At 43.1% G+C, this 100,631-nt stretch carries 93 protein-coding genes, 1 tRNA gene, 1 other RNA gene and 6 pseudogenes (1 of these 101 only partly in view); 82 read left to right on the plus strand and 19 right to left on the minus strand.

What is annotated here, in order from left to right; all coding sequences use genetic code 11:
* Positions 1-1,178 carry the 5' portion of a penicillin-binding protein PBP1A gene (gene pbp1a, locus FXF62_RS04930; protein ID WP_149517881.1) on the minus strand. The gene continues 979 nt to the left of window position 1, outside the view, so only the first 1,178 of its 2,157 coding nucleotides appear in the window; the start codon lies at positions 1,176-1,178; its stop codon lies off the left edge, out of view.
* Positions 1,171-1,776 (minus strand): Holliday junction resolvase RecU, encoded by a 606-nt coding sequence (gene recU / locus FXF62_RS04935; RefSeq protein WP_149517882.1) that lies wholly within the window; start codon positions 1,774-1,776, stop codon positions 1,171-1,173. Before recU ends, pbp1a begins: the two co-directional genes overlap by 8 nt.
* 67 nt (positions 1,777-1,843) lie before the next feature.
* Here recU and FXF62_RS04940 point away from each other — a divergent pair, with 67 nt between their 5' ends.
* From FXF62_RS04940 to FXF62_RS05005, 14 genes and pseudogenes are all read left to right on the plus strand, one after another.
* Positions 1,844-2,371, plus strand: coding sequence for a DUF1273 domain-containing protein (locus FXF62_RS04940; protein ID WP_149517883.1), 528 nt, complete (start codon positions 1,844-1,846; stop codon positions 2,369-2,371).
* 71 nt (positions 2,372-2,442) lie between these two features.
* A complete protein-coding gene (gene gpsB, locus FXF62_RS04945) occupies positions 2,443-2,787 on the plus strand; it encodes a cell division regulator GpsB (RefSeq protein ID WP_149517884.1) in 345 nt (114 codons plus the stop codon).
* A 14-nt stretch (positions 2,788-2,801) separates the two neighbouring features.
* An RNA gene (rnpB, locus tag FXF62_RS04950) (RNase P RNA component class B) lies at positions 2,802-3,169 on the plus strand.
* Between the two features lie 198 nt (positions 3,170-3,367).
* Positions 3,368-4,522: a THUMP domain-containing class I SAM-dependent RNA methyltransferase gene (locus tag FXF62_RS04955; RefSeq protein ID WP_149517885.1), complete on the plus strand. Its 1,155-nt coding sequence runs from the start codon at positions 3,368-3,370 to the stop codon at positions 4,520-4,522.
* 12 nt (positions 4,523-4,534) lie between these two features.
* Positions 4,535-5,989 carry a cell division site-positioning protein MapZ family protein gene (locus FXF62_RS04960; RefSeq protein ID WP_149517886.1) on the plus strand — a complete coding sequence of 485 codons (1,455 nt, stop codon included), beginning with the start codon at positions 4,535-4,537 and terminating at the stop codon, positions 5,987-5,989.
* 391 nt (positions 5,990-6,380) lie between these two features.
* The gene (locus FXF62_RS04965; protein ID WP_187984235.1) at positions 6,381-6,911 is read left to right on the plus strand and encodes a KxYKxGKxW signal peptide domain-containing protein; all 531 of its coding nucleotides are present in this window, start codon (positions 6,381-6,383) and stop codon (positions 6,909-6,911) included.
* A 60-nt stretch (positions 6,912-6,971) separates the two neighbouring features.
* On the plus strand, positions 6,972-10,097 hold the full coding sequence (locus tag FXF62_RS10860; RefSeq protein ID WP_262881591.1) for a hypothetical protein: 3,126 nt from the start codon (positions 6,972-6,974) through the stop codon (positions 10,095-10,097).
* Between the two features lie 27 nt (positions 10,098-10,124).
* Positions 10,125-10,262: pseudogene (locus tag FXF62_RS10865) on the plus strand (LPXTG cell wall anchor domain-containing protein); the annotation flags it as partial.
* A 380-nt stretch (positions 10,263-10,642) separates the two neighbouring features.
* On the plus strand, positions 10,643-12,274 hold the full coding sequence (locus FXF62_RS04975; RefSeq protein WP_149517888.1) for a Na/Pi cotransporter family protein: 1,632 nt from the start codon (positions 10,643-10,645) through the stop codon (positions 12,272-12,274).
* A gap of 299 nt (positions 12,275-12,573) precedes the next feature.
* Positions 12,574-13,740: an N-acetylglucosamine-6-phosphate deacetylase gene (gene nagA / locus FXF62_RS04985; RefSeq protein ID WP_149517889.1), complete on the plus strand. Its 1,167-nt coding sequence runs from the start codon at positions 12,574-12,576 to the stop codon at positions 13,738-13,740.
* A gap of 217 nt (positions 13,741-13,957) precedes the next feature.
* Positions 13,958-14,146 (plus strand): hypothetical protein, encoded by a 189-nt coding sequence (locus tag FXF62_RS04990; RefSeq protein WP_149517890.1) that lies wholly within the window; start codon positions 13,958-13,960, stop codon positions 14,144-14,146.
* Between the two features lie 11 nt (positions 14,147-14,157).
* A complete protein-coding gene (locus FXF62_RS04995) occupies positions 14,158-15,003 on the plus strand; it encodes an aldo/keto reductase (RefSeq protein ID WP_149517891.1) in 846 nt (281 codons plus the stop codon).
* A 422-nt stretch (positions 15,004-15,425) separates the two neighbouring features.
* On the plus strand, positions 15,426-16,178 hold the full coding sequence (locus tag FXF62_RS05000) for a DUF6261 family protein (protein ID WP_187984243.1): 753 nt from the start codon (positions 15,426-15,428) through the stop codon (positions 16,176-16,178).
* A gap of 99 nt (positions 16,179-16,277) precedes the next feature.
* Positions 16,278-17,417: a hypothetical protein gene (locus FXF62_RS05005; RefSeq protein WP_262881592.1), complete on the plus strand. Its 1,140-nt coding sequence runs from the start codon at positions 16,278-16,280 to the stop codon at positions 17,415-17,417.
* A 259-nt stretch (positions 17,418-17,676) separates the two neighbouring features.
* Here FXF62_RS05005 and FXF62_RS05010 read toward each other — a convergent pair whose 3' ends face one another.
* The gene (locus FXF62_RS05010; protein ID WP_149517893.1) at positions 17,677-18,489 is read right to left on the minus strand and encodes a Cof-type HAD-IIB family hydrolase; all 813 of its coding nucleotides are present in this window, start codon (positions 18,487-18,489) and stop codon (positions 17,677-17,679) included.
* Positions 18,490-18,652: 163 nt separating this feature from the next.
* Between FXF62_RS05010 and FXF62_RS05015 the strand changes: the two genes are divergently transcribed.
* The 5 genes from FXF62_RS05015 (at position 18,653) to lytR (ending at position 23,233) form a co-directional block, all read left to right on the plus strand.
* Positions 18,653-19,255 carry a DUF1361 domain-containing protein gene (locus tag FXF62_RS05015; RefSeq protein ID WP_149517894.1) on the plus strand — a complete coding sequence of 201 codons (603 nt, stop codon included), beginning with the start codon at positions 18,653-18,655 and terminating at the stop codon, positions 19,253-19,255.
* Between the two features lie 164 nt (positions 19,256-19,419).
* Entirely contained in the window at positions 19,420-20,841 is a 1,422-nt protein-coding gene (locus tag FXF62_RS05020; protein WP_149517895.1) for an NCS2 family permease, read from the plus strand.
* A 201-nt stretch (positions 20,842-21,042) separates the two neighbouring features.
* Positions 21,043-21,483, plus strand: a complete 441-nt coding sequence (tsaE, locus tag FXF62_RS05030) for a tRNA (adenosine(37)-N6)-threonylcarbamoyltransferase complex ATPase subunit type 1 TsaE (protein WP_015605349.1) — start codon at positions 21,043-21,045, stop codon at positions 21,481-21,483.
* The gene (locus tag FXF62_RS05035) at positions 21,476-21,997 is read left to right on the plus strand and encodes a GNAT family N-acetyltransferase (RefSeq protein WP_149517896.1); all 522 of its coding nucleotides are present in this window, start codon (positions 21,476-21,478) and stop codon (positions 21,995-21,997) included. The genes tsaE and FXF62_RS05035 overlap by 8 nt, the downstream gene beginning before the upstream one ends.
* 6 nt (positions 21,998-22,003) lie before the next feature.
* Positions 22,004-23,233, plus strand: a complete 1,230-nt coding sequence (gene lytR / locus FXF62_RS05040) for a glycopolymer--peptidoglycan transferase LytR (protein ID WP_149517897.1) — start codon at positions 22,004-22,006, stop codon at positions 23,231-23,233.
* Between the two features lie 50 nt (positions 23,234-23,283).
* Here the strand turns inward: lytR and FXF62_RS05045 are convergent, their stop codons facing one another.
* Complete coding sequence (locus FXF62_RS05045; protein ID WP_149517898.1) at positions 23,284-23,910, minus strand: TVP38/TMEM64 family protein; 627 nt, start codon at positions 23,908-23,910, stop codon at positions 23,284-23,286.
* Positions 23,911-24,106: 196 nt separating this feature from the next.
* On the opposite strand from FXF62_RS05045, the gene FXF62_RS05050 reads away from it, so the two are divergent.
* The 9 genes from FXF62_RS05050 (at position 24,107) to FXF62_RS05090 (ending at position 30,541) form a co-directional block, all read left to right on the plus strand.
* Positions 24,107-24,763 (plus strand): hypothetical protein, encoded by a 657-nt coding sequence (locus FXF62_RS05050; RefSeq protein ID WP_262881593.1) that lies wholly within the window; start codon positions 24,107-24,109, stop codon positions 24,761-24,763.
* Positions 24,764-24,941: 178 nt separating this feature from the next.
* On the plus strand, positions 24,942-25,469 hold the full coding sequence (locus FXF62_RS05055) for a YqeG family HAD IIIA-type phosphatase (protein ID WP_187984236.1): 528 nt from the start codon (positions 24,942-24,944) through the stop codon (positions 25,467-25,469).
* A 6-nt stretch (positions 25,470-25,475) separates the two neighbouring features.
* Positions 25,476-26,582: a ribosome biogenesis GTPase YqeH gene (yqeH, locus tag FXF62_RS05060; RefSeq protein ID WP_149517899.1), complete on the plus strand. Its 1,107-nt coding sequence runs from the start codon at positions 25,476-25,478 to the stop codon at positions 26,580-26,582.
* 107 nt (positions 26,583-26,689) lie between these two features.
* Positions 26,690-27,001: a ribosome assembly RNA-binding protein YhbY gene (gene yhbY, locus FXF62_RS05065; protein WP_125350943.1), complete on the plus strand. Its 312-nt coding sequence runs from the start codon at positions 26,690-26,692 to the stop codon at positions 26,999-27,001.
* Positions 27,002-27,029: 28 nt separating this feature from the next.
* Positions 27,030-27,662, plus strand: coding sequence for a nicotinate-nucleotide adenylyltransferase (locus FXF62_RS05070; RefSeq protein ID WP_125382135.1), 633 nt, complete (start codon positions 27,030-27,032; stop codon positions 27,660-27,662).
* A complete protein-coding gene (gene yqeK, locus FXF62_RS05075) occupies positions 27,659-28,261 on the plus strand; it encodes a bis(5'-nucleosyl)-tetraphosphatase (symmetrical) YqeK (RefSeq protein WP_149517900.1) in 603 nt (200 codons plus the stop codon). The genes FXF62_RS05070 and yqeK overlap by 4 nt, the downstream gene beginning before the upstream one ends.
* A gap of 9 nt (positions 28,262-28,270) precedes the next feature.
* Positions 28,271-28,636 carry a ribosome silencing factor gene (gene rsfS, locus FXF62_RS05080; protein WP_149517901.1) on the plus strand — a complete coding sequence of 122 codons (366 nt, stop codon included), beginning with the start codon at positions 28,271-28,273 and terminating at the stop codon, positions 28,634-28,636.
* 74 nt (positions 28,637-28,710) lie between these two features.
* Positions 28,711-29,445: a class I SAM-dependent DNA methyltransferase gene (locus FXF62_RS05085; protein ID WP_149517902.1), complete on the plus strand. Its 735-nt coding sequence runs from the start codon at positions 28,711-28,713 to the stop codon at positions 29,443-29,445.
* Position 29,446: 1 nt separating this feature from the next.
* Entirely contained in the window at positions 29,447-30,541 is a 1,095-nt protein-coding gene (locus FXF62_RS05090) for a nucleotidyltransferase (protein WP_149517903.1), read from the plus strand.
* Between the two features lie 240 nt (positions 30,542-30,781).
* Here FXF62_RS05090 and FXF62_RS05100 read toward each other — a convergent pair whose 3' ends face one another.
* Positions 30,782-31,168: a bleomycin resistance protein gene (locus tag FXF62_RS05100; protein WP_149517904.1), complete on the minus strand. Its 387-nt coding sequence runs from the start codon at positions 31,166-31,168 to the stop codon at positions 30,782-30,784.
* Between the two features lie 11 nt (positions 31,169-31,179).
* On the minus strand, positions 31,180-32,007 hold the full coding sequence (locus tag FXF62_RS05105; protein WP_149517905.1) for an exodeoxyribonuclease III: 828 nt from the start codon (positions 32,005-32,007) through the stop codon (positions 31,180-31,182).
* A 189-nt stretch (positions 32,008-32,196) separates the two neighbouring features.
* Between FXF62_RS05105 and metG the strand changes: the two genes are divergently transcribed.
* The 3 genes from metG (at position 32,197) to FXF62_RS05120 (ending at position 37,145) form a co-directional block, all read left to right on the plus strand.
* Entirely contained in the window at positions 32,197-34,194 is a 1,998-nt protein-coding gene (gene metG / locus FXF62_RS05110) for a methionine--tRNA ligase (RefSeq protein WP_149517906.1), read from the plus strand.
* 103 nt (positions 34,195-34,297) lie between these two features.
* Positions 34,298-35,866 carry an McrB family protein gene (locus FXF62_RS05115; RefSeq protein WP_262881594.1) on the plus strand — a complete coding sequence of 523 codons (1,569 nt, stop codon included), beginning with the start codon at positions 34,298-34,300 and terminating at the stop codon, positions 35,864-35,866.
* Entirely contained in the window at positions 35,841-37,145 is a 1,305-nt protein-coding gene (locus FXF62_RS05120) for an McrC family protein (protein ID WP_149517907.1), read from the plus strand. Before FXF62_RS05115 ends, FXF62_RS05120 begins: the two co-directional genes overlap by 26 nt.
* A 79-nt stretch (positions 37,146-37,224) precedes the next feature.
* Here the strand turns inward: FXF62_RS05120 and FXF62_RS05125 are convergent, their stop codons facing one another.
* The gene (locus FXF62_RS05125) at positions 37,225-38,430 is read right to left on the minus strand and encodes a DUF2974 domain-containing protein (protein WP_149517908.1); all 1,206 of its coding nucleotides are present in this window, start codon (positions 38,428-38,430) and stop codon (positions 37,225-37,227) included.
* 118 nt (positions 38,431-38,548) lie between these two features.
* Positions 38,549-39,808, minus strand: a complete 1,260-nt coding sequence (locus FXF62_RS05130; RefSeq protein WP_149517909.1) for an NRAMP family divalent metal transporter — start codon at positions 39,806-39,808, stop codon at positions 38,549-38,551.
* A gap of 205 nt (positions 39,809-40,013) precedes the next feature.
* On the opposite strand from FXF62_RS05130, the gene FXF62_RS05135 reads away from it, so the two are divergent.
* The 21 genes and pseudogenes from FXF62_RS05135 (at position 40,014) to FXF62_RS05235 (ending at position 63,338) form a co-directional block, all read left to right on the plus strand.
* Positions 40,014-40,700, plus strand: a complete 687-nt coding sequence (locus FXF62_RS05135; RefSeq protein ID WP_149517910.1) for a response regulator transcription factor — start codon at positions 40,014-40,016, stop codon at positions 40,698-40,700.
* Positions 40,684-41,664, plus strand: coding sequence for a sensor histidine kinase (locus FXF62_RS05140; RefSeq protein WP_149517911.1), 981 nt, complete (start codon positions 40,684-40,686; stop codon positions 41,662-41,664). Before FXF62_RS05135 ends, FXF62_RS05140 begins: the two co-directional genes overlap by 17 nt.
* A gap of 111 nt (positions 41,665-41,775) precedes the next feature.
* The gene (locus tag FXF62_RS05145) at positions 41,776-42,534 is read left to right on the plus strand and encodes a TraX family protein (RefSeq protein WP_149517912.1); all 759 of its coding nucleotides are present in this window, start codon (positions 41,776-41,778) and stop codon (positions 42,532-42,534) included.
* Between the two features lie 83 nt (positions 42,535-42,617).
* Positions 42,618-43,397, plus strand: coding sequence for an ABC transporter ATP-binding protein (locus tag FXF62_RS05150; protein ID WP_149517955.1), 780 nt, complete (start codon positions 42,618-42,620; stop codon positions 43,395-43,397).
* Positions 43,378-45,378, plus strand: coding sequence for an ABC transporter permease (locus FXF62_RS05155; RefSeq protein ID WP_149517913.1), 2,001 nt, complete (start codon positions 43,378-43,380; stop codon positions 45,376-45,378). Before FXF62_RS05150 ends, FXF62_RS05155 begins: the two co-directional genes overlap by 20 nt.
* Positions 45,379-45,525: 147 nt before the next feature.
* Positions 45,526-46,392 carry an ABC transporter ATP-binding protein gene (locus tag FXF62_RS05165; protein ID WP_149517914.1) on the plus strand — a complete coding sequence of 289 codons (867 nt, stop codon included), beginning with the start codon at positions 45,526-45,528 and terminating at the stop codon, positions 46,390-46,392.
* On the plus strand, positions 46,393-47,256 hold the full coding sequence (locus FXF62_RS05170; RefSeq protein WP_149517915.1) for an ABC transporter permease: 864 nt from the start codon (positions 46,393-46,395) through the stop codon (positions 47,254-47,256).
* 20 nt (positions 47,257-47,276) lie between these two features.
* The gene (locus FXF62_RS05175) at positions 47,277-47,732 is read left to right on the plus strand and encodes a LytTR family DNA-binding domain-containing protein (protein ID WP_125406086.1); all 456 of its coding nucleotides are present in this window, start codon (positions 47,277-47,279) and stop codon (positions 47,730-47,732) included.
* A 10-nt stretch (positions 47,733-47,742) separates the two neighbouring features.
* Positions 47,743-48,144 carry a DUF3021 domain-containing protein gene (locus FXF62_RS05180; RefSeq protein ID WP_149517916.1) on the plus strand — a complete coding sequence of 134 codons (402 nt, stop codon included), beginning with the start codon at positions 47,743-47,745 and terminating at the stop codon, positions 48,142-48,144.
* Between the two features lie 183 nt (positions 48,145-48,327).
* Positions 48,328-48,894 carry a TetR/AcrR family transcriptional regulator gene (locus FXF62_RS05185; protein WP_037615370.1) on the plus strand — a complete coding sequence of 189 codons (567 nt, stop codon included), beginning with the start codon at positions 48,328-48,330 and terminating at the stop codon, positions 48,892-48,894.
* A 175-nt stretch (positions 48,895-49,069) separates the two neighbouring features.
* The gene (locus FXF62_RS05190; protein ID WP_187984237.1) at positions 49,070-49,417 is read left to right on the plus strand and encodes a hypothetical protein; all 348 of its coding nucleotides are present in this window, start codon (positions 49,070-49,072) and stop codon (positions 49,415-49,417) included.
* Between the two features lie 9 nt (positions 49,418-49,426).
* Positions 49,427-49,774, plus strand: coding sequence for a class Ib ribonucleoside-diphosphate reductase assembly flavoprotein NrdI (locus FXF62_RS05195; RefSeq protein ID WP_149517917.1), 348 nt, complete (start codon positions 49,427-49,429; stop codon positions 49,772-49,774).
* A 249-nt stretch (positions 49,775-50,023) separates the two neighbouring features.
* Positions 50,024-50,222 (plus strand): annotated as a pseudogene (locus tag FXF62_RS10995) (YSIRK-type signal peptide-containing protein); the annotation flags it as partial.
* Positions 50,223-50,407: 185 nt separating this feature from the next.
* Positions 50,408-56,848 (plus strand): annotated as a pseudogene (gene bgaA / locus FXF62_RS05200) (LPXTG-anchored adhesin/beta-galactosidase BgaA); the annotation flags it as partial.
* A 270-nt stretch (positions 56,849-57,118) separates the two neighbouring features.
* The gene (locus FXF62_RS10870) at positions 57,119-57,250 is read left to right on the plus strand and encodes a hypothetical protein (RefSeq protein WP_262366324.1); all 132 of its coding nucleotides are present in this window, start codon (positions 57,119-57,121) and stop codon (positions 57,248-57,250) included.
* Between the two features lie 439 nt (positions 57,251-57,689).
* A complete protein-coding gene (locus tag FXF62_RS05210) occupies positions 57,690-58,457 on the plus strand; it encodes an ABC transporter ATP-binding protein (protein WP_005590953.1) in 768 nt (255 codons plus the stop codon).
* Positions 58,450-60,438, plus strand: a complete 1,989-nt coding sequence (locus tag FXF62_RS05215; protein WP_149517919.1) for an ABC transporter permease — start codon at positions 58,450-58,452, stop codon at positions 60,436-60,438. The genes FXF62_RS05210 and FXF62_RS05215 overlap by 8 nt, the downstream gene beginning before the upstream one ends.
* A gap of 131 nt (positions 60,439-60,569) precedes the next feature.
* Entirely contained in the window at positions 60,570-61,970 is a 1,401-nt protein-coding gene (locus FXF62_RS05220; protein WP_149517920.1) for an amino acid permease, read from the plus strand.
* Between the two features lie 41 nt (positions 61,971-62,011).
* A complete protein-coding gene (locus tag FXF62_RS05225; RefSeq protein WP_149517921.1) occupies positions 62,012-62,281 on the plus strand; it encodes a hypothetical protein in 270 nt (89 codons plus the stop codon).
* A gap of 157 nt (positions 62,282-62,438) precedes the next feature.
* Positions 62,439-62,864: a GNAT family N-acetyltransferase gene (locus FXF62_RS05230; RefSeq protein WP_149517922.1), complete on the plus strand. Its 426-nt coding sequence runs from the start codon at positions 62,439-62,441 to the stop codon at positions 62,862-62,864.
* Between the two features lie 15 nt (positions 62,865-62,879).
* Positions 62,880-63,338, plus strand: a complete 459-nt coding sequence (locus FXF62_RS05235) for a GNAT family N-acetyltransferase (RefSeq protein WP_149517923.1) — start codon at positions 62,880-62,882, stop codon at positions 63,336-63,338.
* Between the two features lie 1,079 nt (positions 63,339-64,417).
* Here the strand turns inward: FXF62_RS05235 and FXF62_RS05240 are convergent.
* Positions 64,418-64,852, minus strand: coding sequence for a DUF1492 domain-containing protein (locus FXF62_RS05240; protein WP_149517924.1), 435 nt, complete (start codon positions 64,850-64,852; stop codon positions 64,418-64,420).
* Positions 64,853-64,985: 133 nt separating this feature from the next.
* Here FXF62_RS05240 and mazE point away from each other — a divergent pair, with 133 nt between their 5' ends.
* Positions 64,986-65,201, plus strand: a complete 216-nt coding sequence (gene mazE, locus FXF62_RS05245; protein WP_149517925.1) for a type II toxin-antitoxin system PemI/MazE family antitoxin — start codon at positions 64,986-64,988, stop codon at positions 65,199-65,201.
* Positions 65,185-65,538 (plus strand): type II toxin-antitoxin system PemK/MazF family toxin, encoded by a 354-nt coding sequence (locus tag FXF62_RS05250; RefSeq protein WP_062198914.1) that lies wholly within the window; start codon positions 65,185-65,187, stop codon positions 65,536-65,538. Before mazE ends, FXF62_RS05250 begins: the two co-directional genes overlap by 17 nt.
* 308 nt (positions 65,539-65,846) lie before the next feature.
* On the opposite strand, the gene FXF62_RS10875 is transcribed toward FXF62_RS05250, so the two are convergent.
* From FXF62_RS10875 to FXF62_RS05285, 8 genes and pseudogenes are all read right to left on the minus strand, one after another.
* Positions 65,847-66,350: a hypothetical protein gene (locus FXF62_RS10875; RefSeq protein ID WP_149517957.1), complete on the minus strand. Its 504-nt coding sequence runs from the start codon at positions 66,348-66,350 to the stop codon at positions 65,847-65,849.
* Between the two features lie 97 nt (positions 66,351-66,447).
* Positions 66,448-66,906 carry a hypothetical protein gene (locus FXF62_RS05260; protein WP_149517926.1) on the minus strand — a complete coding sequence of 153 codons (459 nt, stop codon included), beginning with the start codon at positions 66,904-66,906 and terminating at the stop codon, positions 66,448-66,450.
* A gap of 11 nt (positions 66,907-66,917) precedes the next feature.
* The gene (locus FXF62_RS10740; RefSeq protein WP_187984238.1) at positions 66,918-67,094 is read right to left on the minus strand and encodes a hypothetical protein; all 177 of its coding nucleotides are present in this window, start codon (positions 67,092-67,094) and stop codon (positions 66,918-66,920) included.
* Positions 67,095-67,389: 295 nt separating this feature from the next.
* Positions 67,390-69,021 (minus strand): annotated as a pseudogene (locus tag FXF62_RS05265) (phage/plasmid primase, P4 family).
* 19 nt (positions 69,022-69,040) lie between these two features.
* Positions 69,041-69,910, minus strand: coding sequence for a primase alpha helix C-terminal domain-containing protein (locus tag FXF62_RS05270; protein ID WP_149517927.1), 870 nt, complete (start codon positions 69,908-69,910; stop codon positions 69,041-69,043).
* 134 nt (positions 69,911-70,044) lie between these two features.
* Positions 70,045-70,260: a hypothetical protein gene (locus FXF62_RS10880; protein WP_262881599.1), complete on the minus strand. Its 216-nt coding sequence runs from the start codon at positions 70,258-70,260 to the stop codon at positions 70,045-70,047.
* Positions 70,202-70,831, minus strand: a complete 630-nt coding sequence (locus FXF62_RS05280) for a Rha family transcriptional regulator (RefSeq protein WP_149517928.1) — start codon at positions 70,829-70,831, stop codon at positions 70,202-70,204. The genes FXF62_RS10880 and FXF62_RS05280 overlap by 59 nt, the downstream gene beginning before the upstream one ends.
* Positions 70,832-70,893: 62 nt before the next feature.
* A complete protein-coding gene (locus FXF62_RS05285) occupies positions 70,894-71,100 on the minus strand; it encodes a helix-turn-helix transcriptional regulator (RefSeq protein WP_149517929.1) in 207 nt (68 codons plus the stop codon).
* 150 nt (positions 71,101-71,250) lie between these two features.
* On the opposite strand from FXF62_RS05285, the gene FXF62_RS05290 reads away from it, so the two are divergent.
* Genes FXF62_RS05290 through FXF62_RS05300 form a run of 3 tightly spaced genes read left to right on the plus strand, consistent with a single transcriptional unit; the run spans position 71,251 to position 72,940 of the window.
* Positions 71,251-71,880 carry a helix-turn-helix domain-containing protein gene (locus FXF62_RS05290; protein ID WP_149517930.1) on the plus strand — a complete coding sequence of 210 codons (630 nt, stop codon included), beginning with the start codon at positions 71,251-71,253 and terminating at the stop codon, positions 71,878-71,880.
* A gap of 35 nt (positions 71,881-71,915) precedes the next feature.
* Positions 71,916-72,350, plus strand: coding sequence for a DUF4231 domain-containing protein (locus tag FXF62_RS05295; protein WP_149517931.1), 435 nt, complete (start codon positions 71,916-71,918; stop codon positions 72,348-72,350).
* On the plus strand, positions 72,347-72,940 hold the full coding sequence (locus FXF62_RS05300; protein WP_001272713.1) for a TIR domain-containing protein: 594 nt from the start codon (positions 72,347-72,349) through the stop codon (positions 72,938-72,940). Before FXF62_RS05295 ends, FXF62_RS05300 begins: the two co-directional genes overlap by 4 nt.
* Positions 72,941-72,944: 4 nt before the next feature.
* Here the strand turns inward: FXF62_RS05300 and FXF62_RS05305 are convergent, their stop codons facing one another.
* Positions 72,945-73,133 carry a hypothetical protein gene (locus tag FXF62_RS05305; RefSeq protein ID WP_149517932.1) on the minus strand — a complete coding sequence of 63 codons (189 nt, stop codon included), beginning with the start codon at positions 73,131-73,133 and terminating at the stop codon, positions 72,945-72,947.
* A gap of 187 nt (positions 73,134-73,320) precedes the next feature.
* Here FXF62_RS05305 and rhuM point away from each other — a divergent pair, with 187 nt between their 5' ends.
* The 25 genes and pseudogenes from rhuM to FXF62_RS05435 all read left to right on the plus strand — a co-directional run bounded on the left by rhuM (position 73,321) and on the right by FXF62_RS05435 (position 96,848).
* The gene (gene rhuM / locus FXF62_RS05310; RefSeq protein ID WP_149517933.1) at positions 73,321-74,325 is read left to right on the plus strand and encodes a RhuM family protein; all 1,005 of its coding nucleotides are present in this window, start codon (positions 73,321-73,323) and stop codon (positions 74,323-74,325) included.
* Positions 74,326-74,558: 233 nt separating this feature from the next.
* Positions 74,559-75,689, plus strand: a complete 1,131-nt coding sequence (locus FXF62_RS05315; RefSeq protein WP_149517934.1) for a tyrosine-type recombinase/integrase — start codon at positions 74,559-74,561, stop codon at positions 75,687-75,689.
* Positions 75,690-75,784: 95 nt separating this feature from the next.
* Positions 75,785-76,021, plus strand: coding sequence for a DUF2829 domain-containing protein (locus tag FXF62_RS05320; RefSeq protein WP_149517935.1), 237 nt, complete (start codon positions 75,785-75,787; stop codon positions 76,019-76,021).
* Positions 76,014-76,712, plus strand: a complete 699-nt coding sequence (locus tag FXF62_RS05325; RefSeq protein WP_149517936.1) for a 3-oxoacyl-ACP reductase — start codon at positions 76,014-76,016, stop codon at positions 76,710-76,712. Before FXF62_RS05320 ends, FXF62_RS05325 begins: the two co-directional genes overlap by 8 nt.
* Before the next feature lie 203 nt (positions 76,713-76,915).
* Positions 76,916-78,301, plus strand: a complete 1,386-nt coding sequence (locus tag FXF62_RS05330) for an amino acid permease (RefSeq protein WP_187984239.1) — start codon at positions 76,916-76,918, stop codon at positions 78,299-78,301.
* A gap of 145 nt (positions 78,302-78,446) precedes the next feature.
* A complete protein-coding gene (locus tag FXF62_RS05335; RefSeq protein ID WP_149517937.1) occupies positions 78,447-78,980 on the plus strand; it encodes a DUF177 domain-containing protein in 534 nt (177 codons plus the stop codon).
* 112 nt (positions 78,981-79,092) lie between these two features.
* On the plus strand, positions 79,093-79,725 hold the full coding sequence (gmk, locus tag FXF62_RS05340; RefSeq protein ID WP_187984240.1) for a guanylate kinase: 633 nt from the start codon (positions 79,093-79,095) through the stop codon (positions 79,723-79,725).
* 26 nt (positions 79,726-79,751) lie between these two features.
* Positions 79,752-80,066 carry a DNA-directed RNA polymerase subunit omega gene (rpoZ, locus tag FXF62_RS05345; protein WP_005590937.1) on the plus strand — a complete coding sequence of 105 codons (315 nt, stop codon included), beginning with the start codon at positions 79,752-79,754 and terminating at the stop codon, positions 80,064-80,066.
* A 65-nt stretch (positions 80,067-80,131) separates the two neighbouring features.
* The gene (locus tag FXF62_RS05350) at positions 80,132-82,537 is read left to right on the plus strand and encodes a primosomal protein N' (RefSeq protein WP_149517938.1); all 2,406 of its coding nucleotides are present in this window, start codon (positions 80,132-80,134) and stop codon (positions 82,535-82,537) included.
* Between the two features lie 100 nt (positions 82,538-82,637).
* Positions 82,638-83,576: a methionyl-tRNA formyltransferase gene (gene fmt / locus FXF62_RS05355; RefSeq protein WP_149517939.1), complete on the plus strand. Its 939-nt coding sequence runs from the start codon at positions 82,638-82,640 to the stop codon at positions 83,574-83,576.
* Positions 83,566-84,882, plus strand: coding sequence for a 16S rRNA (cytosine(967)-C(5))-methyltransferase RsmB (gene rsmB / locus FXF62_RS05360; protein WP_187984241.1), 1,317 nt, complete (start codon positions 83,566-83,568; stop codon positions 84,880-84,882). Before fmt ends, rsmB begins: the two co-directional genes overlap by 11 nt.
* Positions 84,883-84,900: 18 nt before the next feature.
* Positions 84,901-85,641 (plus strand): Stp1/IreP family PP2C-type Ser/Thr phosphatase, encoded by a 741-nt coding sequence (locus FXF62_RS05365; protein WP_045498827.1) that lies wholly within the window; start codon positions 84,901-84,903, stop codon positions 85,639-85,641.
* Positions 85,638-87,512, plus strand: coding sequence for a Stk1 family PASTA domain-containing Ser/Thr kinase (gene pknB, locus FXF62_RS05370; protein WP_149517940.1), 1,875 nt, complete (start codon positions 85,638-85,640; stop codon positions 87,510-87,512). Before FXF62_RS05365 ends, pknB begins: the two co-directional genes overlap by 4 nt.
* A 146-nt stretch (positions 87,513-87,658) precedes the next feature.
* Entirely contained in the window at positions 87,659-88,147 is a 489-nt protein-coding gene (gene rimP, locus FXF62_RS05375) for a ribosome maturation factor RimP (RefSeq protein ID WP_185760541.1), read from the plus strand.
* Positions 88,148-88,208: 61 nt separating this feature from the next.
* The gene (nusA, locus tag FXF62_RS05380) at positions 88,209-89,444 is read left to right on the plus strand and encodes a transcription termination factor NusA (protein WP_316578647.1); all 1,236 of its coding nucleotides are present in this window, start codon (positions 88,209-88,211) and stop codon (positions 89,442-89,444) included.
* 11 nt (positions 89,445-89,455) lie between these two features.
* Positions 89,456-89,752, plus strand: coding sequence for an RNase P modulator RnpM (gene rnpM / locus FXF62_RS05385; protein WP_045498837.1), 297 nt, complete (start codon positions 89,456-89,458; stop codon positions 89,750-89,752).
* Complete coding sequence (locus FXF62_RS05390; protein WP_149517942.1) at positions 89,745-90,044, plus strand: YlxQ-related RNA-binding protein; 300 nt, start codon at positions 89,745-89,747, stop codon at positions 90,042-90,044. The genes rnpM and FXF62_RS05390 overlap by 8 nt, the downstream gene beginning before the upstream one ends.
* A 16-nt stretch (positions 90,045-90,060) precedes the next feature.
* Positions 90,061-90,211 (plus strand): annotated as a pseudogene (locus FXF62_RS11000) (translation initiation factor IF-2 N-terminal domain-containing protein); the annotation flags it as partial.
* A gap of 71 nt (positions 90,212-90,282) precedes the next feature.
* Positions 90,283-92,868, plus strand: a pseudogene (gene infB / locus FXF62_RS05395) (translation initiation factor IF-2); the annotation flags it as partial.
* Between the two features lie 320 nt (positions 92,869-93,188).
* Entirely contained in the window at positions 93,189-93,539 is a 351-nt protein-coding gene (rbfA, locus tag FXF62_RS05405; protein WP_149517944.1) for a 30S ribosome-binding factor RbfA, read from the plus strand.
* A 130-nt stretch (positions 93,540-93,669) separates the two neighbouring features.
* A tRNA-Leu gene (locus FXF62_RS05410) sits at positions 93,670-93,755 on the plus strand.
* Positions 93,756-93,937: 182 nt separating this feature from the next.
* Positions 93,938-94,819 (plus strand): class II fructose-bisphosphate aldolase, encoded by an 882-nt coding sequence (locus FXF62_RS05415; RefSeq protein ID WP_001018995.1) that lies wholly within the window; start codon positions 93,938-93,940, stop codon positions 94,817-94,819.
* A 389-nt stretch (positions 94,820-95,208) separates the two neighbouring features.
* Entirely contained in the window at positions 95,209-95,973 is a 765-nt protein-coding gene (locus FXF62_RS05425) for a class I SAM-dependent methyltransferase (RefSeq protein ID WP_149517945.1), read from the plus strand.
* Positions 95,974-96,206: 233 nt separating this feature from the next.
* On the plus strand, positions 96,207-96,410 hold the full coding sequence (locus FXF62_RS05430; protein ID WP_262881600.1) for a transposon-encoded TnpW family protein: 204 nt from the start codon (positions 96,207-96,209) through the stop codon (positions 96,408-96,410).
* A 120-nt stretch (positions 96,411-96,530) separates the two neighbouring features.
* A complete protein-coding gene (locus FXF62_RS05435) occupies positions 96,531-96,848 on the plus strand; it encodes an inorganic diphosphatase (RefSeq protein ID WP_149517946.1) in 318 nt (105 codons plus the stop codon).
* A 247-nt stretch (positions 96,849-97,095) separates the two neighbouring features.
* Here FXF62_RS05435 and FXF62_RS05440 read toward each other — a convergent pair whose 3' ends face one another.
* Complete coding sequence (locus tag FXF62_RS05440; RefSeq protein WP_149517947.1) at positions 97,096-100,365, minus strand: LPXTG-anchored zinc carboxypeptidase; 3,270 nt, start codon at positions 100,363-100,365, stop codon at positions 97,096-97,098.
* Positions 100,366-100,631: the final 266 nt, after the last annotated feature.

The following is a 100,631-nucleotide window of genomic DNA, read 5'->3' on the forward strand; positions in this document are numbered from 1 at the left end:
GAGGCAGCGGTAGAAGTGAAAACATTGTATTCCAAAGCTGGGGCATAGTCAGTGATTGGTTTCATGGTAGAACCCCAGTCGCGATTTGTTTCGACTGCTTGGTTAGTACCAAAAGAAACGTTGGAAGACTGATGGCGAGCACCCAGTTGAGCAATGACTTTCCCGTTGGTAACATCCATAACGGTTGATGCCACTTGCAGTTCATCATCTGGATAAGCAACATATTCTTCCGTGTTATAGATATCCCACAATTTTTTCTGAGCTTCGGTATTAACGTTGGTATAAACTTCCATACCAGTCGTAAGGACATTGTAGCCAGTTTCTTCTTCGACTTGCTCAATAACTTCTTTTAAGTAGTTATCCATATAGGCAGGATAGCTAGCTGAATTTTTCAAGCTCTGTAAGCCGTCGGTCACTGGTGTATTGATCGCTTGTTCGTATTGTTCTGGTGAGATGTACTTGAGTTCATACATTTCAGATAGTACGAGATTCCGACGCTGAGTGGCAGCTTCTGGATTTGTGTAAGGGTCATATTGGTTAGGAGCCTGAGGCATTCCTGCAAGCAGGGCAATCTGAGGAAGGGTCAAATCTTTCAAATCTTTGCCATAGTAACTTTGAGAAGCTGTTTGCATCCCGTAATTTCCATTAGACATATAGACTTTATTGACATAGTATGTCAGGATTTCTTGTTTGGTAGCCTTTCGCTCAAGTTGAGTTGCCAGCCATGCTTCTTGGATTTTCCGAGAAAGGGTAGCATCCGCTGAGGAAGTGGAGAAATAAGTCAATTTGATCAACTGCTGGGTTAAGGTAGATCCCCCTTGGCGTCCGCCTCCTTTCAGGTTGCTTAGGAAGGCTCCTCCTATCCGAATGAAATCAACCCCACGGTGATTAAAGAAGCGGTGATCCTCAATCGCAACGATGGCATCTACTAGCTGTGTAGGGATTTGGTCTGTTGACGTATTGACCCGCTTTTCAGAACCGAGGTCCGCAATCAGATTGTTATCGCTATCGTAAATCTTGCTTGAAGTTGTTGCGACAAGATCCTTCTCAGAAAGGGTAGGAGACTTGGCGACATAGTATGTGAAGACAAGAACGCCAGTCACAACTCCAATGATAAAGAGAGATAAGAGGGCAGTTGCAAGATATTTTAAGGCCTGCAAAAGGGTTTGTTTATTCATTTGTGATACCACCTAGTAGTTTTTGTTCGATAATTTCAAGGTAAGGGATGCTTGGAAATTGCTTTGTTTCGATTAAAAATCCATGTTCTTGAATGTAAGATAAAGGGAGGGATTTTCCGCCTTTATCCATCTTATAAAATGTAATCAAATAAGATGCCGGAAGTAGATAAGTCTCCCGTAAGCTAGAGAAGTGCAGTAAGACAAAGCAAATTCCATTTTGCTGAAGGACAGCTTCCATATGTTCAATCTGGTGTAGATGGAAATTCTTTAGAGGCATAGCCGTTTTTTGCCGTGTTTCCTTGGCTTCAAAGTCAATATAATGTCCCTTAAAGACACCAGAATAATCGGTCGTGGATGCCTGTCGGAAGTAGGCCTCCACAATCTTTGCGCGACTGCGTTGGGGATAGTCCACTTTGACAATCTGAACGGGTGTTGGCTTCTTATGAATGACAGCGAGTCCCCTACTCAAGTAGTAGTTGTTGGATTCGTTGATCATCTTCTCAAAAGACATCCCACGATTGGCAAAGTTAACAGCCGTCTTTGAACTTGGATGGGCTAATTTACTTTTTATTTTTAGCTTGTGAGGGTAGTTGACCATAAAACTCCTTATTGGTACAATAACATCACTCTATTATATCATAAAAATATTATTTGAGGGAGAATAAATGACAAGTCTATTAATTGTAGGTTACAAGGCTTTTGAACTTGGCATTATGAATGAAAAAGACATGCGGATCAAGATCATCAAAGAGGCGGTCAGACGGGATTTACAGAGCCTGCTGGATGAAGGATTGGAGTGGCTCATCTTTACGGGAAATCTAGGTTTTGAAACTTGGGTTTTAGAAGTCGCTCAGGAATTGAGAAAAGATTATAATTTTAAGCTTGCTACGATTTTTCTTTTTGAAGATCAAGGAAAGAATTGGAACGAAGGAAATCAGGCCAAACTAGCGGATTTTAAACAAGTAGATTTCGTTAAATATGCCTATCCTAGCTATCAAAATCCGAGTCAGTTTCGTGAGTACAACCAATTTCTGCTTCAAAATACAGATGGAGCTTATCTATTTTACGATGAGGAAAATGAGACCAATCTTAAGTATCTTTACAGGGAGATGAAAAATCAAGAACAGTATTTTATCAAAAAATTAACATTTGATGACCTGAATGAGGTTGCAGAAATTTTTTCGGAAAAGTAGGGTATAAATCTTGCTTTTTATAGGTGCTTTCGTATATAATTGGATATGATAAACTAGATTGGAGCGAGAGCATGGCGAGTATTATTTATACAGCAAAAGATATTTTTGATCAAGACTTTAAGCGTGAAGTGCGAGGATATAGCAAGGCTGAAGTGGATGAATTTTTAGATGATGTGATTAAGGATTATGAAACTTATGCAGCCTTGGTGAAAGAGTTGCGTGAGGAGATTACCCTTCTGAAGGAACAAGTATCGAATCAAGCAACTGCTACTCCTTCAACGCCTAGTCAGCCAGCTCAACCAACAATTGAGATGCCACAGATGGGAACAGCGACAAACTTCGATATTTTGAAACGTCTAAGCCGTTTGGAAAAGGAAGTTTTTGGTAAACAAATTCTGGACAACGAAGAGCAATAATGTTGCAGAGTGCAATTTTTGGATAATCGCGTGAAGATTTAATATTTTCATGAGGAAAGTCCATGCTAGCACCGGCTGTGATGCTGGTAGTGTTTGTGCTAGGCGAAACAATAAGCCTAGGGACGGAGCAATCCGTTACGGCGACTGAAAAGGCTAAGTCTTTAGATAGGTCTGAATAGGTCTGAAAGTGCCACAGTGACGTAGTTCTTCTGGAAACAGAAGAAGTGGAACGCGGTAAACCCCTCAAGCTAGCAACCCAAACTTTGGTCGGGGCACGGAATGCGTGGAAACGAACATAGCATTCTGACTGGAAACAGTAGACAGATGATTATCGAAGGAGATGGTACCTAGTCATTTCTGGAACAAAACATGGCTTATAGAAAATTGCACATAGGTTAGCTAGCGTATGCTAGCTTTTTGATTAAGATATAGAGCCCCTTGGACAGAAGATTGCTGCAAGGGACAAAATAGGAAAGCAAGGTTTTTCTCAAAAAGAGGAGCTAAGCAAGAACATTCTGCTTTCTAGCTGAGGCCAGTTTTTAACGGCGTGGCCCAGCGGATAGTGATAGAGTAAGAAAGAATGAAAGAAAAATTTAATTTAATCGCTACAGCGGCGGCAGGTCTGGAAGCCGTGGTCGGCCGTGAGATTCGGGATTTGGGTATAGATTGTCAGGTTGAAAATGGTCGTGTCCGCTTTAGTGGCGATGTCAAAACCATTATTCAAACCAATCTATGGCTACGCTCGGCAGATCGGATCAAGATTGTTGTGGGCACATTTCCAGCTAAAACATTTGAAGAGCTTTTTCAAGGTGTATTTGCCTTGGATTGGGAAAATTATCTACCCTTAGGTGCCAAATTTCCCATTTCTAAAGCCAAATGCGTCAAGTCAAAACTGCATAATGAGCCCAGTGTTCAAGCCATTTCAAAAAAAGCAGTTGTGAAAAAACTGCAAAAGCATTATGCTCGTCCAGAAGGTGTCCCCTTGCAGGAAAATGGAGCAGAGTTTAAGATTGAAGTTTCCATTTTAAAAGACCTTGTGACGGTCATGATTGATACAAGTGGTTCTAGCTTGTTCAAACGTGGTTATCGGACTGAGAAGGGCGGAGCGCCAATCAAGGAAAATATGGCAGCTGCGATTTTACTTTTGTCAAACTGGTATCCGGACAAACCCTTGATTGACCCGACTTGCGGATCAGGAACCTTCTGTATCGAAGCAGCTATGATTGGGATGAAGATGGCCCCAGGTTTGAACCGTTCCTTTGCTTTTGAAGATTGGAATTGGGTAGATAAGGACTTGGTACGTCGACTTCGGGCAGAAGCTCTAGCTCAGATTGACCAAGACATTCAGTTGGATATTTCGGGTTCTGACTTGGATGCCCGTTTGGTAGAGATTGCCAAGAAAAATGCGGAAGAAGCGGGCGTTGCTGACCAAATTCACTTTAAGCAAATGCGCCTGCAAGACCTTCATACGGACAAGATCAATGGCGTGATTATTTCCAATCCGCCTTATGGTGAGCGTTTGTTGGACGATGATGCGGTGACCAAGCTCTATCAAGAAATGGGAGAAACCTTTGCTCCTTTGAAGACATGGAGTAAATTTATCTTGACCAGTGATGAGGCCTTTGAAGCCAAATATGGCAGTCAGGCGGATAAAAAGCGAAAACTTTACAATGGTACTTTAAAAGTTGATTTATATCAATATTTTGGCCAAAGGGTCAAAAGACAACTAGATTAGAAAGGAAATGCTGTGAGCAAAGAAGAAAAGATGCCAACAGAGCAAGAATCAAAAGAAACCGTTCTTGACTTAGAAGATGCGAAAGAAATGACGGTCGGTCAGGCTGCTCGGAAAAACGAGGAAGTCGAAGCTGGTGTGACCGAAGGAGACAATATCCTTGATAAATACATCAAGCAACACCGAGATGAAATCGAAGCAGGGAAATTTGAAACCCAAAAGCTGAGAATCATGGAAGAGCTGGCACAACAAAAAGAAGCTTTGATACAAGAGACCATCAAACAGCTTAAGAGTCAGTCTCAGGCGAAGGAAAATACTGCCAATGTGCCATTACCTTCGGTGCAGCCAGTGAAAGCAGAAGCTGCAAACTCGGCAAATGTAGAGACTACAAAGGCTGCACAACCAGCGCTAACAGTTGCAGCTGAAGCACCAATCATCCCGGCAACAAAGCCGGTATCAAAGCCAGTTCCGACAGTATTTGAGGATGAGGACGATCCTGAGACAAAGCCTTTCTACAAGAAGAAAGCCTTCCTATACTCAGCCTTAGGTCTTGTAGCGCTTGCCGCTGGAACGACTTGGTATTTTCATCAAGGTTGGGGGAGCCACAAGTCGACAACTGGTTCCAGTTCGACAGTTTCTTCTAGCAAAAAGAAATCTGCAAGTTCTAGCGAAGCCAAGAAAGAGGCTGCTAAAGAATTTGAAGACCTTTATGCTAGCTTCTTTACGGATAGTAGTCAGACAGCTATCAAAAATGACAAGTTTGGCGATTTGGATAAGCTGAAAGCTAAGTTAGATGTCTTAACTGGCAGCTTAGAATATACAGCTGCTAAGAAGAAGTATGATGATCTTGTTAAGCAAATTTCTGCTATCCAAAGTGTCAATTCACAATTCAATACGGGTGCCATCGTTGACGGTCTATTGAAGACAGATGCCCAAGTGAAAGAAAACGCTAATCTTCCAGATGTATCGACAGGTAATAGCAAGTTGGATGAGGTCTTGAAGGCGGCTATTGCTCAAGGACGCAGTCAGCAGCTACCAGCACCAGCGCCTAGTCCGACAGTGGAGCCGTCAGTGCCTTCCACAGCCCCATCAACGCCGCCAGCTGTGACTCCAGCGCCTAGTGACCCTAGTGGCATTAGAAATGCAGAAACTGGTATCGGACTGCCAAGTGCAGGAGTTAACCTCCAGCGCCACCTTAGCCGTGTGCCTTACAATCAAGCAGCTATCGATGATGTCAATAATCCTGCTTGGACCTTCAATCCAGGTGTCTTGGAAACGATCCTCAAGGTGTCTCGTGAGCGCGGCTACATCACAGGAGACCAGTTCATCCTTGAAAAAGTTAACATTGTCAAGGGGAATGGCTACTACAATCTCTATAAACCAGATGGTACTTATCTATTTAGTATGAACTGTAAGACAGGCTACTTTGTAGGAAATGGAGCTGGGTATGCGGAAGATTTGGATTATTAATCATCTTTCTCACTAATCCATTCAAAATATATAAAAAAGTTGGACGGATCTGAGGTCATGTATCTCGGGTCGGCCGTCTAGCTTTTTTTTGTATAAATAGTTACTTATTGTTAATTCCTATAATAATCTATAGTTTAAATCTCTAGGTTAATATAGATAGTTTAAAATAGCTTGATTTATCAAGCTTATTTTCAATAAATAAAGATTTCAATAGATTGAATTCTTGTCTTATTTTTGTTAAAATACTATCTGGAGCATTAGAACACCTATAATAAAAATGCAAAAAAATATGTATTTTTGCTTATAAACTATAGCATGCAATGAGTCAGTTTCTTTGCTAATGGTCATGAGATTAACAAAGACTGGCATGTTGAAAAAGGAAAGGAAAAGGATGTTTCGAAGTAAGAAATATAACAAGGATTTCGAGATCATTGACGAAAAGAAGCGGTACAAGCTCTATAAGTCTGGGAAAAATTGGGTAAAAGCTTCAAATTCTCAACTCGATCTCTTTCGTATCGGTGGAATGGGAGAAGTTGTCTCAAATAGCTTGTCAGATACAGAAGAGCTTGATCACGATCATCTGAGCCTCAACACTCTTGCAGGTTTATGGGGAATATTAGCTGCTGGAGCGGCAGGTTTGGTGGTGACTCAGGAGCAGTCTGTCTATGCGGATGAAACATCTGAATACACAGATAAAGCTGTCATTTCAGCTGAAGTCAAAGACAATGAGGAAGCACCAGAAGCAAGTACAAATTCGATCATTGCTCAAGCGCAAGCGGAAATGCGAAAAGCAAAAGCAGAACAAGCTTCTGAGTTAGCCTCTGTTTCAGTTAGTCAGTCAGTCAGCACTTCTGTCTCTACAAGTGAGTCAGTATCTCTTAGTATCTCGACTAGCCAGTCTGTTAGTCAATCGCTCAGCTAATCAATTTCCGCTAGTAACTCAACTTCTATTAGCCAGTCTGTATCTGCTAGCAGTTCGGTCTTGACTAGCAAATTAGCGAGTACTGCGCCTGCTGCAAAAGTATCAGAGAGCAAAGCGCCCGCTAAGCTAGAAAGTGCTAACAATACAACTTCTCTAGAACAGGATAAAGTGCTAACTAGCGCGTCAGTAGCTGATGCTTCCGTCTCAGCTTCTAATTCTGTCTCACTGGACGTCAGAGTCAATGTTGCTGATAGCTTTGTTTCATCTGGTGCAGGACAAAGTTTGGCTAGCGCTATGTTGAGCAATAGCCAAGCCCTAGCAACCAGCAACAACTTGGCTGCTGGTGTGGTAGCTGATAAGAACCAAGCCCAAGGCAAGGATGAGCTCAAGCAAGCTGAGAAGAGTCAAACGGTAGATAAGACCGTAGCAACTTCACCAAAAGAGTCTGGTCGGTCAGACTTCCGTAGTGCGGGCTACTCAGGATTCAGAGCTGTCAATAAAAATATTAGGGTTAATGTCAGTCAAGAGGAACTAGTAGTAGAACGTGGTAGATCTTTTGATATACCAAACTTTGCTACTATTAGCGGAACAAATCTGAATTTTAATAAAGCAGAAGTTCGAGGTTATTTCCCAAACAACCAATGGCCACCTAGCAGATGGCTTCAAACTCAGTTTACAAGACAGGGAAACACTATAAAAGTTCGTGTTTATGGAACAGTTCCACTGGATGAAACCCTTGGTGACTACAATACCTATGTTGTTGGTTATGATAGGAGTGGAAATACTAGCTCAGATAACGGAACACGGAACACTAACGCTGGTCGTGGTACAAGAGACAATGGTCAGTTTAAGCTCACTATTCGCCATCATGTCAATGATGATATCAATAAAGTCCGAGTAAAAAATCTTAGTCACTTAACAGAACAAGAAAAAATAGAAGTTATTGCAGCTTTCAAAGCGAAAAATGCTAGCTTGAGAAATGAGGACATGCTAAGTGGTGGTCAACATGGTGCGGGCTATGATGTTGCGGATAATGGTGAATTGACCGTTACTTATCGTGATAGAAGAACCAGTGTCATTCCTGCTGATAATTTGATTGAGCTGGGTGATGTTGATCCGGTCTTGAATGGTAGTGCAACTTCTCTTACTAGTAAGAATGGCGATCTGTTCAAGAAACGGGTTGTTGGTGTGCAACTAGACCCAGACTATGTCTATATCCACGATGAAAATAACACCAGTGCTAGAAGCGGTGGTTGGGCAACTGAACAGGCAGCGAAAGATGCTGTTCAGATGACTCCACGTGTATCAGGGCTTTTATCTGACTTGGGCCTGACTTATGAGGTGACAGCCGTATCAGATGGCAATGGGGGCTATGTTCCTCGGGTTGCTTTCACTGGCACACCTAAAAAGGCAGGTGTTTTCGAATTTGACCTTAGTGTGCGTGATGAGAACGGTACGGTCTGGAGAAATGAATCAAGTAGTCCTTTCCGCTTAGATGTAACAACAAATCATGATCCTATCTTTAATAATAGTCTGGCTTCAACTACTCCTAAAGCAGGGCAGTTGATTCCAGATATGAGTGTAGGAAAAGCCGTACAACACGATCTTTATATTCATGATATAGACAACAAGAGTCAAGCGGGTGGCTGGAAAACATCGACAGAAGCCAAAAATGCTGTTCTACCTACAATTTCAGAGCAGCGTCTTACAGAGCTTGGATTGACTTATAATATTGATGCGGTTCCTGATGGTCAAGGTGGCTATGTCCCTCGTCTTAGAATTTCTGGTACTCCTAAGAAAGAAGGGGATATCAGATTCTATATGTCTGTAACGGATGAGAATGGTGTATCATGGAATAGTACCGCAAATGATTTCCAGTTTAGAATCATTGATCATCAATCATTGTCTGTTAGTACGAGTCTTTCAGCTTCGCAGTCTCTTAGTGCTGTAAATTCCGTTTCAGCAAGCAAGAGTAATTCAGCATCGGTAAGTCTGAGTGGTTCGATGTCATTGAGCAAGAGCGCCTCAACTTCATTGAGCGGTAGCCAATCCGTCTCATTAAGTAAGAGTGCCTCAGCTTCGTTGAGTTTGAGTCGGTCAGTCTCATTGAGTAATAGCGCTTCAGCGTCATTAAGCTTGAGCCAGTCAGTCTCAGTAAGTGCAAGTGCTTCAGCATCAGTAAGCCTTAGCCAGTCAGTTTCAACAAGCGAGTCTGCTTCAACCTCATTGAGCGCAAGCCAGCCAGCTTCAACAAGTGAATCAGCTTCAACGTCAATGAGCGCAAGCCAGTTAGTTTCAACAAGTGAGTCTGCTTCAATCTCATTGAGCACCAGCCTCAGTGCCTCACTCAGCGCTTCAGATTCAACAAGTACTAGCCTGAGCACCAGCCTCAGTGCCTCACTCAGCGCATCAGATTCAACAAGCACCAGCTTGAGCACCAGCCAAAGTGCCTCACTCAGTGCTTCAGATTCAAGAAGTACAAGTTTGAGCACGAGCCTCAGTGCCTCAATTAGCGCTTCAGATTCAGCAAGTACGAGCCTGAGCACGAGCCTCAGTGCCTCAATTAGTGCTTCAGATTCAGCAAGTACAAGTTTGAGCACTAGTCTAAGTGCCTCAATTAGCGCTTCTGATTCATCAAGCACCAGCTTGAGCACAAGTCTCAGTGCATCAATCTCAGCAAGCGAGAGTGCATCGTCTTCTGTAAGCAGTAGCCAATTAGTCTCAACAAGCGCAAGTACCTCAGCGTCATTGAGCGCTAGTGCGTCAGCTCTTGCAAGTGAAAATGATTTGGCATCGCTGAGCGTAAGCGAATCTCTATCAGCAAGTGCAAGTCTAAGCACCAGCGTATCAGCTTCATTCAGCGCGTCAGAGTCAGCAAGCGTAAGTGTAAGTACCTCTACATCACTTAGCGATAGCCTTTCAAGCAGCTTGAGTACAAGTGTGTCACAAGAGTCAAACTCATTCAGCTATAGTAAGGGTGATCCAACCAGCGAGTCCAAGCCAGAGTTTAACCTGCCAAGCTACCTCGCATCTGTAAGTGATAGTCAGTCTATCTCTACTTCATTGAGCACATCCGCAAGTGTGTCACTGAGTGATAGCGCAAGCATTTCAGCTAGTCTGTCTGAAAGTGCGTCTGTATCTAGTGCTACAAATCACTCTCAAGCACCTAAACCACAGCCTGCATAACCAGGACAAGTCAAAGTTACTCCAAATGCTAAAGCTTTACCAAATACAGGAACTGCCAATAATCCATTAGCAGCTCTTGGATTGGGAATAGCAACTTGGGCATCAGCCTTTCTCAAGAACAAAAAGAAGAAAGAATCCGCATCTGATGTCAATTTGGAAGACTAATCTTAAAACCCAGCTAAAATGATGACAACATTTTAGTGATGGAAAGTAAATCCCAGATAGCCATAGGCTATCTGGGATTTTTAATCTTTGTATGCGTAGAATGTGAATCGTGCTGAGATAATTTCTATCTTTTAAGCCTGATCCCAGAAAGTGATGAACCAAGCTAAATATTTTGAAATGTAGTTCGGTCTGCTTGCTTTTTGTTCTAGTGAGAGGGCCTTGTTGCTTACTCTAATTTGCTCTTGAGTGTGATGAAAATAAAAGTTTCAAAATTAGCAAAAATAATTCGATTCTTTTTCAGAAAAGGCTTGTGAGATTAGGCTGGATGTTTTAAAATAGTATAGGAGATTATCCGCTATTTATTTTTCGGAGGAAAAGAAATGTCCATTAATTGGCAAGAAATTATATTTAGCTTTTTAGGAGGCTTGGGGCTGTTCCTGTACAGTATTCGTATGATGGGTGACGGCTTACAGCAGGCGGCAGGAGACCGATTGCGCTATTTCATTGATAAATACACGAGCAATCCTTTTTTAGGTGTGCTGGTTGGGATTGGGATGACAGCCCTGATCCAGTCTAGTTCAGGTGTGACAGTGATCACAGTTGGTCTGGTGAGTGCGGGGCTGTTGACCCTGCGTCAGGCTATCGGGATTGTCATGGGGGCCAATATTGGTACGACTGTGACTTCCTTCATCATTGGTTTTAAGTTGGGTGATTACGCTCTGCCCTTGCTCTTTGTCGGTGCGGTTTGCCTCTTTTTCACAAAGAATCGCTCAGTGAACAATGTCGGGCGTATCCTCTTTGGTGTCGGCGGGATCTTTTTCGCCCTCAATCTCATGAGTGGAGCCATGGAGCCTCTTAAAGACTTGCAAGTCTTTCGAGATTACATGGTTCAGCTAAGTAAAAATCCAGTCTTAGGTGTCTTTGTCGGAACGGGCTTGACCCTGCTCATTCAAGCATCTTCGGCGACCATTGGGATTCTGCAAAATCTCTATGCCAGCAATCTCATTGATCTGCAAGGAGCTTTACCAGTCCTCTTTGGTGACAATATCGGAACGACGATTACAGCGATCATTGCTTCCTTAGGGGCTAATATCGCAGCCAAGCGTGTTGCTGGAGCCCATGTGGCCTTTAACGTTGTGGGAACAGTCATCTGTATGATCTTCCTGCTACCTTTCACATCACTGATTCAGTGGTTTGAGACAGCCTTGCATTTGTCACCAGAAATGACTATTGCCTTTGCCCACGGAACCTTTAATATTACCAATACCATTATCCAATTTCCTTTTATTGGCTTTTTAGCATATTTGGTTACCAAGTTGATTCCGGGTGAGGATGAAACCGTTAAATACGAATCTCTCTACCTAGATACGATTTTGATCGACCAAGCGCCATCATTGGCTTTGGGAAATGCTAAAAAGGAACTCCTTCACTTGGGTGGCTACGCTGCTAAATCTTTCGAATTGGCTTATGATTATATCGTGAACTATGAAGAAAAATCTGCCGAAAAGGGTCATAAGACTGAGGAAGCCATCAATGCCATTGATGATGAATTGACTCGCTACCTGATTGTCCTATCTGGCCAGCAGCTCAATCCAAAAGAGAGTGAAGTCTTGACCAGCATTCTGGACTCTAGTCGTGATTTGGAGAGAATCGGTGACCACTCAGAAGCTTTGCTGAATTTGACAGACTACTTGCACCGCAAGAAGGTGGAATTTTCACCAGCTGCCTTGGAAGAGTTGGAAAATATTTATCACTTGACCTTGGACTTTATCAAAGAAGCTTTGAATTCTGTGGAAACAAATAATGTGGATTTGGCCAATAGTTTGGAGGCCAAGCATGCGGAGATTGACAAGCTAGAACGCAGCCTGCGCAAGACCCACATTGCTCGTCTCAACAAGGGAGAATGTACGCCTCAGGCTGGGGTCAACTTCATCGATATTATTTCTCACTATACCAGAGTTGCTGACCACGCCATGAATTTGGCTGAGAAAGTACAAATGGAACAAATTTAAGACAGAAAGAGGCTGGGACAAAAGTCCTAGCCTCTCAATTGTCTTTGGATTGTCGAGCAAGACGCAGTGGTTGAGTGGGCTCTACTAGGCTGATTTCATCAGCTTTTACAGCCTACTCAACTGTGCGGAGGTGGGACGACGAAATCGAATTCTAACGAATTACCGATTTCTGTCCCACTCTCTTTCTTGCTTTGAATAATATAATAAATTTTTCTAAAAAAGAGGTATAGACCATTTACAAATAAAATAGAAAGCGTTATAATAGAGTCAATAGAAATAGAACAAGGGGAGGCAGTCAGATGCCTAAATATATAAAAGCCGATCAGTTCTTCTATCCTCAAGGGATTCGCAAGGGTGGATTTTTGGAAGTGATTGATGGAAAATTTGGAAAATTAGTACAGGAAGTCCCTGCGGATGCAGAAGTAGTGGATTACACAGGTTACTCTGTTGCGCCGGGTCTGGTGGATACCCATATCCATGGTTTTGGTGGGGTCGATGTCATGGACAATAACATCGAAGGTACCCTCCATACCATGAGTGAAGGACTTTTGACGACTGGGGTGACCAGTTTCCTGCCGACCACGCTGACATCATCTTACGAGCAACTCTTGGCTGTGACAGAAAATATTGGTGCGCGCTATCAAGAAGCAAGTGGTGCCAAGATTCGTGGTCTCTATTTTGAAGGGCCTTACTTCACTGAAAAGTACAAGGGTGCCCAAAACCCAGCCTACATGAAGGATCCTCGTATGGATGAATTTCGTGCTTGGCAAAAGGCAGCCAATGGTCTGCTCAATAAGATTGCTTTGGCACCTGAGCGTGAGGGCGTGGAAGAATTTGTCCGCACCATCACTGATGAAGGTGTGACAGTTGCTTTGGGGCACTCTGATGCGACCTATGATGAAGCCAAGGCAGCAGTAGAAGCAGGTGCTAGTGTCTGGGTGCATGCCTACAATGGCATGCGAGGCCTGACCCACCGTGAGCTAGGTATGGTTGGGGCTATGTACGAGCTGCCTCACACCTATGCGGAGCTGATTTGTGATGGTCACCATGTAGATCCCAAGGCCTGTGATATTTTGCTCAAGCAAAAGGGTCATGAACATGTAGCCCTCATCACAGACTGTATGACTGCAGGTGGGCTGGAAGACGGCGACTATATGCTGGGAGAATTTCCAGTGGTGGTAGCCAATGGCACAGCTCGTCTCAAATCGACTGGCAACTTAGCAGGATCTATCCTGCAGCTCAAGGACGGCCTGAAATATGTAGTTGAGTGGGGCATCGCAAATCCTCATCAAGCAGTCATGATGGCCAGTCTTATCCCAGCAAAATCCGTCCACATCGACGATGTCTGTGGCCAGATCAAGGAAGGCTACGATGCTGACTTTATCGTTCTGGACAAGGATTTGGAGCTGGTTGCTACTTATCTGGATGGCGAAAAACGCTTTGAAGCTGCCTCCAGTGTTCTTTAATTGAGTCTCCTTATATTTTTAGAAAGGATGGGGTAACCTGTCCTTTTTAATGTAGAGCTGCCGACTTTTCCTGGGATTTGCTAGAGGAACTTGTACAAAGCTAGAAATGTTTGGCGCAATTAGAAAGTCTCTGAGATATTTTTCTTAACAGATGGTAAGGCTTTCTCAAAGAAAGAGAAGATGTTATAATAGGATTATCACAGATGAGGAGGACAGGATGAAAAAGATTGATTATAGATTTATGGGAATAGGCTTGGTGTTCCTCTTCTTTGGATTACTACTGCATCGTTTCTTGTTATTTATTGCTGGGTTAGCCTTTATCATTTATAGCTTTTTCAGCCGAGGCATGGCTCCAACCAAGGAAAATATCTTTAAGCCAAAATTGACCAAAAGAAAGAAGAAATAAGGAGAAGAAATATGAAAAATTATACCCTTAACAATGGCATCAAGATTCCAGTCTTGGGCTTTGGTACTTGGAAGGCTCAGGACGGAGAAGAGGCTTATCAGTCAGTCTTGGCCGCTCTTAAGGCTGGCTATCGCCACATTGATACAGCAGCTATCTATAAGAATGAGGAGAGTGTCGGTCGGGCAATTAAAGATAGCGGTATTCCGCGTGAGGAGCTCTTCATCACAACCAAGCTCTGGAATAGCAAGCACACCTATGAAGCGGCCTTGGAAGCCTTTGACAGCTCTATGGAGCGTTTAGGGCTGGATTATCTGGATCTCTACCTCATCCATTGGCCAAATCCTAAGCCTGTACGAGAAGATGGAGCTTGGCAAAAGCGCAATGCAGAAGTTTGGCGGGCCATGGAAGACCTCTATCAAGCTGGTAAGATCCGAGCGATCGGCGTCAGCAATTTCCTGCCTCATCACCTAGAGGCTCTGCTGGAAACGGCGCGCATCACTCCAGCTGTCAATCAAATCCGCCTAGCGCCAGGTGTCTATCAGACGGAGGCAGTGGACTTCTGCCGTGCCCATGATATCCTACTTGAAGCTTGGGGACCATTTGGCCAGGGCGAACTCTTCCAAAATCCAGCCGTACAGGCGATAGCAGATAAGTATGGCAAGACCATTGCCCAAATTGCTCTAGCTTGGAGTCTACAAGAAGGCTTCCTACCCCTGCCTAAATCAGTCACTCCGAGCCGGATTGCTAGCAATCTAGACTGCTTTGACATCGAACTGAGCCCTGCTGACCTAGAGATTCTTAAAAATATCAGCGGTTTGGAAGGCGGAGCACCTAATCCAGATAGGATGGATTTTTAAACCTCTGACGTGTATCAGTTGAGTTGAAATCAAGCTACTCTCTGTATTAGTTATTGGTATTTAATGAAGTTTTGTAGTGACCTAGCCTCGGCCGGTCACTTTTCTTATAGATTCATTGTAACCTAGGCCTCGGCCGATCACTTTTCCTATAGATTCATGGCAACCTAGGTCTAGAAGGCTCTTTTCTCTTTTATTTATAAAATCAATCGCTTCTCAGTCAACTTGTCGTCAAAAGCAAGTACCAGATGAGGGGCGATTTTTTGTAGTTTTCTTTTGAAAAAGAAGAAGAGCTGGGAAGAGGGTCCATTTTTTGAGAAAATGCCCCTTTCAGGGATAAAAAATGACATCTTAGGGCAAGAGACACCAAGCTTCATCTCTACATGCTATACTTGCTTTATCAAACATATTGGAGAGGTTTTATGATAAACACTACTTACACCATTCGTCCCTTGTCTTATAGCAATCTGACTCATCGTGAGTTTGAGAGTCTAATGGTTGATTCCTATCAGGTACTCACGATTTTTACAAGCTCCTATAGAGATGAGGATATGTACAGCAAGCACCTAGAGGGCTTTCATAGCAAACTAGAGCAGTTTCAGGCTCAATTGGCTAATGTGGAAAAGAAAGACTCTATGAGTCTCGTAGAACTAGACAAGGAGCGAGATAACGCTCTAGTTGGTCTTTTTACCTTGCATAAGGGCTTTGCCAAAATTAAAGACAAGGATCTGAAAGAAGCCTACGAAAGCTTGGCTCCAGTCTTTAAAAAGTATAAGGATATCACCAAGCATACCAATGCTGTCGCAACTGCTGAAATTAAGAGTCTGCTTAAAACATTGCAGGAAGAGCCCTATCAGGGAGCTGTGACGAGTCTAGGCCTCCTCCCTATGCTAACGGCGCTCCTAGCAGCCCAAGGAGACTATGATAAAGTAGAAGCAGAAGCGCGTGCAGTCAAGTCAGCCAAGGAAGTCGGTAAAACCAAACAGCTACGCAACGAAATCTCCCGTACCTACGACCTCTTTGTGCGCTACACAGCAGCCGTCGCAGAAGCCTATCCAGAGAGAACCCACTTGACCAAACTCCTTAAAGATCTCAATACGATCCGAGACAGCAAGCGCCGTTTGGTTGGTACAAATAAGAAAACAAAAACGGAAGAAGCAGGAGAGAAATCAGCATAAAGAGAGACCCCTTAGAAGTGAGATTCTAAGGGGATTTTTAGTGCTTTCGTGGTATAATTTATTGAGTATATAGAAAGTTGATAGAGTAGGTGAAATAGTATGGAAGAAGAAAATATTTTAGAGATCGTTTCTTTTCTACTTTTATTACAAGAGACTATAGAAGTAAAACAAATCTTATATCAAATGTGTAATTCTCTTGATGATTTTGATAAATCTGAAATATACATTTCTCTTCTCCCTATAGTATCTTCAGTTTGTTTAGGTTGGATAGATAAATTTCAGAAACATGGAAAAGCTGTTGATTTACCAGATGTACAAGGAGTTGATTTTATAACAATGTTGAAAAGCGTCAGGATAGGTTTAAAACTTTACTCAGATAAAAGAGTTGCGAACGCGTTTAAAAGATTGAATACTGATGCTAATGAACGGAAAAAAATGTTAGAGACTAATTACAATTTTCTTCAAAAATTTAGAGTTAGTGTACTGGGGCAGCCTGATTTAGGTATATTTACTATTAACGATATGCCTTATGGTAACACAAGTCAAATGAGTATCTATCTTGAAGGACTATTTTCGTTAAATAAATTTGAAACTATAAATCAGTGGGGAGAAGGAATGAAACCTATTATGATTGACTATTCTCAAGCCTTATCTACTTTTATAAATTCAATCGCTACAGAATTTGAAGAAAATTTTACTGTTGATTCAACAATGAAATTAAATATTTCTAATTATAAACTAAGCTATGTAGATAAGTTTTTAATGGATACAAACAGACAAAATATTTTACTTGGTGATTTGCTACTTGAAGCTCAGTTACAGTTATTCAATATTTTATGTCAAAATAATTTTATAAATGTTTTACTTCCCAATATATTTCAAAGCACAGGTAATTTATTTTATCGATCAAAATTACAATCATATTTAGTTAGTGTACATACTATAAAAAAACTAGTTAGTAAATACTCTGAAAGTATAGATTTTCAATTAGTGAATGAGTTAGAAAAAATTATTGAAGTAAAAAATAATTTTTTCTCAGCTAATAATCAATTTAGAAATAATATTTTTCACTATTCTATTACAGAAATTTCTTTTTCAAATTTTTCTAACCCCCAAAATTACTTCAGGGAGTTTGTTGAAAGCTATATAGATATAAGTTTCGATGATTTTATGAAAATAATTGATGAAGAGATAGAGAAAATTAATAGAGTTGTGGAACAACTAATAAAATATAGATAATTTCTTATGATGGGGGTTATTCTAATCTAGAACGATATTTTTGATATTATAATTGAACAGAAAACAAACTCCACGGAGTTTATCTAGTTTGAAGAACAGTTGTACACTAATCCAGATAATCGGTTGCAAGAAATTTGGAAGATGAGAATATGTTTTTAGATAGTTGACCTATGACTAGTTTTAACCAGCTCACTTACTCCAATCACCCAACCCAAAAACCGCCTAGGGGAGTTCATCTCTAGGCGGTTCTTTTTTATCTCTACAAGTAGAGCTCAGTCAGCTTGTGAGCTACACCGTCTTGGTCATTAGTGAGTTCAAGCTGTTGGTCGGCATAAGGCAGAAGGGTTTCGCTGGCGTTTTTCATGGCATAGCCTGTTCCTGCAAATTCCAGCATTTCGGTATCATTGTGCTCGTCACCAAAAGCAATCAGGTCTTTACGATCGGCATTGAGGATATTGAGTAGGTACTGGAGGGCGAAGGCCTTGTTGACACCTTTAGGGCCACATTCAAGGATATTGAGAGGGCCGCCCCAGGTATTGATGGAGAGTTCATGCTGGTAAAAGGCATTCATCTCTTCAGCCAGAGCATATTTATCCGTAGCATGTGTTTGCAGCAAAATGGCATTTGGATTTTTGGTCACTAGCTGCGCCTGAAATTGATTTTCTGGCTTAAAGTTATCAATGCCAAAGAGCTTGGGATCTGCGATTTCTTCGTTGGTATTGGTGATGTAGAATTTCTTACGGTATTCTCCAGCGATGAAGTCAGCTTCGATTTCCTCTTTTCGTTGGACCATATCCAGTAAGAAAGACTTGTCTACGGTCAAGGATTGTTCAAATTCCCACTTTTGCTCAGGGATATGCGTCAGAGAGCCGTTGAAGTTTATCATGGGGGTATTCAGCTCTAATTCCTTATAGAAGTCCAGAGCCATGCGGTAAGGACGGCCGGTAGTGATGATGACCTTGTGCCCTTTAGCCGATATTTTTTTGATAGTTTCTTTGGTAAAATCAGACAGCTTACTCTCAGAATTGAGCAAGGTTCCGTCCAAATCTACAGCAATTACTTTATTCGTCATTCTTTTTCCTCGTACAGTATCAATCAGTATAGTAAGTCTATTATAACAGAATTAAGAATAAATGCCACAAGTTGTGGTATAATGTTTCCTCAATAGCTAAGACGAGTTAGATCGTTTGATAGTCTATGAGTGAGGAGAATCGGAGTAAAGGGGGAAATCTTGTATGCGTAAACCAATTTTGATTCATATTTTTTTCCTACTCATTGCATTTGTCGTGTATATTCAGGGAATTACGACCCGAGGACCAGACTTGATCTGGAATATGATTTTGGCCTTGATTGCCTATGACGCTGCCATCTTGACGACGATGTTTAAGAAGCAGAAGTGGCTTTATCCGCTCTTGCTGGTAGTTTGGCTGGCCTTTTATCCCAATACTTTTTATATGCTGACGGACTTGGTGCACATGACTTGGGTGGGAGATACCCTGTGGAACCCTGTCAGTATGCGTCTATTTATGGCTTTCGTGCTGAGCATTCTATTTGGCGTCTACTGCGGGATTGAAAGCTGGAATATTTTGCGTGAGCGCTGGAAGTTGACTTGGTGGCTGGATATGCTTGCGGTTGCGGCTCTGTCTTATCTGTCGAGTCTGGCCATTTATATCGGCCGTTATGACCGGCTCAACTCTTGGGATCTGGTGACGCGGCCTCAGCTAGTTGTCCAAAAGCTACTGGAAACCTTTCAGAAGGAACGACTGGTCTTTATCCTTGGATTTACCTTTATCCAAGTGATGACTTTGCTCTTTTTAAGCAGAGAAAATAAAAAATAAGATACTTTAAAGTATTTTTTGGAGCATTAGGGTTGAAAAAGTGAATGTTTTTGAGTATAATCATATTATTGTTCGTAAAAAACGAATAAGTAGCACTGTTTTAAAGAAAATCAGGAGTTCTCTTTTAATCAGTTGCCATAAAACAATTTAGGAGATTATCTATAATGGATAAATTATTTAAACTCAAAGAGCACGGTACGGATGTTCGTACGGAAGTTCTCGCTGGGTTAACGACTTTCTTTGCTATGAGCTACATCCTCTTTGTCAATCCAGCCATGCTGTCGCAAACGGGTATGCCGGCTCAAGGTGTCTTTCTAGCTACGATCATCGGATCCGTTGCTGGAACGCTCATGATGGCCTTTTATGCCAACCTCCCTTATGCACAGGCGCCAGGTATGGGGCTCAATGCCTTCTTTACTTTCACGGTTGTCTTTAGTTTGGGTTACACTTGGCAAGAAGCTTTGGGCATGGTCTTCATCTGTGGTCTGATCTCGCTCTTTATCACTTTGACCAAGATTCGGAAGGCTATTATCGAGTCCATTCCATCAGCTCTGCGTTCAGCTATTTCTGCTGGTATCGGTGTCTTTCTAGCTTATGTAGGGATTAAAAATGCCGGACTGTTGAAGTTTTCAATCGATCCAGGCAACTATGTAGTAGCTGGTAAGGGAGCTGACCAAGCGAAGGCTGCTCTTACAGCAAACTCAGCTGCAACTCCAGGATTAGTTGATTTTAATAATCCAGCAGTTTTACTGGCTTTACTTGGTCTAGCGATTACAGTTTTCTTTGTTATCAAGGGCATCAAGGGGGGCATTATCTTATCTATCTTTACAACGACAGTTGTAGCGATTGCTGTTGGCTTGGTAAACTTGTCTGCGATTGACTTCGGTCAGCACAATCTGTCAACAGCTCTGAAAGAACTTGGACAAGTTTTCGGGGTTGCGGTTGGTCCAGAAGGCTTGGGAGCTCTCTTTGCTGATACGGCGCGCCTACCTCAGACATTTATGGCTATCCTAGCCTTCTCTCTGACGGATATTTTTGACACCATCGGTACCTTGATTGGAACGGGTGAAAAAGTGGGTATCGTAGCGACTTCTGGTGAAAACCATGAGTCAGAAGGTTTAGACAAAGCTTTGTATTCTGACTTGATTGGGACAACTATCGGTGCGATTGCCGGAACATCTAACGTTACTACTTATGTAGAGTCTGCAGCTGGTATCGGAGCTGGCGGACGGACTGGTTTGACAGCCTTGGTTGTAGCGGTCTGCTTTGCGGTGTCTAGCTTCTTTAGCCCGCTGTTAGCCATCGTTCCGACAGCAGCAACTGCGCCAATTTTGATTGTCGTAGGGATCATGATGCTGAGCAGCTTGAAAAATATCCAGTGGGATGATATGGCAGAAGCTATTCCAGCTTTCTTTACCTCCATCTTCATGGGCTTCACTTACAGCATCACAAACGGGATTGCAGCAGGCTTTATCATGTATGCTCTTGTGAAAGTCATCAAAGGTCAAGCTAAGGATGTGCATCCAATGATTTGGATCTTAAACCTGCTCTTCATCCTTAACTTTATCAGCCTAGCTTTATCTTAAGAACACTAAGAAGTTGGAAGTCTTCCAGCTTCTTTTTTGCAGGAAAAGTTTAGGGGAAATGTCCTGATTCTCTTTCGAAATAGAAGTGAGTGACCTGCTTTGATCGGAGGATTTGGAGGGCTCATCTAATTTTTTTCAAACATTTTGCTATCTCTATTAGAAAATTTAGCGCAAACGCAAATCTTCTGGTATAATAAAAGAATGTTTAGTCATAATGAAGAAGAATTAATCAACTGGGGCCAGCGTCTTGGCAGCTTGCTTCAGGAGCAAGATGTTTTGGTTTTGACAGGAGACTTGGGTGCGGGTAAGACGACCTTTACCAAGGGCTTGGCCCAAGGCCTGGGCATCAAGCAGATGATTAAAAGTCCGACCTATACCATTGTTCGCGAGTATGAAGGACGTTTGCCGCTTTATCACTTAGATGTCTATCGGATTGGTGAGGATCCAGACTCGATTGACTTGGATGATTTTCTCTTTGGTGAGGGAGTTACTGTCATCGAGTGGGGAGAATTGCTAGGTGAAAGTTTACCAGATGATTATCTGAAGCTGACTCTTCTGAAGAAAGAAGACGGCCGTGAGCTAGTCTTTGAAAGTCAGGGGCGCCGTTCTCAGGAACTACTGGAGGAATTGCTGCATGGCTGAGTTTGAATTGGCCTTGCGGGAGGCCGAAAAGGCGGATGCTGCTGACTTGATTCGCTTTTTAAATCAAGTCGGTGCCGAGTCAGACTACATGACCTTAGATGAGGCGGGGATTTTGATGGATGAAGACCAGATGGCTCAGTTCATTCAGCATCAAGCTGATTCGGATAATCAGCTCTATCTCTTGGCCTTGCTTAATAATGAAATCGCTGGGATTGTCAGTATCACAGTGGATTTTCATGAGCGGATTCGCCACATTGGGCAAGTCTTTATCGTTGTCAAAAAAGCCTTTTGGAATAAAGGCCTCGGTCGTATCCTGCTAGAAGAGGCTGTGGATTGGGCAGAGAATGGAAGCAGTCTTCGCCGTTTGGAGCTGACTGTTCAGGTTAGAAATGAGCGAGCGGTTCATCTCTATAAAGAATTAGGATTTGAAATCGAAGGTCTGCAAAAAAGAGGGGCCTATTTAAGAGAAGGGATATTTCTAGATGTTTACCTGATGGGAAAACTGATAGATTGATGAAATATGTTTAAAAAAATTGTACGAATGTTTTTGAGTCTGTTCCTTGTAACGGCCATTGGAGTGGGAGGCTATGCTTGGACTATTTACAATCAGTCAACGGACGCTTTGTCCCATACTTACAAGGGTTTTGGGAATGAGACGAACGTTATTGCGGAAACCAAGCCCTTGACGATTTTACTGATGGGGGTCGATACAGGGAGTGGCTCGCGGTCTGATACTTGGCAGGGAAATAGCGACTCCATGCTTCTTCTGTCTGTCAATCCTCAGACTAAAAAGACGGTCATGATGAGTTTGGAGCGGGACATTCTGACTCAAATCGATGAAAAAGGCGAAACGACAGAAGCCAAGCTAAACGCAGCCTATGCTTATGGCGGCGCAAAATTAGCCATCGCGACCATTGAGAAAATGATGAATATCCATATTGACCGTTATATGATGATCAATATGCAAGGACTGGTTCAGCTGGTGGACGCAGTTGGTGGTATTGAGGTCAATAATACCTTTGATTTCCCAATTTCCATCGAAGAAAATGAACCAGAATACACTGCAACTGTCGAGCCAGGCAAACACTTGATCAACGGAGACCAGGCTTTAGTTTATGCCCGCATGCGTTATCAGGATCCAGAAGGTGACTACGGTCGTCAGAAACGCCAGCGTGAGGTGATTCGGAAGGTCGTTGAGAAGGTGCTCAGTCTCAATAGTATCAGCCATTATCAAGCAATCTTACGAGCAGTCAGCAAGAATATGCAGACCAATGTAGCGCTGGATTCGAGCAGTATTCCTCAGTTATTAGGTTACAAAGATGCCTTTAGAAATATCCAGTCTGAGCAGTTGCGTGGTGAAGATGCGACTTTGGCAGATGGTGGTAGTTACCAGCTGGTTACGTCTGAACATTTGCTAGAAATGCAAAATCTCATTCGGAAAAGCTTGGGCTTGTCCACAGTCAAGAGTTTGAAAACCAATGCCGTACTGTATGAAGATTTGATGGGAGGCAGAAGCCTGCGTGCGTCTAATTCTGGGTCTTCAACAACTTATCAGCAGGATGAGCCAGTTTACAGTTCACCGACGGAGAGCAATTATGGAAGTGCTAATTACAGTAATTCTACTCCACCTCCTCCTGAGCCGAGCGCTAGCAGTGAACCGCCAGCAAGCTCTACGCCTGCACCTACACCAGATCCGACACCATCAGTGTCTTCTGCTGTTCAGCCCTCGACTCCAACATCTTCAGAATAAACAAATCGCCCAAGCTTACTAGCTTGAGCGTTTTTTAATGTCCATGGTTCTTATTTTGCGAGCCATTTCCAGAAGAAATCAATAATATAGGTCAGGCCATAAGTGTAGATGATGAGGGTGATGGGTTTGCAGAGCATGATAATCAACATGTACTTTTTGAAGGTCATCTTGGTCAGAGCTGCCAGCATACAGAGGAAATCAGCGGGGCTGATAGGCCAAATCATCATAAAGATAAAGAAACGCTCAAAGCGATTGCCCTCATCCAGCCAGCCTACATACTTGTCATAGGTCCGCTTGCTGACGACGGACTGGACAAAGGCTGGCCCGTAGGTGCGAGCCAGATAGAAGATGATGGCACAGCCGATGACGATGCCGATATAGTTGTAGATAGTGCCAACGATATGTCCGTAGATAAAGATGCCTGCTACAGAGGTCAAGGCACCAGGGATAATGGGCACGACCGTCTGCAAGATTTGCAGGAAGATAAACAGAGGAGGCCCCCAGACGCCTGCTTGTTTGATAAAGGCAGACAAGGTTTCCTTGGACTGGAGGATTCCTGCATAGTAGGCCCAGATACAAAAGGCCACTGTCCCCACAGCTCCGATGATGGACGACCAGTTGATGATTTTTTGCAAAAAGGGAGAAACAGCTTTCATTTCTCGATCCTTGCTTGCCATAGGCACCTCCAAGAGAATTATTCTTACATCTACTATAGCATCTTTTGCCATTTTTGTAAGCTTTGAAGCTGTAGGTGCTAAAAAGTATAAAAGATGATATAATGATGTGACTAGCGAGCAATAATCTATGAGTATTCAAAAATCAAGGAAAGTGCTTGTGCTCGAACTAAAAATTCTATGAGTTAGGAGAGTTATAGTGGAAGAATATCTAAACTTATATCATCAAAAATTGTGGGAGATTGCATATGAGAATCTCATAAATACATTTTTCTATCCAACTACTATCATGTTGTTCGTATTAATTTTAATTTTTGGGTGCATTTTTTGGGGGAAAAAATGGATTTTTCTATCCATATCTAGCTATTTCGTTTTGTTTCTTTTTGCTATAGCTGCGGAATATGTGAATAGCAATGATAAAATTATGAATTCAGATTCGTTATACAATAGTTTTTTTGTAGGTTTATTAAAGCGTGAAACAGTTTTACCAATGCTTGAGAAGGTAGATGAGATTCCCATAGCTAGTGTTGATGGAAAATTGGAGAGAAAAAATATTATACTATTTGCTTTATCTAATCCGATGTATTATGGTGGTCTTTTTAATGATACGGCAGATTTTTTTACAGGTGGTCATATAGAAGGGAAATTATTTCTAGTTGCTTTAGTAGGATATGAAGAGAAAGATGGTCAATGGCAATCTGTCGATATTCGTATCGCCCCAGGTGAGGAAGAAAAGGATTTTCAGAAGTTTTCTAAGGTGCTTCACATCACAAGAGATGGAAAAGAAGGAGAAACGACTATTATCCTTGAACTTCAAAAATTTTATGAATTGAAGTTACGGAAAGAAAAAAATTGAGATTTGTCTGGACTATGAGCATGATCTTTGTCCTATTTTAAAATAAAGCTTCCTGTTTGGGGAGCTGTTTTCGTTTGTTTGGAGAATCTCCCAATGGCTCTTGGAAGAAATGGGGTTATAGGTGCCAAAAAGCCTATTTTATGCTATAATAGTGCGAATACGATTTTTGGAGAGAGATGTGGCGATTGAAGATTACATGCCCGACTTTGCGGTTAAGGCAGTTTACGATTTGACAGTAGAGAGTTTGAAAAGACAGGGTATCAAAGCGGTTTTGGTGGACTTGGATAACACCCTGATTGCTTGGAATAATCCTGACGGAACCCCAGAAATGAAGACGTGGCTCCATGATTTGCGGGACGCGGGTATTCGGATTATCGTGGTGTCCAATAATAACCAAAAACGGGTCAAGCGAGCTGTTGAAAAGTTTGACATTGACTATGTCTATTGGGCCATGAAACCCTTCACTTGGGGAATTGACCGGGCGCTCAAGCTTTTTCATTTTGAAAAAAATGAAGTGGTCATGGTGGGCGATCAGCTCATGACGGATATTCGGGCTGCTCATCGGGCCGGGATTCGTTCGATTTTGGTCGAACCGCTGGTCGAGCATGACTCTATCAAGACCCAGATCAATCGGGCGCGTGAACGCCGTGTGCTCAAGAAAATCACTGAAAAATACGGCCCAATTCAATACAAAAAAGGAATTTAAGAAAGAATGGAAGAACTTCTCTGTATCGGCTGCGGAGCCACTATTCAGACAGAAGACAAGAGCCAGCTAGGCTACACGCCCCAGTCAGCTCTAGAAAAAGGCTTGGAGACAGGCGAACTCTATTGCCAGCGCTGTTTCCGCCTGCGCCATTATAATGAAATCAGCGACGTCCAGCTGACGGATGATGATTTTCTGCGCCTTCTGCATGAGGTTGGAGATAGCGACGCTTTGGTCGTCAATGTTGTCGATATTTTTGACTTTAATGGCTCGGTCATCCCTGGTCTGCCTCACTTTGTCGCAGGAAATGATGTTCTCTTAGTCGGGAATAAAAAGGACATTCTGCCTAAGTCAGTCAAGGATGGTAAGGTGACTCAATGGCTGACGGAGCGAGCTCACGAAGAAGGTCTGCGACCAGTTGATGTCATTCTGACCTCTGCTCAAAACAAGCAAGCAATCAAGGACTTGATTGACAAGATTGAGCATTGCCGCAAGGGACGTGATGTGTATGTGGTCGGCGTGACCAATGTGGGCAAGTCCACTTTGATTAACGCCATCATTCAGGAAATCACGGGCGATAAGGATGTCATTACGACTTCTCGCTTTCCAGGCACGACTCTGGATAAAATCGAGATTCCTTTGGCAGACGGCAGTCATATCTATGATACACCGGGCATTATCCATCGTCACCAGATGGCTCATTATCTTTCTGCTAAGAATCTCAAATATGTCAGCCCCAAAAAGGAAATTAAGCCCAAAACCTACCAGCTCAATCCAGAGCAAACCCTCTTTTTGGGTGGTTTAGGTCGTTTTGACTTTGTGGCAGGTGACAAGCAGGGCTTCACAGCTTATTTTGACAATGAGCTCAAGCTCCACCGGACTAAGTTGGAAGGTGCTAGCGACTTTTATGACAAGCATGTTGGCAGTCTTTTAGTGCCACCGGTTGGCAAGGAAAGGGAAGAATTTCCAGCCCTAGTCAAGCATGAATTTACTATCAAGGACAAGACGGATATCGTCTTCTCTGGTCTGGGCTGGATTCGTGTCAATGGTCCTGCCCGCGTAGTCGGCTGGGCGCCAGAGGGTGTGGCGGTTGTCACTCGGAAAGCTATCATCTAATTATTCAGAAAATCAAAGGGAACAAAACCCCTTAAAATAAGGAAGGAAAAGGCCATGAACAGTGGGAAAAAAGCAGGTCCCAACTGTATTAAGCCTTATAGAAGAACATGACACTAACATCAAAACAACGCGCTTTTCTTAACAGTCAGGCACATAGTCTCAAACCTATCATTCAGATTGGGAAAAATGGACTCAACGACCAAATAAAAACCAGCATCCGTCAGGCACTGGACGCGCGCGAGCTGATTAAGGTCACGCTCTTGCAGAATACAGATGAGAATATCCACGAGGTTGCTGAGATTCTGGAAGAGGAAATCGGAGTGGATACAGTACAGAAAATCGGCCGGATCTTGATTCTCTACAAGCAGTCCAGCAAGAAAGAAAATCGCAAACTCTCTGTTAAAGTCAAACAAATTTAAGGAAACATTTCTGTGGAGATATCAGCCTATGGCTATTGAATTACTGACCCCCTTTACCAAGGTGGAATTAGAACCAGAAGTTAAAGATAAAAAACGCAAGCAGATTGGCATTTTAGGTGGGAATTTCAACCCTGTCCACCATGCTCATTTGGTTGTGGCGGATCAGGTCCGCCAACAGTTAGGCTTGGATCAGGTCCTGCTCATGCCAGAGTACGAGCCACCTCATGTGGATAAGAAAGAAACCATTGATGAAAAGCATCGGCTGAAGATGCTGGAGCTGGCTATCGAGGGTATTGAAGGACTAGGGATTGAAACCATTGAGCTGGAGCGCAAGGGAATTTCCTACACCTACGACACTATGAAGCTGTTGACGGAGCAACATCCAGATACGGACTATTACTTTATCATCGGTGCGGATATGGTGGATTATCTGCCTAAGTGGTACCGGATTGATGAGCTGGTTGAGCTGGTTCAGTTTGTCGGTGTTCAGAGGCCGCGCTACAAGGCGGGGACTTCTTACCCTGTCATCTGGGTGGATGTGCCGCTTATGGATATTTCCTCCAGTATGGTGCGGGATTTTCTGGCTCAGGGACGGACTCCTAACTTCCTGCTGCCTCAGCCAGTCTTAGACTATATCGAGAAAGAAGGGCTTTACCTATGACCTATGAAAACTATATCAGTATGGGCCGTGAGGCCTTGCTTGCTAAGATGGAAACAGTCATGCCAGAGAAGCGCCTGCGGCATTGTCTAGGTGTGGAAAAGGCTGCTCGTGAATTAGCGAAGCGCTTCGGTCTTGATATCGAAAAAGCGGGTCTTGCAGGCCTTCTACACGACTATGCGAAAAAGGTCTTGGACGAGGAATTTCTGACCTTGATTGATAAATACCAGCTGGATCCTGACCTGAAAAACTGGGGCAATAATGTCTGGCATGGCATGGTGGGGATTTACAAGATTCAGGAAGACCTAGACATCGAAGATGCTGAGATCCTGCGAGCTATCGAGATTCATACAGTGGGTAGCGGCACCATGTCTGAGCTGGACAAGGTCGTCTATGTCGCCGACTATATTGAGCACAACCGAGACTTTCCGGGAGTAGATAAGGCAAGAGAGCTGGCCCAGCGGTCGCTCAATCAAGCTGTGGCCTACGAAACAGCAAGGACGGTGGAGCATTTGGCTCACAAAGGATTGCCTATCTATCCGCAGACCTTGGAGACCTACAATGCCTTTGTAGGGTATTTGAAGGAAATAAAAGAAAATTAAAGAGGAACTATGAAAGAACAAGAATTATTGGAACTGGTCGTGAAGGCGGCCGATGAAAAGCGTGCAGAAGATATTGTAGTATTGGACTTGCAAGGCCTGACTACTGTGACAGATTATTTTGTCATCGTTAGCTCGATGAATAGCCGTCAGCTGGATGCAGTAGCTGAAAATATCCGTGAGAAAGCTGCTGAGGCTAGTGTTTCTGCTGGCCATGTTGAGGGTGACGCAGCTGGTGGTTGGGTTCTCTTGGACCTGGGTGCCGTGGTCGTCCATGTCTTTTCTGAGGAAATGCGAGCGCATTACAACCTTGAAAAGCTCTGGCACGAAGCAACTGGTGTGGATGTTGCGGCCTTATTAGAAGAAAAAAACAAGTGATTTTTTGCCCTTAGGCAGAAAGCAGAATTCGGCTCAGTCAGCCTGCTGGCTGGGCTATTTTTGAAAGGAAACGTATGGCAACTTATGAAACCTTCGCATCGGTTTACGATGCGATTATGGATGATTCTTTGTATGAGAAGTGGACGGAGTTCAGCCTGCGCCATTTTCCCAAGGATAAGAAAAAGCTGCTGGAGCTGGCTTGTGGCACGGGCATTCAGTCCATTTATTTTAAGAAGGCTGGATTTGATGTGACGGGGTTGGATCTGAGTCAGGAAATGCTGGATTTGGCAGAGAAGCGCAGCAGAGAGGCCGGTTTGGACATTCCCTTTATCCAGGGCAATATGCTGGATTTGAGTGGCGTCGGTCAGTTTGATTTGGTGACTTGTTATTCGGACTCGATTTGCTATATGGAGGACGAAGTCGATGTCGGTCAGGTATTTACTGAGGTTTATCAACATCTAAATGAGGGCGGCCGCTTTATCTTTGACGTGCACTCGATTTACCAGATTGATGAGGTTTTTCCAGACTATTCTTATCATGAAAATGCTGAAACCTTTGCCATGGTCTGGGATTCTTATGCGGACGAGCCGCCTCATTCTATCGTGCATGAGCTGACCTTCTTTGTCCAAGACGAGGATGGGCGTTTCACGCGCCATGATGAGGTACATGAGGAGCGGACCTATGAGATTCTGACCTACGATATCTTGCTGGAGCAGGCTGGCTTTAAGAATGTCAAGGTTTACGCGGACTTTGAGGACAAGGAGCCGACCGACAAGAGCGCTCGCTGGTTCTTTGTGGCGGAGAAATGAGATGACAATCACTGGTATTATCGCAGAGTTTAATCCTTTTCATAATGGGCATAAATACCTGCTGGAGCAGGCTTCTGGTCTGAAAATTATCGCTATGAGTGGCAATTTTGTTCAGCGAGGGGAGCCGGCTATCGTGGACAAGTGGACTCGGGCGCAGATGGCTTTAGAAGCTGGAGCGGATTTGGTCCTTGAGTTGCCTTTCTTGGTCAGTGTTCAGGCGGCGGACTTTTTCGCTCAGGGGGCAGTAGACATCTTAGAGAGGCTAGGAGTCGAACAGCTGACTTTTGGGACTGAGGAAGTGCTGGACTACGAGAGTATTTCGAGGGTCTATGGTGAAAAGGCAGAGCAGATGGAGGCTTATCTGGCTGGCTTGCCTGACTCCCTATCCTATCCTCAGAAGACACAGGCCATGTGGCAGGAGTTTGCAGGGCTCAATTTCTCAGGCTCTACTCCCAATCATATCTTGGGCTTGGCTTATGCCAAGGCTGTGGCGGGAAAGGATATAAAACTGTGCTCGATTCAACGTCAGGGAGCTGGCTACCATTCCTTGTCAGCTGATGAGGAATTCGCCTCAGCCACAGCCCTTCGTCAGAATCTGGAACAGCCAGACTTTCTGAAAAAATTCACTCCAGCCCATCATTTGCTCGAGACGGCTCCCAAGGTGACCTGGTCGGATCTCTTTCCTTATCTCCGTTACCAGATAATGACAAGTCCGGATCTGACGGATTTTTATCAGGTCAATCAGGAGTTGACTGTTCGGATTAGGGAGGCTCTAAAAAGCAGTGAGACCATAGAAGAGCTGGTCGAGCAGGTAGCGACCAAGCGCTATACCAAGGCTCGGGTTCGGCGATTGTTGACCTATATCCTGGTCGGAGCTAGGCAAGAAGAACTTCCGTCAGGTGTTCATATCTTAGGCTTTTCCGAGCAGGGGCGCCAGCATTTGTCCAAGCTTAAGGAAAAGGTTGAACTCGTCAGTCGAATCGGAAAAGAGCCATGGGATAGTCTGACCCAGCAAGCTGACAAGGTTTATCAGCTGGGCAACCCTGTACTGACGGAGCAGAATTTTGGACGCTTTCCACTAAAAAATCCCCTCTGATAGTATAGATAGATTTGAGAAATTTACTTGTAAATAGAGAGTGGGACAGAAATCGGTAATTCGTTAGAATTCGATTTCGTCGTCCCACCTCCGCACAGTTGAGTAGGGCTGTAAAAGCTGATGAAATCAGCCTAGTAGAGCCCACTCAACCACTGCGTCTTGCTCGACAATCCAAAGACAATTGAGAGGCTAGGACTTTTGTCCCAACCTCAAAAAAAGAGGCTAGCAGCCTCCTTTTTCTTATTCACTAAATCGTAGGAAATATCCATCTGGATCCAAAATTGCAAATTCATGAGGATAAATAAAGCTATCTCCTACGCGAAATTCTCTTTTCGTCAGGGGACGATGGATGGGGTAGTCAGCTTTCAGCAGTTTTTGGTAGAGCTGGGGGACATCCTTAATGCCAAAGGAAATATTGACACCACGCCCGAAAGGATAGGTCAGTTGGGCTAATTCTTCGGCGCTGCCTTCTTCTAACATGAGCTGGCAGTCTTCAAGCGAGAGGAAGAGAAATTTCTCCTCGGGACGCTCGTATTCGATAGAGAAGCCCAGTAAGTCGCAGTAGAAATGGCGCGACTGTTCGATGTCAGATACTAGAAATTCGGGAATGACAGGCTGATAGTCCATCGTCTTCCTCCTTAAAGCTCAATTTCCATGACAATCGGTGTATGGTCTTGACGTGCACCAGAGTCAATTATAGCAGACTTGGTTACTTTGTCAGCCACGCGATTGCTGGTCAGCCAGTAGTCGATTCTCCAGCCTGTGTTGTTGATTTTAGAAGTCTTGCTGCGTTGCGCCCACCAAGTGTATTGGTTAGGGATATCGCCGTGCAAGTGGCGGAAGGTATCGGTAAAGCCTTTAGCCAGCAGGTTGGTGAAACCAGCACGCTCTTCGTCGGTAAAGCCTGGTGAACGGCGGTTGCTGGCAGGATTAGCCAAGTCGATTTCCTTGTGGGCTACATTATAATCACCAGTTGCGAGGACTGGTTTTTGTTCATCCAGTGATGCCAAGTATTCAGCGTATTTGACATCCCAGACCTGACGTTCTTCCAAGCGTTTGAGACCATCGCCAGCATTAGGTGTGTAGACCTGAGTGACGAAGAAATTGTCAAACTCCAGCGTAATAATGCGGCCTTCGACATCCATGGTTGATGGAGCGCCGATTTCTGGGAAGGTCACGATGGGTGTTAGTTCTTTTTTGTAGAGGAACATGGTTCCAGCATAGCCCTTGCGAGCTGGCTCTTGAGACGAACGCCAAGTGTTTTCATAGCCTGGGAAGAGTTCTTCTAAAATTTCAAGGTGTTTTTTAGTCGGACCTTTAGCAGATAGCTTTGTTTCCTGAATAGCGATGATATCCGCATTTTCTGCTTGCAAGGTCTGAAGGACAGCCTGAGAGAGCTGAGCGCGGGCAGAATCACTGGTTAAGGCAGCGTTGAGAGAGTCAATGTTCCAAGAAATTAGTTTCATAAAATGTCCTTTTCTAGTAGAAATTTCCTGAGTTTATTATACCAAAAGATAGAGTTGATTTATAGCAAAGTGATTGTAAGGCTATAAAAAGGCTAGAGGATGGAGAAGTCCCCTCTTTCAATCGCTTGGAAATATGATATAATGAAGTGTTATCAAAAAAGGTTTCATTAGCCTTGAAAGGATTAAAAAATGACTACAAAACAACCGTTTTATATTACGACACCTATTTACTACCCGTCTGGCAAGCTCCACATTGGGTCTGCCTATACGACCATTGCCTGTGATGTTTTGGCTCGCTACAAGCGCCTCATGGGCCATGATGTTTTCTATCTGACTGGTCTTGATGAGCACGGTCAAAAAATCCAGCAAAAAGCTGAGGAAGCTGGGATCAGCCCACAAGCCTATGTCGATGGCATGGCGGTTGGCGTTAAGGAGCTCTGGCAGCTCTTGGATATTTCTTACGATAAATTTATCCGAACGACCGATGACTACCATGAAAAGGTTGTGGCTGATGTTTTTGAAAAACTCTTGGCCCAAGATGATATCTACTTGGGTGAATATTCAGGCTGGTATTCTGTATCTGATGAGGAATTCTTCACAGAAAGCCAGTTGGCCGAAGTTTTCCGTGACGAAGCTGGAAATGTAACTGGCGGAATCGCGCCGTCTGGACATGAAGTGGAGTGGGTATCAGAAGAGTCTTACTTCCTGCGCCTCAGCAAGTACCAAGACCGCTTGGTAGAATTTTTCAAATCTCATCCTGACTTCATCACTCCTGATGGTCGCCTCAATGAAATGCTGAGAAACTTCATTGAGCCAGGTTTGGAAGACCTAGCCGTATCTCGGACAACCTTTACTTGGGGAGTTCCAGTACCATCCAATCCAAAACACGTTGTCTACGTTTGGATTGATGCCCTTCTCAACTATGCGACAGCCCTTGGCTACGGTCAGGAAGACCATGCTAACTACGATAAATTCTGGAATGGAACAGTCTTCCACATGGTGGGCAAGGACATTCTGCGTTTCCACTCTATCTACTGGCCAATCCTGCTCATGATGCTGGATATTAAGCTGCCTGACCGCTTGATTGCTCATGGCTGGTTTGTCATGAAAGATGGCAAAATGTCTAAGTCTAAGGGCAATGTGGTCTATCCTGAAATGCTGGTAGAACGCTATGGTTTGGATGCATTACGCTATTACCTCATGCGCAGTCTTCCGGTTGGATCCGATGGAACTTTCACTCCTGAGGACTACGTAGGTCGTATCAACTATGAATTGGCCAATGACCTTGGAAATCTCCTCAACCGTACTGTTTCCATGATTAACAAGTACTTTGACGGTCAGGTGCCAGTCTACGAAGAAAATGTGACGAACTTTGATGGGGCTCTGGCTCAGGTGGCAGCTGAGTCTATCGCTGACTACTACAAACACATGGATGCAGTGGACTACCCACGCGCGCTGGAAGCAGTCTGGACGCTCATCTCCCGCACCAATAAATACATCGATGAAACAGCTCCTTGGGTTCTGGCTAAGGATGAAGCCAAGGTCAAAGAACTGGCAGCAGTCATGAGCCACTTGGCAGCGAGTCTTCGTGTTGTGGCGCACTTGATCGCACCTTTCATGATGGAAACCAGCAAGGCTGTCCTCAGTCAATTGGGCTTGCCTCAAGCAGTTTCGCTAGAAAACCTAGCAATTGACCAGCTCCCAGCAGGTCTGACAGTTGTAGAAAAAGGGACACCAATCTTCCCTCGTCTAGATATGGAAGAAGAAATTGCCTATATCAAAGAACAAATGGAAGGCAACAAACCTGCTGTTGAAAAGGAATGGAATCCAGAAGAAGTCGAGCTCAAACTCAACCGTGGTGCTATCAAGTTTGACGACTTTGATAAGGTAGAAATCCGTGTCGCAGAAGTCAAAGAGGTTTCTAAAGTTGAAGGCTCTGATAAGCTGCTTCAGTTCCGCTTGGATGCAGGAGACGGTGAGGATCGCCAAATCCTCTCTGGTATTGCTAAATACTATCCAAATGAGCAAGAACTGGTCGGTAAGAAAGTCCAAATCGTAGCCAATCTCAAACCGCGCAAAATGATGGGCCGTATCAGTCAAGGTATGATTCTCTCAGCCGAGCACGGCGACCAACTGACTCTCCTTACCGTGGACGAAAAAGTCCCAAATGGAAGTTTGATTGGGTAACGAACTCTACTGAGAGTTGGCTTACTATTTGGTAAAAAATAGAACATAGGAATAACCTCCCAGACGGAAAGTTTGGGAGGTTTTGGAAAAAGGAGAAAATATTTTGGATACTGAAGGTATTATTGAGGATTTAAAGAAAGACTTTAGAAATTTATTGCAAGATAAAGAAATAAAAATTTCTGACGAAAAATCAAAGATTTCAAATTATAAGCGATCAGAAAATAAGCTATCAAAATCATATTATATAAGTATTTCTCGTGAAAAACTAAAGAAACATCTACCGCTTATTCGTTTCGCTCTATTTACTTCAGAAGCTATAAAAGAGTATGCAGAATTAGCTAACTACATAGTTATCGTGATTTTTAATACTGAGATCGTTAGTAATCGTACATATATGATTGTTACAACTAAACAAGTAAATCAATTTATTAATAATATTAAAAAACAGGAATCGAATTTTTATTTTGAAAATAAAAGTGGTAAGTCTTATTTTTTTAGTATGACAGATGAAAATAAGACTAAAAATCTAAATGATATTAAGCAATTTTTGAAAAACTTGGATAATTTAGACAATGGAGAGGAGGAAAAAAATATGTCAGAAAACGAACAGATAATAACTTATAATCATGAGAAATGTCTATCATCAGTCAACACAATCCTTTATGGTCCTCCAGGAACTGGTAAAACTTACAATTCTATCAAATATGCAGTTGATACGGTTGATGAAGATTTCAACCAAGATGGTTCTAAGAAGTTCGAGAACTATGTTGAAAGATTTAACGACTTAAAAACGTCTGGTCGAATCACATTTACAACTTTCCACCAGTCTTACGGTTATGAAGAGTTCATTGAGGGGATTAAGCCAGTTTTAGGAGCTATTAGTGAGAAAAATGAGCTTGGCTACAAAATTTCAGATGGTGTTTTTAAAAAGTTTTGTAATAAGGCTGCTAGTGATGAGAGTAATAAATACGTTTTCATTATTGATGAAATCAACCGTGGGAATATTTCTAAAATTTTTGGAGAACTTATTACTTTGATTGAGGATTCGAAGCGTAGTGGAGAGGATGAGGCAATGTCAGTGACTCTTCCGTATTCTCAAGAAGAATTTTCTGTGCCAAAAAATGTATACATTCTAGGAACCATGAATACAGCAGACCGTTCTATCGCTCTCATGGATACAGCTCTTCGACGTCGTTTTGAATTTATTGAAATGATGCCTGAAGAAGAATTGTTGACTGATATAGTCATCGCCAATGTTAATGTAAAAGAAATGCTTGAAACGATGAACCAACGTATTGAAGTTCTTTATGATAGAGAGCATACATTAGGGCATGCCTTCTTTATGCCACTTAAGAATAAGGAAAAAGCAACTCTCGATAAATTAGCATCTATCTTTAAAAATAAAATTATTCCATTACTTCAAGAATATTTCTATGAAGATTACGAAAAAATTATGCTTGTTTTAGGAATTGATCCCCAAAATACAGATGCTAGTAAATTTATTTCAGTCAAAAGTAATGACGAACTATTTAAAAATAGTCCAGATATTGATTTAAATCCTACCTATCAAATTAATGAGAAAGCATTCCAAACACCAGATAATTACATGACTATCTATGGTGGTGCTTCAAATTCGGGAGAGGCAGATGAAACCAAAGATTCTGACAGTTAGAGAATTTCAAGGAATAAAAAAAGAAGATTTAGGAGAAATTAATTTCAACTTATTTGAGAATTTCATTGAAGAAAATTCTGGTGATGATCTTGAGGAACGATTGTCAGACTTTTTGAGGATTTCATCTCATAAAGGAGTCAAAGTTATCAAACCTCGAAATTATGTAGGCGTTATTAACATTGATAATAAAGTTCAAATTGAGATTTTGCCTAAGGTCGATATTGGTGATGATTGTAAATTACGAAAGCTATTTCTTAAAATGTTAGCTAGTTTGAAAGAATTTAAGGGAAAGAGTTTTAAAAATGCCCAGCTCAATGATTCTAAGTTACCAATTTATGAAGTTTTTATTCAGATGTATTTGAATGAAGTCCAAGAGTTGTTGAAAAAAGGATTAAAGTCCGATTATGTTACTTTGAAGGGGAATCTTCCTTTTTTCAAGGGGAAGTTGCTAGTTAACCAGCATATCAAGCAAAATATTGTCCGCAAAGATAGATTTTATATGGCATATGATGAGTTTCATATCAATCGTCCTGAAAATCGTTTGATAAAAACAACGCTTCTCAAATTGAATAAGATTTCATCAAATGGAAAAAATCAATTATTAGCAAAACGTTTGTTGGCTGAATTTGAAATGGTTAATCAGTCAACAAATATTGATAAGGATTTTTCTCTAGTGAAAAAAGATCGTAATGCTCAGTTCTATCAAAACTTAATACATTGGTCAGAAGTTTTTCTGAAGAATAAGAGCTTTTCAACTTTTCAAGGGACTCAAAGTGTCAATGCTTTACTGTTTCCTATGGAAAAGATCTTTGAGGCATACATAGCTAAGCAGTTGAAAACTAAGTGCTCTGAATGGAAGGTAGAAACTCAGAAACGAAGTAAATATTTATTTGATATTCCGAAAAAATTTGGATTGAAACCAGATATTATTATGTCTGAACAAGATCACGATGGAATTAAGCGAGATAACAATAAATCTATTGTTCTAGACACCAAATGGAAAAAGCTGATAAGCGATTCGAGTGAAAATTATGGAATCAGTCAATCAGATATGTATCAAATGTATGCTTATGCATATAAATATGATGTTGAAGATATTATTTTAATTTATCCTAAGCATAAAGAAGTCAAGTTGGCAAGTTTTCCTTCTTACATCCAAGAAGGTCAGAAAAATGAGCATATAAAGAAAATAGTTGTAAAAGTCTTTTTATACGATTTATCGAATGAGGAAAAAAGTATAAAAGAGCTTGGAAATTTGATTAATAAGGCTTCTGAGTAACATAAAAAGCAGGTATAGTAGTGATACTATACCTGTTTTTCTTTTATGTTAGAGAGTTGCCAAGTGCTGTATTTATAGCTTATTGCTCATTGGGTTCATCTGTTTGAGCGGAATCGTTGCTTGTGAAAGGAAGATTCTTAGTGAATTCGGATAGATTTTCCTTGACCTCTTGGACAAGTTTGCTAGGATTCAGCAGGTTGATGTCGTCCTTCCAAGACTGGTAGCGCATGTCTACCAGTAGTTTGGCAAGCCGCGTCAGCATTTCCCGCTCAGGGTCTGTGAGGGCATTGGCATTTTCAAAAACAGTCAGGATTTTGTTGACATTTTCAAGTTTGGCTAGATCATTGATGGAGGTGATGCCAGCATCTAGGATTAGGCCAAAAAAGAGATCGAAAAAGTCTTTTAATTCCTCATCAGAAACGCTGTCAACCCAGTTTTTCAGAGTTTTATCTACTTGAAGGCTATCTGGATTGAGGTTGTCCAGTAGGACAAAAGTCTGGTCACTAATCTGCCAAGTGAAGGTATCGTGCTGGGCCAGACCGCCGATAGCTGTACTTTTGACAATCTGAGCCTGCTTGGGCGTTTCGAGCATCATTCCGACGATAGAGCCCTGCGGAATGTAGCGCTTTATCTTGTCTGAAATAGTCTGGTAGCCTTGACTGGTGATAACTGAATGATTCAGTCCAGGGGCATCATAGCTGTAAATACTCTGAATCCGCTCTTGAAATTCTAGCTCAATCTGACTAGCAGCGTAGGAGGCTAGATTTCCACCCTTTGAGTGACCAGTCAGGATGAACTGACCAGCTAGAGCATCCATGGCTTTTCGCAGATAATTGACTGCCGTTTTTTGAGCTGGGACCTGATCCATATAGGTCATGTGGAAGTCCTCTTTCCAGCCGATAATGGAATCATCGGTTCCGCGGAAAGTCAGGACATAGCTATCGGGCTTGATTTTGAAAATCATAGCTGCAAACTGCTTTTGAACATCCGGGTCAATGTCATTGACATAGCCCATGAGTTTGATATTTTTAAAGCGGGTGGAGCTGGCTGCTTTTTCTAAAAGTTTCAGCCGATTTTTAGTCACCAACATGGATAAATCCTGAGGCACCTTTTCAGCAGCTTCAAACAAGCGGCAAGTACAATCAGGGGACATCTGATTAGGCACAATCTGGTCAAAAGGCAGATACATTATTTCCGTCAGCATCAGCATATCCAGTTCATTAAAGGGGGTGTCGTAGATACTGTCGTAAGCTACTTGGTCTAGGTAATCAAAAATTATTCCCATATCGATCTCCATATTCTATCTTCTTACAGTATAGCATAAGTAGAGGCAAATTGTTAGAAAGGGAAAAGAAAAGAGCGGAAACCTGAAGATATTCTTCAGTATTTCCAGCTCTTTTGATCTAGTAAGCTTTACCGATGAGGATGGCGTAGATAAAGAATAAAGCGAAGCCAAAGAGGAAGATCAAACCAAGGATGGAAAGACCTTTTAGCCATTTACCCAGATGTTTATTCTCGCTCGTAACGAGGAGGTAGTTTAGGAGGGCAAAAAATGGAGTAGTCAGGAAGGAAGCAATCATGGCAAAACGAAGCATGAGGGCCACACTACCTTGGAAGAAGTAGATGATAATGCCACCGATAATGGCTGTAGCTGTCATCCAGATATGTAGAGTTTTCTGAGAAGTCTTCTCTTCATTGAGAAGGAGGCGTAGAGATTCAGCGTTTACACGAGAATAGCCATCAATAACGGTAATAACAGTACCGAAGATACAGAGAAAGGCAATGAAAGTAATCAGAATCCGTGTCCAATCACCAAGGACAGATGCGTACATCCCAACGAATTGCTGGATGTAGGCAGCGCCAGCATCTTGAACTGGTTGACCAGTTGGATACTGGACGAGAGCTCCCATAGCGACGAAGAAGATGGCCAGAATGGCCGTACCGATATACCCAACGTTAAAGTCAAAAAGTCCGTCCGTGACAGAGATGTTGACAGATTTTCCTTTCTCAGCAGTCCAGAGGGAGTTGATTGCTGAAATCTCGATTGGAGCTGGCATCCAGCCCATCAGAGAAACGATGAAAGGTAAGGCAGCCATCTGCCAAGGTGTCTTTTCAACGAAGTCTGCTCCGTACTCAGGATGCTTGATAATAGCAACGATGACCGCAATAACGGTTGCAAAGGTTAGAGCAGACATGATCCATTTGGCAAGGCCATCAAGGAATTTATAGCCACCAAAGAGTAGCATTGCCCAGATCAGGATGATGAGGATCAGAGACCATTGAGTAATACTGAGTCCAAGGGCATTTGGAAAGGCGCTGGCGATAATGGCAGCACAGAGAATCCCGACCCCTGCTGTATTGACCAAGGCGGAGAATACATTTAAAACGAAGAAGATGCCTAAGTAGACTTTTCCTTTTTGGGCATAGCCTTCAACTAAGCTGTGACCAGTTTCTAAGGTATACTCAGCACCGAAGCGAAAGAAGGGATATTTGAAGAGGTTGGCCAAGATGACCAGTCCCATCAAAGCCCAGCCATACTTGGCGCCTGCTTGGGCAGAGGAAACAATGTGAGAGCCACCAACAGCAGCAGAGGCCATGAGGATCCCAGGACCTAGAGCTTTTAGTTTAGACTGCCAGGTAGATGTCTGAGTTTGTTCTAGCATAATAATCTCCTTATTATAAAAAATGAATTTTCAGACAATTCTGAATGTAGTGTTATTTTATCTTTTTACTCTACTTTTGTCAACACTTCTTGAATTATTTCTTGAAATTTTCTGAAAACAAAATGAATTTCAAACTAAAAAAGTCTCTGTGATTTAAGGGAGAATTTGATATAATAGCAGTAAGAAAAATGAGTGAGGAAATGGAATGCACAAGATTTTACTGATCGAGGATGATGCGGTCATCCGTCAAATGATCAAAAAAATGCTGGAGCAGTGGGGCTATCAGGTTGTGGCGATTGAAGACTTCATGCAGGTGTTGACGACCTTTGTCAAGGAGGAGCCCCAACTGGTGCTGATGGATATTGGCCTGCCCCTCTTTAACGGCTACCATTGGTGTCAGGAAATTCGGAAGATTTCGACGGTGCCCATTATGTTTCTGTCTTCGCGCGACCAGTCCATGGATATCGTCATGGCTATCAATATGGGCGCAGATGACTATGTGACCAAGCCCTTTGACAATAATGTCTTTCTGGCAAAAGTTCAAAGCCTGCTGCGACGTTCATACGAGTTTGGAACGGATCAAAGCCTTTTGGAATATCAGGGCGTGATTTTAAACCTTAAATCCATGGATTTGGTTTATGAGGGCGAGCTTGTGACGCTGACCAAGAATGAATTTCAGATCTTGCGGGTGCTCTTTGAGCATTCCGGTAGTATCGTGGCGCGTGATGACTTGATGAAGGAGCTCTGGAACAGTGATTTCTTTATCGATGACAATACCTTGTCCGTCAACGTTGCCCGCCTGCGTAAGAAGCTGGAGGAGCACGGTCTGAAGCATTTCATTGAGACGAAAAAAGGGATAGGATACGGTTTAACCAATGGACATGCAGGATAAAATTTTCTTTTTGAAGCATCATCTGTACTCCCGTCGCTTCATTTTGTCGCTCTTGCTGATTGTATTTTCGATTATGGGGATGTTTGCCTTTATTTTCGAAGACGGACGCAGTCTGCTAGAGTATCAGTTGCTCTTAGCCTTTCTCCTCGCTAGCTTTTTCTTGGGAATGGACTTAGCTAGCGCCTATAAGGAATACCGCAACCAGCTCTTCTACGCCTCAGGTCGGCCTCAGACAGCCTTAGAGGCTCTCCTTTCTGAGAAACTGGCTCTTTTGGAAATGGATAAGAAGAACCGTGCGATTGAGGAGAGGGAGAAGTTAAATGACTTGATGGACTATTATACGCTCTGGGCTCATCAGATCAAGACGCCTATTGTGGCTAGTTCATTGCTGGTCGGAGAGATTGAGGACAAGAAGGTCAAGAACCAGCTGGAGCAAGAGCTCTTTAAGATTGAGTCCTATGTGAATATCGTTTTGCAGTACCTTCGTTTGGAGAGTTTTCACGAGGATTTGGTCTTGAAAAAGGAAAATGTTGAAGACTTGGTCAAGGAGATTGTCAAGAAGTATGCGATTTTCTTTATCCAAAAGGGCTTGAGCCTCAATCTGCGTGATCTGGACCGAACCATCATCACAGATAGGAAGTGGTTCGTCGTTATTTTGGAGCAAGTGCTGTCGAACAGTCTGAAATACACCAGTCAAGGCGGGATTGAGATTTATTTTCAGGAGGATAGGCTTTATATCAAAGACAGCGGTCTGGGCATTCAAGATGCGGATTTACTACGCGTTTTCGAGCGAGGTTTTTCGGGCTATAATGGTCGCCTGACCCAGCAGTCGTCTGGCTTAGGACTTTATCTGTCCAAGAAAATCGCAGATGAGCTGGGGCACCAGATTAGCATCGCTTCGCAGGTCGGACAGGGAACGACTGTCATGATTCGCTTTTCTGAGAAAAAAATGATATTTGAATAGGCCAATCTTACAAGTTTGTAAGATTGGCAAGTGAAATTGAAAGGTTAGGTTATGGTACCGACCTTTCTTTTTTTGTAAGATAGATGTATAAAGAAGACAAGGAGATACGAAATGAAAACAAGAGGATTGAACGCTTTCCAACTCAAGCTCTTCATGGCCTTTTTAATGATTTTTGATCATATTAATAAGATTCCGGGCCTATTACCAACAGGCTGGGACGGGATTTTTCACCTGCTGACCCGTTGCGTAGGCGCTTGGTTTGCCTTTAGCGCAGTAGAGGGTTTTCTGCATACGCGCAACCGCTTGGCCTACAATGCACGCTTGTTTATCTGGGCGGCTATCATGCAGCTGGGCAATAGCATCTTGACGCTGTTGTTCCAAGGCAAGGGAATTTATCTTGGCAATAATATTTTTCTTACTCTGGCCTGTGGCCTTCTGGTGCTCAATCTTGTATTTGGATTTTCAAACAATAGCGGAGCTCCTAAGGATGAGAAGCGCTATTTGCGGCTTGGTGGGGCGGTATTGGTTGGTTTAGCAGGAGTCCTTTTGACAGAAGGTGGGATGACCATCATTCCCTTTATGCTGCTTAGCTATATCTTCCGCAATCAGCCTGTCCTCAGAACTCTTTCTTACATTGTCTTGGCCTTTCTGCTCTTTTGTCTGAGCATTGAAATCTACCCAACCATGGGAGCCACCATTTCGATGATGCTCTACAATTCAGACTGGGCCTTTATTACCGTCTTGCCCTTCCTCCATCTCTACAATGGCGAGCGAGGCTATAATGGCAAGTGGGGCAAGTATTTCTTCTATATATTCTATCCAGCCCATCTCTGGATTATCGCACTGATTGCTTATCTGGTGCAGAGATAAAAATATTGGCATTTAAAAATTAGTAAAATATGGAAATAAAGCTGTTTCTGTATTAAAATGGAATTATAGAAAAGGAGATCATGATGACCTTATTAGATGTACAACACGTGAAAAAGATTTATAAAACCCGCTTTCAGGGCAGCCAAGTGGAGGCGCTGAAGGACATTCACTTTACAGTAGAGAAAGGCGAATATGTCGCTATCATGGGAGAATCAGGCTCTGGGAAGTCCACTCTGCTTAACATCTTAGCTATGCTGGACAAGCCGACCGAAGGCCGTGTTTTCCTTAATGGAACTGACACGGCAACCATCAAAAATAGCCAAGCTTCCAGCTTCCGTCGGGAGAAATTAGGCTTTGTATTTCAAGATTTTAATCTGCTGGATACCCTATCGGTCAAGGATAACATTCTCTTGCCTCTGGTTCTCTCTCGCCGTTCCATTACCGAAATGATGAAAAAACTTGTTACGACCTGCAATGAGCTGGGAATTAACAAACTTCAAGAGAAGTTCCCTTATGAAATTTCTGGTGGTCAGAAGCAACGGGTTGCAGTAGCCCGTGCCATCATCACAGAGCCTGAGATTTTGCTGGCGGATGAGCCGACGGGAGCCTTGGATTCCAAGTCTTCAGCTGCTCTTTTGGATGTCTTTGACGATATCAATGACCGTGGCCAGACCATTCTCATGGTGACTCACTCGACTTCAGCTGCCAGTCGGGCCAAGCGGGTGCTCTTTATCAAGGATGGAATTCTTTACAATCAAATCTTCCGTGGCAACAAGACCGAGCGGCAGATGTTCCAAGAGATTTCCGATACATTGACGGTCATGGCAAGTGAGGTGGGCGATTATGTTCAAACTAACGAGTAAACTGGCCTTGTCAAATCTGATCAAAAATCGCAGTTTGTATTATCCGTTTGCTTTGGCGACGGTACTGGCAACAGCGATTTTGTATAGTTTTGTCTCACTGGCTCATAGCCCCAATATGGAGACCTCTTATGGTGGTACAGCAGCTCGCATGACCTTGCAGTTTGGTATCCATGTCATTCAGATTGCAGTGCTCATCCTCATTACTTATGCTAATAGCTTTGTCATGAAGAACCGCTCACGGGAGCTCGGTGTTTATAGCGTGCTGGGGATGGAAAAGCGCCACCTGCTAGTCATGACCTTCTTTGAACTCTGTGTCTTTTATCTGGGCACGGTCGGTCTGGGGGTCTTGTCTGGCTTAGCTTTGGACAAGATGCTTTACGCAGTCCTTTTGAAATTGATGGGAATGCCGGCAGTTCTTGCCTCGACCTTCCAATGGCAGAATGTTTGGATGACACTGGCCAGTCTAGGTGTCGCTTTTGCGGTGATATTGTTGCTCAATTCTCTGCGTCTTCTACGCTATAGCTCTCTTAATCTGATGAAAGAAAAGAAAGCAGGCGAGAAGAAGGGACGCTTCCTTTTGCTGCAAACCTTGCTGGGGCTCTTGCTCATGGGTGTGGCTTATTACATGGCTTTGACCGTTACCAAACCTGTCGCTGCTATCGGCAATTTCTTTATAGCCGTGATTATGGTTATCCTAGCAACTTATCTTCTTTTTAATGCAGGTTCGATTACACTATTGCAATTTCTCAAAAAGCGAAAAGGCTACTACTACAAAACGCAGAATTTCATTTCTGTTTCCAATCTCATCTCGCGGATGCGTAAAAATGCAGCGGGCTTGGCAACTATCTCCATTCTATCTACCATGCTCCTCGTGACTCTGGTTGGTACAATCAATATCTATGTTGGAGGTCAGGATTATATTACCACCTTGCATCCAAAGGATTATAATGTCAGCGTCGTCCTGCCGACATCAACTGATCAGACTGAAACACTGTTGGACAAGGTCCAGCAAGTCGCTCAGGAAACAGGGCTGAAGAAGCCAAGCTATACTACCTATCTCTACCAATCGGCCTTCATCATGAAACTGGCTGGAAATGATATCACTGTTCCAATGCAAGGCGAGCTGGATTCGGATCCAAGTATCTTGACCAAGTCTGCGGGCACGATTACGGTCATCAATCGTCAGGATTATGAAAAAATGACAGGGAAAAAGATAGATTTGGCAGACGATGAAACTCTTGTCTATGGAAAAAATGTTTCCCTAAATAAGGACCAGCCTCTCCGAGTGAATGGCAAGGACTGGAAGATTAAGCAGATTTTACCGTCGAATTTCACGCATGGGAAAATCCCTAATCCAAACGATGTGGCCATGGAGCAGGGGCTCTATATGGTAGTCAATGATAGTAAAGCGGTTGGTCTCAATGTGGCTCATTACTATTACATTGGAATTGCTTCAGATACTAAAGGCAGTAAAAAGTTTGTCGAGCAAGTCCAGCTGGCGTTGAGAGATACTTTGGATCAGGAACAGGCCCAAGATGGTAGCTACGCAATGGCCAGTGACCGTCATAGCGCAGAAAAGAGCTATCAGGAACTTACTGGAACCTTACTCTTCATTGGTGTCTTCCTCTCCGTTATCTTCCTCCTAGGAGCTGTTCTCGTGATTTACTACAAGCAAATCTCTGAAGGCTATGAAGACCGTGATGGCTTTATCATCTTGCAAAAGGTCGGCCTAGATGAAAAGCAGACTAGAAGTACCATTCGCAAGCAGATTTTGACTGTTTTCTTCCTACCTCTCATCTTTGCTTTTCTACATATAGCAGCAGTCTTTCATATGCTGCGCTTGATTGTTGCCCTATTGGGTGTGACCAATCTTCCTCTCTTAATCCAGACAACACTTGCAACTTGCGGCGTCTTCCTCCTGACCTATATTTTAGTATTCTTACTAACTTCCCGCAGTTACCGCAAGATTGTCGCCCGCTAATAAGTTTCCCTGACCTTTGGTCGGGGATTTTTTGATGTCTGGAATTTTACCATTCATCTCCCTCATTTTACCGCTTGTCCAAAAAGCCGAGATTTTTCAAAAAAGACTTGTTATCATAGTCTCAGAAGTTAAGACAGGAGGAAAATCATGTTAGTAGAAACGAAAAATCTAACCAAAGTTTATGGAGACAAGGTGGCTGTCAATGGTCTCGATATTCAGATTGAGAGAGGTAGTTTTACAGCAATTCTAGGGCCTAATGGAGCGGGTAAGTCGACAACGATTCAGATGTTGATTGGACTCTTGCAGCCGACATCAGGACAAATCACTTATGCAGAACAAACCAAGCTGGGTGTGGTCTTTCAAAACAGTGTGCTAGATGCCAATTTGACAGTAGTTGAAAATCTGCAAATCCGTGCCAAGCAGTACAAGCAGGTGGAGACTGGTAAGATTGAGAAATTAATCGAGCAGCTGGGGCTGACTAGCTTTGCCAAACAGCGCTACGGGACACTTTCTGGCGGACAAAAGCGACGGGTAGACATTGCGCGAGCCTTGCTCAATAGCCCCGACTTGCTTTTTCTGGATGAGCCGACGACGGGCTTGGATATCCAGACCAGAGAAAGCATCTGGAAGCTGCTCAAAGACTTGCAGCAGAAGGAAAACATGACCGTAGTCCTGACTACCCACTATCTCAATGAAGCCGATGATGCGGATAAGATTTACACCGTAGATCATGGTCAAGTCATTGCGCAAGGCTCTGCTGATCAGATCAAGGAGCGCTATGCCCGCAATGTTTTGCGAATTTTGACCTCAGATTCAGAGGACTTGAAGGCTGCTTTGCTGACTAGCTGTGAATGGGAGCAAGGCAAGGAGAATGAGTTTTTCTTTTATCCTGAGACGACGAAGGAAGCATTGGATTTGCTGAGCCAGATTGGCTCCTATATTGAACAATTTGAATTTCAAGCAGGGACGATGGACGATGCCTTTATGGCACTGACAGGAAGAGAGGTACGCTAAATGTTAATGTTGATCAAACGAAATTTTTTACTCTATTTCCGCAATCATAGTGGGGTGATTCTATCTCTCTTTGGCGCCATTATTCCCTTTGTTTTATATCTGGTTTTTCTAAAGAACAACATGAAAGGCTCTTGGTCAGACAGTAGCCATGCGACGGAGTTGCTCGACTTCTGGTTAATTAGCGGAACACTAGCTGTCACCGCCTTGACAACTACCCTATCAGCTTTTTCACAACAAACTGAGGACCGAGAAAGAAAGGTGACTGCCGACCTCTTTATCACAGATTTAGGGCAATGGGGCTTGCGATTTAGCTACTTAATCAGTGCCTTTGTGATTGGCTTTGTCATGCAAGTCTTCATGTTTGCCGTCATGCTGACCTACTTTATCCTAGCGGACAAGATTTCCTTTGACTGGGAGCTGCTTCCCCAGCTGATCTGCCTCATGATGCTCAATAGCCTGCTAGCAAGTCTCCTCAATGCGCTAGTTGTTCCTTATTTCAAATCGGTGAATTCCTTGGGGCAATACGCAACGGTCATCGGTGCCACCTCTGGTTTTCTAGTGGGAACCTATATTCCGATTGGGACTTTGCCCAGCCTTGCCCAAAATCTCATGAAAGTGACTCCCTCAACCTACATGGCTTCCCTCTTCAGACAAGTCCTGATGAAGGATTCTCTGACAGAAGTTTTTGCGGATCAGAGCCAGCTCCAGCAAGAATTTGAGAATCTCCTAGGTATCCGTATCGAATGGCAAAAGCTCTTGACAAGCCAAGAAACATACTATATAGTTGGAGTAGTGCTCACGGTAGCGGCCCTGTTCTGGCTAGGTCAAAATTGGCTGCTGAATCGACGGATGAGCTTCAAGTAAAGAAAGTAGGAGGCTTAGGTTTGCAGACAAGATTTGAAGAAGATACTCAGATTTCTTCCCAAGACCCGCTGGTCGTCGTGAAAGCGGATCAGTTGGTTGGTGAGGCCAAGGCTGTCCTAGATTATTTGGAAAACTTCAAGGCTGGACCAAGTGGTGTCCTGCCTATTAAGTCGGATGATAAGCTGGTCATGCTCAAGACGGAAGACATTATCCTGGCCGATATTAATCAGACAACCCTGATGATTTACAGTACCGAGGGCGTTTACACAACGACAGAAACGCTGACTCGTTTTCAAAATCGTCTCAATAGTCGCAATTTCATTCAGGTGTCGCGGCATGCAGTCATTAACATCGATCATCTGGAATCCTTGTCGGATAGCTTCTCGGGTAATATGACTGCCAAGCTGACCAATCAGCTCAAAACCGATGTCAGTCGCCGCTATGTCAAGCTGCTTATGGACTATTTGGGAATTTAGGAGAAAAATTATGACCTTTAAAAAAATTCTTATCGGTATGCAGGATGGTCTGAGAACAGGTAGCTTGGTCTTTCTGCTGGTAGGCCTGTTCTCGGGAAAAACATTTTCGTTGACTCCTAGCTCTATTCTCAGTGTCCTCCTTGTCAGCGCCTTAATCGGAGTAGCAAGCTATATTTTTGATGCGACAGATCGCTTTCCGTTTCCTTTCCTACTTTTCTGCCACTTTGTAGTGACTGCAACTATCGTTTGTTTGGCCATGATCTGCAATGACTGGGGAAGTATGCTTTTCGGCTGGTTCTTCTGGCTAAACTTTATTTTGATTTACCTCTTGGTTTGGTTTCTTGTTTCTATCGATTCGATGATCAAAACCAAGAAAATCAACGAGGCCTTGAAAAATCGTAGAAAACACTAATGTATCCAAGACGCAAGCAAGTTTAACGAGACCTTGCTTGTTTTTTTATTTAACAAAGGAGCTATTATCTCAAACTGCCGTCTTCCTTTCAAAGTTCGATTTCCGCCTTTCTTGACAAAGATTTTTTAAGTGTTATAATATGAATGAACAGAAAATAAAATTCATTCAGGGCAGGAGAGAGTCATGGACAAAAAAGCTGAATTATTGGCTGAGGCTAGGCAGGTGTTTGCTGAGAAAGGCTATAAAAAGACAAATATTTCAGATATTACCAAGCGTGCCCGCATGGCTGTTGGCTCCTTTTATAAGTATTATGAGTCCAAGGAAGCTATTTTTTTAGAGGTTTATGTAGCTGAAAATAACCGCATACGTGAGGAAACCATGCAGCGCGTGGATTGGCAGGGTGAGCCTGAAGCAGTCGTTGAGCAGCTTTTTGCAGTCACTTTTGAATTGATTTCACCCAATAAAATTCTGGCTGAGTGGAACAAGCCCGGCATTTCTCAGATCTTGCACGACTACTATAATCAAGATGCTGGCCGCGCGGCCAATGCCTTTCATAAGTTTCTGATTCAGACTTTCAGCCAGCGCTTGCAAGAGAAGGGCTTTTCTCAAGAGGAAGTCGCCCAAATCATGAAGGCTTATGATTTGATCTACTACATTGACATGCATGTGACAGAACAGGATTTTCCAGGCTATTTTGAGAGTATCGAGACCTTGGTGAAATATTTTTTAAAGGGAATTTTTGCTAAATAAAAATTTTCTTTTCTTAGAAGATAATGTGAATGAATTTATAAAAGTATTCATTCAATAAAGGAGGTGGATTTGTGTGATATAGAATCTCATGTGGAAGTGAATTGGAAAAAATTTTTTTGAAAAGGCGTGAATGAATATTAAAATCTATTCATTCAAATAGGGAAGTGAGGAAATAATGATGAAACAAGGTGGAATGGTGTTGAGTGGAAGGACTATTTTGGGAGTTTGCCTAGTTGTGATTGATATTTTGACCCTTGGTTATGGTGGGGTGGAATTTGGCTTTGGCCTAAGTTTAGGCTTTCAGTCTTTTCTGATTGGTGGCCTCCTTTGTATCTTGCTTGGATTGCTTGTAATGCCAGGCGTGGCGGTAGCTGTCAAGCTGGCAGTCTTGGCCTTGACGGTGATCAGTATTTTGCTCTATATTCACAGTATGCCTGATTTGGCAATTCTCTTACAACTGATATCGGATGTGGCTGTTGTAGGCTTTGTTGCTTTTCTGGCAGTGCTTCTTTTGAGAAAGTAGGGAGAGGAAATGATTATAGTTTATGATTCAGTTACGGGTGTTGGGAAGCAATTTGCAGAATCGCTGGGCTATCCGACACAAAGCATCAAGGAAAAGTTGGAAGAGCCTTGTATTCTGATCACGCGAAATGCAGGTGCTGGGAAAATTCCTTGGTCAAGCAAACGCTTCATCAAGAAACACTCAAGCCTGATTAAAGGTTTTGTCAATAATGGAGATTCGGTTAAGCATGGTCGGACCTTTCGCGGGGCGACAGCTTTGATTATCGAAAAATATGGGCTGCCGCACATCTGCGATATTGACCGAGGTGGCAAGGAAGACGACATCAAACTTGTGCAGGAATACTTGGCTAAACTCTAAGAGCGATTATTTACATGATAAATCTATAGGAAAAGGATGGGTTATAATGACTCATCTTTTTTGTAGGAATGTTCGATAAAGTTTATTTTTCTCCTAATTTTAGGAAAAACGCTCAAAAATATAAAAATGCTTCTTGGCTTATTGAGATAAGCTATCTTGTTTTATAAAATAGGAGGGAAACGATTATAAAAAGTAAAGCGTTTCCTTGAAAAATGGAAGCGTTTACTAAAGAAAAAGAAGGAGGATCCTATGGGAAAGGATCATTGGAATCGAAAGAGAGTTTATAGCATAAGAAAGTTTTCTATTGGTGTTTGCTCGATAGTTATTGGGACTTGCTTCCTCTTATTTGGAGCAAGTGTGGCGGGAGCGAATCCAGTTTATGCCGAGGAAACAACGGTGCTGGTTGCTGCAGAAAAGCCTGTGGAGGAAAAGCCCGTTGAGGAAGAAGTGACTGCTGAACCAGTGACAAGTCAGGCAGCTGAGTCTGTTGTGCATTCTCAGGAGGAGAAAAAAGAAGAGAGCCCTCAGCTTGCTAAAGCGGCGGAGGACATTTCAGCAGTATCTCAAAATGGAGCAAAAGAGAATGGCCAAGAAGCTACTCAAGAGAAAGTTGCGCAGCTTGAGATAAAATCTGCGACCAAGGAAGAAGAGAGCCAAATGATCGAAGACAGAAAAGTGAATTTTAATCAGAATTGGCACTTTAAATTAAACGCTAATGCTAAGGAAGCTGTTCAAGCTGAGACGGATGTCACATCATGGAAAAAATTGGATCTGCCTCATGACTGGAGTATCCACTTTGATTTTGACCATGAATCACCAGCACAAAACGAAGGTGGCCAGCTCAATGGTGGAGATGCTTGGTATCGTAAGCCTCTGAAATTAGACGAAAAAGATCTGGATAAAAATGTTCGTCTCACATTTGATGGTGTCTACATGGATTCGCAGGTCTTTGTCAATGGCCAGCTGGTCGGGCATTATCCAAATGGTTACAACCAATTTTCATACGATATTACTAAATACCTCCACAAAGATGGTCGGGAAAATGTCATCGCTGTGCACGTTGTCAACAAGCAACCAAGTAGCCGTTGGTATTCAGGAAGTGGGATCTACCGTGATGTGAGTTTGCAAGTGACAGATAAGGTTCATGTTGAGAAAAATGGTACAACTATCTTAACGCCAGAACTTGAGAAACAACAAGACGGTAAGGTTGCAACTCATGTGACCAGTAAGATTGTCAACACAGACGATAAAGACCATGAAATCACTGCGGAGTATCAGATTGTCAGACGTGGCGGAGAAGCAGTCACAGACCTCATCCGCACTGCTAGCCAAAAAATAAAAGCCCACGAAAGCAGTACCATCCAGGCAAGATTAGAAGTAGAAAAGCCGGAACTGTGGACCGTGTTTAATGATAAGCCTGCCTTGTATGAGTTGGTAACGCGGGTCTATCGTGATGGTCAGCTCGTCGATGCGAAGAAAGACTTGTTTGGCTATCGTTATTATAACTGGACTCCAAACGAAGGCTTCTCTCTTAATGGCCAGAAGGTCAAGTTCCACGGAGTATCCTTGCACCATGACCACGGGTCTCTAGGAGCAGAGGAAAACTATAAGGCAGAGTACCGTCGCCTCAAGCAGATGAAGGAAATGGGGGTCAATTCGATTCGTACGACCCACAATCCTGCCAGCGAACAGACTTTGCAGATTGCGGCGGAACTGGGTCTGATGGTCCAAGAAGAGGCTTTTGATACTTGGTATGGAGGCAAGAAGCCTTATGACTACGGTCGTTTCTTTGAAAAAGATGCGACTCACCCAGAAGCTAAAAAGGGCGAAAAATGGTCTGACTATGACCTGCGGACCATGGTTGAAAGAGGCAAAAATAATCCTGCCATCGTTATGTGGTCGATCGGAAATGAAATCGGTGAAGCAAACGGCGATGCTCATTCGTTAGCGACGGTTAAACGCTTAGTCAAGGTCATCAAGTCAGTTGATAAGACCCGCTATGTCACGATGGGAGCTGACAAATTCCGCTTTGGTGATGGTAGTGGTGGTCATGAAAAGATCGCAGATGAACTGGATGCAGTTGGCTTTAACTACTCAGAAGACAATTACAAGGCCTTACGTGCCAAACATCCAAACTGGTTGATTTATGGTTCTGAAACGTCTTCAGCAACTCGTACGCGTGGCAGCTATTTCCATCCAGAGCAAGAATGGGTTGGAAGCAATCAGTCTTGGCGCAACTACGAGCAGTCTGACTATGGGAACGACCGTGTTGGTTGGGGTAAAACGGCAACCGCTTCTTGGACCTTTGATCGAGATAACGCTGGTTACGCAGGACAATTTATCTGGACAGGTACAGACTATATCGGCGAACCAACTCCTTGGCACAACCAAAATAACACACCTGTGAAGAGCTCTTATTTTGGAATAGTGGACACGGCTGGCATTCCGAAAAATGACTATTACCTTTACCAAAGTCAGTGGGTTTCAGCTAAGAAGAAACCTATGGTTCATCTGCTTCCTCACTGGAACTGGGAAGATCAAGACTTGGCAGACAATGTTGCAGATGCTGAAAATAAAATACCAGTCCGTGCATACTCCAATGCTGCTAGCGTTGAATTGTACTTGAACAACCAATCTTTGGGAGTCAAGAAATTTAATAAAAAAGAAACCAGCGACGGCCGCAGCTACCAAGAAGGAGCAAATCCTCAAGAACTCTACCTTGAGTGGAAAGTGGCTTATCAACCCGGCACTTTGGAAGCTGTAGCTCGTGACGAGCAAGGTAAAGAGATTGCCCGCGACAAGATTGTCACAGCAGGTCAGCCTGCAGGCGTACGCTTGATCAAGGAAGAGCATGCTATCGCAGCAGATGGAAAAGACTTGACCTATATCTACTATGAAATCGTTGACCGTGACGGCAATGTCGTGCCAACTGCCAATAATCTCGTTCGCTTCCAGTTGCATGGACAAGGCCAGCTTGTCGGTGTAGACAATGGTGAGCAAGCCAGCCGTGAACGTTACAAGGAACAAGCAGACGGTTCTTGGATCCGCAAAGCCTTTAACGGTAAGGGAGTTGCCATTGTCAAATCAACAGACCAAGCCGGTAAATTCACGCTGACTGCCCATTCTGGTTTATTAAAATCAGACCAGGTGACGGTCTTTACTGGCAAGGACGAGCAGAAAGAAAAGACTGTTTTGGGTACGGAAGTGCCAAAAGTTCGCACAGTTTTGGGACAAGCTCCAAGCTTGCCCGCGACAGTTCCTTTTGTTTACAGTGACGGTAGTCGTGCAGAACGTCCTGTGACTTGGTCACAAGCAGACGTTAGCCATTCAGGTATTGTAACCGTCAAAGGAGAGGCAGACGGCCGCCAAGTAGAAGCACGTGTGGAAGTTTTAGCTGTTGAAAGAGAATTGCCAGTTATTAAACGAGTAGCTCCTGGAACGGACTTGAGCAGTGTAGACAAGTCGATCCCTCTTGCTCTAACTGACGGCAGTGTCGAACATTATGATGTAGATAAATGGGAAATTGCGCCAGAAGAGCAAGCCAAACTGTCTGTGGCAGGTTCTCGTATTCCAATGACAGGTCATCTAGCAGGCGATACCATTTCTGCTACCTTGCTCGTGGAAGAAGGAGAAGCAGCTGGCCCTGTGACGCCACTAGTGACTGTGGGCGGTGAGGCAGTATCGGACCTGACCAGTCAAAAACCAGTCCATTATCAGAGCCTTGCCTATGGAGCGCAGCTCCCTTCAGTGGCAGCTACAGCTGAAAATGCGGATGTGACAGTGGTTCAAGCCAGTGCTTCAAACGGTATGCGCGCAAATATTTATGTCCAGCCAAAAGATGGCGGAGCCCTGCAAACTTATGCTGTGCAATTCCTAGAAGAAGCACCGAAAATTGACCATTTGAGTCTCCAAGTTGAGCAAGCTGACGGTCTCAAAGAAGACCAGACTGTCCAATTAACTGTTTTGGCTCACTATCAAGATGGCACTCAGGCAGTTTTACAGGCTGATAAGGTGGCCTTCTCTACGAAAGGTGAAGGAAAAGTTGCCGTTCGTAAAGGAACTTTAGAACTACACAAGCCAGGAAATGTGACTTTGAAAGCAGAGTATGACGGTGCTGAAGGGCAAGTGGAACTAGCGATTCAAGCCAATACGGAGAAGAAAGTGGTTCAAGCAGTCCGCCCAGTTCATGTGGTAACAGACTTGCATCAGGAACCCAAACTGCCAACAACCGTGACGGTTGAGTACGATAAAGGCTTCCCTAAAGTTCATAAGGTTACTTGGCAGGCTGTCGAAAAAGAAAACCTTGATCGCTATCATGCTTTTGAAGTGGTCGGAAAAGTTGAAGGTATTGAGCAGGAAGCGCGTGCTAAGGTGTCTGTGGAAGGCATTGTAGCAGTAGAGGAAGTTAGCGTGACAACTCCACTTGCGGAAGCACCACATCTGCCAGAGAGTGTCCGAACTTACCATTCAAATGGTCAAGTTTCCTCAGCAAAAGTTACTTGGGACGCTATTTCTCCAAGTCAATATCAAAAAGAGGGCGTCTTTACGGTCACTGGTCAGGTAGAAGGTAGTCAGTTGCCAACCAAACTCCATGTCCGTGTCTCTGCTAAGACTGAAAATGGAGCCAATATTTCTGACCAATGGACAGGTTCAGAATTGCCACTGGCCTTTGCTTCGGACTCTAATCCAAGTGACTTAGTATCTTATGTCAATGATAAGGTGATTTCTTACACTGACCAACCAGCCAATCGTTGGACGAACTGGAACCGTCAAGATGAGGCTTCAGTGGGCGTTCTCTTTGGAGATTCTGGTATTATGACCAAGCGGGCAGTAGACAATCTGAATGTAGCTTTCCACGAAGATCACGGGGTTGGGGCTCCGAAATCCTACGTGATCGAGTATTATGCTGGCAAGACTGTGCCGACTGCGCCTAAGAATCCTAGCTTTGTCGAAAGCGAAGAGCATGTCTTCAACGATGCTGCCAACTGGAAACCGGTGACGAATCTTAAAGCTCCAGATCAGCTCAAAGCTGGGGAAATGAATCACTTTAACTTTGATAAAGTTGATACTTATGCCCTTCGGATTCGTATGGTGAGAGCGGATGACAAGTGGGGAACCTCGATCACAGAAGTCCAAATTTTCTCTAAACAAGTGGCTGCAGCGAAAGAGGCAGAAACCCGCATCCAAGTGGCTGGTCAAGACTTACCAAACTTTAACCCAAGCTTGACTGACTATTATCTCCCAGCTAACGATGGAAAAGTACCAGCAGTAACTGCTAGTGTCAGCAATAATGGTCTGGCAACAGTCGTTCCAAGTGTCCATGAGGGAGATCCTGTCCGTGTTGTCGTGAAGGCTGAGAATGGAGATATCCTCGGAGAATACCGTCTCCACTTTACAACTGATAAAGACTTGCTGGCTCGCAAACCGGTAGCAGCAGTGAAACAGTCTCGCTTGCTTCACCTAGGTCAAAGTCTAGACTTGCCAAACAAAGTTCCTGTTTACTTCACGGGTACATCAGACTATGAAGTCAAAGACCTGACTGTTGAGTGGGAGCCAGTTCCGGCTGAAAATCTGGCAAAAGCTGGTGAATTTACTGTTCGAGGTCGCGTCCTTGGTAGTGACCTACCTGTCGAGCTCTCTGTCCGAGTGACCGATAAGCAAGGCGCGTCTGTATCAGACAATCCATATTATGATGAAAATGGCAATCAAGCTTTTGCTTCAGCAACCAATGATATTGACTCAGGTTCTCATGACCGTGTGGACTATACCAATGATGGGGATCATGATGATAGTCGTCGTTGGACCAACTGGTCTGCTACTCCGTCAGCGAATCCAGAAGTCTCAGCAGGTGTCATCTTTAAGGACCAAGGCAAGATTGTTGAACGGACGGTCGTTCAAGCTAAACTACGCTTCTTTGCTGATAGCGGAACAGATGCACCATCTAAACTTGTTTTAGAGCGCTATGTTGGACCAGATTTTGATGCTCCTGTCTATTACTCAAACTACCAAGCCTACGAACCAAATCATCCGTTTAACAACCCTGACAACTGGGAAGCTGTTCCATATAACATCAATCAGGAAATCCAGGCAGGCACTGAACTTACAGCAAGCTTTAACGCTGTCAAGTCTAAAGCAATGAGATGGCGGATGGAAAGAAAAGATGACAAGAATGGTGTTGCTCTAACTGAAATGACTTTCTTGGCACCAAGTGAATTAGCTAAGGAAAGTACAAATTCTAAGATTTTGGTAGGTGGAAAAGAACTGCCAGACTTCTCTCAAGAGCGTCAGAATTATCAAGTGACGTATACAGGTCAACGTCCGAAGATTACAGTAGCAGAAAGCGACCAAGTAGCTTCAACGGTTGTGGATAGTGGAGATGACCATTTGCCAGTCTTGGTGCACCTTGTTTCAGAAAATGGTAAGCATGTCAAGGAATACCGCATCCAATTGACCAAGGAAAAACCAGTGACTGGGAAAACTGCAGCTGCTATCCAAGAGGAACTGCCAAGTCTAGAAGTCCTCGAACAAGAGCTCAACTTCCAAACAGTTGAAAAAGAGGATCCGACGCTCAAACTAGGAGAAAAGCGTGTGGCTCAAGGAGGCCAAAATGGTCAGGAACGAGTTCTCACAGAAGTTTATCCAGATGGTAAGCGAGAAGAGAAGCTACGAGAAGTTCTTCAAGCTCCGACAGATCGAATCGTACTGGTCGGAACGAAGAAAGAAGATTCTCAGCCATCACCTGATAATTACCATGTGGCTCCTCAAAAACCGGAAGAGACTGGTAAGGGCGAAACTCGGATTGTAGAAGTTGAGAAAGGTCAAAGTCCGACCCAGCTAGCAGCAGAAAGACTTGCCCAAGCACCAGCAAAAGCTGAGGAAGAAAAAACAAATGCTGAAGAAGCAAAACAAAAGGCTGAAGAAACAAAATCGGAAGCGAGAAAAGCAAGTCAAACAGACAGTGGTCGTTTGCCAAACACAGGGAACCGCTCCGCACAGCTAGCAGCACTGGTAGGAATGGGACTTTTAGGCTTAGTAGCTAGTCTTGTAGCAAAACTAAAGAAAAAAGAAGATTAAGTCTCTAGAAGATGAATCTTGACAACTAAAACTGTCGAATGAAAGACCAAGGTAGATGCCTTGGTCTTTTTGGAGTGTTTCAAGAAATAAACTAGAAGATAAAGCTTTTGAACTATCAATCGTCAAATTTTCTATTTAAGATGACAAAAATGTAAGTTTAAAGCTTAAAATGAAAGGTTATTCGATGGTAGTGGGACGGGGAATTTTATATCATATAGGTGTAAGGAAAAACAAATCAAAAATCAATATCCAAATAAAAGGAGGCCCACTATGAAAACAAATCTCTTCAGCCACAAACAGCACACTCCAAAGGCTCAGAAGATTTCCAAGGAGGAAATCGAAAAAACTAGACTGGGCTGTGCATCAAGCCAGTATTATTTCTGGTTACAATATAGTCATTAAGAAGTAGATGCAGTGAAGGGGCTGGGATGAGAGTGGGACAGAAATCGGTAATTCGTTAGAATTCGATTTCGTCGTCCCACCTCCGCACAGTTGAGTAGGGCTGTAAAAGCTGATGAAATCAGCGTAGTAGAGCCCACTCAACCACTGCGTCTTGCTTGACAATCCAAAGACAATTGAGAGGCTAGGACTTTTGTCCCAGCCCCACCACCTTTTTGCCCAAATGGAACTGAAAGTTCAGGGGAAAGAGAGGCAAACTTGCAAAGTAGCTCAAGTCATACAGTCATCTTCCCTTAGTGAAAATCAAGTTTTTACATAACTTGAAGATATCTAAGTGACAAAAATGTAAGATAAGAGTTTAAAATGAAAGATTAGCTTATGGAAACTTGTCAAGCTTTTCGGTATGATAATAGTATCAAGTAATGAAAAAGAGGTTCAAGTAATGACATTATTAGATGTACAACATGTGAAAAAGATTTATAAAACCCGCTTTCAGGGTAGTCAAGTAGAGGCGCTAAAGGACATTCACTTTACGGTAGAAAAAGGCGAATATGTCGCCATCATGGGGGAGTCAGGCTCCGGGAAATCCACCCTACTCAACATCCTAGCCATGCTGGACAAGCCGACTGAAGGCCGTGTTTTCCTCAACGGAACTGATACGGCAACCATCAAAAATAGTCAGGCTTCTAGCTTCCGTCGAGAAAAATTGGGCTTTGTCTTTCAGGATTTCAACCTGCTGGATACCCTGTCGGTCAAGGATAATATCCTCTTGCCTCTAGTGCTCTCGCGTCGTCCCATTACTGAGATGATGCAAAAGTTGGTGACGACCTGCAATGAGCTGGGGATTAACAAACTCCAAGAGAAGTTCCCTTATGAAATTTCTGGTGGTCAGAAGCAACGGGTTGCAGTGGCTCGGGCCATCATCACAGAGCCTGAGATTTTGCTGGCAGATGAGCCGACAGGAGCCTTGGATTCTAAGTCTTCGGCGGCGTTGCTAGATGTCTTTGACGATATCAATGACCGCGGCCAGACCATTCTCATGGTGACTCACTCGACTTCAGCTGCCAGTCGGGCCAAGCGGGTGCTCTTTATCAAGGACGGGATTCTTTACAACCAAATCTTTCGTGGCAACAAGACTGAGCGGCAGATGTTCCAAGAGATTTCCGATACTCTGACAGTTATGGCAAGTGAGGTGGAAGCTCATGCTTAGATTAACTAGTAAGCTTGCGCTTTCTAACTTAATCAAAAATCGTAAGCTTTATTATCCTTTCGCTCTGGCGACCTGTCTGGCTATCGCCATCTCCTACATCTTTTTCTCCCTGACCTTTAATCCCAATTTAGTAAAAATGACCGGTGCAAGCGCCGTTTCTATGGTGCTATCTTTTGGGATGGTTATTGTCAGCATCACGACCAGCATTATCGTCTTTTATGCTAATAGCTTTGTTTTCAAGAATCGCTCCAAAGAGCTAGGTCTTTACAGTGTGCTAGGGCTCAATAAATCCCACATCTTTGTCATGGTGGTGATCGAATTACTGGTATTTGGTCTGGTCACCCTTATCCTCGGACTAGGGATTGGACTCTTGTTTGACAAGCTGATCTATGCTCTCTTGCTGAAAATCATGGCGATGAAGGTCGTCTTGGCGTCAACTTTTCAGCCCGCTGTAGTTATCGTGGTTGCTATTTTCTACGCCTTTGTCTTTTTCTGCCTGATGATTAGCAATGGTCTGCGCTTGAGAAAGCTCGATGCGCTGCAATTGGTCAAAGAAAAGAATAGCGGAGAAAAGAAAAGTCGCTTTTTATTCCTGCAAACGCTACTTGGCCTTGCAGCCTTGGCTTATGGTTACTTCCTTGCACTAGGAGTGACCAATCCCTTATCAGCAGTCGTTACCTTCTTTGTCGCAGTGCTCTTTGTGATTCTGGGAACCTACCTGCTCTTTAATGCTGGAATTACGGTTTTTCTGCTATTTTTGAAAAAGAAGAAGTCCTATTATTACCAACCCAATAACATGATTTCCGTTTCCAACCTGATTTTCCGAATGAAGAAAAATGCGGTGGGTCTGGCAACAATTGCTATCCTATCAACCATGGTCTTGGTAACCTTATCTGGCGGAGCTAATATCTATGCTGGTGGTGACTACATGCAAAAAGCTATGTTTCCTCATGATTTTAGTATTCAAGGAAAAGGAGTCACGGGTGAGCAGATGGACCAAGCGCTGACAGAGTTTGTGAATGAGCAGCAGTTGCCAGTCACGAAGAAAGTTATCTATCCATACTATACGATGGGAGTAAAAAGTCGCGTCGGTAACCAGCTTGATATTTTCGATGCCAATCAGAAATTTGTCACGCCGAAGGCTTACATTCTAGCGGTTTCAGAAGCGGATTATCAGAGTATGACAGGGAAAACTCTGAATCTTGGGGATGACGAGGTGGCACTCTATCAGCAAGGGGTGAAGTTAGATTCCAAGCAAGACTTGCAGCTGGCTGGTCAGACCTTTAAAATCAAAGAGGAACTCAAAGAAGACTTTATCTTTGGCAATTTGCCAGACCAGATGAACATGATCGTCCCAGAGAAAATCTACATGGTCCTTAAAAATCCAAGTCAAGTATTCTCCACACTGATGGACAAATACGCTGTGAACCTTGATTATTATGGTGGACTCAATACTAAGCTATCAACAGAAGAACAGCGCAATCTGCGGGATGCTTACCAAGAGAAGCTGCATCTATTTAACCTGACCTTGCCTGAAAACCAAGCAGTCTATGGTTCGGTGACAGCCTTTGATAAGCAAGAAATCAAAGGAATGCTGGGCGGTATGTTCTTCATCGGTATCTTTCTATCAATCGTCTTTATGCTGGGAACCATCCTCATCATCTACTACAAGCAGATTTCAGAAGGGTACGAGGATCGGGATCGCTTTGTGATTCTACAAAAGGTCGGTCTGGATGAGAAGCAAATTAGACAAACCATTCGGAAACAGATCTTGATTGTTTTCTTCCTGCCACTGGCCTTCGCCTTTATCCATCTGACCTTTGCCTATCATATGTTGAGCTTGATCTTGTCTGCCCTCGGTGTGCTTAACTCAGTTCTCATGCTGGCTGTGACGCTAGGTGTCTGTGCTATCTTCTTTATCAGCTATGTCATTGTCTTTATGATTACTTCTCGGAGTTATCGTACGATTGTTTCTATGTAAGAAGTTGGGTTTTCCCAGCTTCTTATTTTGCTTTTCTTTGCCCGATGAAAAAGGGGCAGATAAAAAGAGACTTTGGTAAATCTAACAATCTATGATATAATAAACCATCTATGCCTTGGAGGGAGATTGCTATGAATATTTTTCGAAAAAAAGATGCTAGTAAAAACCGGACAGGAATGCGGCGGCATCTGAAACTGGTGGATTTGATTCTTTTGGGAATTGGGGCCATGGTCGGTACCGGGATTTTCACGGTTACGGGAATTGGAGCGGCGACTTATGCTGGTCCAGCTTTGATTGTGTCGATCGTGATTTCTGCCCTGTGTGTCAGCATCTCTGCCCTGTTTTATGCAGAGTTTGCCTCTCGAGTCCCAGCTAATGGCGGAGCTTACAGCTATATTTACGCTGTTTTAGGGGAATTTCCGGCCTGGATGGCTGGTTGGCTGACCATCATGGAATTTATGACAGCCATATCAGGTGTGGCTTCTGGTTGGGCCTCTTACCTGAAAGGGTTGCTGGGCGGTTTTGGTTTTCAGTTACCGACAGCCTTAAATGGAACTTTTGCTCCACAAGCAGGGACCTACGTCGATATTTTGCCAATTTTGGTCATTCTTTTTGTGACGGGTGTGGTGCTTCTAAATTCAAAAGCAGCCCTGCGCTTTAATTCAGCCTTGGTTGTCCTCAAATTCTCAGCCTTGGCTCTCTTTATTCTCGTTGGACTTTTCCATCTCCGACCTGAGAATTGGTCCAACTTTGCACCGTTCGGCTTTGGTCAAATCTATGGCGGACAGACGGGGATTATGGCTGGAGCTTCTCTGATGTTCTTTGCTTTTCTAGGCTTTGAGTCGATTTCCATGTCTGTGGATGAGATTAAAGAGCCACAAAAAAATGTGCCGCGCGGAATTGTCCTTTCTCTTGGGATCGTGACCATTCTCTATATCTTGGTAACCTTGGTCTTGACAGGCTTGGTCCACTACACCAAGCTAAATGTCCCAGATGCAGTAGCCTTCTCCCTTCGCAGTATTGGGATGGATTGGGCGGCTAATTATGTCTCTATCGTCGCTATTTTGACCCTGATCACGGTCTGTATCTCCATGACCTATGCCTTGTCTCGGATGATTTACAGCATAGCGCGTGACGGACTTTTACCGCGGTCTTTCAAGGAATTGACTGCTACTAGCCGCGTACCCCAAAATGCTACTGTCTTGGTGGGGATTGCCTCGGCTATCTGTGCGGGTATCTTCCCTCTTGCCAGCATCGCTTCTTTCCTCAACATCTGTACTCTGGCTTATCTGATTATGCTGGCCTTTGCCATCTTGAAGTTGCGCAAGGAAAAGGGGCAGCCCAAGGCAGGAGAGTTTAAAACTCCGCTGGTGCCTCTAACTCCGATTTTGTCCATTGTCATCTGCCTTTCCTTTATGACTCAGTACACGTGGGACACTTGGTTGGCCTTTGGCATCGCCCTGCTTTTGGGAATTTTGATTTACTTTGGCTACGGCTATCGTCATTCGGAAATAGAAGTGAAAGAAAAGTAGTGTAAAAAGTTGTTTTAAACAGAAAGTAGAAGGAGAAAAGAATGAAGAATTTTAACCTAACGAAAAAGAAGAAAGTTTGGCTGATTGCGCTTGCCTTACTTGCCCTTATCTTACTAGCTATTGTAATCAATATCCAGCTGAATCAACCCGAACATATGAGTGCTGACTATGTTGGCCTTTGGAAGTCAAGATGGCATGAGGAAAATAAAGACTGGCTCTATCCTCTGAAAAATATCTGTCTTGTTCTTTTGGCAGTTCTAGCTGGTTCGGGTCTCATGATTGCGTTTTCCAAGAGTGAGAGATGGAAATAAGCTTTATGAGAATGAGACCATCCAGCCAGATATCCTGACAGACTATCCTTTATAAGAGGCGGAGTCTTGGTTGAAGGGACAGATGGGAGAATAGTTCATTGAAAGCAGTCAAAGAGACTGCTTTTCTGCTATAATAAAGAGAAGAACGAGGTGACAAATGATTCGTAAGGTAAAACTAAGAGACGCTGCAGCCATTCAGCGACTCAATGCTGAGTGCCTGGGCTATGACTTCGATAGGGAAGCGACGGAGGCTCAACTGAAGAGGCTGCTAGAGAATGACCAGCATTTGATTTTGGTAGTTGAAGAAGACGGTCAGGTCATAGGATACGCTCATGCGGCTAGCTACGACTGTCTCTATTTTCCGTCCTTGCTCAATCTCTTGGCTTTGGCCGTCGCTCAGGATTTTCAAGGGCAGGGACATGGCAGAGCGCTGATGCAAGCCTTGCGTGAAGAGGGAAAAGCAGCAGGCTACACAGGAATTCGGATTAATTCAGGCATTTCCCGCACATCAGCCCATGAATTTTATCGCAGTCTCGGCTGCAGCGAAAAAGCAGACCAGAAACGCTTTTATTGGGGATTTTAGAGAAAGGAGGAGTAGATGATGATTGAACCACTAAGCCAGCAACATGCTTTGGAAATTGCTAAGGACTGGCATTATGAGGCGCCTTATGACTTTTATGATATGAAAAATGACCTGGAAGATTATGAAGAACTGGTTTCTCCAGAAGCGCGTGGGGACCGTTATTATCAAGTGGTGCGAGAGGGGAAGCTCTATGGATTTTTCTGCTTGGAGGAGAAAGGTGAGCGAACTTTAGAGCTTGGTTTGGGCATGAAGCCGGAGCACTGCGGAAAAGGCCAAGGCGCTTCATTTCTGCAGGAAATTCTGGACTTTATCATGAAAAATTTTGCGCCCCAAGTCATAAGGCTATCCGTAGCTGACTTCAATCACCGAGCCCAGCAGCTTTATCTCAACATGGGCTTTGAAGTGGTGAGGCGCATTCCGCAGGAAAGCAATGGCGATATTCATCTCTTTGTGGAGATGGAGAAGAAGCTTTAACTTACCTATGACTGCTAATAGCAAATTTTGATAAGAGTATTAATAAACAAAAGGAGAAAAACATGACATTTGAAGAAATTTAGAAAAACCATGATTGTAGATATTCTTTAGTGTCTCTTTACAGTGATTTATAGCGGTTTATAGCAAGAATACCCATATTAGTTCATCTTTGATATTCTTCAGGAGTCCACAAAAAGGTGAACAAAAAAAGACCTCAAAAGGGCCTGAAATTTGATGAGTTCAGCAGGCAAGAACTAGCACCCCACAAGGTGCTTTTTTAATTACTTGTGGAGTTGCTGATAGATATATTATATCATGAGGTGCATGCTTTGTAGAGTTATAACTTCACAAAAGCCCCTAGATTTTTTTCTAAGGGCTAGCTATAAGAAAGGATAGGCGGGACCGCCGAATGTCGCCCGCATTTCTCGACCCACTAGCTAAGTGGCGCGTTGGAGGCGGATACTTTTCAACCTCTATCCTTTATATCTTGATTATATCATATTTCCTCTTAATCTAAATCTGTGAAGAATAATTCTTATCCTTATGTCCATATCGGCCGTAAAAAGCATACTCCTTTTCTTAATTGTTCCGTGAAAAAATGTATAGTGCTGGTGTGAAGGCCGTAAAGAGTAGAGGGTAGGCCCATAGCCCCTGCCTTTGATATTATTAATCTTTTATTACTCTCGATATTTGCAGTCCTCTTTGTTCGCTCCTTGTTCAATTAAAAAATGAAAATCTTTCTTGGTTCACTCTCGGCTCGATCATGCGTAGCTTCATCCTCACGATAACTGGTGGAATGTGTAAGAACTTGTTAGTACTAGGTTGTTTTTATAAATATCCTTAGTCAATGGGTAGCATTATGGCTAAAAAATCAACTTAAAAGCCTAATAATACCGCATTTCTTTCCGCTTTAAAATTTTCAAAAAGGGAATTTTTCGCACGGAAAAGGCCGCGTCCTTTAAAACCAAAACAATATACCCCCGATTAAAAAAATAGGGGGTAGTTTCCGAACGTTGAACAGTATAAGTGATAGCCTGAAGCATTTGGCCAAAAGGCAAGCAGCGGAAGAAGCTGCTTTGCTAAGTAAGTTTAGAAGCTCTATCATCCATGAGCTTAGCAAGTTTCTTTATTCCTGAACTCTTTATTCTGTAAATTGTTGTTTTTGACTTTTCTATCTTGTCTTCGATATTCCATATTTCCAAGTGATTGACATAGAACATCCGCAACACTGACCTTTCAAGAGGATCACTCAGTTTATCAATGAGTTTAGAAGTTTCTGAACGTTCCTCGATTAGATTGGAAAGTCTGTTTTGTATATCTTTTTTCAACTTCAAAACATAGACAAGTTCATTCTCTGTATTGTTCACTCTACTAGTCTGGACTTTGGTTTGTGTCAGAGTTGATTTTTTAAATAGACCTTGTTCTAGATATTGAAGTTCTAACTGCAAACTCTGAATCTCTTTATCTAACCATCTAATACCTTCTAACTTTGCTTTTACTTGCTCTGGTGTCATGCCTTAGCCTCCTCTTGTGGTATAATAAATCTATCAAATCTATACCAAGGAGTCAGTCGCAAGGCTGGCTTTTTGCTTGCTTTTCTCTCTTTTTCAGTATATACTTGATATATACAAACGAAGGAGAAAAGAAATGAATACAGTAAAAACCCGTAAAGTTGGGAACTCTCTGACTGTGACCATTCCCAAGGCGCTTGAGGTCCCGGAAGGTCAAGAAATGGTCGTTTACAAAGGCGCTGATAATGTGATCGTCCTAGCTCCAAAGATTGCAGATCCATTCGCTGAAGCGGCTGACCTCCGTATGGAAAATGATTTTGAAGGGGTGAAACTACTTGACAGCGAAATCTAACTATATCCCAGAAAAGCAGGATATCATCTGGATAGACTTTGATCCATCTGTCGGGCGTGAGATACAGAAGCGCCGCCCTGCTGTGGTGGTATCTCGTAAGGAATACTCAGAACGCACTGGCTTCGTTGCCGTCTGCCCTGTCACGCATGGCCAGAAGAAGTTAGAAAAGCTAGGCTTGCTGGTCCCTGTCCTGTCCTCTGAGGTAGACGGCTCAGTGAATCCGCTCCAGCTTTACACCTTCGACTTTCGAGAACGCCAGGCACAAAAAATCACCACCATGGACACACCGAGCTTTCAGAAGGTTGTTCAACTCTATAACTTCATCTTTGAAGCATGAATCAATCAAGCTGAGGCGGAGCGCCTTGGCTTTTTGTATTTTTAACGACTGGTGGAATATGTAGGAACTTTTCAGAACCAGAGAGCATGTTGTAGGCAGATAAGGCAAGTTATTTGTTCCTTCTCTGGATAAATGGTAGGGGATATTTTACATTTTCTCCAGCTTTGCTCGAGCTTTGAGCACGCGCACCCCTTTTCGGAACGCTCTAATCAGTCAAAAACCTTGATATAGCTAGGTTATTCCGATATTACACCCGTCTAATATGTAGTATTTATTTGTTTTGTAAATTGCAACTACTTCATATTGTCTCACAATCTCAAACCATTCAGCCAAAATCTATCCCCTTTTCTAGTGTAATTAACAAATTTCTGATAATGCTTGTAGTACCGTTCCCGTTTCATATACTTAGGTCGTTCAGGAAAAGCGTCAAACATATATCCGCCACGTTTAGGACTCCAGCCTGGCTCTACCTTTCTAGCCTCTCTCAGTGCTCTCTCCCAATAGTATTGACAATCTGTCTTACTGCGGTTCAGGGTTGACTTGTGTATTTTCTGGCATGATCCGCAACCATAGAGCAAATATCGTTTATAAAGTATTCTACACCGCCGACCACAAATAGGGCATAGAAAGAAGTAGCGATAGCCTCCCTTAGTCCCTGGTATTCTATCTAAATCAAAGTAGTCTTTGCCAAGGGTGATATATAAATTATCTAAGTCTATTTCTAGTTTCCTGCCGTCTAACTCAGCTATGCCATGGGTTAGATTTTTAATTTTCAATGGCTTTATAAATGTCTCTATAGCTATTGATTTTATAGTTTCCATTTGCTCCAAATACCTATATATAGAAAACCCAAATCTATTGGGATAAGTAGCAATTAAGCCACAAAAAGAGGCACTGCCCCTTTTGCTGCTATTCTTCACTGAGTAAGCCACTTACTACCACATCACGGACAAACTGAGCCTGTTTTTCTTTGGGCAGTTGCAGGGCTTCAAGTAAAGACTCTAGGGCTTGCTTGTCTGTGCCTGCAATCAACTTCTTAATGATATTCTGGAACTGCCCTTCCAGGTACTCGCAAAAATGGATACGCTGAGCTTGTGTTGGTTGCACTGGTACTGGTGAGCTATCTGCAATCAGCAAGAAGCAGGCTTCCGCGATTTGGGCGAATAACTTTGCACGCGCTTCGGGGTGTCTGTATAACTCATAGGCGTTTATGCTGGTGTCTTCTGTCCGGAGCTTCTCACCTAGTTCAATCAGTTTAGGCGTATCTGCAAGTTCTACTGGTGTTGCATCCGCCATGAAATCGTCACGTTTGCGATTGAATTCCTTCAGTTCCTGATCTGCTTGTTCAAAGTATGCTGGTTCGGTCATGGGCTTCCTCCTTATTCTTTATATAGGACCAGTAGCCCCAATGTTGCACTCAAATTCTCATAGTCACCCTCGGTTGCTTCAGTGCATTTCACATCCACAACTTCAACGCTTGCCATAAAGTCGTTGACTTGAGATTCAAATTCCTGTAGGCTTTGCTTCTGTTGCTGATAAAATATCTTGATTTTCATTTCTTTCCTCCATTTTTTAGACGCTTCTTTTGTTTTTTATACACTTAGTTTTGAAAGTGTATAAAATTAAAGCCCAGTCATATCAAGGGATAAAGTCTTATTTTATACACTTTAGACACTTTATACACTAAAAATAAAATATATATAAACAAATAATAGGGGAGCTTTCTATAATACTCTTATAGGGAAATTTCAAAAAAAGTGTATAAAGTGTGGGAAGTGTCTAAAACCATTGATAATACAGTGTTTCTAAGTGTGTTAAAAAAATAAGTTAGTGTATAAAGTGTATAAAATTTCAACGTTTTTTCTTAAGTTTTAGCCTATTGTTGTAGTAACCTCGTTCATTTTTGGGTTTTTTCTGTCTTTCTGGGGTTTCTCTGCCATTGAAATAATTAAGACTGGCAAAAGACGGTAAATCCTCTTTAGGATAAAAACCTTTATGAATCTGTTGACCCGCTGGGATAGTTTTCTGGCCAACTGCGAAACCTTCAGGCAAGTTGCTTTTAATTTCTCGATGTAAGCCCATTTCTGACCTGTTTTATTTAATACCATAGTATTCTAGAAAACATTTCCAAACGTGATAGACAAAACTATTAGGGATAAACTCACTTGTCAATTCATCAGTAAAAAACTTAGAAACAAAATCAATAACGGGGTTCATGTCCTTATGGTGTTCTTCAAGTATTTCAATAGACTTCGTAGGGTTAATGTCAGCGATTGGTGTTTCAACGGCCAACTTAACCAGGTACTCCAGAACTTCTTTGCGGTTAATGTAATCGTCTTTGATAGCCTTATTAGGTTTATCTTTGAATACTTTGGTAAAAGGTAAAATTCTAAATCGCCTATCAATAGCTGACTTATCCCCGTTCATTCTTGGTAAACCATTAGAAGATTGTACTACTGTCATATTAAGGCGTATGCTATAAGGGCGTTTCCCTTTGTCTTCTATGGTCATTATATCGCCTGTTGCTAAGCTAAACATATCTGAAGTGTCTTTTATAACAGCGTCTTTCTGCACATCATCACCGATAACTAGGGATTTTCCCAATAGGATAGAGGTTGAGAATTGACTTTTAGTTAAGCCTGTAATTTTCAAACTGGCCACATTTTCCATCCCAACCAGGTTAATCAACAACTGCTGGAAAGTGCCCTTTCCGGTGCCTCCCTCACCAAATAGCCAAAAGATTTTTTGCAAAGATTGCCCCGTGATACTGGCTTTTATGATCTGGATAGCGAGGTTATAAAGTTCCGTATCACCGTCAAACAATTCTAGAAGCTATGTTGTCGGTTTCCAACCTTTTATGATTGGTTCTTTTGCGTTAGGGTTGTAGCTCGTTCTTATCTTTCGTGTGACCGTTATAGCTGGTGTAATATCTTCAAATATGCCTAATTTGGCATTGTAAAGTTGCTTACCGATAACAGTATAGTCACTTTGAATCTCTTTCATTTGGCTCTGTCTAGCAATTTTATACAATGTGTCAAAGGCTTGTTTCTCAGTAGCATTTGGGAAGATTATAGAGATAAGATCCTGTAAAAATTCGTTATCTTCTACCCAGATGCCAAAATCAGGGTTATAGAAATAGAGTGGGGCTTTTTGCCCTTGTGCCTCTGGTTTAATCCTGATAAAGTGAATATGCTTTGTCAGCATGATTGCCACGCCTAGCGGTTTAGTGGGTAGGGCTTTATTAATCGCTTCTTGCCCTTTTTGTCTAGCTAGTTCCTCGTACTGCTCTATGGTCAATCTTCCGTCTTTTACATTTTCAAGGTGCTTGCTATCAGCCATAACTCCATCATAGGCTGCTTGATAAGCCTCTTCCTTGAGTTCCTGGCATTCTTTGATTAGTTGTCCCCTAACACCTTTGAATGTTTTGAAATACTTATCCTCGGTTTCACGCGCATCTAAGATTTCGCTTTCTAGATTTTTCAATTCTTCTTTTTCGATTGTTCTACCCTCTCTTTCTAAATTCTGCTCTAGCTATACTGGTAAAAGTACGGTCTAGCTCCTCGATAGGCAACGGGTCAGGCGTCACGCTGTTAGCTATATTTGCCAATTCGTAAGCTGTTTCTATGTCACAATCTACCCACTTATTAAAGAGCAGTCCTACAAAGCGCGTTAGTGCCACGTTACGCCCTCCCTCGTCTCCAAAACCATTGAAAAGGGTGTCTATGACCCTCATAGTGATAGAGCGTTGTCCGTTTGTTCTGGGGGTGTAAGGAGCAACAGTAGTAGTTTTTTTGTTGAGTGGTTCAGTACTCCCCTGTGGTACTGGATAATCTATCCCATGCTCTACGATTTTTTGATATTCTGCTGGTTCTCCAGTTGTTACTGGTAACCCTTGGAGTTGTGACCAGGTCAGACTAGCCATGTCAAAGGGGATCCCTATCTTGTCAGCAATCTCTTTGACTACCTGCTTATAGGTTGCCTCATTCATCACACTGCTAGGCTTCACCACAAGGCGAAAACGGGGGCTTTTTGGGGTGTGTTTGATGGTTGGGTATAAGATATAGGAGTAGCCAAACAAAGCGCCAGAAACAGCTTCTATAAAGCTCTCAGTCGTTCCCTCAATCTCATCATAATCAAGGAAAATCAAATCACGATACACTAAACTTTGATTACTTCTGCAATAGCTGCCATTTTTTTCTGGGGTCACTTTGCCGCTTAGACAGTAGGGCGCTGCAGTTCGTTTGTATTCCTCAATATCTGCACCTTCTGGGACTGACATGGGTTTAAACTGTGCGATATACTCAAACGGCTCTAGCTTGCCTTTATATGGCCGAACTAGTGATCCAAATCCTCGACTTTCATAGATGGCCATCCTATCGCCCCTTTCTCCGTTTCTTTTTCAGGCGTTTTAAGCGTTTTTGTTCCTCGTGTGTAAGAGGTTTAGGCTGCCGATCCTTATAGATTTTCATATCATGATACTTGCCGCCACCTTGGGCGGGATGTATGTTATACCTTGCCATTTTCCACCCCCAAAAATTTTAAAAGTTCGCTAACCCTGTAATACACTTTTCGAGCGTCCTCTAGCGGTGGCTTGTATTTTATATCCAGTTCGTCCATGGCTTGCTGGGCTGAGATTAAACCCGTTAAACGTGGTTTGACCTTCTCACGCGCCTTGTGGTGCGTTTTCTTTTGGTCTGAAGACCATAGACTTAATATCCTGATAGGTCATGCCCAAGTTAATCATAGCGATAGCCATATCTTCCAAGGCTTGGTATCTGACAAGTTCGGTACTGGTCAGGCTATCAATGCCATTATAGCCACCACGCGCCGCCATAAGTTGGCGCTTATTCATACCGCTAGCACCTTTCAGTAAAAGATTGTTCATTGTACTGTGAGCATGCTTAGGAGCAACTGGCCATGTCTCTATACTGTCGTGTAAGGTTTTTCGTTTGGGCTGTTCTAAAGCACGCTGCAGCTTAAACTCTGCCACCTCATCCCTCATTTCAAAGAATGCTTTGACCAGGTTTGTCTTGAACTCAACAACTTGCGGTGTGTTGTCTAAGTAAGTGATTAGTAGAGTAGCTTGTTGCTCATTTAAACGATAGACCTTTTTAGGTCGTCCTTTTCCGTCTAATTTATGGATTTCAAATCCATAAAATCCAAACGCCGTAAATCGTTCTTTGTGATTTCTTAGTAGGCGTGTTACAGTGTGATGCTGTACTCCAGCACATTCAGCGATGATCTCGCTTGTGGTGTACGGCTCTTTCTTGCCGTCCATGTAGACTAGTTTCATGGTTTGGCTCCTTTCGTTATAGTTTAATACAGTATATTATGCAACATTATATAACCCCCTTTCTAAAAAAATATATCTTCAAGTTTTATGTTAGGGAACAAGGGTATCAGTAGATTTTTAAAAACTAGTTTTTCAGAATCTCTAAAAGTCACATATCCTTTTTCCTTGTTCATATAGCTTTGCTTGCTAATTCCAAGTGCTTCCCCCATTTGTTTTTGGGTCATTCCTAACATGTTACGATAACCTCTGACCTTATTAGGTTTGTACATAACGCTCTCCTTTTTATAACCTTATGCAACCAATTTTAGTCTATTTTAGATTGAATGTCAACAGTTTTGTGTAACTTTTTACAACATTTTGTGGATTTTTAGCTTTCTGTTTGATACAATATGACTGAAGCAAATAGGAGGCTTTGATTAATGAATGATGTTGAAGATAAAAAAATAATAGGATCTCGTATAAAATCCATAAGGCAAGAAAAAGGGATGACTTTGGAGGAGTTCGGTAAGCTCTTTGGAGCAGGAAAAGGACTAGTCTCTCGATGGGAAAACGGGCTTTCTACTCCTAATCCTGAACGCCTAAAATCTATAGCCAAGATTGGAGATATGACTGTAAGTCAATTATTACATGGGGAACGCGGAGGAAGTCATTATAACTGGGAAGCTATAGAAGAACTTTTTAAAAAAATTTTTAATGGTGCCTCTATTGATAAAACAGCCTTACAAAGAACTCAAGCAGTTGTTGACAAGGCTTTCTTCTTAAATTTTGGTATAGAAGATATCGTTAATATCTATTTGTTCCAAAAAAATGCATCTAAGCCTTTGGAAAGTCTTGAGGACTTGCAAGATTATCTTGAACAAACAGCTGAGGGGTTATCAACCTATTTGGAAGGTGCTACTGGGACAGAATTAATAGATTTAGAAATGCAGATAGCATTTTTAAAAAGTTACGCATCTAAAATTAAAAAATACCTTGAAACTGGTGAATGGGCTTCTGACATTATTTCTAACCTCAAGGAAAAATCTAGAAGAATAAGAAAAGATGACTAACATCTTAACCTCAGTACATACAGAAAGGAAAATAAATGGAATCTGATGAATATCTAAAATCTAGATTGGATAATCAAATTGATTGGTATGACAGCAAAAGTCAATGGCATCAAAAGTGGTATAAATGTCTAAAGTATGTCGAACTACTTCTCGGTTTTATGATTCCGATTTTATCAGCTTGGGAGCCTCCGCATTTTTCGATTATATCAGCTATCTGTGCAAGTGGAATGCTTCTATGCGAAAGCGCTATTTCCTTATCAAAGCACCGTGATAATTGGATTGATTATCGTAGAACGGCAGAATCATTAAAACATGAAAAATATATGTTTTCAACAGAAACTGGTGTCTATAAAAATGAAAACGATAGCTTCGCTTTGCTTGTCGAACGTTGCGAAACTATCATTTCAAGCGAAAATATAAATTGGGCTAACTTGCAAACGGACACTATTCAACGAAAGGAAAAACAATGAGCGCGCATAAATGTTTTATATCTTTTAAAACTCATGATATGGAGTTCAAAAAATATATACAGGAAAATTTAGACGTGGATATGATTGACAAGTCTCTAAACGAACCGATTGATTCGCAAGATGAAGACTACATCATGCGAAGAATACGAGAAGATTATCTAAAAGATTCTACAGTCACTATTCATCTTATCGGTTCCGAAAGTTCTGAGAATAACTATTGCCAAAATCAAAATTACATCAAAAGAGAATTGCAAGCCTCGCTATCGAATACTTCAGCAGGTAAAAGAAATGGACTTTTAGGAGTAGTTTTACCTTCGATGTATGATCGTATTTATAGAGGAGAGCAGGCGTGTTTTACTTGTTTTAAAAATCATGATGTAGTCAAAATAAATGAAGACACTACTGTTAAAGAGTTTAGCTATAATTTTTATCTCCCTCTTGACAACGACAAACATGCATGGAGCGAAGAAGATCGGTATTGTATATTAGTTAAATGGGATGATTTTAAAAAGAACCCAAATAGATACATTGATCAAGCTTTTGATAAAAGGTCGTCTGATATTGTCAAAAAAATAAAGGTTAGACCTTAAAGATCTAACCTCGAATAATTTCATAAGTTTTCTCAAAAATATCTGGTTTGACAGGGTATTTTTCACCATCTACGCCTGTGACAATCCAATCTCCCGGAGAAGCCTTCATAATTCCTTCTAAAGTGTTGATATACATTTCTGTATCAATTTGAATAGCATCTACTATTACAGGAAGCTTACGAACTTTAACCATACTTTCTCCTCCTGACTTTTTCATTATTATAGCACAAAAATTAGTATTTCCAAAATGGGAACAACTGATAATCTCCATTAGTAAGGGGAGGTGAATTTTGATAGTGCTATTTCTCGGCGTTTGCTCGGAGTTCAACGCCATACTATGCTCGTAACTCAACTACTCATAATTTTTTAGAAAGGATCTCATGAACGAATTACAATTCTTAATCTATACTGCTGACAACGATAGCGAGACAGCTAGTGTCATCATCAAAGGCGAAACGATTTGGGCTAGTCAGAAAGAAATGGCTCGCTTGTTTGATGTCGGTGTTCCTGCAATCAGTAAGCATCTAAAGAATATCTTTGAAGAGGGAGAATTAGAAGAAAAGGTGGTTGTTTCCAAAATGGAAATAACCACAAAACACGGTGCAATTGCTGATAAAACCCAAACTAAGGATGTCAGCTACTACAACCTTGACGCCATCATTTCAGTTGGTTACCGTGTCAATTCCCAAAAAGCTACGAGATTTAGACAGTGGGCTACTTCGGTACTTCGTGAGTACATGATAAAAGGGTTCGCCATGGATGATAACCGTCTGAAACAAGGCGAAAACTTGCTGGAAAAAGACTATTTCCGTGAGCTCTTGGAGCGCGTGCGCTCTATCCGAGCTAGTGAACGTCGTATATGGTTACAGATTACAGATATTTTTGCTGAAATCTCTATCGACTATGACCCACAAAGCACGTTGACTAAGCAATTCTATGCTGATGTACAGAATAAGTTCCATTATGCAATTACTGGCCAGACTGCTGCGGAAATCATCTACACTAAAGCAGATCATACAAAGGACAATATGGGGCTTACTACATGGAAAAACTCCCCTGACGGTCGCATACTGCAATCAGATACCCAAATAGCAAAGAATTACCTAACCGAAAAACAAATACGATCTCTTGAACGAGGTATATCTAGTTACTTTGATTACCTGGAAAGGCAAATTGAACAAAGAAAAGCTCAGACAATGCAGCAGCTATCCCAAAGCATTGACCGCTTTTTGACTTTCCAAGAATACGATATTTTAGAAGGCCATGGGAAAATCACTTCCAAGGCTGCGAAAGATAAAGCAAAAGCAGAATACCAACTATTCAACAAAACCCAAAAGATAAACTCGGACTTTGAAAGACAAATCAAGCACCTAGCGGATAAATAGTCTCATACCTTCACAATCTCATTTTTTGACCTAGATTATTCACCCAAAACATGCCACGTTTTAAAACGCAATATAAGCCCGTTTAAGCGCGTGTTTTCTTTTCTAGTATATTTGACCGCCCGACTCATTAAAATCGAAAATAGAGGGGTTCTCGTACCTCCTAGCATGATATAAACCTAATTCAATCTAAAATCTTTTTAATAACAGCTTGCCTGCTGATGGAAAGGTATATCATGAAAATAACAGAAGTCAAAAAGAAAGACGGTAGCAATGTGTACCGCGCAAGTGTCTATCTGGGAGTGGATCAGGTAACAGGGAAGAAAGTAAAGACCAGTATCACGGGACGGACAAGAAAAGAGGTCAAGAGCAAAGCCCAGCACGCGCAGCTTGACTTTAAAGCGAACGGATCAACGGTTCACAAATCTGTGCGGGTGAAGAATTATCAAGAATTGGCTGACTTATGGCTGGAAAGTTACCGACTGACTGTCAAACCCCAAACCTTCATAGCGACAGAAAGAATGGTGAATAGCCACTTAATCCCAGTTTTTGGAAAGATGAAACTGGATAAGCTGGCCGCTAGTTATATCCAGAGTTTCATCAATGACTTATCAAGTCGCTTGGTTCACTCGATAAATAGCCGTATCTTAAAATATGGCGTTTCGCTGCAGCTCTTGCCATTCAACCCAGCGAGGGATATTATCCTGCCCAGGAAGCCAAAGCGTGAGAGTAAAGCAATCAAGTTTATCGCTCCGGAGGACTTGAAGTCTCTTTTAGGTTATATGGAGAAGCTGGCATTTAAAAAATACAGTCATTATTTTGATTATGTGCTGTACAGCTTACTGCTTGCGACTGGCTGTCGCTTTGGTGAAGCGGTGGCTCTGGAGTGGTCTGATATCGACTTGGAGAATGCGACTATCAGCATATCAAAGAATTATAATAGGCTGGTGGATCTAGTAGGACCGCCTAAAAGTAAAGCAGGGGTCAGAGTGATTAGTATTGACCGGAAAACAGTCAATATGCTTAAGCTGTACAAAAATAGGCAGCGGCAACTATTCGTAGAAGATGGGGCGCGTGCTCCGTCTGTAGTATTTGCTATCCCGACTAAGCAATATCAGAATATGGCCACAAGGCAAGATTCCCTGGATCGGCGCTGCAAAGAAATTGGAATACCCCGCTTTACCTTTCACGCCTTCCGCCACACTCACGCTAGTTTATTGCTCAATGCTGGTATCAGCTATAAAGAATTACAATACCGGTTAGGCCATGCTACCTTGGCTATGACCATGGACATCTACAGTCACCTATCCAAGGACAAAGAAAAAGAGGCTGTTTCATACTACGAAAAAGCCATAAATAGTCTGTAAGTCCACAAAAAGGTGAACAAATTTAAAAACCAACTCATTTCAGAGATTCACAAACCTTATCAAATCAAGGTTTATAGATAATAAAGGAGAAAACCATGACATTTGAAGAAATTTTACCTGGCCTTAAGGCCAAGAAAAAATATGTGCGGACAGGCTGGGGTGGGGCAGAGAACTACGTCCAGCTCTTTGACACGATTGAGCAGAATGGGGTGGCTCTCGAGGTGACACCTTATTTCCTCATCAATGTTTCAGGCCAAGGGGAGGGCTTCTCCATGTGGAGTCCGACTCCTTGTGATGTGCTGGCGACAGATTGGGTGGAAGTGAATGACTAAGACGGTACTAGTTACGGGAGCTAGCTCTGGCATCGGCCGAGCTCAGGCTCTGACCTTTTTGGAAAATGGCTACCGCGTTTATGGGGTAGATAAGGGTGAAAATCCGGGGTTTCTAAATGAACTACGTTTTTTTAAAATGGATTTGACAGATGATTTGACACCACTTTTCACTAGCTTACCTGAAGTGGACATTCTCTGCAATACAGCTGGAATTTTGGACGATTATCGTCCCCTGCACGAGACCAGTGACGAGGACTGGGAGCAGATTTTTGCGCTAAATCTGACCGCGACTATGAAAATCACCCGCTTTTACCTGCAGAAAATGCTGGAGAAGAAGTCTGGTATCATCATTAACATGTGCTCGATTGCTAGCTTTCTGGCTGGCGGTGGCGGTGCTGCCTATACAGCTTCTAAGCATGCTCTGGCTGGCCTGACCAAGCAGATAGCCCTGGACTATGCGGATCAAAATATCCAAGTCTTTGGCCTAGCGCCAGGCGCTGTCAAGACAGCCATGACTGCCTCCGACTTTGAGCCAGGCGGACTGGCAGACTGGGTTGCTGAGGAAACGCCGATCAAGCGCTGGCTAGACCCTCAAGAAGTGGCTGATGTCAGCCTCTTTCTGGCAAGCGGTAAGGCTGCTGCTATGCAGGGCGAGATTATCAAAATCGACGGTGGCTGGAGTTTGAAATAGGGGATTTACTGAGTTTGGGGACATCATCCGTGGTAATCTATTACAAAAGAGAAGATAAATTTAAGAGCATAGGATGAAGATGAACAGGTTCTAGCACAAAAATAAATATTTTTTCTAACTTTTATAGATAAAAATGAAAGAATTTCTAGCAGAATTGTCTGAATTGTGATACAATAAAGCGATTTGTGAAAGGAAATGATTGAATGAGTGAAAATGAGTTGAAAAACAACGAAAAAACAGAAAAGAACGGGATGAAACGTGGCTTACAAAATCGGCATGTTCAGATTATAGCCATTGCTGGAACCATCGGCACGGGTCTTTTCTTGGGAGCGGGGCGTTCGATTAGTTTGACGGGTCCATCCATTATCTTGATTTACATGCTGACGGGTCTTTTCATGTATCTGATGATGCGGGCGATTGGAGAAATGCTTTACTACGACCCTGACCAGCATACCTTTATCAACTTTATTACCAAATATTTGGGAACTGGCTGGGGGTATTTTTCCGGTTGGTCCTACTGGATTTCTCTGATTTTTATCGGAATGGCTGAGATTACGGCTGTTGCCCAGTATGTGCAGTACTGGTTTCCTGACTGGCCAGCTTGGATGATTCAGCTTGTCTTTCTAGCCCTTCTTAGCTTGGTCAATCTGATAGCGGTTCGAGTCTTTGGCGAGGTCGAATTTTGGTTTGCTATGATAAAGATTATAGCCATCATTGCTTTGATTGCAACGGCTGTCTTTATGGTATTGACAGGCTTTAAAACGCCTCACGGAGTAGCCAGTCTTGGGAATATTGGCCGAGGTTTTCAGCTTTTCCCTAATGGCTTTGTAAGTTTTGTCATGGCTTTCCAGATGGTCTTCTTTGCCTATCAGGCCATTGAATTTATCGGGATTACCACTTCTGAAACGGCTAATCCACGGGCGGTCTTGCCAAAGGCCATCAAAGAAATTCCTTTGCGGATTGTCTTGTTTTACGGGGGCTCTCTCCTTGCTATTATGGCCATCATTCCTTGGGAAAAACTAGCAACGGCTGACTCACCCTTTGTTATTGTTTTTCAGTTAGCGGGCCTCAAATGGGCGGCAGCCTTGATTAACTTCGTGGTCCTGACCTCAGCGGCCTCTGCACTGAACTCGACCCTCTACTCAACAGGTCGCCATTTGTATCAGATTGCCCACGATACGCCCAATCCTTTTCTTGAGAAAATAGGAGCTGGGAAGCTATCTCGGCAAAATGTTCCGCAGAATGCGATTTTGGCTTCAGCGGCTACCATTGCCTTTGCGGCCTTTATCAAGATTCTTCCAGGAGTATCGGACTCCTTTGCTCTGATTACGGCTTCCTCATCTGGTGTCTACATCGCTATTTATGCTCTGACTATGCTGGCCCACCTCAAATATCGTAAGTCACCAGATTTTATGGCAGATGGTTATCTCATGCCAGCTTACAAGTTTCTCAATCCTTTGACCATGCTCTTCTTTGCCTTTGTCTTTGTCACTCTTTTCTTACAAGAGTCAACGGTAGTGGGCGCAATCGGATCAGCTGTCTGGATCATCGTTTTTGGTCTTTACAGCCAATTCAAATTCCGAAAATAATCCCTTCTTAGGAAAAACGTGTTGTCTCTCAGTCTAAGTGGCTGAGAGATTTTGTTTTTAGTTATTTTATTGGCTGTTTAGGGTATAGGTATTTGGCCGAGAAAATGATATAATGAAGAAAGAAATAATGTAAAACGAGGCTGAAATGTTAAATATTCAAGAAATTAAGAAGAATGCTGGCGGCTTGCAGTTTGATCAAGACTTTGATTTGGCGCAAGAGCTAAAAGAACGTAATCGTGAAGTGTTAGATATCCAGAAGATCGTGGCTAGAGGTCAGGCTCAGTATGAAAATGGGCTTTATTTTTTGGATTACACCTTGACCTACCAGATTACCCTCGCTTCTAGTCGCAGCATGGCTCCAGTTGACATAGTGGAAGACTACATGGTTCATGAAGTCTTTGCCTCTGTCGAAGATGGCTCTATGCAAAAAGATTTGCTGGAAGATGATTTGGTTCTGCCGTTTGAGGGGGATACGATCGATTTGGCAGCGAGTGTGGCGGACAATATTTTGCTCCATATTCCGCTGAAAGTTTTGACTCCTGGAGAGGAAGCTGGTGAGACCATGCCTATGGGAATTGACTGGCAGGTGCTGACGGAGGAAGACTATCAAAAGCAGCAAATGGAAAAGAAAGAAGCCAATAGTCCTTTTGCCAGCCTTCAAGGTTTATTTGATGAATAAAATCGTCTAAACTCTAGCAGGATTCTAGAGGATTATCAAGGAAATCTCTTTGAATCTTCTTGAAAAATGAGCGCAATTTTGTTACACTAGATAGAAAGATTGTGAAGGAGATATGATGGCAGAACGAGGCTTATTAATTGTCTTTTCTGGCCCCTCAGGTGTTGGAAAAGGAACAGTAAGACGGGAAATTTTTGAGAGTACGGACAATCAGTTTCAGTATTCTGTATCTATGACGACTCGTCCGCAGCGTCCTGGAGAAGTTGATGGTGTTGATTATTTCTTTCGCACTCGTGAAGAGTTTGAGGAGTTGATCCGTCAAGGGCAGATGCTCGAGTATGCAGAGTATGTCGGCAATTATTACGGGACTCCGCTCACTTATGTCAATGAGACCTTGGATAAGGGGATAGATGTTTTTTTGGAAATTGAAGTCCAAGGAGCACTCCAAGTCAAGAAGAAAGTGCCCGATGCTGTGTTTATCTTTCTGACTCCGCCAGACTTGGAAGAGTTGAAAGACCGTTTGGTTGGTCGTGGCACAGACAGTGCAGAAGTGATTGCTCAGCGGATTGAGAAAGCAAAAGAAGAAATTGCCTTGATGCGTGAGTATGATTATGCCATTGTCAATGACCAAGTACCTTTGGCAGCTGAACGTGTGAAACGTGTGATTGAAGCCGAGCATTTTCGTGTAGACCGTGTCATCGGTCACTATCAAGACATGCTTCCTAAGGATGAAGCAGTCGTCCGTTAATAAAGTTAGAAATTAGGTAAATAATTATGATGTTAAAACCGTCTATTGACACCTTGTTGGATAAGGTACCGTCAAAATATTCTTTGGTTATTTTAGAAGCTAAGCGTGCCCATGAGCTAGAAGCTGGTGCTAAGCCAACTCAGGATTTCAAGTCAGTGAAATCAACACTACGCGCTTTGGAAGAAATTGAATCTGGTAATGTTGTGATTCACCCAGATCCAGAAGGAAAACGCGAAGCGGTTCGCAGACGTGCAGAAGAGGAACGACTGCGCAAAGAAGAAGAAGAGCGCAAAATCAAAGAACAAATTGCCAAAGAAAAAGAAGAGGGTGAGAAGATTTAAGGTTGGGGCTACTCAATCTTATTTTTTTCTATGAATATGGCATTTAGGGCAAGCGAGGTGAGAGTGTGAAAATTGCCAAGATTATTGTCGATGTTCCTCTGATGCAGACGGACAAACCATACAGCTATGCGGTTCCAGAGGAGTTTTCTGGGATGCTAGAAGCTGGGATGCGGGTGCATGTGCCTTTTGGTAAGGGCGGGCGTTTGATTCAAGGGCTTATTGTTGGCTTGGCGGATGAGGAAGCTGAAGATCTGGCAGGACATGTTGGAGAATTGAAAGATATTGCAGAAGTTCTGGACTTTAGACCGGTTCTCAATGCGGAGCAGCTCTGGTTGGCTGACCAGTTGCGCCAGTCTGTCTTTTCCTATAAAATTTCCATCCTGAAAGCCATGTTGCCGAGTCTTCTTAATTCCAGCTACGACAAGTTACTTTATCCAACGGAGAAGCTTTCTTTTAAGGAGCGGCAGTCCATTTTTGATCAGGAAGCTAGTCTTCGTTTTTCTGATTTGGATAAGAAAAGTCAGTCTAAGCTTATGCGGTTGACTCAGGCTGGTAAGATTCGCTTGGAATACCAAGCGACGGACCGTAAGCATATTAAGACAGAAACTTGGTATCATGTGAACAGAGAGAAATTGACTCAGTTCCTGCCATCTGCCCGAGCGAAAAAGCAGCAGGAACTGCAGGCATTTCTGCTGGAAAATCCGCAATCAGGTCGCCTCAAAGACTTACGCAAGCTCTTTTCGCCTGCAGTGGTCAACATTTTCTTAGAAAAGGAGCTTCTTCACACAGAGGAGAGAGAGGTCAGCCGGTCTGCGGCGCATTTCCAAAAGGAGCGACAGGATAAAAAGCTGGTTCTCAATGCGGAGCAAGCAATCGCGGTCGCTGCGATTTGTGAAAAAATCGGTAAAAAAAAGGCTCAACCCGTTTTGCTAGAAGGAGTGACGGGGAGTGGCAAGACCGAGGTTTATCTCAAGGTGATTGAGGAAGCTCTGGTTCAGGGCAAGACGGCAATTATGTTGGTTCCGGAAATTTCTTTGACTCCTCAGGTGACTGACCGTTTTATCTCGCGCTTTGGCGACAAGGTGGCTATTTTGCATTCAGGCCTATCTGACGGTGAGAAGTACGATGAGTGGCGCAAGGTGGAGCGGGGAGAAGCTCAGGTCGTTGTCGGTGCGCGTTCGGCCATCTTCGCTCCGCTGACAAATATCGGAGCCATCATCATTGACGAGGAACATGAGTCCTCCTACAAGCAGGATTCCAATCCTCGCTACCATGCCAGAGAAGTGGCTCTCCTGCGAGCTCAGTACAATCAAGCTGTATTGGTGTTGGGTTCGGCGACTCCGAGTTTGGAAAGTAGAGCCAGAGCCAGCCGTGGCGTCTATGACTTTTTACAGCTGACCAGGCGGGCTAACCCACTGGCGCAGATTCCTCAGGTTCAAGTGGTGGATTTTCGAGATTACATTGGGCAAAATGAAGCTAGTAATTTTACTCCTGTTCTCTTAGAAGCTATTCAGGATCGTCTGGAGAAAGGTGAGCAGACGGTTCTTATGCTCAACAGGCGAGGCTATTCCAGCTTTGTCATGTGTCGAGAATGCGGTACGGTGGACACCTGTCCCAACTGTGATATTTCCCTGACCCTGCATATGGATACCAAGACCATGAACTGCCATTACTGTGGCTTTACCAAGGACATTCCACAAGCCTGTCCTAATTGTGCCAGTCGCAGCATTCGCTATTATGGTACGGGGACGCAGAAGGCCTATGATGAGCTGACGACTCTCTTTCCAGATGCTCACATTCTGCGGATGGATGTGGATACGACCCGTAAAAAGGGGAGTCACGAAGAAATCCTAGAGGCCTTTGGTCAGGGGCAGGCAGATATTCTGCTGGGAACTCAGATGATTGCCAAGGGACTGGATTTTCCTAATGTGACCTTGGTCGGTGTTCTCAATGCGGATACAGCTCTGAATCTGCCAGATTTTCGCTCTTCAGAGCGGACTTTTCAGCTGCTGACTCAGGTAGCAGGTCGGGCAGGTCGGGCAGAAAAAGCAGGACAAGTCTTTATCCAGTCTTACAATCCTCATCACTATGCCATTGACTTTGCCAGAAAGCAGGACTACGAAGGTTTCTACGCTTATGAAATGGGGATTCGTCGGCAGTTGGGCTATCCGCCGTATTACTATACAGTCGGTCTGACCCTATCCCACAAGGATGAGGAAACAGTAGTCAAGAAATCTTACCAAGTCATGGATATTTTACGGAGTGGCCTGTCGGACAAGGTGCAAATTTTGGGTCCCACACCCAAACCCATTGCCCGAACCCACAATCTCTACCACTATCAGATTTTACTTAAGTATCGCTTTGAGGATGACCTGCAACTCACGCTCAATAAGGTATTGGAGTTAACGCAGCAAGCGGAAAACAAGGACCTGCGGCTCAGTATTGATAACGAGCCCCAGAATTTTATCTGATGGCAAAAGTGAGCGAGAGCTGTCAGCTTTGCTCGCTTTTTTGATATAATAGAAAGAAAAACAGTCGCATCTGACGGGATTCTGCGACAGATTTGAGGAAATGACAGTGAAATTAATTTTTATGGGAACGCCTGACTTTTCAGCAACGGTCTTAAAAGGCCTGTTGGAGAGCGAACAATATGACATTTTAGCGGTGGTTACTCAACCAGACCGAGCGGTGGGTCGCAAAAAGGAAATCCGCATGACACCAGTCAAGGAAGTGGCTTTAGCTAATGACTTGCCAGTTTACCAACCAGAAAAGTTAGCTAAAAGCGCGGACTTGGAAGAGATTATGAACTTGGGAGCTGACGGCATCGTGACAGCAGCCTTTGGACAATTTCTGCCTAGCCGTTTGCTGGATAGCGTTAACTTCGCAGTGAATGTCCATGCCTCTCTCTTGCCCAAATACCGTGGCGGAGCGCCCATTCATTATGCTTTGATAAATGGCGATGAAGAAGCTGGTGTGACTATTATGGAGATGGTCAAAGAGATGGATGCTGGTGATATGATTGCCAGTCGAGCGATAGCCATTGAAGAGTCTGATAATGTCGGAACTCTCTTTGAAAAACTAGCTGTGATTGGCCGCGATCTTCTTTTAGAAGTCTTGCCAGCCTATGTAGCGGGAGAGATTCAAGCCCAGCCTCAGGATCCAGATCTGGTGACTTTTTCACCAAATATCAGCCCAGATCAAGAGCGGATTGATTGGACAAAGACCAGTCGCCAGATTTTCAATCAGGTTCGGGGCATGAATCCTTGGCCGGTGGCCCATACCCTGCTAGCTGGTCAGCGCTTCAAGATTTACGAAGTTAGCCAAGCGGAAGGCAGTGGTCGTCCGGGTGAAATCCTGACGATCAGCAAAAAAGAATTAGTCGTCGCAGCGGGTCAGGGAGCCCTTTCTCTAAAGACGGTGCAGCCATTCGGCAAGCCCAAGATGGGCATCAAGGACTTTCTCAACGGTCTGGGTCGGAGTTTAGCAGTAGGTGATGAATTTGGAAAGTAAGCAAAAAAGAGCCCGCAAGCTTGCTCTGGAAATTCTGGAAGAAGTCTTTGAAGAGGGCGCTTATTCCAATATTGCCCTCAATAAGGTGCTGAAACAGAGTGCCCTCAGTTCAGCTGATAGAAGCTTGGTTACGGAGCTGGTCTATGGAACGGTCGCTCGCAAAATTAGTCTGGAATGGCAGCTGGCTCATTGGGTGGAGGACAGAGATAAGCTGGATGCTTGGCTTTATATCCTGCTTGAGCTCAGCCTCTATCAGATGCTCTATCTGGATAAAATCCCCCAGCATGCTGTTGTCAATGAAGCTGTTGAGATTGCAAAAGGCCGCAAGCGTGGCAGTGAAAAATACGTCAATGCCATCCTGCGGAAGATCGAGCGGGAAGGTGCAGCTGATCCGGCCACTATCAACCGCAAGAACAAGCGCTACTCAGTCCAGTATTCTCTGCCGGTCTGGCTAGTCAAGGTTTTGATTGACGAATACGGGGAAGAACGTGCGGAAGCTATTTTTGAAAGCCTCTTTGAACGCAACAAGGCCAGCATTCGAGTGACGGATTTGGCTCGAAAGGAAGAAATTAAAGCAGTTTTGGGTGCGGACGATTCGCTCTTGGCTTCTTCAGCCTTGGTCAAGAAACAAGGCCATTTTGCTGGTCATGAGTTCTTTGAAAAAGGCCTGATTACTATTCAAGACGAGTCAAGCCAGCTGGTTGCTCCGACCTTGCAGATTGAAGGGCATGAACATATTCTGGATGCCTGCAGTGCGCCGGGTGGCAAAGCTGTGCACATGGCTTCCTATCTGACGACTGGTCAGATTACAGCCTTGGATCTTTACGACCATAAGCTGGACTTGATTCGTCAAAATGCAGATCGTCTAGGCTTAGCAGATAAAATTACAACTCAAAAGCTGGATGCGACCAAGGTATTTGAGACTTTTGGACCAGATGCTTTTGATAAAATCCTAGTGGACGCTCCCTGCTCTGGAATCGGCTTGATTCGTCGCAAACCAGACATTAAGTACAATAAAGAAAATGCAGATTTTGAAAATTTACAAAAAATTCAGCTGGATATATTAGACAGAGTTTGTCAAAGTCTACGTAAAGGTGGTATAATAACTTATAGTACTTGCACGATTGTGTCTGTAGAGAATTTTGAAGTGGTTAAGAAATTTCTAGAAAGACATCCAAATTTTGAGCAAGTTAGACTAGAACATGAAAGAGAAGATATCGTGAAAGACGGCTGTATCTTGATTACGCCGGAATTATACGGAAGCGATGGATTTTTTATCAGTCAATTTAGGAAGATATCGGACTAAGAGGAGGAAACTGACAGTATGGAAATTTCAATATTAACAGATGTTGGTCAAAAGCGGACAAATAATCAAGATTATGCCAATCTTTTTGTAAATCGGGCTGGCAAGACCATGATTATCTTGGCTGATGGTATGGGTGGTCACAGAGCTGGTAACATTGCCAGCGAAATGGCTGTAACAGACCTGGGTGCTGCATGGGTTGATACTCAGATTGACTCAGTGAACCAAGTCCGTGAATGGTTTGCAGAGCATTTGGAACAAGAAAATCAGCGGATCCATCAATTTGGTCAGGACGAAGAATACAAGGGCATGGGCACGACGCTAGAGGCCTTAGCCATTATTGATAATCAAGCTATCTATGCTCATATTGGTGATTCTCGCATTGGCTTGATTCGTGGTGAGGAATATAGCCAATTAACCAGTGACCATTCACTTGTTAATGCTTTGCTCAAGGCTGGACAGATTACACAAGAAGAGGCGGAACGCCATCCGCAGAAAAATATTATTACTCAATCTATCGGTCAAAAAGATGAAGTGCAGCCTGACTACGGCATGATCACGTTAGAAGATGGTGATTACCTTCTGCTTAACAGTGACGGTCTGACTAATATGATTTCAGACAGCGAAATTTATGATATTGTCACCAGCGACATCAGCCTGTCTGAAAAAACTGAAACCTTAATTCGCTTTGCCAACAATGCTGGAGGACTGGATAACATCACAGTTGCTCTGGTTCGTTTTGACAAGGAGGAGCAGGAATGATTCAAATCGGCAAGATCTTTGCCGGGCGATATAAAATCATCAAGCAGATTGGCCGTGGAGGTATGGCCGATGTCTATCTGGCACGAGACCTGATACTTGATGGCGAGGAAGTTGCTGTAAAGGTTCTTAGAACCAATTATCAGACAGATCCGATTGCAGTTGCCCGCTTCCAGAGAGAAGCCAAAGCGATGGCGGACTTGGATCATCCTTACATTGTCCGGATTTCCGATATTGGAGAAGAAGATGGCCAGCAGTATCTGGCTATGGAATACGTGTCTGGGCTTGACCTCAAACGCTATATCAAAGAAAATTCTCCACTTTCAAATGAAGAAGCAGTCCGAATCATGGGACAAATCCTACTAGCTATGCGTTTAGCGCATACACGTGGGATTGTCCACCGTGACTTAAAACCCCAAAACGTTCTCTTGACGCCAGATGGCAATGCTAAGGTAACAGACTTCGGAATTGCCGTGGCATTTGCAGAGACCAGCCTGACCCAGACCAATTCGATGTTGGGGTCAGTGCATTATCTTTCACCAGAACAGGCGCGTGGCTCTAAAGCAACTGTGCAGAGCGATATTTATGCCATGGGGATTATTTTCTACGAGATGCTGACAGGGCATATCCCTTACGACGGAGATAGTGCTGTAACAATTGCTTTGCAGCATTTCCAAAAGCCCCTGCCGTCAATCATCGCAGAAAATTCGAATGTCCCTCAGGCCTTGGAAAATGTGGTCATTAAGGCGACGGCTAAAAAGCTGAGTGATCGCTATCAGTCCGTTGCGGAGATGTATGTTGACTTGTCTAGCAGCTTATCCTATGACCGCCGAAATGAAAAGAAACTGGTCTTTGATGATGGAGCCAAGGCAGATACTAAAACTCTGCCAAAAGTTCCTCCGGTTCCTCAGTCAGCTCCAAGCCCTGTCGCAGAAGCAGTGGCGCCTAAAGTTGCGGCTGATGTGAAGAGAGAGGCTCCCGTTTTGAAGGCTCCAGTCAAGAAGCCGAAAAAACGCCATTTGAGAGCTAGATACAAGGTTATGTTCTTAGCCATTCTCTTGGTTTTTGCAGCCTTCTTCTTCTTGCTCTATAAAAGTCCTGCCAATACTACGGTACCAGATGTAGCAGGTCAAACAGTGGCGGAAGCCCGTTCGACCATTACTGCTAAAGGCCTCGAAGTAGGGGAAATCAAAGAAGACTACAGTGACAATGTGGCAGAAGGCAAGGTCATCAAGACAGATCCGCCAGTAAATAGCCAGCGTCGGGAAAATAGTAAAGTGGATTTGATTGTCTCTAAAGGCTCAAAAACCTTTACGGTAGAAAACTATGTTGGTCAAAAATCTTCTGAAGCGGTCGAACATCTGAAGAGCACCTACAATATCCCTGAAAAGCTAATCAAGATTGTAGAAGAAGAGAATTCTGATGTTGAAGAGGGAGTTGTTATCAGCCAGACACCGGCTGCAGGTTCTTCTTACGATGTGACATCAAACAAACAGATTACCCTGACAGTGGCTAAAACGGTGACTAGGGTTGAAATGCCAGACTTCGGTCATCTCCAAGTTTCCTATGCCTATGCACGGGCTTATCTGATGGAGATGGGAATTTCTGCGTCTCGAATTGAGCGTGTTATCGATCGTTCTGTAGAGTCAAGTCAAGCTGATTTGGTGACATCCCAGTCTCCAGCAGCTGGACAAAGTATCAAATTGAAATCAAATACCAAGATTACTTTCTACGTAACAGATGGCACAGTCACTAGCTCTTCTAGTTCAAGTGAGCGAACACAACCATCATCCTCTTCAAGCAGCACGAGTGAGGAGGAAAGTCACTCGAGCTCTTCGAGCAGCTCTACAACCGCATCGACGAGCCATCAGTGAGGCAGCTAGTTGCAGAGATCTTATCGAGTCTATTTTAGGCTTTGTAGATAAATAAAAGCGTATCCCTTGATTTTCAAGGCAGACTATGCTATAATTATCTTAGTAAATATGAAAGAGAGGCGAGGAAATATCTTCGCCTCTTGTCTGTGAGGAGGTGCAGTCTTATCGCAACGATTGTTGAATTAGTAAGAGAAGTCATTGAGCCAGCCATCCAAGAACCTTATGAATTGGTGGATATTGAGTATGGAAAGATGGGCGGTGACCATGTTCTCAGTGTTTTTGTAGACAAGCCCGAGGGGATTACGGTCAACGATACAGCAGATTTGACCGATATTATCAGTCCTCTGTTGGACTCTATCAAGCCAGATCCTTTTCCTGACCAGTATTTTCTGGAGGTGACCAGTCCAGGCTTGGAGCGCCCGCTCAAGACCAAGGAAGCTGTGGCAGCTGCAGTCGGCAGTTATATCCATGTCAGCCTTTATAAGGCACTGGATAAAAACAAGGTTTTTGAAGGAACTCTACTTGGATTTGAAGATGATGTTTTGCTTATGGAATATATGGACAAAACACGCAAAAAAGAAGTTGAAATTCCATATAGTCTAGTGTCAAAAGCAAGATTGGCCGTTAAATTTTAATAACAAATCGCAATATTAATGAAGAAAGGAATACTTTTGTTTCGGCAAAAGTTACATGAAGATGAGTAAAGAAATGCTAGAGGCCTTCCGTATTTTGGAAGAGGACAAAGGTATTAAAAAAGAAGATATTATCGAAGCAGTGACAGAATCTCTGCGCTCTGCTTATCGTCGTCGCTACGGTCAGGCAGACAGCGCATCCATTGAGTTTAATGAAAAAACAGGTGATTTCCGTGTCTATACTGTCCGCGAAGTCGTGGATGAGGTCTTTGACAGCCGCTTGGAAATCAGCCTCAAAGATGCCTTGGCGATCAGTTCTGCCTATGAGCTAGGAGACAAGATCAAGTTTGAAGAAGCACCAGCTGAATTTGGCCGCGTAGCAGCTCAATCTGCTAAGCAGACCATCATGGAAAAGATGCGCAAACAAACTCGTGCCATCACTTACAATACCTACAAAGAACATGAAAATGAAATCATGTCAGGAACAGTGGAGCGCTTTGATAATCGCTTTATCTATGTCAATCTGGGCACTATTGAAGCACAATTATCTAAGCAAGACCAGATTCCTGGTGAGGTCTTTGCCTCTCATGACCGTATCGAGGTTTTTGTCTACAAAGTAGAAGACAATCCTCGTGGTGTCAATGTTTTCGTTAGCCGTAGTCATCCAGAAATGATCAAACGCTTGATGGAGCAGGAAATCCCTGAAGTTTACGACGGAACTGTTGAAATCATGAGCGTGTCTCGTGAAGCGGGCGATCGAACCAAGGTAGCGGTTCGCAGCCACAATCCAAACGTGGATGCGATCGGAACCATCGTCGGACGTGGTGGTGCCAATATCAAGAAGATTACCAGCAAATTCCACCCAGCCAAATATGATGCCAAAAGTGGCCGTATGATTCCGACTGAGGAAAATATCGATGTCATCGAATGGGTTGCCGATCCAGCCGAGTATATCTACAATGCCATTGCTCCAGCTGAGGTCGATCAAGTTATCTTCCATGCAGAAGACAACAAGCGAGCTTTGGTTGTTGTGCCAGATAATAAGCTTTCTCTGGCTATCGGCCGTCGTGGTCAAAACGTTCGCTTGGCAGCTCATTTGACTGGCTTTAGAATTGATATCAAGTCAGCCAGCGAATTTGAAGCAATGGAAGCGGCCAACGAGCTTGGTGGATTTGGCCAAGATTACGTACCAGCCGAAGTAGATGCTCCTTCAGCAGAATTTGAAGCGGAAGAGCTGAATGATACAGAAGTGGCAACTGAAATCGAACTCGAAGAAAGTGAAGCAGTAGCCGCAGAATAAGGGAGGCAGATATGGCAAAAACAAGAAAAATCCCTTTAAGAAAATCAGTTGTGTCAAATGAAGTGATTGACAAGCGTGATCTGTTGCGCATCGTCAAGAATAAAGAAGGTCAGGTCTTCATTGATCCGACAGGCAAGGCTAATGGGCGAGGTGCTTATATCAAGCTAGATAATGAAGAAGCTCAGCAGGCCAAGAAAAAACGGGTCTTTAATCGTAGTTTCAGTATGGAAGTAGAAGAAAGTTTCTACGACGAGCTGATTGCCTATGTCGATCACAAAGTCAAGAGAAGAGAGTTGGGTCTTGAATAAAGAAAAACTAGCAAACTTGCTGGGTTTGGCCCAGCGGGCTGGCCGCATCATTTCAGGAGAAGAATTGGTCATCAAAGCCATCCAAGAAGGTAAGGTTCATCTGATCTTTCTAGCTGAGGATGCCGGACCAAATCTGACAAAAAAGATTACTGATAAAAGCCATTATTACAAGATAGAAGTGTCAACCGTGTTTTCAACACTGGAATTAAGCACTGCGATTGGCAAGGCTCGTAAAGTAGCTGCCGTCACAGATGCTGGTTTTATAAAGAAAATGAGGTCTCTTATGCAATAGAAGAGGAGGACAAGAATTGTCTAGAATTAGATTGTACGAAATCGCAAAAGAACTGGGGAAGGAAAGTAAAGAGGTAGTAGCTCGGGCTAAGGAATTAGGTCTAGAAGTTAAAAGCCACTCGTCCAGCGTAGAAGAAGAAGCAGGTCAGCGCATCAAGGCTAGCTTCGCGGCTAAAGAAGTCGCTAAGCCCCTTCCAGAGAAAGAGGTAAATTCCCAGCCAGCACCAAAAAAAGTAGCTGAAAAACCTGCTGCTCCAGTTCAAAAGGAAGCTGCTCCAGCTAAAAAAGAAGAGCCAAAAGTTGCCGAAGCAGTGACAACTGAAGCTCCTGCTAAACCGGCTCCAGCTCGGCCACAAAGTCGAAATTTTAAGGCAGAGCGTGAAGCGCGTGCCAAGGAACAAGCAGAGCGACGTAAGCAGCAACAATATCGGAAACCACAAAATTCTGACCAGAAGGAAAGTAATGAGCGTGATCGTCATGACCGCAAGGCCAACAACGATCGCCAAGAGCGCCGCAATGACCGTCGTGATAATCGTGGTCAAGATGGCCGTCGGAATGGTCAGAATCATCAAGGATTTAACGGTCAAAACCGCCAACAGCCTCAAGGTCCGAAAATTGACTTTAAGGCTCGGGCAGCAGCTCTGAAAGCAGAGCAAAATGCGGAGTACGCACGTTCTAGTGAGGAGCGTTTCAAGCAGGCTCAAGCAGCTAAAGAGGCACAGGAACGTCAGAATAGACGAAAAGACCCAGTCCAAGCAGAGACAACAACTGCTGAAGTATTTAAACCTACTCCGGCTGAAACAGTCCAACCGGCTGCTCCTGCTCCTGCACCAGCACAAGCTGCGGTAGATACTCGTCGTAAAAAGCAAGCTCGACCAGATAAGAAGCGCGATGATTTTGATCGCGAAGAAGAAGGTCCAAGAAAACAACAAAAGAATCGAAATAGTCAAAATCAAGTGAGAAATCAAAGAAACAGTAACTGGAATAACAATAAGAAAAATAAAAAAGGAAAAGGTAACCAGAATCAGGTTCCAAAACCTGTTACAGAACGCAAGTTCCATGAGTTGCCAAGTGAACTTGAGTACACAGATGGAATGACGGTTGCGGAAATCGCAAAACGGATTAAGCGTGAGCCTGCGGAAATCGTTAAGAAACTCTTCATGATGGGAGTGATGGCGACACAAAACCAATCCTTGGATGGCGATACCATTGAACTTCTGTTAGTGGATTATGGAATTGAAGCCAAGAAAAAGGTTGAAGTGGACAATGCGGATATCGAACGCTTCTTCGTCGAAGATGGCTATTTGAATCCAGATGAATTGGTAGAGCGTCCACCAGTTGTCACCATCATGGGACACGTTGATCATGGTAAAACAACCCTTTTGGATACCCTTCGTAATTCACGTGTAGCAACAGGTGAAGCGGGAGGAATCACCCAGCATATCGGGGCTTACCAAATCGTGGAAAATGGCAAGAAGATTACCTTCTTGGATACACCTGGACACGCGGCCTTTACTTCGATGCGGGCGCGTGGTGCTTCTGTTACCGATATTACCATCTTGGTCGTAGCAGCTGATGACGGTGTTATGCCTCAGACTATTGAAGCGATCAACCACTCTAAAGCCGCTAATGTCCCAATCATTGTGGCTATTAACAAGATTGATAAACCAGGTGCCAACCCAGAACGTGTCATCGGTGAATTGGCTGAACATGGGGTTATGTCAACTGCCTGGGGTGGAGATTCTGAGTTTGTAGAAATTTCAGCCAAGTTCAACCAAAATATCGATGAACTTTTGGAAACGGTCCTTCTTGTAGCTGAAATCCAAGAACTTAAGGCAGATCCAACTGTTCGTGCCATCGGTACGGTTATCGAAGCTCGTTTGGATAAAGGAAAAGGTGCAGTTGCGACCCTTCTCGTCCAACAAGGTACGCTGAATGTTCAAGATCCAATCGTTGTCGGAAATACCTTCGGACGTGTCCGTGCTATGACCAATGACTTGGGTCGTCGTGTCAAAGTGGCAGGTCCATCTACACCGGTTTCTATCACTGGTCTCAACGAAACTCCGATGGCGGGTGACCACTTTGCGGTTTATGAAGATGAAAAATCTGCGCGTGCAGCCGGTGAAGAACGTGCGAAACGTGCGCTGATGAAACAGCGTCAAGCAACCAACCGTGTCAGCCTTGAAAATCTCTTTGATACCTTGAAGGCTGGAGAAGTGAAATCCGTTAATGTCATCATCAAGGCTGATGTTCAAGGATCGGTTGAAGCCCTTGCTGCTTCCCTTCAAAAGATTGAAGTGGAAGGTGTGAAAGTGACCATCGTTCACTCAGCAGTTGGTGCCATCAACGAATCAGACGTCACCCTTGCAGAAGCTTCAAATGCCTTCATCATTGGATTTAACGTCCGCCCTACGCCTCAAGCGCGTCAGCAAGCAGAAGCTGATGATGTAGAAATCCGTCTTCACAGCATTATCTATAAGGTTATCGAAGAAATGGAAGATGCCATGAAAGGAATGCTGGACCCAGAATACCAAGAAAAAATCATCGGGGAAGCCCTTATCCGCGAAACTTTCAAAGTTTCCAAAGTTGGTACTATCGGTGGATTTATGGTTATCAATGGTAAAGTTACCCGTGATTCTAAGGTTCGTGTTATCCGTGATGGCGTCGTGATTTACGATGGTCAGTTGGCTAGCTTGAAGCACTTCAAGGATGATGTGAAAGAAGTCACTAACGGCCGCGAAGGTGGTCTCATGATTGACGGCTATAACGATATCCAAGTGGATGATACGATTGAAGCCTACATCATGGAAGAAATTAAGAAATAAGCTAAGAAATCTGTAAAAACTCTCAGTGAAAAGTATATTGGATGGAAGTCGATACTTCTAGTCCAAGTACCTTTTTCGCAAAGAGCTTAGAGCGAATTTCATTCAACTAAAACTAAAAATATGAGAGTGGGACAGAAATCGGTAATTCGTTAGACTTCGATTTCGTCGTCCCACCTCCGCACAGTTGAGTAGGACTGTAAAAGCTGATGAAATCAGCCTAGTAGAGCCCACTCAATGCTCGACAATCCAAAGACAATTGAGAGGCTAGGACTTTTGTCCCAGCCTCATATTGCAGAAGAAAAAATTAGAAAGGAAATCCTATGGCAAATCATTTTCGTACCGACCGTGTAGGAATGGAAATCAAGCGCGAAGTCAATGAGATTTTGCAGAAGAAAGTTCGTGATCCACGTGTTCAAGGTGTGACCATTACCGATGTCCAAATGCTGGGTGATCTGTCTATGGCCAAGGTCTATTATAGTATCATGAGTGACTTGGCTTCGGAAAATCAAAAGGCGCAGCTGGGCTTGGAAAAGGCAACCGGCACCATTAAGCGTGAACTGGGTCGAAATCTCAAGATGTATAAGATTCCAGATTTGACCTTCGTCAAAGACGAGTCTATTGAGTACGGTAACAAGATTGACCAGATGCTACGCAATCTGGAGAAACATTAATGAAAAGAGTGAGATAGGCTTTTGTTTCTGTGCCTATCTCATTTTTATTTTTGAAAAGACTTTTAAAAAGTTTTGAAAAAAGGTGTTGACAAGGGGAGATTATCCTGTTATACTAGTAAGGTACTCAATCGCGGGGATGGCGGAATTGGCAGACGCGCAGGACTAAGGATCCTGTGACCGCTTTAGGTCGTGAGGGTTCAAGTCCCTCTCTCCGCATAGAATTAGCTGACTTCGGTCAGTTTTTTTGTTTTTTCAAAGAAGCTGAAAATGTCTGAATTCAAAAATTGCTTGGGAATTACTTAAAATTTCAGGAAAAACTAGCAATTTTAGTGAAAAAGTGATAAAATAAACAATGTAAGTGGTTCATTCCACAAAAAATAAGAGGAGGCCTATTACAAATGGCAATCGTTTCAGCAGAAAAATTTGTCCAAGCAGCTCGTGACAATGGTTATGCAGTTGGTGGATTTAACACAAATAACCTTGAGTGGACTCAAGCTATCTTGCGCGCAGCAGAAGCTAAAAAAGCACCAGTTTTGATCCAAACTTCAATGGGGGCTGCCAAATATATGGGTGGTTACAAAGTTGCTCGCAACTTGATCGCTAACCTTGTTGAATCAATGGGTATCACTGTACCAGTAGCGATCCACCTTGACCATGGTCACTACGAAGATGCACTTGAGTGTATCGAAGTTGGTTACACTTCAATCATGTTTGACGGTTCACACCTTCCAGTTGAAGAAAACCTTAAATTGGCTAAAGACGTTGTTGAAAAAGCACACGCTAAAGGTATCTCAGTAGAAGCTGAAGTTGGTACTATCGGTGGTGAAGAAGACGGTATCATCGGTAAAGGTGAATTGGCTCCAATCGAAGACGCTAAAGCAATGGTTGCAACTGGTATCGACTTCTTGGCAGCTGGTATCGGTAACATCCACGGTCCTTACCCTGCAAACTGGGAAGGTCTTGACCTTGACCACTTGAAGAAATTGACAGAAGCTCTTCCAGGTTTCCCAATCGTATTGCACGGTGGTTCAGGTATTCCTGATGACCAAATCCAAGCAGCTATCAAACTTGGTGTTGCGAAAGTTAACGTTAACACTGAATGCCAAATCGCATTCGCTAACGCAACTCGTAAATTTGCTCGTGACTATGAAGCAAACGAAGCAGAATACGACAAGAAGAAACTCTTCGACCCACGTAAATTCTTGGCTGACGGTGTCAAAGCTATCCAAGCATCAGTTGAAGAACGTATTGATGTCTTCGGTTCAGAAGGTAAAGCTTAAGAAGTTTGTAAAAGCTTGATATAACAGGGTTTATCCAATTTGGATAAACCTTTTTTCTTTGTTTTGCCACAAATTTTCCACACTTATTTAGTTAACGAATCTAATATATGTGTGTGACGAAAAATGTGAGTTGAACTTTCCTATAACTTTGAGTGTTTTTACCATTATCTTCATAATTTGCGTCTGGAGCTTCACCATGAGTAGCACGTGTACGAATAACAATCTTTGATTCGATATTTTAAATATAGGAAAAATAAATTTTAAAAATACTAATTAAGAAAATATTGAAATAATAGTAATTGAACATATGGTATAATAAAATGAAATCAAGTAATGGCAATATATTCAACTTAAATCGGAATAATATAAAATTACGAGGAGATTATAAGATGACCGATTATATAAAATTAAATGAAGATAGATGGAATAACGTAAAAAATGCCTATACTGAGCCATTGACACATGAAGAATTAGAAGAAGTTAGAAATCATCCAATTTCTGTTGCTTTAACTGTTGGGAAAAAAGTTCCAAAAGAATGGTTTGAAAAAGCAAATGGAAAAAAGATATTAGGTTTAGCTTGTGGTGGTGGACAGCAGGGACCAGTTTTTGCTATAAAAGGTTATGATGTAACCATAATGGATTTTTCTAAATCACAATTACAAAGAGATGAGATGGTTGCTAAAAGAGAAGGTTTAAAAATCCATACCGTTCAAAGCGATCTGACAAAACCATTTCCATTTGAAAATGAAACTTTTGATATTGTTTTTAATCCGGTTTCAAATGTATATATAGAAGATTTAGAAAACATGTATAAAGAAGCCTCTCGCGTATTGAAAAAGGGTGGATTGTTAATGGTCGGATTTATGAACCCTTGGATATACATGTATGATGCTGACATTGTATGGGACAAACCCGATGAAGAATTACTGTTACAGTTTTCACTCCCTTTTAATTCAAAAGAGCTTGAAGCGGAAGGCAAGATAACCATAAATCCAGAATATGGCTATGAATTTAGCCATACCTTAGAAACTCAGATTAGAGGACAACTTAAAAATGGTCTCGCTATGATCGATTTTTATGAATCCTGTGACAAAAGAAATAGATTATCACGTTATGGAAATGACTATATAGCTACACTCTGTATTAAACTCTAATATTATAGAAAATACTTCAGGAGAATAGCCCGTTATACTTTCCGTAAGGGTTAAAATCTAAATCTCAGTTTGTCAAAGTAAAACAATTAAATAAATTGTAGAGAGGAAGCAAAAGCAAATAGCGATACTTCCTTTTTTGGTGTCAAAAATTCAAAAACGGAAAGGTCAATTTATAGAAGAACTGAAAAACACAGATAAAAAAAGGAATTGGCACAAAGAGAAAGATTGAAAAGATCACCTATGAGGTTCTTGTCCATTTCAATGAAAATGCAACTGAAACAATGCAAGATAAACTTACAAGAATAATGCTGAGGGAGCTTAGGAGAAAATCGGACGAAAAGAAGATGATTTTGATTAAAAAGTCCTTGACAAGTAGCAACAGGAAAAACAGCGAAGTCTATTCTAATTTCATGTGGTGCAAGGTTTACATCATATAGGAACTATAAACGAATAATCAGGCTATAGATAGAAAATCTCGCTCCGGCGGGATTTTTCTTGTATAATGAAGCTAGAAAGTAGCTGATGGAGGTAAAGAAAGGGTGAAATGCAAGGAAAAAATGTTTAGTGCTATTATTGATCGGCCGGTCGGTTTTGAAGATTCTTTTGGGAATGTCTATCCGATTAATTATGGCTATATCCCTGAGCTAATGGGTGGAGATGGCGAAGAGCAGGATGTGTATATTATTTTCCATGACCAGCAGCAGCCTCTGGAAAATTTTACAGGAAAGTTAGTTGCTATCATCCATCGGCATGATGATATAGAAGACAAGTGGGTCTTGGCTCCTATTAATGAGGAGATTAACAAAACGTTGATAGCGGAGCAGACTCATTTTATGGAGCAGTATTTCGATTCTTGGATTGAGATGGTGGAATAGAGCAATGATTCAAGTCCCTAAAATCAATGATAAAGAGTAAAAATTATTTCTTGTGAGCGCTGTTCTAACTGGTTTAGCTTAATAATGAAAGTCTATATCCGATTGAGCTTTCCTCAATATTGGATCAGATTGCAGGATCATAAGTTACGAAAAAATCGCATGGATGAATCTGAAATGATTTGTCCATGCGATTTTTATATTTAAGAGGCTATTTTAAGCAAAGGTTTATCTAGCAGACGAGAAATGCTTACGCTTCTTTCTTTTTGAGCAAGAAGAGACCCCCGCTTGTAGCTAGAAGAATTGTTGCAACTGTAAAGAGAGCAGAGTTTTCCTTGCTTCCTGTTTGTGGGAGCTGAGCCTGCTGTGTATTTGTTGCTTTTTGAGCTGTAGCAGTAGGTTGTGCTTCGCTTGTTTTCTGAGCTAGGCTTTCTAATTGCTCTTCTTTTGCTTTTGGAGCTGTCGGTTTGTCGGCTGTTTTGCCTGCTTGTTTTGGCAGAGGTTTTTGGTTCAAAATTTCTACAATTTCGACACTCGGTTTGTGAGTGACAGGCATATCTTTCAGCTCAGCCAATTGATTGCCAAAGACAGCGTTGGATACCCAACGGTAGAAGTGAATGGTATGCAGACGATTGGTTGGGTTTCCAGCGTAAACGAAGAGCGGATGTTCCTTGTAATTGCCAGAAATAGCGACAATTTTATTGGCTAATTTTTCATTGCCTGGCCACCAGCCAGCAATGTAATAGTCACTGTCTGCAATAGTTGCCAAAGTCTTGAAGTTGGCAGGGGCTTTTGCGATCCAGTTTCCAGAATTAGAATAGAAGAGATCATTCTTCTTATAGCCGCTAGTCAATGGATCTTTATCGTCTATAATTGCCTTCATCAGCCCTTCAAAATCGCTGCCACCAGAGAATCTTTCCGCATCAAATCCATCTAGAACACCGAGTTTTTCAAGTCGTTGCATAGCAGAGCCACCCACTATAATGGTTGGTTTGCGACCAAGAATAGACTTGTCGAACTTGTTGCTTTCAAGGACGATGACATCAGCTTCCTCAGGTGTATCGACAAGATCAAAGCCTAGATTTTTCAATGCCAGAGCGGTATGAGCAGGTGAGTCCACTCCTGCCCAGTAGAATTGATGAGGAGGTGCATAGACCTTCAGTGCTTTCAAGCTTGGCCCTTCCGGAACCTTATACAAGGCGTCTCCGTAAATAGCATAATCACCTAAGAGATTTGCAAAGGTTGATGTATCAACGATATAACCATCTTCTGTCAGATAGACTTTCTTACCTTGGCGAATGGCTTGGTTGACAGCTTTGACTGCGCTGTCAGATGTATTAGCGATGACATAGTAAGGTGCTGAATAGTTGATATCGCGCGTCCGAGTAGCACGGAGAGCAGTGACTTCACCGAGTTTGCCATCAAAGAGTTTATCTTTAAAGATAGGCTCAGCTTTAAAGCCTCTCATATCTGGGAAGTTTACCAAAAGTTCAGCATACATGGCAGCCCAAGCAGATTCGTTTGATCCTTTGTAGAGGATATGGTTGGCATAGCCACGTTTAGCTTGAGCCATATCGACAACCAGATCGCCCTTCTTATAGTTGCCGACATCTTCCTTCAATTCTTGGATGACAACACCGTTTCTCTTGAAGTATTCAATCATATTAAAGGCTTGTTGGGAATCATTGTCTTTGTCGAGACCCATTGGGATGACATAATAGTCAGGGAAGAATTTTTTCTGACCATTTTTTACCCGTCCAACAACCTTGCCGTCAGGTCCGACCAACTCATTTTCAGCTTTTGGATCTTCAACCTTGTTGATGCCACGGAGATAGAAGTTTAGGCGCATTTCCATGAGCTTGTCAGGATCTTGGGACAGGTAGGAGATGCCTCCGAGGACAGCGTGATAGCCAGCCTTGTAGGCTTCCTGATTGCCCTCAGGGATTTCAATGGTATGGCCTAATATGCCGTGGTACATAGCATAGACACCAGTGTAGCCGGAGAAGGAGTCATCCCAGCCATCGCCCCAGTCTAGTTTAGGGATGATGTAGCTATCATACTTAGAGTTGGCAACGCCAGCACGTCCCATATGGTGAGCATTTTCCAGCATATTTTTTGACAAAAGGTCATATTCAAAGTTTGGATCGTGCGGTGGGGTAGCGGGTTCTATCAAGAATTCTTTAACAAATCCATGAATATCATAAAGGGCAATTGGATTCCATTTGTTGATGAGTCCAGCTACAGTACGGGTTTCTGGGTTGGCCTGATAGCTAGTGTCGCGGTTTGGATCGATTCCGTTGGCAAGAGCACGTGTATTGGCAACATCTCCGTCAGGATTTTCAGTAAAGTCAAAGAGGAAAATGAATTTCTTGAGGAGTTCTTTGACATTAAGAGTGACATTTTTAGCCGCACCGTTGGCATCAGTTGTTTGGAAAGAAATTTGCTCCTTGGTCGCAAAAGTATTGAAGAGTCCAGTGATGATGTCAATAGCTGGCTGTTCGTCAGCATGGGTGTTGTTGATAAGGACTGGAAGTTTGTAGTCCAGCCTACCATTTTTCAGAGCAGCTAACATTTCAGCTGGTTTAGTAAGGGCAACTTTATTGGTTGTATTGAGGTAGTCGTCGATGCTCTTTTGGTCAGAGCTGATGATACCGAGCTTGATATCACGACCTTGAGCACTGCTACCAATTGTTTCGATTTGGACCAGCCGGTCTTTTTTAGCATCTTGTCGGCTCTTTTCGATAGCTGCGAGCATTTCATCGTGGGTATGGAAATCTTCGTAAGGACGAAGGACGATATTCTTGCGAATGGTCAGGCCAAGATCTTCACTAGTTCCGACTAATTCATGAGTTCCCATAAAGTTGCGGTAGGTTCTGCGGATATTGTTCGGTGTCCGCAGGCTTAAGTCTTGACCAAATAGTTCATTAAATTTGAGGGAAACTTTTAGGTCATTTCCATCAGCTTTTTCTTCGACAGTGACAAATGGGTCGCCAGTGAAGGTGCCGTCATCCATTTTCCAAGTTTTCCACTCGCTAATAGGCTTGTTGTCTAGTGTCCAGGTGATTTTACCAGCGTGAGCGCCCTGTTCTTGAATAGTTTCTTCAATGCTGGCTTTTTCGGACATGTAAACTTTACTGTCAGCAAGCTGAACCTTGCTTTCTTGGGTGCTGGCTGCGCGGACTTCTGTTTTAGGCGCAGTATCCAGTTTTTGGCTAGCATCAGCTGCTTTTTCCTCTGGGGCTGTGGAAGGAAGACTAGGAGCCTTGCTGTCGGCAGCTTCAGATGGGCCATTTTTCTCTAGTGGCTCAGCTTGTGGAGTAGTCGAAGTTTCTTCAGGTTTCTCTGTACTTGCAGGCTTAGGCTGTTCCACAAGAGCACTGATTTTGCTGCTGTCTTGCGGAGGTTCAGCAGGGTCAAGTGTATCAGCCGCCGCATTTCCTTGAGCTAAAACGGCTAAGAGAACCGCAGCGGATAGGCTGAGGGCTTGTGTATATAAGCGTTTCTTATATGAGTTTTTCATAAGAAACCTCCTTTTTAATGTGTTCTTAAGCTTAGTATAGCAGAGTTTGAAACCGTTTACAAACAAAAACATAGATAAAAAACGAACTTCTAACAAAAGAAAGAGATATGTGTAATTTCTGAAGAGCATCTGAACCTGATATCGAGAGAGCCATTTTTAGTGGGATGTTGCCAATATTTGAATCAATTATTTTTTAAAAATGGCTTGCAAGATTCGCAGCTTGGATTTCTGCAAATTCATGCAAAAACCAAGCATTTATGCTACAA

Origin of the sequence: Streptococcus cristatus, from assembly GCF_008369405.1 — a bacterium.
GTDB lineage: Bacteria > Bacillota > Bacilli > Lactobacillales > Streptococcaceae > Streptococcus > Streptococcus cristatus_G.

What these genes read in the sequence shown, in the direction of transcription:
- FXF62_RS05435 (WP_149517946.1), top strand. Translation starts at nt 96,531, where the DNA reads ATGTTTAGTGCTATTATTGATCGGCCGGTCGGTTTTGAAGATTCTTTT.
- rbfA (WP_149517944.1), top strand. Translation starts at nt 93,189, where the DNA reads ATGGCAAATCATTTTCGTACCGACCGTGTAGGAATGGAAATCAAGCGC.
- FXF62_RS04990 (WP_149517890.1), top strand. Translation starts at nt 13,958, where the DNA reads ATGAAAAAGATTGATTATAGATTTATGGGAATAGGCTTGGTGTTCCTC.
- FXF62_RS05185 (WP_037615370.1), top strand. Translation starts at nt 48,328, where the DNA reads ATGGACAAAAAAGCTGAATTATTGGCTGAGGCTAGGCAGGTGTTTGCT.
- FXF62_RS05150 (WP_149517955.1), top strand. Translation starts at nt 42,618, where the DNA reads ATGACCTTATTAGATGTACAACACGTGAAAAAGATTTATAAAACCCGC.
- FXF62_RS05070 (WP_125382135.1), top strand. Translation starts at nt 27,030, where the DNA reads ATGGCTATTGAATTACTGACCCCCTTTACCAAGGTGGAATTAGAACCA.
- FXF62_RS05165 (WP_149517914.1), top strand. Translation starts at nt 45,526, where the DNA reads ATGTTAGTAGAAACGAAAAATCTAACCAAAGTTTATGGAGACAAGGTG.
- yqeK (WP_149517900.1), top strand. Translation starts at nt 27,659, where the DNA reads ATGACCTATGAAAACTATATCAGTATGGGCCGTGAGGCCTTGCTTGCT.
- FXF62_RS05135 (WP_149517910.1), top strand. Translation starts at nt 40,014, where the DNA reads ATGCACAAGATTTTACTGATCGAGGATGATGCGGTCATCCGTCAAATG.
- FXF62_RS05120 (WP_149517907.1), top strand. Translation starts at nt 35,841, where the DNA reads ATGAAACCAAAGATTCTGACAGTTAGAGAATTTCAAGGAATAAAAAAA.
- fmt (WP_149517939.1), top strand. Translation starts at nt 82,638, where the DNA reads ATGACAGTGAAATTAATTTTTATGGGAACGCCTGACTTTTCAGCAACG.
- FXF62_RS05190 (WP_187984237.1), top strand. Translation starts at nt 49,070, where the DNA reads ATGATGAAACAAGGTGGAATGGTGTTGAGTGGAAGGACTATTTTGGGA.
- lytR (WP_149517897.1), top strand. Translation starts at nt 22,004, where the DNA reads ATGTTTAAAAAAATTGTACGAATGTTTTTGAGTCTGTTCCTTGTAACG.
- pknB (WP_149517940.1), top strand. Translation starts at nt 85,638, where the DNA reads ATGATTCAAATCGGCAAGATCTTTGCCGGGCGATATAAAATCATCAAG.
- FXF62_RS05440 (WP_149517947.1), bottom strand. Translation starts at nt 100,365, where the DNA reads ATGAAAAACTCATATAAGAAACGCTTATATACACAAGCCCTCAGCCTA.
- rsfS (WP_149517901.1), top strand. Translation starts at nt 28,271, where the DNA reads ATGAAAGAACAAGAATTATTGGAACTGGTCGTGAAGGCGGCCGATGAA.
- FXF62_RS04975 (WP_149517888.1), top strand. Translation starts at nt 10,643, where the DNA reads ATGTCCATTAATTGGCAAGAAATTATATTTAGCTTTTTAGGAGGCTTG.
- FXF62_RS05335 (WP_149517937.1), top strand. Translation starts at nt 78,447, where the DNA reads ATGTTAAATATTCAAGAAATTAAGAAGAATGCTGGCGGCTTGCAGTTT.
- rnpM (WP_045498837.1), top strand. Translation starts at nt 89,456, where the DNA reads ATGGCAAAAACAAGAAAAATCCCTTTAAGAAAATCAGTTGTGTCAAAT.
- FXF62_RS04965 (WP_187984235.1), top strand. Translation starts at nt 6,381, where the DNA reads ATGTTTCGAAGTAAGAAATATAACAAGGATTTCGAGATCATTGACGAA.
- FXF62_RS05015 (WP_149517894.1), top strand. Translation starts at nt 18,653, where the DNA reads ATGCGTAAACCAATTTTGATTCATATTTTTTTCCTACTCATTGCATTT.
- FXF62_RS05140 (WP_149517911.1), top strand. Translation starts at nt 40,684, where the DNA reads ATGGACATGCAGGATAAAATTTTCTTTTTGAAGCATCATCTGTACTCC.
- FXF62_RS05225 (WP_149517921.1), top strand. Translation starts at nt 62,012, where the DNA reads ATGAAGAATTTTAACCTAACGAAAAAGAAGAAAGTTTGGCTGATTGCG.
- yhbY (WP_125350943.1), top strand. Translation starts at nt 26,690, where the DNA reads ATGACACTAACATCAAAACAACGCGCTTTTCTTAACAGTCAGGCACAT.
- FXF62_RS05210 (WP_005590953.1), top strand. Translation starts at nt 57,690, where the DNA reads ATGACATTATTAGATGTACAACATGTGAAAAAGATTTATAAAACCCGC.
- FXF62_RS05125 (WP_149517908.1), bottom strand. Translation starts at nt 38,430, where the DNA reads ATGGGAATAATTTTTGATTACCTAGACCAAGTAGCTTACGACAGTATC.
- nagA (WP_149517889.1), top strand. Translation starts at nt 12,574, where the DNA reads ATGCCTAAATATATAAAAGCCGATCAGTTCTTCTATCCTCAAGGGATT.
- rhuM (WP_149517933.1), top strand. Translation starts at nt 73,321, where the DNA reads ATGAACGAATTACAATTCTTAATCTATACTGCTGACAACGATAGCGAG.
- FXF62_RS05215 (WP_149517919.1), top strand. Translation starts at nt 58,450, where the DNA reads ATGCTTAGATTAACTAGTAAGCTTGCGCTTTCTAACTTAATCAAAAAT.
- mazE (WP_149517925.1), top strand. Translation starts at nt 64,986, where the DNA reads ATGAATACAGTAAAAACCCGTAAAGTTGGGAACTCTCTGACTGTGACC.
- FXF62_RS05315 (WP_149517934.1), top strand. Translation starts at nt 74,559, where the DNA reads ATGAAAATAACAGAAGTCAAAAAGAAAGACGGTAGCAATGTGTACCGC.
- FXF62_RS05195 (WP_149517917.1), top strand. Translation starts at nt 49,427, where the DNA reads ATGATTATAGTTTATGATTCAGTTACGGGTGTTGGGAAGCAATTTGCA.
- FXF62_RS05300 (WP_001272713.1), top strand. Translation starts at nt 72,347, where the DNA reads ATGAGCGCGCATAAATGTTTTATATCTTTTAAAACTCATGATATGGAG.
- FXF62_RS05235 (WP_149517923.1), top strand. Translation starts at nt 62,880, where the DNA reads ATGATGATTGAACCACTAAGCCAGCAACATGCTTTGGAAATTGCTAAG.
- FXF62_RS05365 (WP_045498827.1), top strand. Translation starts at nt 84,901, where the DNA reads ATGGAAATTTCAATATTAACAGATGTTGGTCAAAAGCGGACAAATAAT.
- FXF62_RS05105 (WP_149517905.1), bottom strand. Translation starts at nt 32,007, where the DNA reads ATGAAACTAATTTCTTGGAACATTGACTCTCTCAACGCTGCCTTAACC.
- FXF62_RS05090 (WP_149517903.1), top strand. Translation starts at nt 29,447, where the DNA reads ATGACAATCACTGGTATTATCGCAGAGTTTAATCCTTTTCATAATGGG.
- FXF62_RS05330 (WP_187984239.1), top strand. Translation starts at nt 76,916, where the DNA reads ATGAGTGAAAATGAGTTGAAAAACAACGAAAAAACAGAAAAGAACGGG.
- FXF62_RS04955 (WP_149517885.1), top strand. Translation starts at nt 3,368, where the DNA reads ATGAAAGAAAAATTTAATTTAATCGCTACAGCGGCGGCAGGTCTGGAA.
- tsaE (WP_015605349.1), top strand. Translation starts at nt 21,043, where the DNA reads ATGTTTAGTCATAATGAAGAAGAATTAATCAACTGGGGCCAGCGTCTT.
- rpoZ (WP_005590937.1), top strand. Translation starts at nt 79,752, where the DNA reads ATGATGTTAAAACCGTCTATTGACACCTTGTTGGATAAGGTACCGTCA.
- gmk (WP_187984240.1), top strand. Translation starts at nt 79,093, where the DNA reads ATGATGGCAGAACGAGGCTTATTAATTGTCTTTTCTGGCCCCTCAGGT.
- FXF62_RS05280 (WP_149517928.1), bottom strand. Translation starts at nt 70,831, where the DNA reads ATGAAACTAGTCTACATGGACGGCAAGAAAGAGCCGTACACCACAAGC.
- FXF62_RS05220 (WP_149517920.1), top strand. Translation starts at nt 60,570, where the DNA reads ATGAATATTTTTCGAAAAAAAGATGCTAGTAAAAACCGGACAGGAATG.
- FXF62_RS05145 (WP_149517912.1), top strand. Translation starts at nt 41,776, where the DNA reads ATGAAAACAAGAGGATTGAACGCTTTCCAACTCAAGCTCTTCATGGCC.
- FXF62_RS04995 (WP_149517891.1), top strand. Translation starts at nt 14,158, where the DNA reads ATGAAAAATTATACCCTTAACAATGGCATCAAGATTCCAGTCTTGGGC.
- FXF62_RS05260 (WP_149517926.1), bottom strand. Translation starts at nt 66,906, where the DNA reads ATGACCGAACCAGCATACTTTGAACAAGCAGATCAGGAACTGAAGGAA.
- FXF62_RS05295 (WP_149517931.1), top strand. Translation starts at nt 71,916, where the DNA reads ATGGAATCTGATGAATATCTAAAATCTAGATTGGATAATCAAATTGAT.
- FXF62_RS05415 (WP_001018995.1), top strand. Translation starts at nt 93,938, where the DNA reads ATGGCAATCGTTTCAGCAGAAAAATTTGTCCAAGCAGCTCGTGACAAT.
- FXF62_RS05100 (WP_149517904.1), bottom strand. Translation starts at nt 31,168, where the DNA reads ATGGACTATCAGCCTGTCATTCCCGAATTTCTAGTATCTGACATCGAA.
- FXF62_RS10740 (WP_187984238.1), bottom strand. Translation starts at nt 67,094, where the DNA reads ATGAAAATCAAGATATTTTATCAGCAACAGAAGCAAAGCCTACAGGAA.
- recU (WP_149517882.1), bottom strand. Translation starts at nt 1,776, where the DNA reads ATGGTCAACTACCCTCACAAGCTAAAAATAAAAAGTAAATTAGCCCAT.
- FXF62_RS05170 (WP_149517915.1), top strand. Translation starts at nt 46,393, where the DNA reads ATGTTAATGTTGATCAAACGAAATTTTTTACTCTATTTCCGCAATCAT.
- FXF62_RS05325 (WP_149517936.1), top strand. Translation starts at nt 76,014, where the DNA reads ATGACTAAGACGGTACTAGTTACGGGAGCTAGCTCTGGCATCGGCCGA.
- FXF62_RS05035 (WP_149517896.1), top strand. Translation starts at nt 21,476, where the DNA reads ATGGCTGAGTTTGAATTGGCCTTGCGGGAGGCCGAAAAGGCGGATGCT.
- FXF62_RS05240 (WP_149517924.1), bottom strand. Translation starts at nt 64,852, where the DNA reads ATGACACCAGAGCAAGTAAAAGCAAAGTTAGAAGGTATTAGATGGTTA.
- FXF62_RS05130 (WP_149517909.1), bottom strand. Translation starts at nt 39,808, where the DNA reads ATGCTAGAACAAACTCAGACATCTACCTGGCAGTCTAAACTAAAAGCT.
- yqeH (WP_149517899.1), top strand. Translation starts at nt 25,476, where the DNA reads ATGGAAGAACTTCTCTGTATCGGCTGCGGAGCCACTATTCAGACAGAA.
- FXF62_RS05155 (WP_149517913.1), top strand. Translation starts at nt 43,378, where the DNA reads ATGTTCAAACTAACGAGTAAACTGGCCTTGTCAAATCTGATCAAAAAT.
- FXF62_RS05045 (WP_149517898.1), bottom strand. Translation starts at nt 23,910, where the DNA reads ATGGCAAGCAAGGATCGAGAAATGAAAGCTGTTTCTCCCTTTTTGCAA.
- FXF62_RS05180 (WP_149517916.1), top strand. Translation starts at nt 47,743, where the DNA reads ATGACCTTTAAAAAAATTCTTATCGGTATGCAGGATGGTCTGAGAACA.
- FXF62_RS05305 (WP_149517932.1), bottom strand. Translation starts at nt 73,133, where the DNA reads ATGGTTAAAGTTCGTAAGCTTCCTGTAATAGTAGATGCTATTCAAATT.
- FXF62_RS05290 (WP_149517930.1), top strand. Translation starts at nt 71,251, where the DNA reads ATGAATGATGTTGAAGATAAAAAAATAATAGGATCTCGTATAAAATCC.
- FXF62_RS05230 (WP_149517922.1), top strand. Translation starts at nt 62,439, where the DNA reads ATGATTCGTAAGGTAAAACTAAGAGACGCTGCAGCCATTCAGCGACTC.
- FXF62_RS05085 (WP_149517902.1), top strand. Translation starts at nt 28,711, where the DNA reads ATGGCAACTTATGAAACCTTCGCATCGGTTTACGATGCGATTATGGAT.
- FXF62_RS05010 (WP_149517893.1), bottom strand. Translation starts at nt 18,489, where the DNA reads ATGACGAATAAAGTAATTGCTGTAGATTTGGACGGAACCTTGCTCAAT.
- FXF62_RS05320 (WP_149517935.1), top strand. Translation starts at nt 75,785, where the DNA reads ATGACATTTGAAGAAATTTTACCTGGCCTTAAGGCCAAGAAAAAATAT.
- FXF62_RS05285 (WP_149517929.1), bottom strand. Translation starts at nt 71,100, where the DNA reads ATGTACAAACCTAATAAGGTCAGAGGTTATCGTAACATGTTAGGAATG.
- FXF62_RS05425 (WP_149517945.1), top strand. Translation starts at nt 95,209, where the DNA reads ATGACCGATTATATAAAATTAAATGAAGATAGATGGAATAACGTAAAA.
- FXF62_RS05020 (WP_149517895.1), top strand. Translation starts at nt 19,420, where the DNA reads ATGGATAAATTATTTAAACTCAAAGAGCACGGTACGGATGTTCGTACG.
- FXF62_RS10870 (WP_262366324.1), top strand. Translation starts at nt 57,119, where the DNA reads ATGAAAACAAATCTCTTCAGCCACAAACAGCACACTCCAAAGGCTCAG.
- FXF62_RS04940 (WP_149517883.1), top strand. Translation starts at nt 1,844, where the DNA reads ATGACAAGTCTATTAATTGTAGGTTACAAGGCTTTTGAACTTGGCATT.
- nusA (WP_316578647.1), top strand. Translation starts at nt 88,209, where the DNA reads ATGAGTAAAGAAATGCTAGAGGCCTTCCGTATTTTGGAAGAGGACAAA.
- FXF62_RS05005 (WP_262881592.1), top strand. Translation starts at nt 16,278, where the DNA reads ATGGAAGAAGAAAATATTTTAGAGATCGTTTCTTTTCTACTTTTATTA.
- gpsB (WP_149517884.1), top strand. Translation starts at nt 2,443, where the DNA reads ATGGCGAGTATTATTTATACAGCAAAAGATATTTTTGATCAAGACTTT.
- metG (WP_149517906.1), top strand. Translation starts at nt 32,197, where the DNA reads ATGACTACAAAACAACCGTTTTATATTACGACACCTATTTACTACCCG.
- FXF62_RS05270 (WP_149517927.1), bottom strand. Translation starts at nt 69,910, where the DNA reads ATGGCCATCTATGAAAGTCGAGGATTTGGATCACTAGTTCGGCCATAT.